This is a genomic window from Stenotrophomonas sp. OVS01A, from assembly GCF_019969775.1.
Classification (GTDB): domain Bacteria; phylum Pseudomonadota; class Gammaproteobacteria; order Xanthomonadales; family Xanthomonadaceae; genus Stenotrophomonas; species Stenotrophomonas indicatrix.
The window spans coordinates 1-115,343 of sequence record NZ_JAHXYV010000004.1; the positions used below are offsets into that span (position 1 = coordinate 1).

At 66.9% G+C, this 115,343-nt stretch carries 93 protein-coding genes and 1 pseudogene (1 of these 94 running past the window's edge); 55 read left to right on the forward strand and 39 right to left on the reverse strand.

The window, feature by feature from the left end; translation table 11 throughout:
- Positions 1-602: 602 nt before the first annotated feature.
- Complete coding sequence (locus LC407_RS14765) at positions 603-1,793, forward strand: benzoate/H(+) symporter BenE family transporter (protein ID WP_223483093.1); 1,191 nt, start codon at positions 603-605, stop codon at positions 1,791-1,793.
- On the opposite strand, the gene LC407_RS14770 is transcribed toward LC407_RS14765, so the two are convergent.
- From LC407_RS14770 to egtB, 4 genes are all read right to left on the reverse strand, one after another.
- Entirely contained in the window at positions 1,787-2,347 is a 561-nt protein-coding gene (locus LC407_RS14770) for a DUF2628 domain-containing protein (RefSeq protein WP_025875676.1), read from the reverse strand. The two genes, LC407_RS14765 and LC407_RS14770, sit on opposite strands and share 7 nt — an antisense overlap.
- A gap of 30 nt (positions 2,348-2,377) precedes the next feature.
- Positions 2,378-4,525, reverse strand: coding sequence for a lytic murein transglycosylase (locus LC407_RS14775; protein WP_223483188.1), 2,148 nt, complete (start codon positions 4,523-4,525; stop codon positions 2,378-2,380).
- A gap of 137 nt (positions 4,526-4,662) precedes the next feature.
- Positions 4,663-5,640: an L-histidine N(alpha)-methyltransferase gene (egtD, locus tag LC407_RS14780; protein WP_223483094.1), complete on the reverse strand. Its 978-nt coding sequence runs from the start codon at positions 5,638-5,640 to the stop codon at positions 4,663-4,665.
- Positions 5,637-6,908 (reverse strand): ergothioneine biosynthesis protein EgtB, encoded by a 1,272-nt coding sequence (gene egtB / locus LC407_RS14785; RefSeq protein ID WP_223483095.1) that lies wholly within the window; start codon positions 6,906-6,908, stop codon positions 5,637-5,639. The genes egtD and egtB overlap by 4 nt, the downstream gene beginning before the upstream one ends.
- Before the next feature lie 146 nt (positions 6,909-7,054).
- Between egtB and LC407_RS14790 the strand changes: the two genes are divergently transcribed.
- Positions 7,055-8,356, forward strand: coding sequence for a GGDEF domain-containing protein (locus LC407_RS14790; protein ID WP_223483096.1), 1,302 nt, complete (start codon positions 7,055-7,057; stop codon positions 8,354-8,356).
- Here the strand turns inward: LC407_RS14790 and LC407_RS14795 are convergent.
- Entirely contained in the window at positions 8,338-8,730 is a 393-nt protein-coding gene (locus LC407_RS14795; protein WP_032978546.1) for a YchJ family metal-binding protein, read from the reverse strand. The genes LC407_RS14790 and LC407_RS14795 overlap by 19 nt on opposite strands.
- Before the next feature lie 72 nt (positions 8,731-8,802).
- On the opposite strand from LC407_RS14795, the gene LC407_RS14800 reads away from it, so the two are divergent.
- On the forward strand, positions 8,803-9,582 hold the full coding sequence (locus LC407_RS14800; protein WP_025875666.1) for a TSUP family transporter: 780 nt from the start codon (positions 8,803-8,805) through the stop codon (positions 9,580-9,582).
- A 92-nt stretch (positions 9,583-9,674) separates the two neighbouring features.
- Here the strand turns inward: LC407_RS14800 and LC407_RS14805 are convergent, their stop codons facing one another.
- From LC407_RS14805 to folE, 4 genes are all read right to left on the reverse strand, one after another.
- Positions 9,675-13,055, reverse strand: a complete 3,381-nt coding sequence (locus LC407_RS14805; RefSeq protein ID WP_025875663.1) for an ATP-binding protein — start codon at positions 13,053-13,055, stop codon at positions 9,675-9,677.
- Between the two features lie 16 nt (positions 13,056-13,071).
- Positions 13,072-13,773, reverse strand: a complete 702-nt coding sequence (locus LC407_RS14810) for a DUF4194 domain-containing protein (RefSeq protein ID WP_025875661.1) — start codon at positions 13,771-13,773, stop codon at positions 13,072-13,074.
- Positions 13,760-15,229 carry a DUF3375 domain-containing protein gene (locus LC407_RS14815; protein ID WP_025875659.1) on the reverse strand — a complete coding sequence of 490 codons (1,470 nt, stop codon included), beginning with the start codon at positions 15,227-15,229 and terminating at the stop codon, positions 13,760-13,762. The genes LC407_RS14810 and LC407_RS14815 overlap by 14 nt, the downstream gene beginning before the upstream one ends.
- 109 nt (positions 15,230-15,338) lie before the next feature.
- Complete coding sequence (gene folE, locus LC407_RS14820) at positions 15,339-15,950, reverse strand: GTP cyclohydrolase I FolE (protein ID WP_025875657.1); 612 nt, start codon at positions 15,948-15,950, stop codon at positions 15,339-15,341.
- A 628-nt stretch (positions 15,951-16,578) separates the two neighbouring features.
- Between folE and LC407_RS14825 the strand changes: the two genes are divergently transcribed.
- The 6 genes from LC407_RS14825 (at position 16,579) to LC407_RS14850 (ending at position 22,258) form a co-directional block, all read left to right on the forward strand.
- Entirely contained in the window at positions 16,579-17,034 is a 456-nt protein-coding gene (locus tag LC407_RS14825) for a MarR family transcriptional regulator (protein WP_025875653.1), read from the forward strand.
- Positions 17,035-17,141: 107 nt separating this feature from the next.
- Positions 17,142-17,351: a DUF1656 domain-containing protein gene (locus LC407_RS14830; protein ID WP_025875651.1), complete on the forward strand. Its 210-nt coding sequence runs from the start codon at positions 17,142-17,144 to the stop codon at positions 17,349-17,351.
- Complete coding sequence (locus LC407_RS14835; protein WP_025875649.1) at positions 17,348-18,265, forward strand: HlyD family secretion protein; 918 nt, start codon at positions 17,348-17,350, stop codon at positions 18,263-18,265. The genes LC407_RS14830 and LC407_RS14835 overlap by 4 nt, the downstream gene beginning before the upstream one ends.
- Complete coding sequence (locus LC407_RS14840) at positions 18,262-19,722, forward strand: efflux transporter outer membrane subunit (RefSeq protein ID WP_223483097.1); 1,461 nt, start codon at positions 18,262-18,264, stop codon at positions 19,720-19,722. Before LC407_RS14835 ends, LC407_RS14840 begins: the two co-directional genes overlap by 4 nt.
- Before the next feature lie 3 nt (positions 19,723-19,725).
- Positions 19,726-21,765, forward strand: a complete 2,040-nt coding sequence (locus LC407_RS14845; protein WP_218788213.1) for an FUSC family protein — start codon at positions 19,726-19,728, stop codon at positions 21,763-21,765.
- Between the two features lie 94 nt (positions 21,766-21,859).
- A complete protein-coding gene (locus LC407_RS14850) occupies positions 21,860-22,258 on the forward strand; it encodes a hypothetical protein (RefSeq protein WP_032978532.1) in 399 nt (132 codons plus the stop codon).
- 310 nt (positions 22,259-22,568) lie between these two features.
- Here LC407_RS14850 and recD read toward each other — a convergent pair whose 3' ends face one another.
- From recD to recC, 3 genes are read right to left on the reverse strand one after another with little or no spacing between them, the layout of a single operon-like run.
- Positions 22,569-24,449 (reverse strand): exodeoxyribonuclease V subunit alpha, encoded by a 1,881-nt coding sequence (recD, locus tag LC407_RS14855; protein WP_223483098.1) that lies wholly within the window; start codon positions 24,447-24,449, stop codon positions 22,569-22,571.
- Positions 24,446-28,120, reverse strand: a complete 3,675-nt coding sequence (gene recB / locus LC407_RS14860) for an exodeoxyribonuclease V subunit beta (RefSeq protein ID WP_223483099.1) — start codon at positions 28,118-28,120, stop codon at positions 24,446-24,448. Before recB ends, recD begins: the two co-directional genes overlap by 4 nt.
- Positions 28,117-31,458 (reverse strand): exodeoxyribonuclease V subunit gamma, encoded by a 3,342-nt coding sequence (gene recC, locus LC407_RS14865; RefSeq protein ID WP_223483100.1) that lies wholly within the window; start codon positions 31,456-31,458, stop codon positions 28,117-28,119. The genes recB and recC overlap by 4 nt, the downstream gene beginning before the upstream one ends.
- 194 nt (positions 31,459-31,652) lie before the next feature.
- Here recC and LC407_RS14870 point away from each other — a divergent pair, with 194 nt between their 5' ends.
- The 6 genes and pseudogenes from LC407_RS14870 (at position 31,653) to LC407_RS14895 (ending at position 35,736) form a co-directional block, all read left to right on the forward strand.
- Entirely contained in the window at positions 31,653-32,441 is a 789-nt protein-coding gene (locus LC407_RS14870) for an ATP-binding cassette domain-containing protein (RefSeq protein WP_223483101.1), read from the forward strand.
- Positions 32,441-33,190, forward strand: coding sequence for an MlaE family lipid ABC transporter permease subunit (locus LC407_RS14875; RefSeq protein ID WP_006404088.1), 750 nt, complete (start codon positions 32,441-32,443; stop codon positions 33,188-33,190). Before LC407_RS14870 ends, LC407_RS14875 begins: the two co-directional genes overlap by 1 nt.
- Positions 33,191-33,248: 58 nt before the next feature.
- Positions 33,249-33,713: pseudogene (mlaD, locus tag LC407_RS14880) on the forward strand (outer membrane lipid asymmetry maintenance protein MlaD); the annotation flags it as partial.
- 56 nt (positions 33,714-33,769) lie between these two features.
- Positions 33,770-34,432, forward strand: a complete 663-nt coding sequence (locus LC407_RS14885; protein WP_025875629.1) for an ABC transporter substrate-binding protein — start codon at positions 33,770-33,772, stop codon at positions 34,430-34,432.
- Positions 34,422-34,733, forward strand: a complete 312-nt coding sequence (locus LC407_RS14890) for an STAS domain-containing protein (protein ID WP_025875628.1) — start codon at positions 34,422-34,424, stop codon at positions 34,731-34,733. The genes LC407_RS14885 and LC407_RS14890 overlap by 11 nt, the downstream gene beginning before the upstream one ends.
- A 1-nt stretch (position 34,734) precedes the next feature.
- Complete coding sequence (locus LC407_RS14895; protein WP_223483102.1) at positions 34,735-35,736, forward strand: VacJ family lipoprotein; 1,002 nt, start codon at positions 34,735-34,737, stop codon at positions 35,734-35,736.
- Between the two features lie 87 nt (positions 35,737-35,823).
- On the opposite strand, the gene LC407_RS14900 is transcribed toward LC407_RS14895, so the two are convergent.
- From LC407_RS14900 to rmuC, 4 genes are all read right to left on the reverse strand, one after another.
- Positions 35,824-36,369, reverse strand: coding sequence for a glutathione peroxidase (locus LC407_RS14900; RefSeq protein ID WP_025875625.1), 546 nt, complete (start codon positions 36,367-36,369; stop codon positions 35,824-35,826).
- A gap of 137 nt (positions 36,370-36,506) precedes the next feature.
- Positions 36,507-36,716: a hypothetical protein gene (locus LC407_RS14905; RefSeq protein ID WP_223483191.1), complete on the reverse strand. Its 210-nt coding sequence runs from the start codon at positions 36,714-36,716 to the stop codon at positions 36,507-36,509.
- Between the two features lie 310 nt (positions 36,717-37,026).
- Positions 37,027-37,428 carry a hypothetical protein gene (locus tag LC407_RS14910; protein WP_032978518.1) on the reverse strand — a complete coding sequence of 134 codons (402 nt, stop codon included), beginning with the start codon at positions 37,426-37,428 and terminating at the stop codon, positions 37,027-37,029.
- 60 nt (positions 37,429-37,488) lie between these two features.
- Positions 37,489-39,057, reverse strand: coding sequence for a DNA recombination protein RmuC (gene rmuC, locus LC407_RS14915; RefSeq protein ID WP_223483103.1), 1,569 nt, complete (start codon positions 39,055-39,057; stop codon positions 37,489-37,491).
- A gap of 55 nt (positions 39,058-39,112) precedes the next feature.
- Between rmuC and LC407_RS14920 the strand changes: the two genes are divergently transcribed.
- Positions 39,113-39,718, forward strand: a complete 606-nt coding sequence (locus LC407_RS14920) for a glutathione S-transferase N-terminal domain-containing protein (protein WP_223483104.1) — start codon at positions 39,113-39,115, stop codon at positions 39,716-39,718.
- 251 nt (positions 39,719-39,969) lie between these two features.
- On the opposite strand, the gene LC407_RS14925 is transcribed toward LC407_RS14920, so the two are convergent.
- A complete protein-coding gene (locus LC407_RS14925) occupies positions 39,970-40,977 on the reverse strand; it encodes a zinc-binding alcohol dehydrogenase family protein (protein WP_025875618.1) in 1,008 nt (335 codons plus the stop codon).
- A gap of 89 nt (positions 40,978-41,066) precedes the next feature.
- Between LC407_RS14925 and LC407_RS14930 the strand changes: the two genes are divergently transcribed.
- Positions 41,067-42,041, forward strand: coding sequence for a LysR family transcriptional regulator (locus LC407_RS14930; RefSeq protein ID WP_081794606.1), 975 nt, complete (start codon positions 41,067-41,069; stop codon positions 42,039-42,041).
- A gap of 12 nt (positions 42,042-42,053) precedes the next feature.
- Complete coding sequence (gene leuE, locus LC407_RS14935; RefSeq protein ID WP_223483105.1) at positions 42,054-42,683, forward strand: leucine efflux protein LeuE; 630 nt, start codon at positions 42,054-42,056, stop codon at positions 42,681-42,683.
- Here leuE and LC407_RS14940 read toward each other — a convergent pair.
- Positions 42,621-43,589, reverse strand: a complete 969-nt coding sequence (locus LC407_RS14940) for a LysR family transcriptional regulator (protein ID WP_223483106.1) — start codon at positions 43,587-43,589, stop codon at positions 42,621-42,623. The two genes, leuE and LC407_RS14940, sit on opposite strands and share 63 nt — an antisense overlap.
- Positions 43,590-43,687: 98 nt before the next feature.
- Between LC407_RS14940 and LC407_RS14945 the strand changes: the two genes are divergently transcribed.
- The 3 genes from LC407_RS14945 (at position 43,688) to LC407_RS14955 (ending at position 46,818) form a co-directional block, all read left to right on the forward strand.
- Positions 43,688-44,776: an aldo/keto reductase gene (locus LC407_RS14945; RefSeq protein ID WP_025875610.1), complete on the forward strand. Its 1,089-nt coding sequence runs from the start codon at positions 43,688-43,690 to the stop codon at positions 44,774-44,776.
- Between the two features lie 46 nt (positions 44,777-44,822).
- Complete coding sequence (locus LC407_RS14950) at positions 44,823-45,236, forward strand: hypothetical protein (RefSeq protein ID WP_025875608.1); 414 nt, start codon at positions 44,823-44,825, stop codon at positions 45,234-45,236.
- Between the two features lie 154 nt (positions 45,237-45,390).
- Entirely contained in the window at positions 45,391-46,818 is a 1,428-nt protein-coding gene (locus tag LC407_RS14955) for an amino acid permease (protein ID WP_032978503.1), read from the forward strand.
- Between the two features lie 59 nt (positions 46,819-46,877).
- On the opposite strand, the gene LC407_RS14960 is transcribed toward LC407_RS14955, so the two are convergent.
- Entirely contained in the window at positions 46,878-48,119 is a 1,242-nt protein-coding gene (locus LC407_RS14960; RefSeq protein ID WP_223483107.1) for a dipeptidase, read from the reverse strand.
- Positions 48,120-48,275: 156 nt separating this feature from the next.
- Here LC407_RS14960 and LC407_RS14965 point away from each other — a divergent pair, with 156 nt between their 5' ends.
- Entirely contained in the window at positions 48,276-49,094 is an 819-nt protein-coding gene (locus LC407_RS14965) for a protein klaA (protein WP_223483108.1), read from the forward strand.
- Positions 49,091-49,957, forward strand: a complete 867-nt coding sequence (locus LC407_RS14970) for a hypothetical protein (protein WP_134833305.1) — start codon at positions 49,091-49,093, stop codon at positions 49,955-49,957. Before LC407_RS14965 ends, LC407_RS14970 begins: the two co-directional genes overlap by 4 nt.
- Positions 49,958-50,029: 72 nt before the next feature.
- On the opposite strand, the gene LC407_RS14975 is transcribed toward LC407_RS14970, so the two are convergent.
- Positions 50,030-51,199: a class I SAM-dependent rRNA methyltransferase gene (locus LC407_RS14975; RefSeq protein ID WP_025875598.1), complete on the reverse strand. Its 1,170-nt coding sequence runs from the start codon at positions 51,197-51,199 to the stop codon at positions 50,030-50,032.
- A gap of 350 nt (positions 51,200-51,549) precedes the next feature.
- Here LC407_RS14975 and LC407_RS14980 point away from each other — a divergent pair, with 350 nt between their 5' ends.
- Positions 51,550-52,506 (forward strand): TerC family protein, encoded by a 957-nt coding sequence (locus tag LC407_RS14980; RefSeq protein WP_223483109.1) that lies wholly within the window; start codon positions 51,550-51,552, stop codon positions 52,504-52,506.
- Positions 52,507-52,612: 106 nt separating this feature from the next.
- Complete coding sequence (locus tag LC407_RS14985; protein WP_134833306.1) at positions 52,613-53,383, forward strand: rhomboid family intramembrane serine protease; 771 nt, start codon at positions 52,613-52,615, stop codon at positions 53,381-53,383.
- 88 nt (positions 53,384-53,471) lie between these two features.
- On the opposite strand, the gene LC407_RS14990 is transcribed toward LC407_RS14985, so the two are convergent.
- The 7 genes from LC407_RS14990 to rpmH form a co-directional block, all read right to left on the reverse strand.
- Positions 53,472-54,587, reverse strand: coding sequence for a glycerophosphodiester phosphodiesterase (locus LC407_RS14990; protein ID WP_025875592.1), 1,116 nt, complete (start codon positions 54,585-54,587; stop codon positions 53,472-53,474).
- A gap of 105 nt (positions 54,588-54,692) precedes the next feature.
- The gene (locus LC407_RS14995) at positions 54,693-55,610 is read right to left on the reverse strand and encodes a BRCT domain-containing protein (protein WP_223483110.1); all 918 of its coding nucleotides are present in this window, start codon (positions 55,608-55,610) and stop codon (positions 54,693-54,695) included.
- 157 nt (positions 55,611-55,767) lie between these two features.
- Positions 55,768-57,117 (reverse strand): tRNA uridine-5-carboxymethylaminomethyl(34) synthesis GTPase MnmE, encoded by a 1,350-nt coding sequence (mnmE, locus tag LC407_RS15000; RefSeq protein ID WP_223483111.1) that lies wholly within the window; start codon positions 57,115-57,117, stop codon positions 55,768-55,770.
- A gap of 3 nt (positions 57,118-57,120) precedes the next feature.
- The gene (locus tag LC407_RS15005) at positions 57,121-59,790 is read right to left on the reverse strand and encodes a polysaccharide deacetylase family protein (protein ID WP_223483112.1); all 2,670 of its coding nucleotides are present in this window, start codon (positions 59,788-59,790) and stop codon (positions 57,121-57,123) included.
- 129 nt (positions 59,791-59,919) lie between these two features.
- Positions 59,920-61,635 (reverse strand): membrane protein insertase YidC, encoded by a 1,716-nt coding sequence (gene yidC, locus LC407_RS15010; RefSeq protein WP_223483113.1) that lies wholly within the window; start codon positions 61,633-61,635, stop codon positions 59,920-59,922.
- On the reverse strand, positions 61,635-62,129 hold the full coding sequence (gene rnpA / locus LC407_RS15015) for a ribonuclease P protein component (RefSeq protein WP_025875580.1): 495 nt from the start codon (positions 62,127-62,129) through the stop codon (positions 61,635-61,637). The genes yidC and rnpA overlap by 1 nt, the downstream gene beginning before the upstream one ends.
- A 5-nt stretch (positions 62,130-62,134) precedes the next feature.
- A complete protein-coding gene (gene rpmH, locus LC407_RS15020) occupies positions 62,135-62,275 on the reverse strand; it encodes a 50S ribosomal protein L34 (RefSeq protein WP_006404565.1) in 141 nt (46 codons plus the stop codon).
- 254 nt (positions 62,276-62,529) lie between these two features.
- On the opposite strand from rpmH, the gene dnaA reads away from it, so the two are divergent.
- The 15 genes from dnaA (at position 62,530) to LC407_RS15095 (ending at position 79,573) form a co-directional block, all read left to right on the forward strand.
- Positions 62,530-63,861, forward strand: coding sequence for a chromosomal replication initiator protein DnaA (gene dnaA, locus LC407_RS15025; protein WP_025875573.1), 1,332 nt, complete (start codon positions 62,530-62,532; stop codon positions 63,859-63,861).
- Positions 63,862-64,137: 276 nt separating this feature from the next.
- Positions 64,138-65,238, forward strand: coding sequence for a DNA polymerase III subunit beta (dnaN, locus tag LC407_RS15030; RefSeq protein WP_005411731.1), 1,101 nt, complete (start codon positions 64,138-64,140; stop codon positions 65,236-65,238).
- A gap of 927 nt (positions 65,239-66,165) precedes the next feature.
- Positions 66,166-67,260 (forward strand): DNA replication/repair protein RecF, encoded by a 1,095-nt coding sequence (gene recF / locus LC407_RS15035; RefSeq protein ID WP_223483114.1) that lies wholly within the window; start codon positions 66,166-66,168, stop codon positions 67,258-67,260.
- Positions 67,261-67,372: 112 nt separating this feature from the next.
- Positions 67,373-69,832: a DNA topoisomerase (ATP-hydrolyzing) subunit B gene (gene gyrB / locus LC407_RS15040; protein WP_033832640.1), complete on the forward strand. Its 2,460-nt coding sequence runs from the start codon at positions 67,373-67,375 to the stop codon at positions 69,830-69,832.
- A gap of 67 nt (positions 69,833-69,899) precedes the next feature.
- The gene (locus tag LC407_RS15045) at positions 69,900-70,730 is read left to right on the forward strand and encodes a CPBP family intramembrane glutamic endopeptidase (RefSeq protein WP_025875556.1); all 831 of its coding nucleotides are present in this window, start codon (positions 69,900-69,902) and stop codon (positions 70,728-70,730) included.
- A 71-nt stretch (positions 70,731-70,801) separates the two neighbouring features.
- Complete coding sequence (locus tag LC407_RS15050) at positions 70,802-71,608, forward strand: M48 family metallopeptidase (protein ID WP_025875555.1); 807 nt, start codon at positions 70,802-70,804, stop codon at positions 71,606-71,608.
- A gap of 131 nt (positions 71,609-71,739) precedes the next feature.
- The gene (locus LC407_RS15055; RefSeq protein ID WP_033832641.1) at positions 71,740-72,927 is read left to right on the forward strand and encodes a tetratricopeptide repeat protein; all 1,188 of its coding nucleotides are present in this window, start codon (positions 71,740-71,742) and stop codon (positions 72,925-72,927) included.
- Between the two features lie 254 nt (positions 72,928-73,181).
- Entirely contained in the window at positions 73,182-73,739 is a 558-nt protein-coding gene (locus LC407_RS15060) for an energy transducer TonB (RefSeq protein WP_025875553.1), read from the forward strand.
- 94 nt (positions 73,740-73,833) lie between these two features.
- The gene (gene exbB, locus LC407_RS15065) at positions 73,834-74,595 is read left to right on the forward strand and encodes a TonB-system energizer ExbB (protein ID WP_025875552.1); all 762 of its coding nucleotides are present in this window, start codon (positions 73,834-73,836) and stop codon (positions 74,593-74,595) included.
- A 56-nt stretch (positions 74,596-74,651) separates the two neighbouring features.
- Positions 74,652-75,077, forward strand: a complete 426-nt coding sequence (locus LC407_RS15070; protein WP_025875550.1) for a biopolymer transporter ExbD — start codon at positions 74,652-74,654, stop codon at positions 75,075-75,077.
- Between the two features lie 3 nt (positions 75,078-75,080).
- Complete coding sequence (locus LC407_RS15075) at positions 75,081-75,494, forward strand: biopolymer transporter ExbD (protein ID WP_025875547.1); 414 nt, start codon at positions 75,081-75,083, stop codon at positions 75,492-75,494.
- Positions 75,495-75,643: 149 nt separating this feature from the next.
- On the forward strand, positions 75,644-77,104 hold the full coding sequence (gene cls, locus LC407_RS15080; RefSeq protein WP_033832643.1) for a cardiolipin synthase: 1,461 nt from the start codon (positions 75,644-75,646) through the stop codon (positions 77,102-77,104).
- A 40-nt stretch (positions 77,105-77,144) separates the two neighbouring features.
- Positions 77,145-77,405, forward strand: coding sequence for a membrane protein (locus tag LC407_RS15085; protein WP_025875543.1), 261 nt, complete (start codon positions 77,145-77,147; stop codon positions 77,403-77,405).
- 9 nt (positions 77,406-77,414) lie between these two features.
- A complete protein-coding gene (locus tag LC407_RS15090) occupies positions 77,415-78,158 on the forward strand; it encodes a pyridoxine 5'-phosphate synthase (RefSeq protein WP_223483115.1) in 744 nt (247 codons plus the stop codon).
- A gap of 302 nt (positions 78,159-78,460) precedes the next feature.
- A complete protein-coding gene (locus LC407_RS15095) occupies positions 78,461-79,573 on the forward strand; it encodes a PA0069 family radical SAM protein (protein ID WP_223483116.1) in 1,113 nt (370 codons plus the stop codon).
- Positions 79,574-79,603: 30 nt separating this feature from the next.
- Here the strand turns inward: LC407_RS15095 and LC407_RS15100 are convergent, their stop codons facing one another.
- The 3 genes from LC407_RS15100 to LC407_RS15110 all read right to left on the reverse strand — a co-directional run bounded on the left by LC407_RS15100 (position 79,604) and on the right by LC407_RS15110 (position 83,055).
- Positions 79,604-80,314 carry a 2OG-Fe(II) oxygenase gene (locus LC407_RS15100; RefSeq protein ID WP_223483117.1) on the reverse strand — a complete coding sequence of 237 codons (711 nt, stop codon included), beginning with the start codon at positions 80,312-80,314 and terminating at the stop codon, positions 79,604-79,606.
- A 108-nt stretch (positions 80,315-80,422) separates the two neighbouring features.
- Positions 80,423-81,439, reverse strand: coding sequence for a class 1 fructose-bisphosphatase (locus tag LC407_RS15105; protein ID WP_025875529.1), 1,017 nt, complete (start codon positions 81,437-81,439; stop codon positions 80,423-80,425).
- A 413-nt stretch (positions 81,440-81,852) separates the two neighbouring features.
- Complete coding sequence (locus LC407_RS15110) at positions 81,853-83,055, reverse strand: amino acid aminotransferase (protein WP_033832647.1); 1,203 nt, start codon at positions 83,053-83,055, stop codon at positions 81,853-81,855.
- A 171-nt stretch (positions 83,056-83,226) separates the two neighbouring features.
- On the opposite strand from LC407_RS15110, the gene LC407_RS15115 reads away from it, so the two are divergent.
- Positions 83,227-85,341, forward strand: a complete 2,115-nt coding sequence (locus LC407_RS15115; protein ID WP_223483118.1) for a TonB-dependent receptor — start codon at positions 83,227-83,229, stop codon at positions 85,339-85,341.
- Between the two features lie 85 nt (positions 85,342-85,426).
- On the opposite strand, the gene LC407_RS15120 is transcribed toward LC407_RS15115, so the two are convergent.
- Complete coding sequence (locus LC407_RS15120) at positions 85,427-85,753, reverse strand: hypothetical protein (RefSeq protein WP_025875523.1); 327 nt, start codon at positions 85,751-85,753, stop codon at positions 85,427-85,429.
- A 141-nt stretch (positions 85,754-85,894) separates the two neighbouring features.
- Between LC407_RS15120 and LC407_RS15125 the strand changes: the two genes are divergently transcribed.
- The 3 genes from LC407_RS15125 to ligD all read left to right on the forward strand — a co-directional run bounded on the left by LC407_RS15125 (position 85,895) and on the right by ligD (position 89,846).
- Entirely contained in the window at positions 85,895-86,293 is a 399-nt protein-coding gene (locus tag LC407_RS15125; protein WP_025875521.1) for a hypothetical protein, read from the forward strand.
- Positions 86,294-86,438: 145 nt separating this feature from the next.
- Complete coding sequence (locus LC407_RS15130) at positions 86,439-87,365, forward strand: Ku protein (RefSeq protein WP_025875519.1); 927 nt, start codon at positions 86,439-86,441, stop codon at positions 87,363-87,365.
- A 3-nt stretch (positions 87,366-87,368) separates the two neighbouring features.
- The gene (gene ligD, locus LC407_RS15135; protein WP_223483119.1) at positions 87,369-89,846 is read left to right on the forward strand and encodes a DNA ligase D; all 2,478 of its coding nucleotides are present in this window, start codon (positions 87,369-87,371) and stop codon (positions 89,844-89,846) included.
- Positions 89,847-90,071: 225 nt separating this feature from the next.
- Here ligD and LC407_RS15140 read toward each other — a convergent pair whose 3' ends face one another.
- From LC407_RS15140 to adh, 3 genes are all read right to left on the reverse strand, one after another.
- Positions 90,072-90,461 carry a hypothetical protein gene (locus LC407_RS15140; protein ID WP_223483120.1) on the reverse strand — a complete coding sequence of 130 codons (390 nt, stop codon included), beginning with the start codon at positions 90,459-90,461 and terminating at the stop codon, positions 90,072-90,074.
- A gap of 105 nt (positions 90,462-90,566) precedes the next feature.
- Positions 90,567-91,595 (reverse strand): alcohol dehydrogenase AdhP, encoded by a 1,029-nt coding sequence (gene adhP, locus LC407_RS15145; protein ID WP_176019188.1) that lies wholly within the window; start codon positions 91,593-91,595, stop codon positions 90,567-90,569.
- A 74-nt stretch (positions 91,596-91,669) separates the two neighbouring features.
- Positions 91,670-93,199 carry an aldehyde dehydrogenase gene (adh, locus tag LC407_RS15150; RefSeq protein ID WP_223483121.1) on the reverse strand — a complete coding sequence of 510 codons (1,530 nt, stop codon included), beginning with the start codon at positions 93,197-93,199 and terminating at the stop codon, positions 91,670-91,672.
- Positions 93,200-93,421: 222 nt separating this feature from the next.
- On the opposite strand from adh, the gene LC407_RS15155 reads away from it, so the two are divergent.
- Positions 93,422-95,272, forward strand: coding sequence for a sigma-54-dependent Fis family transcriptional regulator (locus tag LC407_RS15155; RefSeq protein WP_223483122.1), 1,851 nt, complete (start codon positions 93,422-93,424; stop codon positions 95,270-95,272).
- A gap of 51 nt (positions 95,273-95,323) precedes the next feature.
- On the opposite strand, the gene eda is transcribed toward LC407_RS15155, so the two are convergent.
- A complete protein-coding gene (eda, locus tag LC407_RS15160; RefSeq protein WP_080150216.1) occupies positions 95,324-95,962 on the reverse strand; it encodes a bifunctional 4-hydroxy-2-oxoglutarate aldolase/2-dehydro-3-deoxy-phosphogluconate aldolase in 639 nt (212 codons plus the stop codon).
- Positions 95,949-96,968: a sugar kinase gene (locus tag LC407_RS15165; protein ID WP_099844521.1), complete on the reverse strand. Its 1,020-nt coding sequence runs from the start codon at positions 96,966-96,968 to the stop codon at positions 95,949-95,951. Before LC407_RS15165 ends, eda begins: the two co-directional genes overlap by 14 nt.
- Before the next feature lie 285 nt (positions 96,969-97,253).
- On the opposite strand from LC407_RS15165, the gene LC407_RS15170 reads away from it, so the two are divergent.
- The gene (locus LC407_RS15170; protein WP_223483123.1) at positions 97,254-100,016 is read left to right on the forward strand and encodes a TonB-dependent receptor; all 2,763 of its coding nucleotides are present in this window, start codon (positions 97,254-97,256) and stop codon (positions 100,014-100,016) included.
- 136 nt (positions 100,017-100,152) lie between these two features.
- On the forward strand, positions 100,153-103,956 hold the full coding sequence (locus LC407_RS15175) for a LamG domain-containing protein (RefSeq protein WP_223483124.1): 3,804 nt from the start codon (positions 100,153-100,155) through the stop codon (positions 103,954-103,956).
- 162 nt (positions 103,957-104,118) lie between these two features.
- Here the strand turns inward: LC407_RS15175 and LC407_RS15180 are convergent, their stop codons facing one another.
- Genes LC407_RS15180 through LC407_RS15190 form a run of 3 tightly spaced genes read right to left on the reverse strand, consistent with a single transcriptional unit; the run spans position 104,119 to position 107,360 of the window.
- A complete protein-coding gene (locus LC407_RS15180) occupies positions 104,119-104,706 on the reverse strand; it encodes a cysteine dioxygenase family protein (RefSeq protein ID WP_134831776.1) in 588 nt (195 codons plus the stop codon).
- A gap of 51 nt (positions 104,707-104,757) precedes the next feature.
- Positions 104,758-106,380, reverse strand: a complete 1,623-nt coding sequence (locus LC407_RS15185; protein WP_223483125.1) for a carboxylesterase family protein — start codon at positions 106,378-106,380, stop codon at positions 104,758-104,760.
- Positions 106,377-107,360, reverse strand: a complete 984-nt coding sequence (locus tag LC407_RS15190; protein WP_223483126.1) for an alpha/beta hydrolase — start codon at positions 107,358-107,360, stop codon at positions 106,377-106,379. The genes LC407_RS15185 and LC407_RS15190 overlap by 4 nt, the downstream gene beginning before the upstream one ends.
- A 174-nt stretch (positions 107,361-107,534) precedes the next feature.
- Between LC407_RS15190 and LC407_RS15195 the strand changes: the two genes are divergently transcribed.
- From LC407_RS15195 to kduD, 8 genes are all read left to right on the forward strand, one after another.
- Positions 107,535-108,344, forward strand: coding sequence for a 2-keto-4-pentenoate hydratase (locus tag LC407_RS15195; protein WP_317850725.1), 810 nt, complete (start codon positions 107,535-107,537; stop codon positions 108,342-108,344).
- A 39-nt stretch (positions 108,345-108,383) separates the two neighbouring features.
- Positions 108,384-109,388, forward strand: a complete 1,005-nt coding sequence (locus tag LC407_RS15200) for a TRAP transporter substrate-binding protein (RefSeq protein WP_025875493.1) — start codon at positions 108,384-108,386, stop codon at positions 109,386-109,388.
- 10 nt (positions 109,389-109,398) lie between these two features.
- Positions 109,399-109,932 (forward strand): TRAP transporter small permease, encoded by a 534-nt coding sequence (locus tag LC407_RS15205; protein WP_059063082.1) that lies wholly within the window; start codon positions 109,399-109,401, stop codon positions 109,930-109,932.
- Between the two features lie 3 nt (positions 109,933-109,935).
- Positions 109,936-111,219, forward strand: coding sequence for a TRAP transporter large permease (locus LC407_RS15210; RefSeq protein ID WP_223483128.1), 1,284 nt, complete (start codon positions 109,936-109,938; stop codon positions 111,217-111,219).
- A gap of 17 nt (positions 111,220-111,236) precedes the next feature.
- Positions 111,237-112,826, forward strand: coding sequence for a family 43 glycosylhydrolase (locus LC407_RS15215; RefSeq protein ID WP_223483129.1), 1,590 nt, complete (start codon positions 111,237-111,239; stop codon positions 112,824-112,826).
- 38 nt (positions 112,827-112,864) lie between these two features.
- Positions 112,865-113,923 carry a LacI family DNA-binding transcriptional regulator gene (locus tag LC407_RS15220; protein WP_025875485.1) on the forward strand — a complete coding sequence of 353 codons (1,059 nt, stop codon included), beginning with the start codon at positions 112,865-112,867 and terminating at the stop codon, positions 113,921-113,923.
- A gap of 243 nt (positions 113,924-114,166) precedes the next feature.
- A complete protein-coding gene (gene kduI / locus LC407_RS15225; RefSeq protein ID WP_025875483.1) occupies positions 114,167-115,015 on the forward strand; it encodes a 5-dehydro-4-deoxy-D-glucuronate isomerase in 849 nt (282 codons plus the stop codon).
- Positions 115,016-115,097: 82 nt separating this feature from the next.
- On the forward strand, positions 115,098-115,343 hold the 5' end (the start) of the coding sequence (kduD, locus tag LC407_RS15230) for a 2-dehydro-3-deoxy-D-gluconate 5-dehydrogenase KduD (protein ID WP_025875481.1). The gene runs 510 nt beyond the window's last position; 246 of the gene's 756 nt are visible here — the first part of the coding sequence; the start codon lies at positions 115,098-115,100; its stop codon lies beyond the right edge, outside the window.

Below are 115,343 nucleotides of genomic sequence, written 5' to 3' on the forward strand. Positions count from 1 at the left end.
AATGATTCTGGCAACGTATCGCTTGCTTTAAAACAATTAATAGTTGCTTGATCAAACGTCTGCAAGATGGACAATCATCCTTCCTGCAGGCGCCTTCACAAGATACCTGCGCATACTTTCAAAGATCCTGGGAAGTGGCCTCAGCGCCGTTCCCGTGTGCTGCGAAGTTTCCTTCGTAGCGAGCCGCCCATTATAGCCGGCTTTTCCGCTTCGTCAACACCTTTTTTCAAGGCCGTCTCACCGAAGTGGACGTTGTTGCCGATGCTGCTTCGTCGTTGGGCCCGAGGGCCTTTCGTCGTTGCGAGCCGCCTATTATGCCGGACTTTTCGAGTCCGTCAACACCTTCGTTCGATGATCTCGTCCGGCGGTGGTGGCGTTGCTCTTCGCGTTGCCGGCTTCCGAAGAAGTCGCCGCGCTGCAGCAAGGGAGCGAATTCTAGAGATCCTGCAGAATTCGTCAACACATTTTTTTCAGGAGCATGACAACGCATCGGCTGCTGCATGCACAACGGGCGTGCAACGATCACGGCGGCGTTGCCCGCGCGTTGCGCGGTCAACGCCGCAGGCGCTATCTATAGTGGGATGCATACAGGAAGGAAGACGATGGACACGACGGTACGACAGGGATGGTGGCGCGATCTTTCGATGCCGGCGATCGTCGCCGGCTTCATCACCGTGCTGGTCGGCTTCGCCAGCTCGGCGGTGATCGTGTTCCAGGCCGCGCAGGCCGTGGGTGCCGACCAGGCCCACATCGCCTCGTGGATGTGGGCGCTGGGGCTGGGCATGGGCGTGACCTGCATCGGCCTGTCACTGCGCTACCGGGTGCCGGTGGTCACCGCATGGTCGACGCCTGGGGCGGCGATGCTGGTCGTCGGTGCGGGTGGCGCCTCTCTGCCCGAGGCCACCGGTGCGTTCCTGCTTGCGGCAGTGCTGGGCATGCTCGCCGGCTTCTCGGGAGTGTTCGCCCGGCTGATGAAACGCGTGCCCATGGCCCTGGCCGCCGGCATGCTGGCCGGTGTACTGCTGCGCTTCGGGCTGGACGTGTTCGTGGCGATGAACACCCAGCGCGTGCTGGCATTGGCCATGTTCGCTACGTGGCTGCTGGGCCGCCGCCTGTTCCCCCGCTATGCGGTGATCGCCACCCTGCTGGTCGGCATCGCCATCGCTGCCAGCCAGGGGCTGCTGCATGCACAGCAGGTGCACCTGCAACTGGCGGCACCGCAATGGGTCACTCCCTCGCTGTCGTGGACGGCGATGGTCGGCATCGCCCTGCCCCTGTTCGTGGTCACCATGGCGTCGCAGAACATTCCCGGTGTGGCGGTGATGCGCGCCTCCGGCTACGACGCGCCGGTGTCACCGGTGATCGGCTGGATCGGCGTGGTCAACACGCTGCTGGCGCCCTTCGGTGCCTACGCATTGAACCTGGCCGCCATCACCGCGGCGATCTGCATGGGCCGTGATGCCCACGAAGACCCGGCACGGCGCTACACGGCGGCGATGGCGGCCGGCGCCTTCTATATCGTCATCGGCCTGTTCGGGGCCACTGTAGCGGCCCTGTTCGCTGCCTTTCCCAAGGAACTGGTGGCCTGTGTGGCCGGCATCGCCCTGTTCGGCACCATCGGCAACAGCCTGGCCAGCGCATTGGCAGTGGAGCGCGACCGCGAGGCCGCGCTGGTCACTTTCCTGGTGACCGCCTCGGGCATGACGCTGGCCGGTGTCGGTTCTGCGTTCTGGGGCCTGGTCGCCGGAACGATCTGCCTGTGGGTGCTGCGGCCGCGTTCGCCGGCTCAGTGATAGGTCTGCAGGAGGCCCTGGGTGATGTAACGCAGCGCGTAGATCAGGCCCAGGCAGACCACCACGGCCGAGGCGCGGGTGCCACCACGGCGAAGCAGCTCGGCGCGGATGCGGTTCGGCTGGCCGGCGTGGGTCGCCTGCACCCTCGCCAGCAGACGGCTGCAATGGCGCAGGTACAGGGCGTTGGCGAAGATGGCCAGGGCGATACGCGGGAGCAGCATGCCAAAGGCGATCTGCGGTATGCCCGCGTCGGCCAGCAGCATCAGGATCGGCAGCAGCGTGGTGACCAGGTAGAAGCCGATGGCGGCCAGGTACATCCGGCGATGCACCATCCACAGGGTGCCGAACAGGAAGGCGGGCCAGTTCCAGCGGCGCGGAGGCTTCGGCAGTGCACTGTCCACATGCCAGAAACGTCGGTAGGCGGCGGCATTGGGCCCGACCACCAGCGTCAGGTAGTCGGCATCTTCCAGTGCAGTGCCTACATCGGCGTCAGCGCCGGGCGCCAGATAGGGGTTCTCGCTACCGGGCGAGGTCTGCGGATCGAGGGTGCTCATGCTGGCCATCCGTGCCAAAGGGGAAGCCCGCTATAGCGGCGCGCTGGACAGGATCTGAAGCAGAACATGACGCCCGCCCGGTGCCACGGTGACCACATCGGGCCCGGCGTTGGCCGCTTCCAGGCAGACATAGTCGCGCCAGCCGTCACCGACATCGGCCATCCTGGCGGCACCTTCGGCGCCAGGGTTCCATGCCACCAGCGAGCGGCTGCCTTCGGTACGGAGGTCGATGCGGCGCTTGAGCACCGGGTCGCGCAGCACATAGTGTCCGCCGGCCTGGGTGTAGATGCGGTCGCTGCGGCCCGGGTCACGCGGATCGCGCAGCGACCAGGGGCCCTGCTGGCGGCGCGGCTGGGCGTAGTTCTCGAACTTGTCGAGGTAGTCCAGGCCGTCGACGCCGTCGACATCGACCTTGCTGGCGTCACCGACACGGAAGTAGTTGTGCAGCGCCTGGGTGATGGTGGCTGGAGCCTTGCCGGTGTTCTCGGTGACCAGCTGCTGGCGCAGTTCACGGCCGACACGGACGGTCATGGTCAGGCGCAGGCCGAGGTTGTCCAACGCCGGCGGGGCCAGGGTCAGCTCGATGCTGCCATCGTCGAGCCGGCGCGCCTGCTGCAGTTCCCAGGGCAAGGTGCGCACGAAACCGTGGGCGGGCACGTCGTCGCCCTGCCCCTGGCGGCCGAAGTAGGGCCAGCACACCGGGCTGCCGCCACGGATCGGCGTGGGCAGCGCGGCACGCTTGGGCGAGAGCCACATCAGATCGGGCTGGCCCTTGGGCACGAACGAGAGGAGTTGGCCGCCGAACACGCTGATCGCGGCGGTGGCCTGGGGAGTTTCCACCAGCCAGGCGTCGAGTCCCTGGAACTGGCCACTGCTGACACCCTGGATCTGTTGCACGCTGGATCGACTCCGGATGGCCGGCGACTGCACGGCACTGTAGTTGTTGGGAAGGCTGAAGCGGGTCGGCGCGGCTGGCGCCTGTGCCTGCGGTTGTGCCTGCGGTTGTGCCTGCAGCGCGCGCAGGATGCGCTGGCCGGCGCGACCGTCGGCGTCGGCCCACCCGAGCCGACGCTGCTCGACCTGGATGGCACGACGACTGGCGGTACCGATCATGCCATCGGCGGCGCCGATGTCATGGCCGCGCGCGAGCAGCAGGGTCTGCAGCTGGCGGCGCTCGTCGCGGCCAAGGCCAGGGTCATCGGTTGGCCAGGCGGTGACCAGGCCGTTGCTGCCACGCAGGCGGTCGGCCAGGGTGGCGATGGCCAGCGCATAGCTCTCGGCCGCGTTGTAACTGTAGATCGCGTCGTAATTGCGGAACACCAGCAGCGCCGGGCCTTTTGTCCCGGACGGCAGCAGCAGCGCGGCGCGGGCGTCGGCGGGCAGGCCGGACGGTGCCAGCGCGCTACCGTCCAGGCCGGTCACGCCCAGTGCGCGCCAGTCGGCCAGTGACCGGCGCTGGGTGCGTCCCGCCTGGCTGGCGTTGAAACCGGCGGGGACACGGACTTCCATGCCCCAGGGTTCGCCGGTTCGCCAGCCGGCACGCTTCAGATAGTTGGCGGTGGAAGCCAATGCATCGGGAATGCTGCCGACCAGATCGCGGCGGCCATCGCCATCACCATCGACGGCAATGCGTGCGTAAGTGCTGGGCATGAACTGGGTGTGGCCGAAGGCACCGGCCCAGGAACCGGTCAGGCCCTGCGCCTGCAGGTCGCCCTGGTCGATGAGCTTGATCAGCGCCAGCAGTTCGCCGCGGAAGAAGGGCTGCCGGCGGCCGGCACAGGACAGCGTGGCCAGCGACTGCAGCAGTGGGCGTTTGCCGAACACGCGGCCGTAGTCGCTCTCTACACCCCATACGGCGACGATGGTGACTGGATCGACGCCGTACTGCGCCGATACGCGCTGAAGCAGGTCACGGTGCTGCTGCAGCATGGCGCGACCGTCGTCCACGCGCTGGCGATCGACCAGTGCGGCCAGGTAGTCCCAGATCGGCGTGGTGAACTCCGGCTGCGCATCGAGCAGCGGCAGCACAGTAGGGTCGGGCTGCAGTCCGGCGGTGATCGCATTGAAGCGGTCAGCGGCAATGCCCTGGCTGGCAGCCGTCGCCTGCAGGCCCGCCATGCAGCGGGCGAACGCGGGATCAGCGGTTGCCGCTGCTGCCGGCGGCGCGGCCGCTGGCATGGCAAGCGCGGCGGCCAGGCCGAGCGTGGTCAGAATGGGCATGGCGTCCTCCGTGTTGCCGGTGCTGCAGCCATGGTAACGCGGAGGGAGAGCAAGGTTGGTCCAGATTGCCGGCCAGCGGCCGGTACCACCTGTGCCTAGGGTGAGGGGCGCAGGAGGCGCAGGCCATAGGCGGGATCGTCCGCGTTCCAGGATGCCGCCACCTCCAGCGCTGCCTGCTGCAGCAGGTGGCCGAAGCTGGCATCGGTGTACTTGTGGCTGTACTCCACGCGGATCGGTTCGCCAGCGCTGAAGTGGAAGGTGCGGCCGTCGAGATGCACGTCCTGCTCGCGCTGGCTGACCAGATCGGTTTCGATGCGCAGGCGCGCGGTGCTGTAACGGGCCCGGTGACGGAAGCCGTCGAGATCGAAATCGCTGCCGACCTCGCGGTTGAGACGCGCCAGCAGGTTCAGGGTGAAGGCGGCGGTGACACCGTCGGCGTCGTTGTAGGCGGCTTCGATCAGTGCCGGGTCCTTGTGCAGATCGATGCCGACCAGGGCCAGGCCGTGCTTGCCCATGGTCTGACGCATTGCGCGCAGCAGCGCGATCGCATCCTCATCGGCGAAGTTGCCCAGCGTGGAGCCCGGGAAGAACAGCAGCCGGCGCGCGGCAGGCCGCTCTGGCGCGGGGACCTGCACAGGGCGGGTGAAGTCGGCACACACCGGCAGCATTTCCACGTCCGGCAGCGCCGGGGCCAGATGGTCGATGCTGGACAGCAACGCCGCGCGCGAGATCTCGATGGGTGTGTAGGCCACCGGGTCCTGCAGGGCAGCCAGCAGGCGCGCGGTCTTGCGGCCGCTGCCGCTGCCCAGTTCGACCACATGCACGCGCGGCCCCACCGCCTGCGCGATCTCCGGCAACACCCGGTCCAGCAGGGCCAGCTCGGTGCGTGTGGGGTAGTACTCGCGGGTGTGGGTGATCTGCTCGAACAAGCGCGAGCCGCGTGCGTCGTAGAAGTACTTGGAAGGCAGCTGCCGTGAGGCGTGCGACAACCCCGCCACGGCGTCGGCAAGGATCTGCTGGCGGCCGGGGGTAAGGTCGGTCAGCGCCTGCAGCGCATCCTGGACGGTACTCATGAAAGATCCCTTGCCAGGCGCAGGCCTGAGAACTGCCAACGCGCCGGTGGCATGAAGAAGTTGCGGTAGCTGGCCCGTACATGGCCGCGCGGCGTGGCGCAGCTGCCACCGCGCAGGACCCACTGGCCACACATGAATTTGCCGTTGTATTCGCCGAGGTTGCCGGCGAAGGGACGGAAGCCGGGATAGGCGCCATAGGCGCTGCTGGTCCATTCCCACACGTTGCCGAACAACTGGCGCAGTCCATCGCCCTGCCCTGCCATCGGGTGCAGATGGTCGTCATCGGCGAAGTGGCCTTCGACCGGCTGCGTGGCGGCGGCCGCTTCCCATTCGAATTCGGTGGGCAGGCGGGCACCGGCCCAGCGGGCGCAGGCATCGGCTTCGTAGTAGCTGAGGTGACAGACCGGCGCATGCGGATCGAGCTCGCGCCAGCCGCCGAGGGTGAACTCGCGCAGCAGGTCGTCATCCCAGTACAGCGGATGCTGCCACTGCTCGGCCTCGCGCAGCGCCCAGCCTTCGCTCAGCCACCAGCGCGGATCGCGGTAGCCGCCAGCGTCGATGAAGGCGCGGTACTCGGCGTTGCTGAGCGGGCGTTCGGCGATGGCATGCGCGGGAAGCAGCACGCGATGCACGGGCGATTCATTGTCATAGGCGAAGGCCGTGTACTGCGGCCAGGCGGACGCACCGATGCTGACGATGCGTTCGCCCTGTTCGACCCAACCCTGCGTGCCGAGGGCGCTGACGGCGATGGGCAGGTCTTCGCGGTACGGCGGCTGCAGCGGATTGCACCAGAAGGCGTGCTTGATGTCGGTGAGCAGCAGTTCCTGGTGCTGTTGTTCGTGCTGCAACCCGAGCTGCAGGTGCTGCAGGGCGTCGCTGCCGAGATCGCCATCGCGCAGTCCTGCCAGCACCTGCTCATCCACATGCTGGCGGTAGGCGTGGACCTGCTGCAGCGAGGGCCGCGACAGCAACCCGCGCTGAGGCCGTGCGTGGGCGGGGCCGAGACTCTTGTAGTAACTGTTGAACAGATAGTCCCAGGCCGGATCCCAGGGTGTGTAGCCGGGCTGGCTGGCCAGCACGAAGCGTTCGAAGAACCAGGTGGTGTGGGCCAGGTGCCACTTGGCCGGGCTGGCATCGGCCATGCTCTGCAGCAGGGCGTCTTCCGGGCTGAGGGGTGCGGCCAGCTGCACGCTGCGCCCCCGCACATGGGTGAAGTGGCGGGCGAGGTCACGCTGCGGGGCAGCGACGGCGGCGGGTACGCTGTCCATGCGACCAGCTTCGACCGCGGCCGGTGAGCGCAATGTCATGGCCCGGTGCCGCGGTGTTCACATCAGGGCGCGCGCATTCAAGAAGGGCACCGTTGCGCCGCTAACGGCAGTGCTGCGGCCGCGTCGTGACCGCGCTGGAATTCCGTGTGTCCCATCATCCGCTTCGACAGCCTGTGCACTATCTGTTCGTGCTGCCCGCCGTGCTGGTCGCGCTGGTGCTGTGGGTGAGCCTGGAAAGCGATGATGTCGGCCGCGCCGGGCAGCGCATCCTGCCGTGGTTGCTGGCCTGCCTGGGTGCAGGGCTGGCGCTGCTGTACAACCAGGTGCGCACGCTGTGCCTGTTGCTGCTGGTGGCGCTGGCCTTCGCGGTGCTGCACCAGGACCTTGGGCACTACCTGCGCGAGGGCCGGGTGACGGCGTTGACGCCACTGCGCTTCCACGCGATCTCGACCTGGCTGCCGTTGCTGTTCGCCGTCCATGCGTTGTGGCCCGAACGTGGCCGCCGCCGCCAGGACCTGCTGCTGAGGGCCACGACCAGTGGTGTTGCGGTGGCGATCTTCATCCTGCTTGCCGTACAGCAGCCGCAGGGCATGCACGACCTGCTGTCGAACCGGCACTTCCCCTGGATACCGAGCGACTGGAACGCGCTGGCGCAGCTGCCTGCCGTGCTGTTCCTGCTGGCCACCGCTGCGCTGGGATGGCAGGCGTGGCGCCAGCCGCGGCCGCTGCATACGGCGATGCTGCTGGCCCTGCTGTGCCTGTGGTGGATGCTGCCGCGGATCTTCCTGCAGCCGGCACTGCTACCGGCGCTGAGCGTAGCGGCGCTGCTGCTGATGCTGGGCGCGACCCTGCAGGAGTCCTTCCACATGGCCTTCGGCGACGAGCTGACCGGCCTGCCCGGTCGCCGTGCGTTCAACGAGACCCTCAAGCGCGCCACCGGCACTTACAGCATCGCGATGATCGACGTGGATCATTTCAAGAAATTCAATGACACCCACGGCCACGACACCGGCGATGACGTGCTGAAACTGGTGGCCTCACGGCTGTCGCGGGTGGGCGACGGCGGCCGTGCGTTCCGTTATGGCGGCGAGGAATTCGCCGTGGTTTTCCTCGACCGCCCGGCATCGGCCTGCGTGGACGCGGTGGAGGCGCTGCGACAGGGCATCGAGCAGAGCCGCATGCAACTGCGCGACCGCAGCACGCGCACCCGCGACGATACGCTCGGCCAGCAGCAGCGCGGGCGCGGCGGTGGCGGTGCGGTGGTGCAGGTAACCGTCAGCATCGGCCTGGCCGACAGCCGGGTCGATCGGCGCCCTGCCGGGGTGGTCAAAGCGGCCGACCAGGCGCTGTATGCGGCCAAGGAGGAAGGCCGCAACCGCGTGTGCGCGCATGGCGGCCAGCGCGTGCTGGCCGTGCGCGGCAGCCAGGCTCAGACGGCGTCGAGGTAGTACCAGCGACCCTCGACCCGCAGGAAGCGGCTGTGCTCGGTCATTTTCACCGCGCTGCCGCCACCGACGCGGTAACGGGCGGTGAAGCGGACCTCGGCGCTGTCGCTGCCGGTCACCTGGTGGTCCTGCACGGTCAGGCCCAGCCATTGGGTGCGCTGGCCGGGGGCATCATCGAGCGACAGTTCTGCCGGACGGGTGTCCGGGTGCCAGGTGGCACGCAGGTAGTCCGGCAGGTGGCGCACATAGGCGCTGTAACGCGAGCGCATCAGGCGCTCGGCATCCGGCGCGGCGTCGCCGGCATGGAAGCGACCGCAGCAGGCAGCGTAGTCGGCGGCCAGGCCACAGGGACAGGGATCGGGGGCGGTTCGGCTCATGCGGGTATTGTCGCGTGGGCGGCGGCAATGTGACAGGCGTATGCTGTCGCGCCCCCACTTCGATCGATCGCCGTGCTGGAACTGATTCCTCCTGAGTTGTGGTGGCTGGTGGTGATCGCCTTCATTGCCGGCCTGGTCGATGCGGCCGTGGGCGGCGGCGGACTGGTGCAGCTGCCCGGCCTGTTCACGGTACTGCCGCAGCAGACCCCGGCGATGCTGTTTGGCACCAACAAGTTCAGCTCGATGTTCGGCACCGGCGCAGCGGCATGGCGCTATGCGCGCAACGTGCGCTTCCCGTGGAAGCCGGTGCTGTTCGCCGCCGGTACGGCCTTCGTGTTCTCCTTCCTTGGCGCTACGGCGGTCAGCCTGTTGCCCAAGGACGCAGTGCGGCCACTGGTGCTGGTGCTGCTGGTGGCGATGCTGGCCTACACGCTATGGAAGAAGGACTTCGGCGCGCTGCACCGGCCGCAGGACATCGGCCGACGCGAGCTGGTGATCGCGCTGGCGATCGGTGCGGCGATCGGCTTCTACGATGGCTTCTTCGGGCCCGGCACCGGCAGCTTCCTGATCTTCCTGTTCGTGCGCTTCTTCGGGCTGGACTTCCTGCGTGCGTCGGCTGCGTCGAAGGTGGTGAACCTGGCGACGAACGTGGCAGCGATCTCGTTCTTCGTACCGACCGGCAACATCCTGTGGCTGTTCGCGCTGCCGATGGCGGCGGCCAATATCATCGGTTCGGTGGTGGGCACGCGGTTGGCGCTGAAGGGCGGCACGCCGTTCATCCGCAAACTGTTCGTGGGCCTGGTGGTGGTGCTGATCGCGCGGATGGCGTGGGATACGTTCCGCAGTGCGTGAATGCGGTTGCCGGCCAGCGGCCGGCACTACCACTATCGGGGTTCATGACCCGGTAGGTGCCAACCTTGGTTGGCACGGCGTTTCCAGAGCGGTCAGGCTTCGGCTTCTTCCGGTTCGTCGGCCTGCTGGCGGCTGCGCTCCGGCAGCTTCAGGCGCTTGCCTTCTTCGTCGTACTCGATGAGCAGCACGCCCGAATCGTGGCGGCCACTGATCTCGACGAAGCAGGCGCCACCGATGAACGGTTCCAGCGTCATCACCGATTTCAGCGGGGTGGCCACCACCATCTGGAAACCGAAGTTGTCGAAGATGTTCATCGCCAGCGCGGTGAACTCGTTGTCGGCCTTGTCGAAGGCTTCGTCGAGCACGACTGCGGCGTAGCTGGGCAGCTGGCTGTCGGCGCCGCCGAGCTGGTAGCGCAGCGCCGCCGCCAGGCAGGTGGTGGCCAGCTTCTGCCGCTGGCCACCGGATTTGCCGGCGCCGCTGCGGTAGATCTCGACCTGCTGGCGCGTTTCCACATCCAGCTCCACGCCGATGAACTCCACGTGCAGGCGTACGTCCAGCACCACTTCGCGCCAGCGCTTGTCTTCGCCTTCCTGCGAGCCGAGGCGGTTGACCAGCTGGCGCAGGACGGTGAACTGCGTTTCCGCCAGGTCGCGCTGCTCGGTCTGCTGCTGCGACAACACCTCGCGCAGCTGCTGGTGGAACTCCTGCACTTCCGGCAGGCGCCGGTCGTTCAGCTCGATGGTCAGCAGGGTGCCACGGTTGAAGGGCACCTGCTCCAGGCTGGCGTTGACTTCGTCCAGGCGCTGGCCGATCGACTTGCGGGCCTCGGCGCTGTGACGCTGCAGCGCGAGCAGGTTGTTCTTGCTCTGGTTCTGCAGCAGGTCGAAGAAGCGTTCTTCGTGCTGCGGCAGGCCATCGCGTTCAAGGCGTTCGAGGCGAGCGAGGAAATCCTCGGCCGAGGCCACCGACACGGTGAAGTCGCCCGATTCTTCCGGCCACTGCTGGATGAAGCGGCGGAAGCAGCCCAGCAGCAGGTTCTCGATGCGGTTGACGTCCTGCTGCGAAGACGAGAGCTGTTCGTTCAGCGCGTTGCTGACCTGGCGCATGTGCGCTTCCAGCGTTTCCAGGCTGAGCGGGCCCTGCTCCTGCAGGCGCTCGGCCAAGCCGGCTTCCTGGTCTTCGGCCAGCGCTGGCAGGACCAGTGCACGGCTCTGCTGGCGGGCACGGTCCAGGCGGTCGCGTTCGCGCACCAGCTGGCCGCGCTCGACGCGGGTGTCTTCGTAAGTGCGGCGGGCCTGCTCGATATCGGCGCGGGTGGCGTCGATCTGCTGGGCGATCCTGGCCAGGTCGGCATTGCCTTCGCGCAGGGCGTGCAGGCTGGCCTCGATGTCGGCCAGGCGCTGCTGCGGCGCGGCGACGTCGATTTCGTTCCAGCTGATGCCCACCAGCTGATGGCAGGCCAGGCGACGTTCGTTGTCGCGGTCACGCTGGCTGCGCAGGCGCGCGATGTCGGTATCGCAGCTGGCGATACGGGCGGCCAGCTCCTGGGCTTCCTTCTCGAAGACGGCCAGCTTGTCGCGGTTGCTGAAGCCCAGCAGCCAGCGGCGGCGATCATTGACCGCACTGCGGTCGTCCTTCTCGAAGCGATCGCCCGGATGCTTGACCTGGCCTTCGCGGGTGATGCCGCGGTCGACGTTGCGCAGCTGCTTGGCGTCCACGCATTCGTAGTCGAAGCGCTTGCCCAGCTCGCGGCGCAGCCAGCTTTCGAACACGTGATCGCGCAGTTCCAGCTTGTGCAGCAGCGACTTGGCGGACGGTTCGCGGGCGAACGCATCATCGTTGCGACGCACGCGGTAGTAGGTGAAGCGCATCCCCAGGTGGGTGCGGTTCACCCATTCGGCGACGTCGTTGTAATGCTTGTCGTCGACCAGCAGCGACTGCGCGAAGCCGCCGAGCACACGCTCGATCGCGCCCTGCCAGCTCTGCTCTTCCGAGCGGACCTGGATCAGCTCGCCGACGAACGGCAGGGCGGCTTCGGAGATGCCGGTTTCTTCGGCCAGGCGTGCGCGCAGCTTCTGCATCGGCGCAGGAATGCTGGAGGGTGTGCGCTGCATCGCCTCCAGTTCGCCGCGCACTTCGGAGAAGCGCCGCTCGTCGTCGCGCTTGCCGCCCAACCGTTCGCTGATGGCGTCGTCCAGGGCGCTCGACGCACGCTGACGGTCTTCCAGTTCGGACTGCGCCTGCTCGACCAGCTCGGCGAAGCCATGTGCATCCTCGGGCAGCGCGGCCTGCAGCTTCTGTGCGGCGTCACGCGCCTGCGCCTGCTTGGCCAGGCGGCGATCACGTTCGGCTTCGGCGCGGCCCTGCTCGCGTTCCAGTTCCTCGATGCGCTCACCACCCTGCTGGCGGCGCTGCAGTTCCAGCTCGGCCAGTCGTTCGGTGTGGTTGTCCAGCGCCGCGCGACGCTGCGCTTCTTCGCCCAGCAGGCCACGATCGCGCGTGTCCATCTCGCGCAGGCGTGCTTCGATCAGCAACTGGCGGCGGCTTTCGCGGAAGCTGTCGATGCCGAGCTTGAGCGCTTCGTCGTCGCCGCGACGGCGACTCATCGCCTGCAGGTCACTGTAATGTTCGCGCGCCGGCTGCAGGGTTTCGACCTGGCGCCGCGCGGTGACCACGGCCTGGTGCGCGCCATCGAGTTCGGCGAAATCGCTGACCAGTCGTTCGGCAGCGTCGAAGGTCTTCGGCGTGTCGAGCATGAAGTCGCGCAGGAAGACGTTCAGGTCACCCAGGTTCTTCGCCGACTGCGTCTTGTGCAGCAGCCGCAGCGCCATCTCGTTGTCGATGCCGAGCAGGTGGCGGAAGCGTTCGGCATAGCCGGAGAACGTGTCGAAGTGATGGACGTCGGCCAACTTCTGCTTGAGCTTGCGCAGGTCCAGATCGAAGCCGCCCAGATCCTTGGCGATGTCGAACGGACGCTCGGCAATCATGTAGTGCTTGCGCACGTCACCGGCGGAGGTGCTGCTGCCGGCGATCCAGAGCAGGCGTACCAGGCTGACCACGCGGCCATCGCCGGCGCGGTACTCCAGCACCAGCGCGGTCCAGGTCGCGCCCTTGCGCAGGTACTGGGTGGCGATTTCACCGGTGCCACTGTCCTGCTGGTCGGCCCACGCGCCGCGCACGTAGGACACCAGGTTGCGGTCGCGGCCGCTGCGTTCGGCTTCACGCGCTGCGGCGTTGAAGTCGACGATGGCCGGTGGCGTCAGCAGGGCGGACATGGCATCGAGCAGGGTCGACTTGCCCGAACCGGAGCGGCCGACGAACAGGAAGCCGCGCTCGGCGATCGGCACTTCGGTCAGGCCGTTGAAGGTGCCCCAGTTGTGCACCTGCAGGCGGCGCATGCGGAACTGCTGCAGGCGCGGGTCCGGCAGGCCTTCGTTGAACAGGGCGGGAGTGTGCTTGGAAATGGCCATGCGGTGCTCGGGTCTCTCAGGCTTCAGCGGCCGGGGTTTCGCGCAGCTGGCGGTAAACCGCCGACAGCTGGGATACGTCTTCGGCGGAGAACAGCAGCTTCAACGCCGGCGAGACTTCGTGGCGATCTTCCTGGCCGCCGAGGCGGGTCAGGATGTGGTTGTCCTTCATCTTCTGCACCGCCGAGGCGACACGGCGGTTGAAGCCGGCGCGGTCGGTGGACAGGTTCTTTTCGTAGATGGCCAGTGCTTCGGCCATTTCAGCATCGGCGACCACGGCGCGGTTGCCACGCGCATCGGCTTCGCCCAGCTGCTGGCGCAGGTACAGCAGCAGCACCGAATCGATGAAGGTCAGCGGCGAGGTGCGCAGCAGTACCGGTGCATCGACATCTTCGGTGTCGGCCTGGCGGGTGAACGCCACGCCACTGTCACGGTCGAGCACCAGTTCCAGGAACAGGTCCGACAGCGCCGAACGGATACCGGCTTCGCTGCGGATCAGTGCCGGCCACAGCTTGGCGTGACGCAGCTGGTCGATGCTGGGGCCGATCAGCAGCTGGCACAGCGCGCGGCGCGCATCCAGCGGCAGGCGGCCGGTATCGCCCATGTAGTAGACGTCGTTGCCGCGCCGGGGCTGGGCCACGGTCGCCACCGGCTCGGCCTGGTAAGCGTCTTCGGCCAGGTCGGCATGCGGTGCGTCGATGGGGTCTTCATGCCAGCTCATGGCGTCTCTCCTGGGTAAACCAAACCAGCGGGATGCGGGCACGACGGATCTGTCCGTCGCCACCTCGCCATTCGGCAAGCTCCTGTTCGCCGGCGATCACGCTGCCAAAGCGCGTGCCCAGCGAGAGGTAGCCGATGACACTGCCCAGCCCCTGCGGCGCTTCGCGCTGCGACAGGGCCTGGGCAATGCTGAGTTTCGGCTGCCTGTCGAGCAGGTCGTGCAGGTCGCGGCGCAGGGTGCGGAAATCGATTTCCGACGACGCCACCAGATCGCCCACGCTTTCCAGGCTGATGCTGGCCGCATCGTTGTATTCGACGTTGCCATCGACCTGCGCGCTGCGCGGGTCGTGCAGCTTCCACTGCGACCACGAACGCAGGCGGCTGGTGGTCAGCTGCAGGTCGCGGCCAATGGCGCGCTGCGCCGGGAAGTCATCGCGCAGTGCCAGTGCTTCGGACTGAGCCTGCTTCAACAGCTGGTTGAGGCGGCGCTGTTCCAGGTAGCCACGGCTCTGCACGAAACCACGCAGGCTGCGCGCGAAGTTCTGCAGCACGTCATGCACCTGGCCACCACGTTCGAGCATGGTGCTGGTGAAGCCGCGCAGGAAGTTGCGCTCGTTGCGATCCAGCCGCCGGGCGAAGCCACGGGCCAGCAGCGTCTCCAGCGCGGCATCGAGCTGGGCGCTCTGTTCGGCGTCGTTGAGCAGGCGCCAGAACGCTTGGAAACTACGGCCCGCGTCGCTCTCGCCGATCACGTCCACGCCTTCGAACAGCTTGGACAACACGTCGCCGCGCTCGCCTTCGTCATCGATGATGCGTTCGCGGAAATCACGGTTGAGCTGTTCGAAGTCGTCGCGCACGCGGCGGAAGTCTTCGGTCAGCTCGTCGGCCAAGCCGATGATCTGGCGCGTACGTTCCAGCGCGCGCTTGCCGTCCAGGGCCGTCACGCGGCCAGCGCTGACACGGGCGATCTCGGCATCGATGCGATCGCGCTCGTCGCGTAGTGCGGACAGGCGTGCGTCCGGGTCGGCCTCGGTCTGCGCGGCCAGCTGCGACAGCTGCTCGATCACCAGTGCCAGACGGCTCTCGGTGGCGGCCACGCGGGCCTGCTCCATGCTGTCGGCGAAGCGGATCGCCTGCAGCGCCTGGGTCGAGAGCTCGTACTGCTCCTGGTCGGCGCCTTCAGGCAGCCGGCGTTCCAGCCAGCCCTGCGCGAGCCAATGGGCGACGTAGGCCTGCGCGGTCCGCGGCAGCTCGCGCGACAACTCGTCGCCGTTGAGCTGGTCCAGCGCACGCTGCAGGCGCTCATTGAGAACCGATGCCGGCAACGTGCGATCGCCGTCCATCAGCAGGCCCTGCAGCAGGCCGATGATTTCCGGTGCGTGGTCGGCGGCGAGCAGCTTCCATTGCGGCTGTTCGCGCAGGTGGCGATAACGGGTGATGCGTTCGCGGTGCTTCATGCAGCGAGATCGGTCGGAAGGGCGCGGCGGCCAGCGCGCGCGCAAAGACGCGGCGCAGGCACGGCGAAAGCGGCGGCCACGCGCGGCCGCCACTGGGAGGCGACGGCGCTCAGCGCTTGCCGCCCACTTCGATGAAGCGCAGGAACTCGGCGCGGGTGCGGGCATCCTCGCGGAAGCTGCCCAGCATCTTCGAGGTGACCATGCTGACGCCGCGCTTGTGGATGCCGCGGGTGGTCATGCACTCATGGGCGCCTTCGACAACGACGCCGACACCGACCGGCTGCAGCACGTCCTGGATGCACTGGGCGATCTGCGCGGTCATCTTTTCCTGCACCTGGAAGCGGCGGGCGTAGGCTTCGACCACGCGTGCCAGCTTGCTGATGCCCACCACCTTGCCGGCCGGCAGGTAGCCGACGTGCACGCGGCCGATGATCGGCGCCATGTGGTGCTCGCAGTGGCTTTCGTATTCGATGTCGCGCAGGACGATCAGTTCGTCGTAGCCGGCCACTTCCTCGAAGGTGCGTTCCATGTAGGCGCGCGGGTCGTCGCGGTAGCCGCTGAACCAGTCGCCATAGGCTTCGGCCACGCGGCGCGGGGTATCCAGCAGGCCTTCGCGGGTCGGGTCCTCACCGGCCCAACGCAGCAGGGTGCGCACGGCATCCTCGGCCTGGACCTGGGTCACTTCGCCCTGCGGGGCGGCCTTTTCGTTGTTCTTGCTCATTGCATACAGCGCCCGAACGGGGGGCGAGCATCGTACCCGACCGGGGGGTGGGTCGTCCTCTGGGGACGGTTCATCGGGGGATCCCCTGCGGCGCCTCAAGGCTGCTGGGCGAGAGGTGGAGGGGCAGGCAGGGCAGGACACGCCGCAAGTACGTCCTTGTAGGCTCGTCCACGGCATCCATGCCGTGGACGGTCCTGCCCTGCCTGCCCCTCCGCCTCTCCGACGGTTTCCTGCGGGCGCGGCCGGTCCGCCCGAAAGCGGGGGTCAAAAGCTGGGGTTCATGGCTTCGGAGAGTGCTCTGGTAGCGCCGGGCCATGCCCGGCGAGCGGAGCGGTGCCACCAGGAGCCGCCGGGCATGACCCGGCGCTACCGCTCTTGTTCTTGAAGAGCCAACCCTCCGCGCCCGCGGGATGTGGGGGGTGGCGGAGGGCCGGGCGGGGTAGGACCGTGAGGCGCATGGATGCGCCGATCGAGCTTACAGGGACGTACTTGCAGCGTGCCCTACCCCGCCCGGCCCTCCGCCACCCCAGCCGATAGCCAGCAGGCGCAACGCTTTCCTCAATACACCTCACCCATTCAGCAAAACCTATTGATAGGAATGAAATTAGTAGTATCCTATCTATTACTTATGGACCGACCCCTCGACGAGCGCACCGTGCTGCAGATGCAGCTCAGCTCCGGCCTGCTGTACGCAGGGCGGCAGTGGCAGCGCCTGGCCGACAGCCGGTTGGGCAGCTACGGCATCTCCACCGCCTGCACCATGCCCCTGCTGATGATCGGCCGCTCCGGCGGTGGCATCCGCCAGGTCGCGCTGGCGCAGCAGCTGGGCATGGAAGGCCCTTCCCTGGTGCGCCTGCTGGACAAGCTCTGCGCCAGTGGGCTGGTCCGCCGCGAATGCGATGCCAGCGACCGCCGCGCCAACCTGTTGTGGCTGACCGAGGAAGGCCAGGCGTTGGTGCGCGAACTGGAAGACCAGTTGATCGGCCTGCGCCAGGACGTGTTCGGCGAGCTTTCCATGGATGAACTGCATGCCGTGCTGAAGGCATGGCGCCTGCTGGCCGAGGCTGCCGACCGCATCACGTAAGCCCGTTGTCGGTGAATACCGCCGCTGCCGTGCATGCGCCAGCGGCTTTTGCCCGTTGCCGTTGTCCTGTTCCACCTCCCCTTCCCCTACCGTCCCCGCCCCTACCGATGCCCGGTGAATTCAGTCTCCACGGAGTGTTCGTCCCGACCCTGCTCGGGTTGATGGTGTTGGCCTACCTGGTCAACAGCGGCCTGCACGCGCTGCTGCAGCGTGCCGGTGCCTATCGCCACGTATGGCACCCGGCGCTGTTCAACCTGGCCTTGTACGGGATCGTGCTGGGCCTGCTGTTCCACCTCCTGCGTTGGATGCAATCGTGAACAAGATCGTGAAGAAGACCCTGCCGGTGCTGCTTACCTGCGCAGCCGTGATCGTCGCCCTGCTGGTGCTGCGCCAGCTGTGGGTCTACTACATGGATGAGCCGTGGACCCGCGACGCCCACGTCGGCGCCGACGTGGTGCAGGTGGCGCCGGATGTGTCCGGCCTGGTCGAAACGGTGCAGGTAGCCGACAACCAGGCAGTGAAAAAGGGCGACCTGCTGTTCGTGATCGATCGCGCGCGCTACCGCATCGCGCTGGAGCAGAGCCGCGCCAGCCTGGCCGAACGCCAGGCATCGGTCGCGCAGCTGCGCCGTGAGATCGGACGCGACCGCAGCCTGCAGGATCTGGTCGCCGCCGAGGACGCCGAAGTGCGCCGGGCCAAGCTGCAGGCCGCACAGGCCGCATTGGCCACCGCACAGGCCGCGGTCGACCTGGCCGAACTCAACCTGGCCCGCACCGAAGTGCGTGCACCGGCCAATGGCCGGGTCAACGACCGCACCATGCGCGTGGGCGACTACGTGGTGGCCGGCAAGCCGGTGCTTGCGCTGCTGGATACCGGTTCGTTCCGCATCGATGGCTACTTCGAGGAAACCCGCCTGCGCGGCGTGGCCCCGGGGCAGCGCGTGGACATCCGCCTGATGGGCGAGGACACCCCTCTGCACGGCCATGTCGAGAGCATCGCCGCCGGCATCGAGGATCGCTACCGCAGCAATGGCAGCACCCTGCTGCCGAACGTGACCCCGGCTTTCGACTGGGTGCGGCTGGCGCAGCGCATCCCGGTACGCATCGCCATCGACGAGGTGCCTGCCGGCGTGGAGCTGATCGCCGGGCGCACCGCCACGGTGACCGTGGATACCGGCCGCCACGTGCAGAACAAGAAGGCCGGCGCTGCGCCGACACAGGCGGGCCTGTGAACGCCGCCCTGCCCCGCCTTGGCCTGATCGTCGCGCTGGCCAGCCTGGCTGCGTGCAGAACCGTCGGCCCGGATTACGCATTGCCCGAGGGCTCGGCGTTCAAGCGGCCGCAAGCGAATGCCGCGTTCATCGATACCCACAACCCCGAAGTGGCTGCCAACCAGGCACTGCCGGCACGCTGGTGGTCGCTGTACAACGACCCGGTGCTGGATGGGTTGATCACCCAGGCGCTGCGCGACAACGTCGAACTGAAGGCTGCCGACGCGCATCTGCGCCGCGCTGCTGCGGTGTACGAGCAGGCGATGGACGCCGGTGGCTTCGAGTACGAGGCCGAAGCCGGCGTCAGCCGCGCACAGTTGTCGGCCGAGTCGTTCCTGCAGGAGCACGAGCTGCCGGTGATCAACCTGGCCGACGGCAAGTTCGCGGTGAGCTACCAGTTCGACCTGTTCGGCAAGCTCAAGCGCGGTGCCGAAGCAGCCCGCGCCGACGAACAGTCGGTGGCCGCTGCACGTGACCTGGCCCAGGTGAGCGTGGTGGCCGAGGCGGCCGACAGCTACCTGGAGATCTGCCACGCCAACCACGAACTGCACGTAGCCGAGCATTCCCTGCAGCTGCAGCAGCGCAGCCGTTCGGTCACCCAGCGGTTGATCAGCGCAGGCCGCGGCACGCCGCCGGAACTGGCGCGCGCCAATGCACAGGTCGCGCTGCTGGAAGCCGCATTGCCCCCGCTGCAGGCGCAGCGTTCGGCCGCCGCCTATTCGCTGGCGGCACTGCTTGGGCAGACCCCGGGCCAGCTGCCGGCCGGGGTGATCGACTGCGCGCACGCACCCACCCTTGCCCAGCCGCTGCCGGTCGGTGAGGGCCGCGCGCTGCTGCAGCGCCGTCCCGACATCCGCCAGGCCGAACGCAAGCTGGCCTCGGCCACCGCGCGGATTGGTGTCGCCACTGCCGAGCTGTACCCGGACATCCGCCTGGGCGCTTCGGTCGGCGCCGCCGGCCTGCTGGAAGACTTCGGCCAGCCGATGACCCAGCAGTGGTCGCTCGGCCCGCTGATCTCGTGGACGCTGCCGTCCTCGGGCACGCATGCACGCATCCACGCCGCCGAGGCTGGCGCCGATGCCGCCTTGGCCGAGTTCGACCACGCCGTGCTGCAGGCGCTGCGCGAAACACAGACCGCGCTGGACCGCTATGCGCAGGATCTGCGCCGCCTGCAGTCGTTGCGCGTGGCGCAGGAGCAGGCTGCGATGGCCGCAGAGCAGAACCGCCGGCTGTACCAGGGTGGCCGCACGCCGTACCTGTCCAGCCTGGATGCCGACCGCAGCCTGGCCAGCAGCGATGCCACCCTGGCCGCGGCCGAAGCCCAGGTCTCGCGCGACCAGATCCACCTGTTCCTGGTACTGGGCGGTGGCTGGCAGGACAGTGCCGCGTCTGCAGCTGCGCCGACGGCGGCGAGGTAAGCGATGAACGGGCTGACCGACCGCCAGGCCTGGCTGTTTTCGATCAAGACCTACCTGGCAGCGATCGTCGCGCTGTATATCGCCATGGCCGGCAACCTGTCGCGCCCGTACTGGGCGATGGGCACGGTGTACATCGTCAGCCAGCCGCTGCTGGGCCCGACCCGGGCCAAGGGCGTGTACCGCATCCTCGGCACCCTGGCCGCCGGCCTGGCCACCCTGCTGATGTTGCCCGCCCTGGTGGAAACGCCGCTGGTGCTGAGCGCAGCGATGTCGATCTGGCTGGCCGGCTGCCTGTTCCTGGCCCTGCTCAACCGTGGCCCACGTGGCTACGCGTTCCTGCTGGCCGGCTACACCACTGCATTCATCGGTTTCCCGGCGGTGACCTCGCCGGAGACCATCTTCGACACCGTGGTGGCGCGCAGCGAGGAGATCATCCTCGGTACGGTGGTAGCGGTGCTGTTCGCCTCGCTGCTGTTCCCGGCCTCGGTGCGGCCGATGCTCGGCGCGCGCATCGGCAACTGGATGGAGGACGCGGCGCAGTGGTGCCGGCAGATCCTCGAGCGCGGCCGCGCGCATGCCCCACGCAACCGGCTGGCCGCCGACCTGGTGCAGTTCGAGGCACTGATCGAGTTCCTGCGCCGCGATGACCCACGCCATGCCGGCGCGGCCGTATCGATGGAGCGCCTGCGCGAACGCATGCTGTTGCTGCTGCCGGTGCTGTCATCGATCGCCGACCGCCTCAGTGCGCTGCGCAGCGATGGACAGACCCTGCCCGAGGGCCTGCCGACGCTGGTCGATGACATCCACGACTGGATCGACACGCCATCCAGTGCCAGCGACTACGCGCGCCTGCGCGCACGCATCAGTGCGCTGAAGCCACAGGTGGACCGCGATCTGCAGCACCTGCAGCTGGCCAGCCTGCTGCTGCGCCTGGAGGAGCTGGTGGACCTGTGGCAGGACTGCCGCACCCTGCAGCACGCGATCGACCAGGGCACCGCGCCGCTGGACCGTGCGCACTACCGCATCCGCACCGAACGCGCCGCCACCGACAAGCACGTCGACTACGGCATGGCACTGTTCTCCGCGCTCAGCGCCGGCGTGGCGCTGATGAGCTACTGCGTGCTGTGGATCGGCCTGGGCTGGGAGGGCGGTGGCAACGGCGCGATGATGGCCGCGGTGACCGCCGCGTTCTTCGCGGCACAGGACGACCCGGCGCCGAGCATGGTCTCGTTCCTGGTGTGGGCGATGGTGGCTTCGCTGGTGGCCGGCGTGTACCTGTTCGGCGTGTTCCCCGCCGTGCACGACTTCGGCCTGCTGGCGCTGGTGCTGGCAGTGGTGTTCCTGCCACTGGGCCTGCTGCTGCACCACCCGAAGAGCGCGCTGTTCGCGCTGCCGCTGACGGTCAACCTGGCTGCGCTGCTCAGCCTGCAGAACACCTACAGTGCCAACGTGCAGACCTTCGCCAACTCGTCGATCGCGATGTTCATCGGCATTGGCTTTGCGGTGGTGATGACCCGGCTGTTCCGCTCGGTGGGTGCCGAATGGACCGCGCGCCGGCTGGTACGGCAGGGCTGGACCACCCTGGCCGAAGCGGCCGAAGGCCGTGGCCAGCAGGATCGGCAGCGCTTCGCTGCGCGCATGCTGGATCTGCTCGGCCTGCTGGCACCGCGCCTGGCGGCGACCCCGGAAGGCAGCGACATCGCCTCGGTGGACATGCTCAACGAGGCGCGCATCGGCCTGAACATCCTGCAGCTGCGCCGCGCCCGCCTGGAGCTGCCGGAGCGCAGCCGTGAGGCGGTCGAGCACATCCTGGAGGAAGTGGCCGTGCACTATCGGCGGCAGATCGCCGCACGCAAGCCGATTGTGGCGGCAGAGGCGCTGCGCGAACGGCTGGACACCTCGCTGGGACGGGTTGGCAGCGTGGCCGCCTGCAAGGCGCGCGACGAGGCGCTGATGGGCCTGGTCGGCCTGCGGTTTGCGCTGTTCCCGGAAGCGAAGGCGTTGGCGCCGGGACTGGCGGACACCGCAGCGCCGTCCGTCTGATGCGATCCACCGGGCATGGCCCGGCGCTACCATCGTCATCCGGTAGCGCCGGGCCATGCCCGGCGTCCTTACGCCACGGCAACAGGACGGTTCAATGAGTTACGACATGATGGTGTTCGAGGCCAGCGTCGCCCCGCGTGAAGCGGCGGCGTTCATCGCCTGGTTCGAGAAGCAGGCGCAGTGGGGCGAGAGCCACGAGTACGACGACCCGGCGGTCAGCAGCCCGGCGCTGCAGGCATGGTTCGCGGAGATGGCGCAGGAGTTTCCGCCGATGAACGGCCCGCTGAGCAATGACGATGATGATCGCGCCGAGGTGACCGAGTACAGCATCGGCCGCCATGTGATCTATGGCGCGTTCGCGTACTCGGTGGCCGAGCGCGCGCATGGGCGGGTGCAGGACCTGGCCGAGAAGCACGGCGTGGGGTTCTTCGATGTCAGTGCGGATGAAGCGGCGATCGTGTATCCGGATGGGTTGGTGTTGATGCCGGAATAGATTTGGCGGCAGGGCTGCGCCCTGCACCCGCCGAATCAACGGCAACGGCAACGGCAACGGCAAAAGCGGGCGATCCTTGGGATGGCGGAGTGGGTCCGGTTGCGGGGGACGCTGCAAGTACGTCCCTGTAAGCTCGGTCGCGCCATCCATGGCGCTCACGCCCCCGCAACCGGACCCACCCCGCCTTCGACAGGTTTCCGCGATCTGTCGGAATGGCATGTCCTGCTTCTGGTGAGTGTCGACCTTGGTCGACACGGTAGATCCACGCCATGCGTGGAAGAAGGTGACCGACGTGATGGTAAGGGCGGCGTTAGAACAACGTGCCTTGCACGGTGGGTTCTTCGCAGCGCGCCGGTTCCTCGGTTACCTCTTCCGCACCCAGTCGCCAGGCCAGGCCACCAAGGCGGCTGGCATGTCGTTTCAATGCCGCCTCCAGCACCTCGGCGCTGCCGGCCACCTGCAGGCGCTGGCGGGCGCGGGTCAGGCCGGTGTAGACCAGTTCGCGCGACAACACGCGGCTGTCCTGCCTCGGCAGCTGCAACCACACCTCATCGAACTCCGAACCCTGCGCCTTGTGCACGGTCATCGCGAACGCGCTCTCGTGTGCGGGCAACGCTGCCGGGTGGAAGGCGCGCGGCTGGTCGGCGGTCTCGCCGGGGAACCAGGCCACCATCGCACCGGTGCCATCGCGCAGGCAGATGCCGATATCGCCGTTGAACAGGCGGTGGCGGTAGCTGTTTTCGGTGATCAGCAGCAGCCGGCCCTGGAAGTAGCCCGGGGTGTTGCCAGCCAGCAGCTGTTCAATGCGGCTGTTGAGGCCACGCGCGCCCTGCGGGCCTTCGCGCAGTGCGGTCAACACGCGCAGGCGGCCGGCCTGCTGCAGTGCCTGCGCCGGGTCCACTGCGTCGGCCAGTGCGCGCCAGTGGTCGAGCAGATGCTCGCGCTGGCCACGCAACGGGTCCGCCTCGCCTTCATGGAAGCGGACACCAGCCAGCCCGCCACTGCGCAGCAGGCGCAGGGCGGTACCACTGTCACCGCCACGCACGGCCTGCGCCAGCGGCGCCAGGTCCAGCGCATCACTCTGCCGGTAGCCACGCTGCAACTGCACGCGGCGACCTGCGAACGCGCGCGGCGGTGCCTGCGGCTGCAGCGTCGCCGCTGCCAGCAGTCCATGCAGCGCCTGCGCATCGTCGGCACGGGTGCCGATGCCATCGCCGCTGGCGCGCAGGATGGCGCTGAGCACATCACCGGCTTCCACTGACGGCAACTGGTCGGGATCGCCGAGCAGGATCAGGCGGGTACCGCTGGCGATCGCGTCGACCAGCTTGGCCATCAGCGGCAGGTCGATCATCGAAGCTTCGTCGACCACCACCACGTCCACCGGCAACGGGTTGTCGGCGTGATGGCGGAAGCGCGGTGAATCGGGAATCACCCCGAGCAGGCGATGCAGGGTGGTGCCTGTGCTGGGCAGCGCGGTGCACAGCGCCGGGTCCAGCCCCTGCTCCTGCAGCCGCTGTACGGCCAGGCGCAGGCTTTCGGCCATGCGCTCGGCAGCGCGGCCGGTGGGTGCGGCCAACGCCACCTTCGGCACGGGCAGGCCCTGGTGCTGCGCCTGTGCCGCCAACAGCAGCAGCAGGCGGGCGATGGTGGTGGTCTTGCCGGTACCGGGCCCACCGGTGACCAGGGCCAGCGGGTGGCGCAGGGTTACGCCAGCCGCACGGGCCTGGTGGTCCTCACCCGTTGCGGCGTGCGGGAACAGACGCGCGAACAGGGGCGCCACGGCGGCCATGTCCGGTGCAGGCAGCGGATGGCGGCCGATGCGTTGCAGGCCGACAGCCAACTGCCGCTCGTATTCCCGGTAGCGGCGCAGGTACAGCAGACCGTTCTCCAGCACCAGCGGCGCTTCCGCGGCGGCGGCGCCGGCATCCTGCGGGGTCGCCACCCAGGGTGAGGCCTGCAGCTGCGCCAGCCACTGCGCAGGTTCGGGCCATGCCGGAATGCCATCGATCACGCGCTGGGGCTGGCGCGGATCGAAGCCAGCGTGCCCCTGCGCCACGGCCAGCGAGGCCAGTGCGGCGGCCAGTGCCACGTCGTCCGGCGTGTCTTCGCGCAGGCGCTTGAGGCTGATGGCCAGGGCGTGGTCCAGGGTGCGCAGCTGGCCACTGCGATGCAGATCGCGCAGCAGGTTCATGCGGTTTCTCCGCGCGCGCGCGCCGCCATCTCGGCCTGGGCTGCTTCGCCGCCCGCAAACAAGGCATCCAGCGCATCCACCAGCTCAGGCGCGAAGCGCTGCACGTGCACGCCATTGCCGGCAATATCCAGGCCCCGGCAGAACAGGTAGCGGATACCGCCCATGTCGCGCGCGTAGTCGTATGCCGCGCCCAGGCGGAAGCGCAGCCAGCGATGCAGGGCCACGGTATAGATCAGCGCCTGCAGGTCGTACTCGCTGTGGCGCATGGCGATCTCCAGCAGGTCCGGGCTGTAACCCGGCAGCCGGTTGGATTTGTAGTCCAGCACATACCAGCGGCCATCGCGCACGTAGGTCAGATCGATCTTGCCGGTCATCAGGCCTTCCAGCCTTCTGCGCAGGCCGAAACCGCGCCGTGCGCTGGAGATGCCGTGCTCGTGCAGCAGCTGCAGCAGCACCGGTACTGCGGTCGGCTCGATGGCGAAGTGGAACTCGATTTCGGCCCGGCGCTCATGCTCGGGCACGCTGCACAGCGCACCGCCTTCGGGCAACGGTACGGTGAGGGTGTGGCCGACCAGCGGCACCAGCACCGCCACGCCATCGTCCAGATCCTCGTCGGCATAGCCCTCGTCGTGCAGCGAGCGGCGCAGCACGTCGGCCTGTCCCTCCGGTGCCGGTTGCTGCGGCTGCCAGTGCGACCACAGTGCGAAGTCGACGTTCTCCAGTGCATCGTGCAGCACATTGCCGAAGCGGCTGCCCATGAAGCGCGGATCCGGCGGCGCAGTGTCTTCTGCGGCAGCGTCCGGCAGCGCCGGTTCCAGCGGCAGCTCGGCACCGGCGGGTTCGTCGGCAGCCGGTGCCGGCAGTTCGGTGGCCGCCGCTTCGATATCGTCGCCGTTGCCAGCGTCGGCATGCGCCAGCTGGGTGAAGCTGTAGACCCACCAGTCATGTGGCACCCGGCGGGTCAAGGCACGCACCGCAGGCAGCTCACCTTCGGTTTCGGCCAGCAGCTGCGGCAGGCGGCCCGGCGGCGCACTGTCATCCAGGTCCACGTCCGCGTGCGCTCGCAGCGCCTGCAGGTCGCCCAGCAGCGGGGCCAGGCGGGTCTTCGCATGGCCTGCCAGATCGCCGGTGGCGATCCACAAGGCATGCTCGGCGCGGGTCAGGCCCACGTACAGCAGGCGCGCGTCTTCTGCACGCTGTTCGCGCTCGCGCTGGCTGCTGGCCGCGTCCCAGGCGTCGTCCCTGTCCAGCTTCCAATGCAGCTGGCGCTCACCCTGCAGGTGCACGGTGCAGTGCGTGGCGGTGTTCGGCGCGCCGCCATCGATGCCCACGAACGGCAGGAACACCAGCGGGTATTCCAGGCCTTTGCTCTTGTGCAGGGTGATGATCTGCACCCGTCGCGCGTCGGACTCCAGCCGCAGCAGCTGTTGCTCGTCATCCTGGTCGGCATTGGCCATCTGCCCCTGCAGCCAGTCCAGCAGGCCGTGCATGCCCAGTGCCTGCGCGGAGGCTTCCTGCAGCAGTTCGCCCAGCTGCAGGTAGTTGGTCAGGCGCCGCTCGCCGTCGATCAGTGCCAGCAGGCGCTCGCCCTGCGCGGCGCAGACATCGGCCACCACCGCGAACGGGCCGCCACGCTGCCAGCGCTCGCGCCAGTGCAGCAGCTGTGCCTGGAACCCGCGCTGCAGGTCCCCCTCACGCTCCATGCTGGCAATCGCGCTTGCGCGCTGCCCCAGCAGTACCGTTGCCAATGCAGTACGCAGTCGCCCTTCGTCGGCCGGTTGCAGCAACGCCAGCAGCAATGCACGCAGGTCACGGGCCTCGCTGGTGGCAAACAGGCTCTGCTTGCCGGCCGCCACCGCAGGAATGCCGACTGCGGCCAGTGCACGCTGCACCAGCGTGGCTTCGCGATGCGAGCGCACCAGCACGGCGATATCGCCGGGTTGCACCGGGCGCCCACGCAGCAGCGCGGTGCCGGCACGCGCCTCCAGCAGGATCTGGTGGATCGCGGCCACACAGGCCTGGGTCGCCGCGTCGCGCGACGCATCGGCGCCAAGGGCTTTTTCACCGTCGCTGCGCAGCAGGCGCAGGGTCAGCGCCGGTGCGGCCCGGCCATCGCGCAGGTAGTCCTCATCGACACGCACGCCACCGGGCCGCACCGGCTCGAACCGGATGTCGCGTTCGAGGAAGGCATCTTCGCCAGCGTTGTCATACAGCGCCTGCAGCGCGCGCAGCACGGCCGGGCGCGAGCGGAAGTTCTGGTCCAGCGCCGGTGCCTGCTCGGCCACCTGCTTGGCTTTCAGGTAGGTATGGATGTCGCCGCCGCGGAAGCCATAGATGGCCTGTTTGGGGTCACCGATCAGGAACAGCGCCGGCTGCAGCCCCAGTTCGTCCACCTCCGGCGAGGCGCCGAACACGGTATGGAAGATGCCCCACTGGCGGTCATCGGTATCCTGGAATTCATCGACCAGGGCGATGCGGTACTGCGCCCGCAGCTGCTTGACCAGGGCCAGCCGCTGCGGGCCTTCCAACGCGCGGGCGACGCCGTCGATCAGATCGTCGTAGGTCTGCACGCGACGCATGCGCTTCAGCACGGACAGGCGCTGGGTGGCTTCCTCGCGCAGGGCGTGCAGGAAGTTCAGTGCCGTGGCACGCAGCCATTGTTCGCGCTGGGCCAGCAGTGCCACGTAGCGCTCAAGCGGTGCCTGCAGCGGCGAGGACGGTGTGCGGTCGGCGGACTTCTTGTTGGTCTTGGCCACCAGCGCATCGGGCAGCAGCGCCGGCAAGCGGTCGCTGGACAGCAGTTCGGCTGCGTCGCCGCGCTCGGCCCAGCCCAACAGCTGCCGGCCCAGCGGGTGCAGCCAGCCCAGCTTGTAGGAAACGCCGTTGATCCACTTGTTGTCGACCGCTTCGCACAGGTCCAGGAAGAAGCGCTCACCATGCTCGCGCACGGCCATCGACAGTTCCGCCGCCGTGCCCTGCAGCGCCGGGCGCGGATCGTCCACGGCCAGCGGCTGCAGTGGCGGGTGCAGCGGTGGCGATGCCAGCAGCGCGCGCAGGTCAGCCGCCAGCGCATCCGGGTGGGACCACAACCAGGTCAGCGGTTCCAGCGTTGCCGGGTCGTTGGCATGCACACGCCAGAGATCGGCCGCCAGCTCTTCCAGCAGCTCGCGATCGCTGGCCAACAGCTCGGGCGGGTCGAAGGTATGCCCGCTTTCGAGCGCATGTTCGCGCAGCACGCGGGTGCAGAAGCCGTGGATGGTGAAGATCGCAGCCAGGTCGATCTCGTCGGCGGCTACCTGCAGGCGCCGCTTCAACGCTTTTGCGGTTTCCGTGCCGTCCTGCAGATGACGTTGCAGCACCTGCCGGGTCAGCAGCGCATCGGGTGTTTCATCGTCGCCCGGCGGCAGATCGACCAGGCGCGCAGCCAGGGCCAGGCGCTCGCGGATGCGCTTGCGCAGTTCCTGGGTGGCGGCGTCAGTGAAGGTCACCGCCAGGATCTGCCCGATACGCAGGCCCTGCTCAACCACCAGACGGGTGAACAGCGTGGCCAGGGTAAAGGTCTTGCCGGTGCCGGCACTGGCTTCGATCAGTCGCGTGCCGTGCAGCGGCAACGCCAGGTAAGGGTCGGGGCAATGCGTGTTGATGGTAGCGCCCTCGGCACCGCTGCTCATGCGTGGCCCGCCTGTGGATCATTGCCGAAGCCGCGCCCTTCGCGCACGGCGCTGAAGACCACCTGGCTGTTGCGCAGCAGGTCGGCGTAACTGACGTCGTCGGCGAACGGGTCGGCGCCACGCAGCAGCAGCTGCCAGGCATCACTGTTGGCTTCACCCCAGCTGCGGTCGCTGCCATGCCATTGTTTCCAGCCTTCGCTGCGCTGCTTTTCCACCGGCGCGTTGAACAGCACCCAGCCGGTATAGGGCGCAAAGCGCAGTGGTTCGCGCAGCCCACGCTGGCGCAGCTGCAGCAGCGCGCGCAATGCCGCGCGTGCTGCGGGCACGGTCAAGGCAGGCAATGCATGCGGACCGGGGCCGGCATCACCGCCGTCGTAGAACTGCACCAGCGGCAAGGCATCGCTGGCGGCGTTGGCCAGCAGCCAGTCCAGCCCCTGGCGGATCACCGCGTTGCCGTTGAGGGCGCCGGCGCGCAGGCGCACCAGGCCTTCGGGATGGCGATCACCGACCCGGCCATGCAGGCGAACGCCGTCGATCTCCACTTCATAGCGGCGGCTCTCCAGCGGCGTGCCCTGCAACCAGCCCAGCATGGCCGTGGCATACGGGCGGGTCTTGAGCCGCTCCACTTCAAACTGGCGCTCGCCGAGGATGCCCGACGGCAGCAGCCCGCGTGCGCGCAGCCGCGGGTACAGCGGCTCGCTGTCACCGGCCAAGGTGGCCTGCACCACGGCCAGCTGCACACTGCGCTTCTCCGCCCCACGCGAGGACAGCACCAGCGGCTCCAGGTCGTCGACGTCCTCGACGTCGTCGGCCAGGCGCAGGCCCAGCGACTGTGCGAGGAACTGCCCGGCCGGATCACACAGGAAACGACGCAGGCTCTCCAGCGAGACCTCTTCTTCCACCGCGTCGTCCACCGGCGGCGGCAGTGCGGCGTCGAACCACGGCAGCAGGCCGCCGCGCTGCCCGCCCAGCCGCCCGGCGGCCGGGTGCCACTGCCGGCGGTAGCTGAAGCGGCGTGGATCGCCGTCACCGAAGGCGGCCGGCGAGAACGGCTGCAGCGCGTGGCGCACGGTGAAGTCCCGCGTGGCGGTCGACGGATCGAGGTGATAGGCCGCGGCGGCATCGATCAGTTCGCTGACCAGCACCGAGGGTTCGCGCACGCTGCCATCGCGCGGGTCCGCGCCGAGGTAGCTGAGGTAGAACACGTCCTGCGCAGCAGCAAACAACTGCAGGAACAGGAAACGATCGTCTTCGCGGGTGGAGCGGTCGCCGGGACGGCGGCGCGGCGTATCCAGTTCGGCGGTGAGCTGGTTGAGGCCGGCGGCCGGGTCGCGACGCGGGAAATCACCATCGTTGAGGCCGAGCACGCAGATCACCCGGAACGGCAGCAGGCGCATCGGCACCATGCGGCCGAAGCTGATGCCACCGGTCAGCAGCGGCGCGCGCGTATCGGCCTCGGCAAGCGCACCGGCGAAGTGCGCACGCACCACCTCTGGTGGCACGCCATCGGCGAACCCGGCCTTGTACGCATCTTCGGCGAACTGGTTGAGCAGCTTGCGCAGGCGCTCCAGCGCGCGCTGGCTGTTGGGCGAGCTGGGTGGTGTCGGCAGCAGGGCATCGAGCAGCGACAGCAGGCGCTGCCGCCACTGTGCCGGGGTCAACAGTTCGCCCAGCCGGCGCTGGTAGACGGCCAGCACGCGCAGCAGGCGCAGCAGCCGGTCCAGCGCATCCAGCGCCCCGCCTTCCAGTTCGATCCACGGAGCCACCCCGACCAGATCCACCTCGCTGCCGGTGGCGTGGCCCAGCAGCAGGCGATCCAGCGCGAACTGCCAGGTGTAGGCGTCATCGCTGGGGGCCTGCAGCTGGTCGCGATGCTGGGCATCCAGGCCCCAGCGTGCGCCTGCCTGCTGCAGCCAGCCATGCAGTCGGTCGAAGTCCACCGCTTCCAGGCCGGCGGCCTCGGCCAGGGGTGCACTGGCCAGCAGATCCAGCACCTCGTTCAGGCCGAAGCGCGAAATCGGCAGGCCAAGCAGGTGCACGAACACGTCGGCCAGCGGCTCGCCAGCCAACGGACTGCTGTCGGCCAGCGCGTAGGGAATGTGTTCGTCCTCGCCCCCGCGTCCGCCGAACACCGCTTCCAGATAGGGCACATACGGATCGATGTCCGGCGCCAGCACGGCGATCTCGCGCGCCTGCAACGGCGGGTCGAAGCGCGGGTCCTGCAGCAGGCTGCGCAGCTGGTCGTGCAGCACCTGCAGCTCGCGCAGGCGGGTGTGGCAGGCGTGCACCTGCAGGCTCGGGTCGTCGCTGCGCAGGCCATCGCGCAGTTCACCGGAAGGCAAGGCACGACGGTGGAACAGGTCGCGCTGCAGGCGATGCAGCAGGCTGTCGGACAGCCCGCCCTGGTCCATCGTCGGCCGCGTGTCTTGCTCGGGGTCGGAATAAGCCGCGATCTCGCCGGCCGGATGCACCACTTCATAGCTGCCCAGCACCGCCATGAAATCGCGGCCGGCCGCACCCCACGCTTCCAGCAGGCGGTTCTCGCCGGCGGCCTCGCCGAACGGGTCCGGCGCACCGCTGCGCAGGCGCTCTGCCAGGGTCTGCAGGTCGCCCCAGTAGGACTGCACCGGCGTGGGCAGATAGAAATGCAGTTCGCCCACCCGCGACTGGGTGGCCATCACCCGCAGTACGTCGGGCGAGATGTTGAGGGTGGCGAACGCCGACATCCGCGGCGGCAGGCCCTGCGGCAGCGGTTGGCCGGCGCCCTCGAAGCGGTCCAGGTACGCCTGGATGCGGCGCGCGCGGTAACCGTGGCCGGCGGCGATGCTGCGCCACAGGATGGCCTGCGGATCGGCCGCGTCGGCGCCGGCTTCCCAGCGCAGCAGCCAGTCGCGGCGCCAGGCCTGGTACTTCTCGAACACCGAGGCCAGTTCGCCGGCCAGGGCCCAGGGTTTGAGCGCGTCGCCCCCGGCAAGATAGGACTGCAGCGCGCGCATCGGTGGCTGCGCCAGCAGCTGCGGATCGCGCAGGGCCTGGTACAGGCGCCAGTGCAGGGCGGCCGCGTCCAGGTCGTCGGCTTCGCCCTCGACATTGGCGTTCAACGCACGGGCGACGAACTCACCGGGGGTCAGGAATTCCAGGTTGGCGGCCACGCCATACTCGGCAGCCAGTGTCGCCTGCAGCCAGCGCCGCATCGCCACCTGCGGGATCAGCACCACCTCCGGCGCCAGCAGCGGCTGTCCCGGCACCGGCACACGCACGTTGCGCGCCAGCAGGGCAGCCAGCACGTCCAGCGAATTGGAATGGTAGAGGCGGAAGTCGCTGCCCGGGTCACTCATCGTGCACAGTGTGCAGCACACCCGCCCTTATTCAATCCCGGGGTACGGTGATCGCGACGGATTGTTCCGGTCGTTTTCGGAATTGTCCCGGTCTGGCGACGGTCCGGCCGTGCAACAATACTGCACCGTCCAGTCTGCTTATGTTCAGCAGTCTGACCCGATGCTTCAATGTCGAAAAAACGTTAAGGGTGCCCATGTCGGCTTCCACTCCCAGTCTGGTGCAGTTGTCCAACGTCCGCATCGACCGGAGCGGGCGCACGATCCTGCGCGACGTTTCGCTGCAGGTGCCCAAGGGCAGCATCACCGCGGTGCTCGGTCCGTCCGGCAGCGGCAAGTCGACCCTGCTGGCGGCGCTGACCGGCGAACTGCGTCCGGTTGCAGGCGACGTCACCCTGTTCGGCAAACCCATCCCGCAGCGTACCGCCGAGCTTCTGGAGATGCGCAAGAGCGTCGGCGTACTGCTGCAGGGCAATGGCCTGCTGACCGACCTGACCGTGGCCGAGAACGTCGCCCTGCCGTTGCGCACCCACACCCGCCTGCCGGCACCGGTGCTGCGCCGGCTGGTGCAGATGAAGCTGCATTCGGTCGGCCTGCTGGCCGCCGCCGATGCCTGGCCGCGTGAGCTGTCCGGTGGCATGGCCCGGCGCGTGGCACTGGCCCGCGCGTTGGCCCTGGACCCGCCGCTGATGATCTACGACGAGCCGCTGACCGGGCTGGACCCGATCGCCTCGGGGGTGATCATGACCCTGATCCAGCGCCTCAACCACAGCCTGGGCCTGACCAGCATCATCGTCAGCCACCACGTGCACGAGACCCTGCCGATCTGCGACCAGGTAATCGCGATCGCCAATGGCGGCATCGTGTTCCAGGGCACGCCGGAGGCGCTGCAGACCAGCCAGGACCCGCTGCTGCAGCAGTTCCTGCATGGCCAGCCCGATGGTCCCATCCCGTTTGATGCCGCACCGCGCGCGAGGGTTGCCTGATGCCGTTCGTGCAAGCCACCCGCTCGCTGGGTCGTGCCGGCCTGTTCTCGCTGACCGTGCTGCGCGGTTCGCTGCCGACCCGTGATTTCCTGGCCGAGCTGACCCGCGAGATCTACAAGATCGGTGCGCGCTCGCTGCCGATCATTGCCGTCGGCGGCGCCTTCGTCGGCCTGGTGCTGACCCTGCAGGGCTACCGCACGCTGACCACCTTCGGTGCGGCCGACGCGCTGTCCACCCTGCTCGGCCTGTCGCTGTACCGCGAACTGGCACCGGTGCTGACCGCGTTGTTGTTCATCGGCCGCGCCGGCAGTTCGATCGCCGCCGAGCTGGGCCTGATGCGCGCCACCGACCAGATCAAGGCGCTGGAACTGATGGCCATCGACCCGGTGGCCAAGGCCGTGGCACCGCGCTTCTGGGCGGCGGTACTGACCGTGCCGCTGCTGACCGGCATCTTCTGTTCGCTGGCGATCAGTGCCAGCTACTTCGAAGCCGTGCACGTGCTGGGCCTGGACAACGGCGTGTTCTGGTCGGCGCTGCGTGGCAGCGTGGACTTCTGGGACGACTTCGGCGTGGCGATGCTGAAGTCGGCGATCTTCGGTGGTACCGCGGCCCTGGTGGCCGCCTATGTCGGCTTCCACGCCGAACCGACCATCGAAGGCACGTCCGTCGCCACCACCCGTGCGGTGGTCAACGCCTCGCTGCTGGTGCTGATGTTCAACTTCGTACTGTCGGCAATGTTGTTCACCTAACCCCTCCATCGGCGGTGCGCATCGGCGCGCGGCCACCACGACTGATCAGGTAATCCACATGGCCATCCGCGGTCCCAGACTCGAATTCTCCGTCGGCGCCTTCCTGCTGCTGGCCCTGGCCTCGCTGATGGTGCTGGCCGTGGCCTCGACCAACCAGCGCTGGAGCTGGGGTGGCGAAGGCTATGAACTCAAGGCACGCTTCTCCCAGGTCGGCCAGCTGCGCAAGCAGGCGCCGGTGAAGATCGGTGGTGTCACCGTCGGCCAGGTCGCAGCGATCGACCTGGACCCGGTGAAGTTCGAATCGATCGTGACCCTGCGCATGGACAGCAAGGTCAAGGATCTGCCGGCCGATACCTCGGCGGGCATCTTCACCAGTGGTTTGCTCGGCGAGAGCTATATCGGTCTGCAGCCCGGCGGCGATCCCGACGTGCTCAAGCCCGGCGAAGAGATCGTCTTCACCCAGCCGGCCGTGGACCTGATCCAGCTGGTCGGCAAATACATGTTCAGTGGCGGCGCCGGTGGCGGCGCTGCTCCGAAGCCCAACGATGGCGCGCAGGCGCCTGCAACGGAACCGCAACCATGAAGATGAAACTGATCCCGGCCCTGCTCGCCTCGTCGCTGCTGCTGGCCACTCCGTTCCTGGCCCAGGCACAGGCTGCCGCCCCCGCTGCTGCCGCCCCCCAGGGCCAGGCCGGCAAGGTGGTGATCGACGCCAGCACGCGCATCCTCACCACCCTGCAGCAGCGCCGTGCCGAATTCAGCGGCAACCCGGCCAGCCTGCGCAGCTATATCGACAGCGAGCTCAACCGCACCTTCGACCGCGACTATGCCGCGCGCCTGGTGCTGGGCACGCACGCCCGCGGCGCTGCGGACGCTGACATCAAGCTGTTCGCCAATGCGATGGCCGACAACCTGATGCAGCGCTATGGCTCGACCCTGCTCAACATCCAGGGCAAGCCGAGCTTCCGCCTGAAGGGCGAAAGCCCGCTGCCGGGCAACCGCGGCGTGCGCGTGAGCACCGAGCTGGTGCGTGCCGGCAGCGAGCCGACGCCGGTGGAGTACTGGATGCGCAACGAAGGCGGCCAGTGGAAGATCTTCGACGTGAACATCGAAGGCATCTCCTACGTGCAGACCTTCCGCAACCAGTTCGATGCCCCGCTGCGACAGAAGGGCATCAAGCAGGTGGCCACCGAACTGCGCAGCGGCAGCATGCAGGCTGGGCCGGCCGGCAATGGCAAATAAGGCGCTGGCGCTGCTGGAGGGTGACACCCTGCGCCTGCGCGGGGTGCTCGACCGTGCAGCGGTGATCGCGCTGTGGCCGCAACTGCAGGCCCTGCCTGCGCAGCTGTCGCGGCTGGAACTGGCGGAGGTCGAGCGCGTGGACAGCGCCGGCCTGGCGTTGTTGGCCGAGTTGGCCGCACGCGCGCGCCAGGGCGGCCATCCGCTGACAATCTCCGGCGCCCCCGCCGGCTACAACGAGCTGAGCGCGGCCTACCGGCTGTCGCCCGACCTGGACTTCAACGCTACTTCTGCTGCGAGCTGACATGAACGTCGTGCGCGTTTTCCCTCTGATCCTCCTGGCCGCCGCGCTCAGCGCCTGTGCCGGCAAGCCGGCGCGCAGCGACGCGCCGACCGCCGACACCGTGGTGCCGGCGACGAACACCACCACGGTCGAAAACGCTGCTGGTGCGGATGCGCCTGCTGCGAGCGTCGCAGCCGACGCCCCCGTACCTGCTGCGGCCGCGCCGGCACCGGCTACCGCCTCGCAGGGTGCAACCGGCAGTGATGCCACCGCCGCCGCACCGGGCGGCGATGACGACTTCGACGCGCTGTACGGCGCCAATGGCAGCACCACCAGCACTACCGCGTACGACCCGTGGGAACCGTTCAACCGCAAGGTGCACGGGTTCAACAACGCCGTCGACCGCGGTATCGCTCGCCCGCTGGCAACCGCCTATACCCACGTGGTGCCGCGCTTTGCCCGTACCGGCGTGAGCAACTTCTTCAGCAACCTGCGTGCGCCGCTGACCATCACCAACCAGCTGCTGCAGGGCCGCCCCGGCGACGCCTGGGACAGCCTGGGCCGGTTCCTGATGAACAGCACGCTGGGCATCGGTGGCCTGTTCGACCCGGCCAGCAAGGCGATGGTGCCGCGACGCAACGAGGACTTCGGGCAGACCCTGGGGGCCTGGGGCTGGCGTCGCTCGCGCTACGTGGAACTGCCGTTCTTCGGCCCGCGTACCGTGCGTGATGTGTTCGGCCTGGCCGGTGACATCCCGCTGTCGCCGATCCGCCGCATCGAAAGCGACAAGTACCGCATCGGTCTGCAGGGCCTGCAGCTGGTCGATACCCGCGCGCAGCTGCTGGCGATCGACGACCTGCGCGATACCGCGGTGGACGAATACGCCCTGGTCCGCGATGCCTGGATGCAGCGCCGCAACTACCAGATCGAGAACGACCTGCGTGGCAAGCGCGAGCGTGGCAGCGACGATGCGAACTCGCCGATCCCGGTCGATGCGATGCCGATGCCGCAGTGGACCAATTGACCGCTGCCGGCAACGCATGAAAAAACCCCGCCTCGGCGGGGTTTTTTGTTTTACCGGCAGGTGCCAACCTTGGTTGGCACGTCGTCTTCAGGCCGCCAGCGCCGCCTCGACCGCTTCGCGCAGGCGCGCGTCATCGGCGGCAACGTCCGGGGCAAAGCGGGCGATGACCTTGCCATCGCGGCCAACCAGGAACTTCTCGAAGTTCCACAGCACCGCCGGTGCCGGGTGGATCGGAATCTCCTTGCTGGCCAGGCGCTCGCGCAGCGGGCCTTCACCGATCGCCTGCGGCTGCGCGGCGGTCAGCTGCTGGTACAGCGGGTGGGTATCTTCACCGGCCACGCTGATCTTGGCGAACATCGGGAAGCTCACATCGTAGGTCAGCTGGCAGAACTGCTGGATCTCCGCCTCGCTGCCCGGCTCCTGGCCGAGGAAGTTGTTGGCCGGGAAGCCCAGTACTTCCAGCCCCTGCGCGTGCTTTTCCGCATACAGCGCCTGCAGGCCTTCGTACTGCGGGGTCAGGCCACACTTGGACGCCACGTTGACCAGCAGCAGCACCTTGCCCTGGTAGTCGGCAAGAGAGGACGGCTGGCCGTCGATGGTGGTGAGGGAAATATCCTGGATCGAGGTGCTCACGCGGGGGCTCCGGCTACAGTGGGGAAAGGCCCACCAGCATACCGCCGCGCGTGACCGGTAGTGCCGGCCGCTGGCCGGCAGCTGCACGACCGTTCCCGAAGATTCATGAGGCTGCCGGCCAGCGGCCGGCACTACCTTCAATCCACGCAGATCGTGCCCTGCGCCTTGCCACCGTCGATGCGTTGCCGGCAACCGAAGTTCTGGCTGACATCACGCTGGCAGGTGCCGGTTGCCACCGCGCCTGCGGTCACCTCGGCGGACGCCAGGCACTGGCCGTTGCAGGCGGCCCAACGGCTGCAACGTACCGCACGCGACCGGTAGTGCCGGCCGCTGGCCGGCAACCTCATGAATCTTCGGGAACGGTCGTGCAGCTGCCGGCCAGCGGCCGGCACTACCGTCAGTCGACGCAGAGGGTGCTTTGTGCCTTGCCACCGTCGATGCGTCGCCGGCAACCGAAGTTCTGGCTGACATCACGCTGGCAGGTGCCTGTTGCCACCGCGCCTGCGGTCACCTCGGCAGACGCCAGGCACTGGCCGTTGCAGGCGGCCCAACAGCTGCAACGTACCGCACGTGACCGGTAGTGCCGGCCGCTGGCCGGCAACCTCATGAATCTTCGGGAACGGTCGTGCAGCTGCCGGCCAGCGGCCGGCACTACCTTCAATCCACGCAGAGGGTGCCTTGTGCCTTGCCACCGTCGATGCGTTGCCGGCAACCGAAGTTCTGGCTGACATCACGCTGGCAGGTGCCGGTTGCCACCGCGCCTGCGGTCACCTCGGCGGACGCCAGGCACTGGCCGCTGCAGTCGCTCTTGCTGCTGCAGGACTTGCCCGCGTCAGCATAGGGAATAACGCACTGCACCCGTTGCAGGCGGCCCAACGGCTGCAGGGTACCGCCCGCCGCGCGGCAGTCCACATCGCGTGCTTCTTCATAGGCTGCAGCGGCTTCAGGGCTGTCGGCCACCGTGGCTGCCGCGCCTGCATCGTCACTGGCCGGGGGTGCACTGCTGCAGGCGGCAAGCAGCACGCCCAGGGCAGCGCTGGCAAGGAATCGGAGGCGCATGGCGGTACCTGGTCAGTGAGGACGGCGCCAGCATACGCACCCGGCGATGCAGGTGGCGTGTCAGCCGGCGTTGCCGTCTTCCTCTCCGTCGGCAGAGGTCAACTGCTGCAACGGATCGGGGGTCAGCTCAGGGGGCAACGCGCGCTTTGATTTGCTGCCCAGTTCGGCAAGTCGGCGGGCACGGCTGATGGCTGACTGCGGCGAATCGATCAGGCGGTTGCGCGCGTCGGCGTAAGCCTTGCCTGCATCGTCGAGCTTCCTGCCCATGGCATTGAAGTCCTGCAGGAATCCGGTCAGGGCGTCCAGCACCAGTCCACCGGCTTCACTGATCTTCAATGCCTGCTTCTGCACCTTGTCACGTGTCCACAGACGCTCGGCCACCCTCAACAGGGCCATCAGCGTATTGGGCGAGGCAAACACCACGCGGTTGTCGAAGGCATAAGCCTGCAATGCCCCATCTGCGCCCAGTGCCGCCGACAGTGCGCCTTCGATGGGAACGAAAGCGATGGTGATATCCAGGGTCTCGCTGCCAAGAGCCTTCGGATAGTTCTTTTCGCCCAGATCCTTGACGTGCTGGCGCAGCGCCACCGCATGGCGGCGCAGTGCATCTTCGGACTGTTCCGGCGTGGCGGCATTCATCGCCTCCTGCCAAGCGATCAGGTTGACCTTGCTGTCGATCACCACGCTGCGCTCATCGGGGAACTGCACCACCACGTCCGGCCGCAGGCGCGCGCCCTCATCATCCACCGCGTGCTTCTGCCGCTGGTAGTGGACGCCTTCCTCCAGGCCTGAGCCACGCAGCACGTTGTCGAGCATCAGCTCACCCCAGTCGCCGCGTACCTTGGCACTGCCTTTCAGTGCATTTGTCAGCGCCGAGGCCTGTGCGGCCATGTCCTGGTTGAGGGTCTTCAGTTCGCCCACCGCGCCAAGCAGGCTGGCACGCTGCCGCGCCTCTTCCCCGTACAGCGTGTCGACCCGGTTGCGGAAATCCCCCAGCCTGTCGGCAAAGGGTTTGAGCAGCCCTTCGATGTCCGCGCGTGACTGCACCGTGGCCTGGCGCACGTTCTTTTCGAACTGTTGCCCGCGTTCGTCGAAAACCTTGCCCGCCAGTTCCGCGAAGGCACCGGACAGTTTTTCCTTGGCGGTATCCAGATAGCTGCGCAGCTCGGCACTGGCGCGTTCGGAATGCTGCAGGTTGGCCAGGGCGCGCGCGTGTTCGCCATGAAGTTGCTGGTAACGCTGCTGCGCCTGCTGCAGCTCCGTGCTGGACTGGGCCAGATCGGCCCGTACCTGCGCCAAGGCAGCTTCGCGCTCGGCCAACATCGCTTCACGACTGGAGGCCAACGCGGCCTCCCGCTCCACGCGTGCGGTCAGGGTAGTGACAAGCTGGGCGTGCTGCTGGCTTCGGCCGCGCTCGCTTTCCAGCTCCGCCAGCAAGGTTTCCAGCCGCCCTCTCAGTTGGCCGGCGTCAACCAGCGCGAGGCGATGCTGTTCGCGTTCGGTAACCAGCTGTTGCTGTACTTCGGCAGCGGGTGTGCTGGTGGATGCGCGACGCCACAACAGCACCAGCACCATCAGCGTCGCCAGCAGCAGCGCCACGGCGACAATCATGAGGACTTCGATGTTCATGCGGCCAGTGTAGCCCCGCTGCGCTAGCCTTGGTTGGACCACGACGGACCCGCCCATGCTTGTTCTCTACGGAAAGCCCACCTCGATCAACGTGCGCAAAGTGCTGTGGCTGTGCGCCGAACTCGATCTGCCGTTCTCCCATGATCCGGCACCTGCGCCGGACATGCTGTCCACGCTGAATCCCAACCTGCAGGTACCGGTGCTGCGCGATGGCGACTTCGTGCTGTGGGAGTCCAACAGCATCTGCCGCTACCTGGCCGCCCGGCAGGCACGAGACGATCTGCTGCCGGCCGCTGCACAAGCCCGTGCCCAGGTCGAGCAGTGGATGGACTGGCATGCCAGCGACCTCAACAGCGCTTGGCGCCACGTGTTCATGGCCCGCGTGCGCCAGCACCCCGACTTCGCGGACGACGCACGCGCCGAGGCAAGCCTGGAACAATGGAACCGCCTGATGACCGTGCTCGACCACCAGCTTGCCGCCAGCAATGCCTACGTGGCGGGCACCTACTTCAGCCTGGCCGACATCGTCCTCGGCCTGTCGACACAGCGCTGGCGCAGCACCCCCGGCAACAAACCTGTGCTGCGCCACGTAGGCGCTTGGTTCGAACGCCTGCGCCCCCGGCCCGGCTTCGCCGAGCATGTGGACAACGGCGTGGCGTAAGGAGGGCCGGCAGGGCGGCGCCCTGCACCCGCAGAGGCAACGTCAACATCAAGAGCTGGCGTTCCGTGGGATGGCGGGATGGCATGGATTTGCGGGACACGCCGTAAACCCGTCCATGGGGGCTCGTAGGCGCCATCCATGGCGCCTGCGGTCCCGCAAACCCATGCCACCCCGCCTTTCACGGATCTCCGCGATCTGCAGTAGATCCACGCCATGCGTGGATGAAGGTCAGAGGCTGGGTTGGCCCGGCGTTACCAGCCTTCCAGCACGATCTTGCCCTTGGCCCGGTGGCTCTCCAGCAGCGCATGTGCGCGCCGCAGGTTGGCCGCGTCAATGCGCCCGAAGTGCTCGCCCAGCGTGGTCTGCAGCACGCCGGCATCGACCAGATCGGCCACCCGGTTCAGCAGTTCGTGCTGGCGCTGCATGTCCGCGGTCCTGTACAGCGGCCGGGTGAACATGGATTCCCAGTGCAGCGACAGCGCCTTGCGCTTGAGCGCCATCACATCGATCTGGCCCGGATCATCGATCAGCCCCAGCTGCCCCTGCGGCGCCAGCAGCTCGACGAGCTGCGCGTAGTGCTGGTCGGTGTGGGTCAGGCTGGCCACATGGTCCACCTGGGTGATGCCCAGCCGGGCCAGGCCCTCGGCCAGCGGCCGGGTGTGGTCGATCACATGGTGCGCGCCCATCGCCTGCACCCAGTCCTGGGTCTCCGGGCGCGAGGCGGTGCCGATCACCGTCAGCTTCGTCAGCCGGCGCGCCAACTGCACCAGGATCGAACCCACGCCACCCGCTGCACCGATCACCAGCAGGGTCTGGCCCTCGCCGCCGCCTTCGGCAATACGCAGGCGGTCGAACAGCAGTTCCCATGCGGTGATCGCGGTCAACGGCAGCGCCGCAGCGGCGGCATCGTCCAGGCTGGCCGGCTTGCGGCCAACGCTGCGCTCGTCCACCAGCTGGTACTCGGCATTGCTGCCCGGGCGATCGATCACACCGGCGTAGTACACCGCATCGCCGGGCTGGAACAGGGTTACCTCGCTGCCGACCGCTTCGACCACACCGACCGCATCCCACCCCAGCACGCGCGGGCCGTCGGTGGCGGCGCCGCGCCGCACCTTGGTGTCGACCGGATTCACCGCCACCGCGCGCACCGCCACCCGCAGGTCGCGCGGGCCCGGCTGGGGCAGGGGCAGGTCGAGATCGATCAGGGCCTGCGGGTCGTCGATCGGCAGGCCGGCTTGGGTGTAGGCAATGGCACGCATGGGGGATATCCAGGGAGGAGAGACCACAGCATGCGCCGTGCGCAGGGGGGCGGAAAGGCGCAGAATCGGTCAACACTTTCACTGCAGCAATGAAAATGGTCCGCTTCGACGATCTGCAGCTGTTTGTCCGTACCGCCGCGCTGGGCAGCTTCTCCCAGGCCGCGCGCGAGGCCGACCTGCTGCCGGGCCAGGTTGCCGCGGCGGTGGCACGGCTGGAACGCGAACTGGACCTGCGCCTGTTCGTACGCACCACCCGCAGCCTGCGGCTGACCGCCGAAGGCGCGCTGTATCTGCCCTACGCACAGGAGGTTCTGAGCACCCTGCGCGAAGGCCAGGCGCGGGTGCAGGGCGAGGACGCCGAACTGCACGGCACCCTGCAGTTGTCGGCGCCGTCGGACTTCGGCCGCAACCTGCTGCTGCCGTGGCTGACCGCGTTCCGCGCGGCGCATCCACGGCTGCGCCTGCACCTGCGCCTGTCCGACGAAGTGGCCGACGTGTTCCGCGACCCGGTCGACGTGGCCATCCGCATCGGCCACTTCGACGACGCCAGCTACGTCGCCCTGCCTTTGCTGGAACAGAACCGGCGGGTGCTGGCCGCGTCGCCCGGGTACCTGCGGCGGCGTGGCACGCCCAGCCGCCTGGAAGATCTGCGCGAGCATGATTGCCTTGTCTACCAGCTCGGCGGCCGCGCCTACGATCGCTGGTCGTTCGAGATTGAGGGGCGCCGCGTGGTGATCCCGGTGCGCGGGCCGCTGGTCTGCGACGACGCCGACGTGGTGCGGCGCTGGGCGGTCGCCGGCGAAGGCATCACCTACAAGTCCTGGCTGGACGTCCGCGACGACGTGCTGGAAGGGCGCCTGCAGGTGCTGCTGGATGGCATCGGCAGCCACATTCCCCTGCAGCTGGTCTGCCCCCATCGCAAGCAGTTCTCACCGGCAGTGCGGCAACTGCACGCGCAGCTGCGCCAGCATCTGCAACCGCTGCTGTCCGCCATGCCCGGCAATGGCGACACGCCCCTGTCGCCTGCGCCAGCACTGGCCGACAATGGCGCTCCCCCGTTGTAAGAGAGTCGCGCCATGCCGTGGATGGGCATCCAGGATCTGTGGACCTTCCTGCTCGCTGTGCTGGTGTTTCTGGCGCTGCCCGGGCCGGGCACCTTCACCCTGCTGACCGCTACCGGTCGCGGCGGTGTGCGCGGCGGCTACACGGCGCTGGCCGGCCTGCTGGTCGGCGACCAGATCCTGATGTGGCTGGCACTGGCCGGCGTGGCCGCGCTGCTGAAGGCCAATCCGACGGTGTTCCATGCCGTGCAGTATCTGGGCGCGGCGTATCTGGTGTGGGTAGGCATCAGCCTGCTGCGCACGCCCAAGGGTGACGGTGCCGACGTTGGCCCGGTGCGCATGCAGCACGGACGCTACTTCCACCAGGCGATCCTGGTCAGCCTGCTCAATCCGAAGGCGATCCTGTTCTACATGGCCTTCCTGCCGTTGTTCATCGACCCGAAGGCCCACCAGGGCATCGCTACGTTCGCCGCGCTGGCCGGGATCATCTTCGTGGTCAGCATCGCCTACTGCTCGCTGCTGATCTGGGTCGGCAACCTGGCCCGCCGCCGGTTGATCCAGCACCCGCGGGTCAGCGATGCGCTACGGCGCGTGGCCGGCCTGTTCCTGGTCGGCTTCGGCATCCGCCTGGGCCTGAACGGCTGAGATCCCGTCGGCCTGGCAGGCCGCGCGCAGGTGGTCGATGAACACCCGCAGCTTGGGCGCCATATGCTCGCGCGCCGGGTAGTACAGATGAAAGCCGGGGAACGGCGGCTGCCAGTCCTCCAGCACGCTGCGCAGGCGGCCGGCAGCCAGGTCGTCGGCGACCAGTGAGGCGAACCCCTGCGCCATGCCCAGCCCAGCCAGCACCGCCGCATAGGCCAGTTCGGCATCGTTGAACACCAGCCGGCCCTCGACGGCTACGTCCAGGTCACGCCCCTCACGGCTGAACTCCCAGGGCATCAGCCGGCCATTGGCGCGGCGATGGACGATACAGTCGTGGCCCTGCAGCTCCTGCGGGCTCTGCGGCACACCGTGGCGCGCGAAGTAGCCCGGCGTGGCCACCACCACCTGGCGCTCGGGCGGCCCGATCGGCACCGCGATCATGCCCTGCGCCAACGATTCCCCCAGGCGGATGCCTGCGTCGAAACCCTCGGCGACCAGATCGGTCAACGCCGGTTCCACGCACAGTTCCACCTCCACCTGCGGATACCGGGCCAGGAAGGACGGCAGCGCCGGCAGGACCCGGCGCTCGGCAACGATGCGTGGCAGGGTGATGCGCAGCCGACCGGCCGGCACGGTCCGCGCGCTGTCCAGGTCTTCGAAGGCCGATTCGATCTGTGCCAGCCCGCCACGTACGCGCTGCAGGAAGCGCGCACCGTGCTCGGTCAGGCCCACCCGGCGCGTGGTCCGTTGCAACAGGCGCACGCCCATCCGCGCTTCCAGCGCGCGCACGCTCTGTGACAGTGCCGAGGTCGAGACACCAAGCGCATCTGCGGCGCGGGTAAAGCTGGCGTGGTCGGCTACGTGGACAAACGCGACCACCGCCGACAGCGGTGCGGAGGGATCCATTGTGAAGCCTTCCTTCATTGTCAGTTCGGCTGTGTCCAGTTTATCCACAGGATCATCGGACGGATGCTTTCCCTCCCGGCGGCACACCGCCTCCTCCAATGGAATGCCACATGTCACTTGATCACTACCGCCTGCTCGGTCGCTCCGGCCTGCGTGTCAGCCCGATGGCGCTGGGCACGATGACCTTCGGTGCCGACTGGGGGTGGGGCGCGGACGAAGCCGAGGCCCGCCGCATCTTCGATGCCTACGTCGAACGCGGTGGCAACTTCGTTGATACCGCAAACAACTACACCAATGGCAGCGCCGAGACGCTGCTCGGGCGATTCGCCCAGGGCCGCCGCGAACGGCTGGTGATCGCCAGCAAGTACACCCTGGCGACCGTGCCCGGCGATCCGAACAACGCCGGCAACCACCGCAAGAGCATGATGCGCTCGGTGGAGGACAGCCTGCGCCGGCTCGGCACCGACTACCTGGATCTGCTGTACCTGCACGCCTGGGACGACACCACCGGGGTGGACGAGGTGATGCGCGGTTTCGACGATCTCGTGCGCAGCGGCAAGGTGCTGTATGCCGGCATCTCGGACACGCCGGCCTGGCAGATCGCCCGCATGCAGACCCTGGCCGACCTGCGCGGTTGGGCGCCGCTGGTGGCCCTGCAGATCGAATACAGCCTGATCCAGCGCAGCGTCGAACAGGAGCTGCTGCCGATGGCCGAGGCGCTCGGGTTGGGCGTGGTGGCGTGGTCGCCGCTGGGCAGCGGGGTGCTGACCGGCAAGTACAGCGCGGCTGATCTCACCACGGCCGAGCCGCCGGAGGCTACGCCGGGCGGTTCCCGGCGCAACGTGGCCCTCATCAATGGCGCGTTGACGCCACGTTCGTTGAACATCGCCGGGGAAGTCGCTGCCGTCGCGGCGGAACTGTCGCACTCGGCTGCGCAGGTCGCTCTGGCCTGGCTGCTGCAACGACCCGCGGCCGGGGCCATGCCGATCGTCGGTGCACGCACCCTGGACCAGTTCGAACACAACCTGGCGGCGCTGGATCTGGCGCTGCCGGCTGAGGCGCTGGCACGGCTGGATGCGATCAGCGCGGTCGCGCCTGCCTTCCCGCACGACTTCCTGCAGATGCCGCTGCCACGCATGCTGATGAGCGGTGGTACGCGTCTGCAGCCACGCGCGCTGGGCAGGTAACAGCGGGGGCGCGCTATGCTGGCGCCCCTCGTTGGACAAAAGCGCCATGGCCGCAACACCAACGCTCGCGGTCGCAGCAGCCCTGGTGCTGCTGCTTGCCAGTGGACCGGCCACGGCCGCACCGGACCACCGCTGCCTCAGCGGTGGCCGCGACAACACGATCCACCTGGAATGGCGCTGGCTGGACGATGGCCGCGCCGATGTGCGCTATGCCGGGCACAGCGAGCGCCTGCCGCTGCGGCGGGTCTCCGAACAGACCACGGTGCTGGACGAAGACCGCCCCTACCAGTTCGACACCGTCTGGGAAGAGCGCGTGGACGGTCGCATCAACGGTCACTACACACTGAGCACGCAGGGCGCACGGATCTACAGCTTCAGCTACGTGCGTGCCCGGGACGGTCGCCGCACGGACTTCGACGAAGACGTCAACGCCTTCCAGGACGACGGCTGTCACTGGTAGGCGCCTGCGCTGAGGCCGTTTGTGCCGTTTCCGGCAGAGTGTCCAGCGTCCAGCGCGCGCTGTGTCGGCCATGACCCCCGTCAGTGGCAATGCTGCGCTGCGTTCGGTCACACTCGGGGACTTGTCGTTCTCAGTCACCCCTTCCGAGGCCTGCATGTCCCTGCTCCGGCGCAAGTCCCTAGATTCCGTCACCGTCCATGAAGCCGGCCGGCGTCTGGTCCCGACCCTCAGCTGGCCGCACCTGATCGCGCTGGGCATCGGCGCCATCGTCGGCACCGGCATCTACACCCTGATCGGCGTGGGTGCCGACCGCGCTGGCCCGGCCGTGCTGATCTCCTTCGCCATCGCCGGCGCGGTGTGTGCCTGCGCGGCATTGGCCTATGCAGAGCTGTCCACGATGATGCCTGCCGCCGGCAGTGCCTATACCTACAGCTACAGTGCCCTGGGCGAAGTGTTTGCCTGGGTGGTGGGCTGGAGCCTGATCCTGGAGTACTCGCTGGTGGTGAGTACCGTGGCGGTCGGCTGGTCCGGCTATTTCGTCGGCTTCCTGGAATGGGTACATACCCAGTTCGGCTGGGACCTGCGCCTGCCGGCGATGCTCGCGGCAGGCCCGCACGTCGATGGCGGCATGATCAACCTGCCCGCCATCGTCATCACCTGGCTGGTGGCCCTGATGCTGATGGCCGGTACCAAGGAAAGCGCCACCCTCAACGCGATCCTGGTCGTGTTCAAGCTGATCGCGCTGGCGATCTTCGTGGCGGTGGCCCTGCCGGCGTTCGACGCCAACAACCTGCAGCCGTTCATGCCTTACGGATTCGCCAAGACGCTGGGCCCGGATGGCGTCGAGCGCGGCGTGATGGCGGCAGCGGCGATCATCTTCTTCGCGTTCTACGGCTTCGACGCGATCTCCACCGCCGCCGAAGAAACCAAGAACCCCGGGCGCGACCTGTCCATCGGCATCATCGGCTCGATGGTCGGCTGCACCATCGTGTACGTGCTGGTGGCGCTGGCTGCGATCGGTGCGATGAGCTACACCGTGTTCGGCCAGAGTGCCGAGCCGCTGGCATTGATCATGCGCCAGCTGGGCCAGCCCACCGCCGCGATGCTGATCGGCGTGATCGCGATCATCGCCCTGCCGACCGTGCTGCTGGCCTTCCTGTACGGCCAGAGCCGCATCTTCTTCGTCATGAGCCGCGATGGACTGCTGCCGCGTGGCCTGTCCAAGGTCAACGCACGTACCGGCACGCCGGTGGCGACCACGCTGTTCACCGCCCTGGTGGTGTCGGCACTGGCCGGCGTTGCACGCCTGGACGAGATCGCCGCACTGGCCAACGCCGGTACCCTGGCCGCGTTCACCGCCGTTGGCATCTGCCTGGTGGTGCTGCGCGTGCGTGAGCCGAACCGCGAGCGCACCTTCCGCACGCCGTTGGCCTTCATTGTCGGCCCGCTGGCGGCACTGGGCTGCATCTACCTGTTCATCAGCCTGCCGCACACCACCCAGCTGTACTTCCTGGCGTGGAACGTGGTCGGCCTGGTGCTGTACTTCGCCTACAGCCGTCGCAACGCGCTGATCGGCCGGTAAAGGCAGCGCCGGGCCATGCCCGGCGGTCTTTGGGTCGTGCCGGCACTACCGCAGGGCGGCTAACCGCCCTGCTTTGCCGCGTAGTCCTGCGCCTGGCGCATCACCCGCAGCAGGTTGCCGCCCCAGATGGCGGCGATCTGTTGTTCGCTGTACCCCTTGCGCAGCAGCCACGCGGTGATCTTCGGCAGCTGGCTGACATCGGGCAGGTCGCTCAGGCCACCACCGCCATCCCAGTCCAGACCGATGCCGACGTGCTCGGGACCGACCACCTTCAGGATGTGCTCGAAATGGGCGAAGAAGTCGTCCAGGCTGGCGTGGCGCACCGGGTGTTCGTGGTCCAGTGCCTGCTCGGCCTTCTGCAGCGCCACGCCCTGTTCGATGGTCATGCCTTCCCAGCCACCCAGCTGCTTGCTCAGGGCTTCTTCGGCCTGCTTGCGCTCGGGCGACTTGGCGGTGTCGATCAGGTAGCCGCCGTACGCGTTCACCTGGATCACCCCGCCAGCCTTGGCCAGCTTGCGCAGGCGCGCGTCATCAAGATTGCGTGGGTGGTCGTAGACCGCCTTGGCCGAGCTGTGCGACAGCACGAACGGCACCGGCATCATCGCCAGCAGATCGTCGAACACGGCATCGGAGGCGTGCGACTGGTCGATGACGATGCCCAGCTTCACCGCCTCGCGCACCAGGTCCTTGCCAGCCGGGCTCAGGCCCTTCCATTCAGCCCCCTTGGGATCGGTGGCCGAATCGGCGAACTCGTTGTTGGCGAAGTGCACGGTGCTGAGCAGGCGCAGGCCCGCACGGTGATAGAACGACAGCAGGCTGGGATCGGCCACCAGCGGACTGGCGTTCTCCATGCTGATGTAGACCACGCGCTTGCCGGCGGCCTTGATCCGCGCCGCGTCATCGGCGGTCAGCGCCAATGCGAAGCGCTCGGGATTGGCGGCCAGCATCTGCCGGATCTCCAGCAACCGCTGCAGGCCGTGGTCGCGCTCGGCCAGATGCGCGGCGGCCGTGCGGTCGCCCTGGTCGGTATAGATCGCCCAGAAGCCGCCATCAAGCGCACCTTCGACCATGCGCGGGTAGTCCACCTGCGAGAGTGCATTGCGGTCGTGCCGCTGCTCGATGTCGAAGCCGGTGCGGCCGAAATTGGCCGGCGTATCCAGATGACTGTCCAGGGTCAGCAAGCGCTGCTGCAGTGCCTTGGCACGGGCCAGCTCCTGCGCGCTGAAGTCGATGGCATGGGCGGACAGCGGCGCACTCAGCGCCAGGGCGAGCAGCAGGGACAGACGACGCAACGACGGCATGGGCATCCACCGGCAATGGGAAGGACACGACCATAGCGCCGCGACGGCCAACGCCGGTAGTGCCGTATTGACCCGCCAGCTCCATTACACTCGCCGGCAGCCGATAAATCAGCGTGCAGCACCGCGTGCTGCGTCGACCATGGAATGGAAGCATCGATGTCGAACTCCCAGCCTCCAGCGCTGCCCGCGCAGGGCCAGGCCCCCCTCCCCGCCAGCACGGTCACCGTCGAACAGCTCAAGCGTGATGTGCTGCCAACGTTGTTTGCCGGGCGTACCGACATCGGCCGCTATGGCCCGGCCGACCTGGCCAGCGCCAGCGCCGAGCCGGCCTGGCAGGATGGCAGCGCCAGCGCACTGGCCCAGGCGCTTGCCGAACTGGTCAGCCGGCTGTCCGAACACGATCCCAATGCGCTGCTGCAGCGCGCGGGATGGTGGGAGCGGTTCACCGGTGCCGATATCGAAGAACGCCTGCGCCGTCGCATTGCCATGGGCAGCAACGGCGATGTCCTGGCCAGGATCGAGCGCGAAGCCATTGCCGTGCGGGCCAGCGTCGATCGACTGGATGCGCAGCTGCTCGAGCATGACGTGCAGGGGGTGCGACTGCAGGTGTACATCGATGCAGGCGTGCAGTTCCTGCAGGAGCTGCCAGCGGCCTTGGACAGCGACGATGGCGCGCCGGTGCTCGACCGTCCGGTCGAGCGGCTGCAACGCCGCGTAGCCAACCTGACCGCGCTGCTGGCCAGCCATTCGATGAGCCGGATGCAGGTGCAGCTGGCACGCAGCCATGCCATCGACCTGCTGGACCGTTACAGCGAGACGGTACAGATCCTGCTGCCGATCTGGCGCCAGACCATCCAGGCGCTGCACAACAGCGACAACGCCAGCCCGCAGATGATCGCCAGCGCGGCCCAGGCACAGGACCAGCTGAAACAGGCCCTGCAGCAGTTGCTGCGCACATCGGCGGTGCCGGCATGAGCGCGCCGGTACGCGATCCGCTGCAGATCCCGCCGGATCTGCAGGCGCGGGTGGAGGCTGTTCCGGGCCTGCGCGCGTTCTACCGGCGGGCCTCGCTGCTGCGGGTCTTCGGCCTGGCCTGCCTTCCGCTGGCGGCAACGGCGCTGTCCTGCATGGCGCTGGCATTTACCGGCACCGAGCTGGGCCCCCCGTCGTGGGCACAGGTGCCGGCCGGCTATGGATCGAAGGACACGGGCAGGCAGTTGCTCATCCTGCTGGTCATGACCCCCTTGCTGCTGGTGTGGATGTTCTTCGGCGTGCGCGACCTGCTCAGCCGCCATCGCCTTCGCCGCTTCGCCTGGTCATTCGCGCTGGGTTCGATGCTGCTGTGCGGTGCCTGGGGAAGCATGGGCATCACCGCACCCGCCATCGGCCAGGGCGATCGCCTCGACTATCGCCAGCTGGACGCGCTGATCGCCAGTCCAGACTTCAGCGGCTTCAGCCCCCAGTGGCAGGCCTATCTGCGTGCACAGCAGGAGCTTCCCTACGGCGTCGCCTCGTCGGCCGTGGTCGCCACTGCCCGTGCGTTGGCCAATGGCGAAGACATCGGTGTTCCGGTATCGCCGGCAATGCAGTCCCGCTTCGAGAAGGCAGCAGGGCTGCCCCGCTCTGAACGGTCGCAGCGATGGCATCGCCAGCGTCTGCTGGGCTGGCTTCTGTTCGACGTCGGCTGGGTGCTCGCGCTGCTCGCGGTACCGACGCTGCTTGCATTGGGTGCGGTGGCGATCATGCTCGGCCACCATCTGCGGCGCAGGTCCGAAGTGATCAACGGGTTGCTGCAGCAGCTGCAGCCGGTTCCTGCGCCGCCACCCCCGCAGCCCTGAGGCTGGCGCGCGGGGGCAGTCTTCGGCGCTGTGTGGGGGAGCCGGGCATCGCCCGGCTCCACACCCCGTAGATCAGTCCACCACGCGGCAGAACACGGCCTTCAGGTAACGCGATTCCTGCACGTGGGCCATGAACGGATGGTCCGGGCCGGCGCCGGCCACCTTCAGGATCTGGATGGTGCGGCCGGAGAAGTACGCCGCACGACGCAGCATGTCCAGGAACTGGTCCTCGGCCACCAGGCCGGTGCAGGAGAACGTGGCGAACAGGCCACCGGGCTTGACCACGCCCAGCGCCAGCTTGTTCATGTCCAGATACTTCTTCAGCGCGGTGATCACCTGGTCGCGGTCGCGGGTCATCTTCGCCGGGTCCAGGATCACCACGTCGTACTGCTCACCGCGGTTGGCCGCATCGCGCAGCCACGGGAAGATGTCGGACTGGACGAACTTCGGGCGCACGTTGTTCAGACGTGAATTGCCCTTGGCGATCTGGATGACGTCCTCATCGATGTCGATGCCGACCACTTCCGATGCACCGCGCGCGGCCGCGTACACGGCGAAACCGCCGGTGTTGCAGCACAGGTCGAGCACGCTCTTGCCTTCCACCTGCTGGCTCAGCCACTCACGGTTCTCGCGCTGGTCGGCGAAGAAACCGGTCTTGTGCGCACCGGCCGGGTCGGCGCGGAACTTGATGCCGTACTCGGTGATCACCGACGCTTCGGTGGTGGTGTTGCCGTGGAAATCGAAGCTTTCCTGCTTCTGCACGTGTTCGTCGGCGAAGCTGTGGAAGCGGCAACCCGGGAACTGTTCACGCAGGGCGTCGTAGATCCATTCGCGATGGCGGAACATGCCGGCGGCGAAGAACTCCACCACCACCAGGTCGCCGTAGCGGTCGACCACCAGGCCGGACAGGCCATCGCCCTCGCTGTGCACCACGCGCCAGGCGTCGGACACCGCATCGAGCTTGAGCACCTCACGACGCAGCGACACCGCCTGGGCGATCTTGCGCGAGAACCAGCCGGCATCCAGCGGGATCTGCGGGTCGGTTTCGAGGATGCGTACAGCAATACGCGAATGCCCGTTGTAGAAGCCACGGCCGATGAACTCGCCATCCACGCCGACGACATCGACGAGGGAGCCGGGCTTGGGCCGGACGGTCGGCTTCTCGACCAGTTTCTGGAAGATCCACGGGTGGCTGGAACGCCACGCGTTCTTGAGGCGGACAACGGGAAGGGGGGTATTCATCCACCTATTGTAAACCGGGCGCCGTGGTCAGATCCCCACAGGGGCTCTGACCCCTTGGTCGTTGTGGGAATGGGGTCGGAGCCCCCTGCGGGGATCCGACCCCGGCCAGCATTTGACGCCGGCCCGGCCAGGCCGCAGAATCGGCGGCAGAAGGGGAGTAGCTCCCAGACGTTGTCGCCGTCAATTCGAGCCCGCAGGCTCCGGTGCAACGGCAGTTCCGGCCCATCGGAACTGCGAGCGAGACCTTCGCCGTACTGGCGAAGCTCTGTCCCTGGATCCCCTCCCGATCCTCCGTTGCAGATCCTCGCCGTCCGGCTTGAGGCATTTTTCATTTCCCAACGGACAAACCCATGCAGACGATCGGTAATTTGTGGTTGTGGGGCGGCTTCGCAGCGGTGGTGGTCATCGCCCTGCTGGTCGACCTCGTATTGATGCGCCACGGTGGCCCGCACAAGGTCACTTTCAAGGAAGCCCTGTGGTGGTCCATCGGCTGGGTCGCGCTGGCGCTGGCCTTCAACGGCGGCCTCTGGTTCTACCTGAACGAGACCGCCGGCCACGTCGTGGCCAACAAGGTCGGCCTGGAGTTCCTGACCGGCTATCTGGTCGAGAAGGCGCTGGCGGTGGACAACATCTTTGTCTTCCTGATGATCATGAGCTACTTCGCGGTGCCGGAGGAACAGCGCCAGAAGGTGCTGATCATCGGCATCCTGGGCGCGATCGTGCTGCGTACGATCATGATCTTCGCCGGTAGCGTGCTGATCACCCAGTTCCACTGGCTGCTCTATGTATTCGGCGCCTTCCTGCTCTTCACCGGCTGGAAGATGTGGTTCGCCGCGGGCCAGGAGCCTGACCTGGAAGCCAACCCGGCCCTGCGCTGGATGCGCAAGCACCTGCGCCTGCTGCCGGACTACGAAGGCAACGCGATGAGCGTCAAGCGCGACGGCGTGCGCTGGTTCACCCCGCTGTTCGCGGTGCTGATCCTGATCGCAGTGACCGACGTGATCTTCGCGGTGGACAGCATCCCGGCGATCTTCGCGATCACCACCGACCCGTTCATCGTGCTGACCTCCAACGTGTTCGCGGTGCTCGGCCTGCGTGCGATGTTCTTCCTGCTGGCCGGCATGGCCGACCGCTTCCACCTGCTGCCGTACGGCCTGGCCTTGGTGCTGGCCTTCATCGGCATCAAGATGATGATCATCGACCTGTTCAAGATCCCGACCCCGATCTCGCTGGGCGTGGTCGCGGTGATCATCGCCGCCACGGTGGTGCTGAGCCTGAAGAACCCGCCGAAGGAAGGCGGCGCCTGATCCTGGCCGATTGAACGCTGCGGCCGGTGGATTGTCCCGCCGGTCGCAGCCACTCTCCCGCGGCGGTGGCCTTGGTTTCGCGCCGGCCACCGCCATTGCTGAGGGTATGAACACGAACGCGCCCCTGCCCGCCGGCGACGCGCCGGCCGCCCGCAACGACCGCACGCGCATCCTGCGCGCCTTCAATGCCAGCCTGGCCGCCGTGCTGGTGCTGGTGGCCGTGTTCGCCCTGCAGGACCATTTCGACTGGCGGCCCTGGGCGGTCGCACCGTTGGAAGCTAAGGGCCTGCTCGGCCTGATCGGCGGACCGCTGCTGCATGGCTCGGTCGAACACATTGCCGCCAACAGCTTCGCCATCCTGATCCTCGGCACCCTGGCCGGCAGCGTCTATCCCAAAGCCACGCTGCGCGCCCTGCCCCTGCTGTGGCTGGGCTCGGGCATCGGTGCGTGGATGCTCGGCAACCCCGGCAGCTTCCATCTCGGCGCCAGTGGCGTCACCCACGGCCTGATGTTCCTGCTGGCCAGCCTTGGCCTGCTGCGCCGCGACCGCGCGGCGATCGCCACCGGGCTGATCGGCATGCTGTTCTACGGCGGCATGTTGATGACCGTGCTGCCGCATGCCGACGGTGTGTCCTGGCAGTCGCACATGGGCGGAGCCTTCGCCGGCATCATCGCCGCACTGCTATTCCGCAACGCCGACCCGCTGCCGCCGCGCCCGCGTTACAGCTGGGAGGAAGAGGAAGACGAGGTCGAGCCGCTGGCCGATGACGAACTCGAGCCGCCGTCACCGCAGCGCGTGCCGGTGCTGTGGCAGCCGCGCGAAGGGCAGGACTATGTGGTGATCCCGTTCCGCCGGCCGGAAGACCCGCGCGGTTGATCGGGTGGATACGCCGGGCATGGCCCGGCGCTACCGCTTCTGGATGCCTCTGGTAGCGCCGGGCCATGCCCGGCGGCATTGACGCCGGTCAGTCCGCCGCGTTCGCCGCCGCGCCCATTCCATCCACCGCCTGCCGGCCCAATGCCGGGTCATCGGTGAAGAAGGCATCGATGCCGGTCGCCAGGTAGGCACGCATCTCCGCGATCGACCCCTCCGCGTTGCGCGCATTGTCCGCGCCCTTGCGCAGGTTGCTGGCCTGGAAGTGGTTCTCCGGGCGGAAGGTGTACGGAATCACCATCAGGCCCACCGCGTGCGCATCGCGCACCAGCGCCGTCGGCGTGCCCAGCGCACCGTTGGCATCCAGAGGGATGATCGAGCGCAGCTCCGGGCCGATGCCGTCGGCATAGGCCGCGATGTCCTTCAGCCCCGCCGGGGTCATCATCTGCGCATAGGTCAGCGCGCCGCCGGCCTTGGCGATGTCGGCCGGCTGCGTATCGCCCTTCCACAGCAGCTGCAGCAGGCGGATGTTGCTGCCACGCGGGATCTTGCCGCGCAGGTAGCGCAGGTTGGCCGTCTCGAACGACTGGATGGTGACCGGGCCGACGTTGGTATAGGCGTTGCCGCGCAGCGCGGCCAGCAGCGTGTCTTCCATCGGCAGGCCGATCGACTGGAAGTAGGTCGGGTGCTTGATCTCCGGCACCAGGCCGATGCCACGGTTGGCACGACCGGCCTGCTGGACCAGGAACGCCAGGATCTCGTCCAGGCTGGCGATGCGGAACTGGCCGTCGTAGGCGGTGCTGCGGAACTCCGGCAGGCGCTCGCGGGCGTACAGCGTCTTCAGCTCGGCCAGGGTGAAGTCTTCGGTGAACCAGCCTTCGACCGTCTGCCCGTCGATGACCTTGCGGGTCTTCCGCTTGGCGAATTCCTTGTGCTCGGCCACATCGGTGGTGCCACCGATCTCGTTCTCATGGCGGGCCACCATCACCCCGTCCTTGGTCATCACCAGGTCCGGTTCGATGTAATCGGCACCGTCGGCGATGGCCTGCGCATAGGCCGCCAGCGTATGCTCGGGCAGCAGCGCGCTTGCACCGCGGTGGCCGTAGACCGACACCTTGTGTGCGGCCGGAGGGGAGGATTCAGCACTCATGGCCACCGATGGTGCCACGGCCAGCGACAACAGCAACGCACGACCCCACGACTTCACTGCAACTTCCCCAAGCGGTTTGTGATGGGCGTCAGTATGCGGCGGGAATGTGACAGGTTGGGGGAGCTGGGGTCGGATCCCCGAAGGGGCTCCGACCCGGCATCCTCAGTCAACCAAGGCGTCGTGGAAATCACGCTCATGGACAATCATGATCCGGAGTCCTTCCTTGCGCAGTTCCACTGCGCGTTCCACCTTGCGACCGTAGCAGGCGTAACTCCAGCAGGGATTTCCCTCAGCGCCGATCACCAGGTAGTCCACCTTCTTCGATGGTGCACTGTGCACCCGTCCTCCTCGTGCCGTCACCAGCGCGTGGATATCGGCGCGTGACCCTCGGGACGAAGCACCCGTGAAACAGAATCCCTTCTCTTCGAAATGGATTTCGGGAGCCACCGCGCAAAGCCCGACCAGACTTCCGGCGATCTGCAACGACGGATCGGTCAGGGTGCGGTCGTCGCCCAAGGCGATGAACTCGCTGAAGAACTGGCGAAGCAGATCCTGTTCTTGGCCATCCACCACGCCATCAGTCAGCACCTTGGCCACCAGGTGTCCGATTTCATCGTAAGGCCAGCATCCCTGCAGATGGACATGCTCTTCCATCCAGTCCGAGAGGCCACGCAACTCGGTTTCCGAAACGCGGCCGTCAGCGATGATGCCGCCCAGCACAGCATGCAACCGCTGGAGATCGGCCGTAGTAGCGTTGACCCGATCACTTGAACGCATCCGGTCGATCAACCATCGCAGGTCTTCCACCGCATCTTCGTCCATGCGGCCCTCGCCAAGCGCGCGCTCGACCACCGGCATCAGTTCGGTGAAGGGGTGCTGTTGGCGCTGATGAAGATGATCCTGGATCCAATGAGCCAGGAAGCGGCGTTCATCGGCGTTGATCTCCCCATCAATGGAGATCCCTTCGATGATGCCCGCCAGCGAGTTCAGTGCACGGGTGAGCTGCGCCGGGCTGGTGAAGTGGACGTAAGAAACATGGTCCTGATGCATCTGCAGTTCCTTTGCCAGAGTTTCCTTCACGCTAGCGTGGTCGGAGCAGGTACTCAAGCGTGCCCGGCAAGGTTCTGGAATATTGGGACGATCGCGTCATTTTGTGGGGTCAAAGCCCCTTCGGGGATCTCACCCCGAGGAGCTCGTTTGGCTGGATTGCCGGCCAGCGGCCGGCTCTACCAAGGCACTACTTGCCGATGCAGAAGCTGGAGAAAATCCTGCCCAGCAGGTCATCGGCACTCATCTGCCCAGTGATTTCGCCCAGCGCGTCGTGCGCCAGACGCAGCTCCTCGGCCGCCAGCTCCAGGTGCTCGTGCACCAGCTCGCCATCCGCCCGCTGCGCGTGTTCCTGTGCGCGTTCGATCGCATCGACGTGGCGGGTGCGTGCGGAGAATTCGCCCTCCACCTGCTCCCCTGCCCCGGCCGAAGCGATCGAACGCAGGCGCGCATGCAGCTCGTCCAGCCCCGCGCCGCTGGCAGCGGAGACGAACACGCGGTCCGGGTCGTCCCGCACCGGCATCGCATCCAACAGATCCGACTTGTTGTGGATGTAGACCTTGTGCGGCACCGCCAGTACCGCTTCGCCGATCGCGGCTTCGCCGGCTGCCGGATCGCGTGCATCCAGCACGATCAACGCCAGGTCGGTGCGCTCGATCTCGGCGCGCGCGCGACGCATGCCTTCGCGTTCAATGGCATCGCCGCCATCGCGCAGGCCGGCGGTATCGACCAGGGTCAGTTCCAGCCCATCCAGGCGGATGGTCTCGCGCAGCGTGTCACGGGTCGTGCCGGCGATGTCGGTGACGATGGCACGCTCGCTGCCGGCCAGCGCGTTCAACAGCGAACTCTTGCCGGCATTCGGTGGGCCGATCAGCACCGCATGCAGGCCATCGCGCAGACGACGGCCACGCTCTGCGTCGCGGCGCAGCAGGGCCAGATCGCTGCGCGCCTGTTCCAGGCCACGCCGCACCTGTGCACCGCCGAGTGTGTCCAGCGGTTCGTCGGCGAAATCGATGGCTGCTTCCACGTGGATGCGCAGCAGCACCAGCTGTTCGACCACCGCCTCGATGCGGCGCGAGAACACACCGTCCAGCGAGCGTCGTGCTGCGCGCGCCGCTCGGTTGTCCCCGGCCGCGATCAGATCGGCGATGGCTTCGGCCTGTGCCAGGTCGAGCTTGCCGTTGAGAAACGCGCGCTCACTGAACTCGCCGGGCCGCGCCTGCCGCGCCCCCAATGCGATGCAGCGTGCGACCAGCTGCTGCAGCAGTACCGGGCTGCCATGGCCCTGCAGTTCCACCACTTCTTCGCCGGTGAAGCTGTTCGGCGCCGGGAACCACAGCACGATGCCATCATCGATCACTTCACCGTCTGCATCGCGCAGGCGCGCGTAGTGCGCGTGGCGCGGGCGCAACGTCGGTGCGCCGAGTGCGTTGGCAATCGCTGCGGCGCGTGGGCCTGACAGGCGCAGCAGGCCGACGCCGCCCGCACCGGGTGCGCTGGCAATGGCCACGATGGTTTCGGTGCGCTTCATATCGTTCATCGCTCAGAGCTTCTCCAGCTGCGCGCGCGCCTGCGTCGCACCGCTGCCTTGCGGCTGCAGCGCCAGGTAGGTGGTGTAGGCCTGCTTCGCCTTGGCCTTGTCGCCAACATGGAAGTAGGCATCGCCCAGGTTGAGATGGGCCACCGCGCGCGACGGATCGATCTTCAGCGTGTTCTCCAGCCAGCGCGCCGCTTCGGCGTAGCGCTGCTGCCGGTAGTAGACGAAGCCGAGGTTGTTGGCCGCCTGGGCAAAATCCGGGCGCAGCTTCAGCGCCTCGGCGAACTGCACGGCGGCTTCGTCGTAGCGCTTCTCGCGGTAGAGCTGCAGGCCACGGTCGTTGGCCTGCTGCGAGCGCTGGCGGTCCGAGGCCGGTCCGGCCGTCGGCACCACCAGCTTGGCCTTGCCGCCCTGCAGGTCGGCCACGGTCACTGGCGCTTCACTGTTCTTGGCGTCCTGGGCAGCGTCGACCTTGTTGTTCAGGGCGATCGCATCGGCAGTCAGCTGGCGCGTATCGGCGTTGAGGTATTCCTGGCTGTCCGGCACCTGGAACACGAACTCGCCCCCCTGCGAGCCGGGCAGGCTGCCGAAGGCCGGCGTCTGCTGCGAGACCGCCGACACCGCCGGCGCCACATAGGCGGCCAGCTCGGTACCGGTGATCAGGCCATCGCCATTGAGATCGCCCTTGCCAGCTAATGCCTGCAGCAACACCCAGGTGAACACCGAGTGGCCGTTCGGGCCGGCATCGGCCACCTGCTGGTCGGCACCGCCGGCGGTCAGCATCTGCCGCGCGCTGCGACGTGCGTTCTCGCGCAGGAACGACGAGGACGACGGGCCGCCGCGGGTCAGACCGAGGCCGCTGTAGCAGGCGTCCATCACGAACATCACATGCTTGGCCTGCATGCTCTCTGCGATGTTCTGGATGTCGGTCATCGCGATGGCATCGGTGGCGAATTCCTTCGGGTCCGAATCAACCGGAATGATGTAGCCGAGGTCGCGCCCGGATGCCAGCTGACGGGTAGCACCGTGGCCGGCGAAGAACACGAACACGCGATCATTCCTGCCGGTGCGGTCGTCGGACAGCCGGTCGTGGAAGGCGGCCAGGATGTTGTTGCGGGTGGCCTGCTCGTTCTTCAGCACGATCACCTGCGAGGACGGGAAGCCGAACTGCCCGGTCAGCGTATCGGCCACGGCCTGGGCATCGTGGCTGGCGTATTCCAGCTTCGGCCACTTGGCGTAGTTGTCGATGCCGACCACGATCGCCCACGATTTTTCATAGCCGGTGGTGACGGTGGCATCGCGGTCGCTGCCCTTGCGCGGTCGGGCGACGCTGAAGTCGCGGCCATTCCAGCCGGCGAACTGGTAGCCGTCGGCGATCAGCCGGTCCAGGATCTGCGGCAGTGCCTTCACCGCGCGGTCGTGGATATCGTGGAACAGGATGATGCCGCGCTGCTCCTTGTTCACCTGGTCGAGCACGCGCTGCACGATCGATTCGGGCACCGGGTCGGCCCAGTCCATCGAATCGATGTTCCACATGATCGACTTCAGGCCCGCCTCGTTGAGCAGCTGCAGGCCTTCGGCGTTGCGTGCGCCATACGGGAAGCGGAACAGCGGCGCGCGCTTGCTGTCCACGTCCTTCAGCAGGGTGTCGGTGTCCAGCACCTGCTGGCGCAGCGCATCGCCGGTGGTGCGCGACAGCTGCGCATGGGTCAGGCTGTGGTTGCCGACGGCGTAGCCCTCTTCCATCAGGTTGCGGCTGATCTTCGCCATCGGCCCGAGGCGGACCTTGCCGTCGGTGTCGACCTTGCCCAGGTTGCGGCCGACCTCGAAGAACACGCCCGGTACGTCGTAGCGCTTGAGGATGGCCACCACTTCATCGGTATAGGCCTTGTGCGGGCCATCGTCGAAGGTCAGCACCACCGTCTTCGGCGGCAGATCGCGGCCGAAGATCTCGCGGTCGCTGTCCTTCATCGACATCGGGTACGGCTCGATCACGCCGTAGTCGCGCAGGATCGCTTCGCGGCTGTAGTCCTTGTGCAGGTGCGCGATGTAGTCGTCCCACTTCTCGCGCTTCAGTTCGATGGCACGGGTGCGCTCGAAGCGGCTGAAGATGCGGGTCAGTTCCTGGTTGTAGTTGCGCTCGATCTCGTCCAGCGCCTCCAGATCTTCACCGATGCGCTGGTGCAGCTTCACCGCCGGCAACGAGGAATCGGCGCCGATGCGTTCGTGCAGGTCACGCAGCACCTCGCGGAACGCCAGACGATCGGCATCGAACAGTTCGGGCGCCGACTCGATGTAATCCAGCACCGCGCCCAGGGTAGCGAAGCGCTGCGGGCTGGTGCCGCGCAGCAGGGTGTCGAACTGCGTGGCAATGGCGCCGCGCTGTTCCAGGCCATCGTGGAACAGCTGCTGGCCGATGCGGGTGGAGGTGGTGCGATCGGCCGCGGACTGCTGTTCCTCATCGGCCAGCAGCACGATGATCCGTCGATAGCCGTCGAGCTGCTTCTGCAATGCGCCCAGCAACGGCGCGGCGGCCGGGTCGGCGGCAGCGGCAGCCTGTGCGCTCGGCTGGGTAACCGCCGCCGGTGCCTGCGCGTCCTTGTCGCCACAGCCAGCCACGAGCAGGGTCAACAGCAGGCTGGGCAGAAGCAGGCGGAACGACGGCGCACGCGGCATGGCGGACTCGAACAAAGGGGAATGGTGTGCCGGCGATTCTAACGCCGCATGCGAAAAGCCCGCCTTGCGGCGGGCCTTTGCTGGGCCGGCCGGCCAGCGGCCGGCTCTACCCGTCGGCGCAGACGCGCCTTACTTTTTCTTGGCCGGAGCGGTGGCTGCCGTGGCCGGCACCGGATCGCTGCCGTGGCGCTTGGTCATCCACCACTGCTGCAGCAGGCCCAGTCCACCATTGACCACCCAGTACAGGACCAGGCCGGACGGCATGAAGGCCATCATGACGCCGAACACCAGCGGCATGAACTGCATCATCTTCTGCTGCATCGGGTCCATGCCCGGTGCCGGCGTCAGCTTCTGGGTGAACCACATCACCGCTACGTTGATCACCGGCAGGATGAAGTACGGGTCACGGGCGGTCAGGTCCTGGATCCAGCCGAACCAGGGCGCCTGGCGCAGTTCGACCGATTCCACCAGCACCCAGTACAGGGCGAAGAAGATCGGCATCTGGATGAGGATCGGCAGACAGCCGCCCATCGGATTGATCTTTTCCTTCTTGTACAGCTCCATCATCGCGGTCTGGAACTTCTGGCGGTCATCGCCATAGCGTTCCTTCAGCTGTGCGATGCGCGGCTGGAAGCGACGCATTTTGGCGCCACTCTTGTACTGCGTCGCCGACAGCGGGTACAGCACGATCTTCAGCAGCACCACCAGGCCGACGATGGCCCAGCCCCAGTTGCCCACCAGCTTGTGCACCTGGTTGAGCACCCAGAACAGGCCTTGGCCGATCACCGCCATCATCGAGAAGCGGCTGTAGTCGACCACACGGTCCAGACCCGGCACGTCTTCCTTGGCGATCAGGTTGACCAGCTTCGGGCCGACCCACAGGCGGGCCTCGGTGCTGGTGGACTGGCCCGGGGCCACGGTGAAGGCCGGGCCACGCGCTTCGATCAGGTCACGACCGGCCACCTGCGACAGCACGTAGTGTGCGGTCTGGTCCTTCTGCGGGATCCAGGCGGTGAAGAAGTGGTGCTGCAGCATCGCCAGCCAGCCGCCGGTGATGTTCTGGTTCAGCGCGCCATCGTCCAAGTAATCCTTGAACGCACGACGCTGGTACTTCTTGTCGTTGTCGTACCAGGTGGCACCGTTGAAGCTGAACGAGTCCGGGTTGGTCATGCTCCGCGACAGGATCGTCGGGCTGCGGTCCAGGGTGCGGTAGACGTAGCCGTTCCACGGCGCGGCGCCGGCATTGCTGACTTCATCCTTGAAGCGGATCGCATACTCGTTGCGGCCCACGATCAGGGTGCGCTTGATGGTCACGCCGTTGTCGGCGGTCCATACGAACGGAACCTGCAGTTCGTTCTGGCCCTTGGCCAGCACGAAGTCGCGGGTGTCACCGACCAGCTTGAAGCCGTCGGCACCTGGCACCGGGGTGTTCTTGTCTTCGCTGGCCCAGCCGCTGATCGCGCTGTAGGGATGCGCGGGATCTTCGGTCAGCAGGCGCACCGGCGGGCTGCCTTCGTCCTTGCTCTGCGGGAACTGCAGCAGTTCGGCGTCGAGCACGCGGCCGCCATCGAGCTTCAGGCGCAGCACGTCGGTGGTGATGGTCACGGACTGTGCGGACGGGGTGGCGCTGGCCTGGGCCTGTGCAGCGGCCTGACCCGGGGCACCGGGAACCTGCGCGCTGGGGATGCTGCCCGGGGACGCGCCGGGGACGCTCTGGGCGGCGGCCGGGGCCGAGCTGGTCGTCGGCGCCGGGGTCGGGGCGGACTTCTCACGGCTCCACTCCATCCACAGCAGCACGGCCACCATCAGCCAGGCAAAGATCAGGAAAACACGGGTCTGGTTCATCAGCAGGCAGGCTCAGCGGGGCCGGGACGCGGTGCCGGCTCGGTGACGGAGGAAATGGCAATGCCATCAGGCGGCGGCATTGTGCCGTCCACGCCCGGCGCGGGCAATGCGCGCAGGCGCCGCAGCAGGCGCAGGAAGGCCTGGCGGATATCTTCGTTGCTGGCATGACGCGCAGCAGTACGAGCCACGACGACGAAGTCGCCTGGCTGTATGTCGGTTCGTGTCTGACGCAAGGCGTCGCGCAGGACGCGCTTGATCCGGTTACGCCCAACGGCGTGAGGATCGACCTTGCGGGAAACCGCCAGACCCAGCCTGGCCGGCCGGTCAGCCGGTAGCCAGTGCAGGGTCATCAGCGGATCGGACACACGGCGGGCGCCGTTGAAGACCGTTGAATATTCGGCACGCGTGCGAACCCGCGCAGAGCGAGGGAATCGCTTGCGCGGGTCTGCAGTATTCACTGTCGAATGGATTGCGTCTGCCGCTGGATGCGGCATGGCAATCAGGCGCTCAGGACTTTGCGGCCCTTGGCGCGGCGACGCGACAGGATCTTGCGGCCGTCAGCGGTCTTCATACGGGCACGGAAGCCGTGGTCGCGCTTACGCTTGAGGTTGCTGGGCTGGAAGGTGCGCTTGGTGGCCATGTGGGCCTCTCGTATGAATGGGACGGAAAGAACCGGAAATTTTAGAGAGGTGTCCCCCCTCCCGTCAACCCCTGTCTGCTACGCCAATTCACCGGGCTGTGCAATAGCTGTGGATCTTTTTGTGAATAAGTAGGGGACAAGCATTCCGAAGGCGGGCGCTCGGTGGTAGGCTGAGCCATCCATTTCCCCCCTTTCAGGCCTGTGTTTGGGCGCCTTTTCGCGCCTATGCATCGGCCACCGGACAATTATTGCTGATGGATGCCTGGTCACGTAGTCTCGAGCGACTCGAGGCGGAGTTCCCGCCCGAGGATGTTCACACCTGGTTGAAGCCGCTGCAGGCAGATCTGCGCGCTGACAGCCTGGTGCTGTATGCACCGAATGCCTTCATTGTCGATCAGGTGCGCGAACTGTACCTGCCGCGGATCCGCGAGCTGGTCACCCACTTTGCCGGTTTCGGCGACGTATTTCTTGAAATCGGCTCGCGTCCGCGGCCCGTGGACGCGCAGATCGCGCCGGTTTCCAGCCATTCGGCGCAGGCGCCGGTGCAGCCGCAGGTCCCCTTTGCCGGCAACCTGGACAACCACTACACCTTCGCCAACTTCGTGGAAGGCCGCAGCAACCAGCTGGGCCTGGCCGCAGCATTCCAGGCGGCGCAGAAGCCGGGCGACCGCGCGCACAATCCGCTGCTGCTGTACGGGGGCACCGGCCTGGGCAAGACCCACCTGATGTTCGCCGCCGGCAACGCGATGCGTCAGGCCAATCCGGCCGCCAAGGTGCTGTACCTGCGTTCGGAACAGTTCTTCAGCGCGATGATCCGGGCCTTGCAGGAAAAGACCATGGATCAGTTCAAGCGCCAGTTCCAGCAGGTCGACGCGCTGCTGATCGATGACATCCAGTTCTTCGCCGGCAAGGATCGCACCCAGGAAGAGTTCTTCCACACCTTCAACGCGTTGTTCGATGGCAAGCAGCAGATCATCCTGACCTGCGACCGCTATCCGCGCGAAGTCGAAGGCCTGGAAGCGCGCCTGAAGTCGCGGCTTGCCTGGGGCCTGTCGGTCGCCATCGAGCCGCCGGACTTCGAGACCCGCGCTGCGATCGTGCTGGCCAAGGCCCGCGAGCGTGGTGCCGAGATTCCCGATGACGTTGCGTTCCTGATTGCCAAGAAGATGCGCTCCAATGTGCGCGACCTCGAGGGTGCGCTGAATACCCTGACCGCCCGCGCCAATTTCACCGGCCGTGCGATCACCACCGAATTCGCCCAGGAAACCCTGCGCGACCTGCTGCGCGCCCAGCAGCAGGCGATCAGCATTCCCAACATCCAGAAAACCGTTGCCGATTACTACGGGCTGCAGATCAAGGATCTGCTGTCCAAGCGTCGGACCCGGTCGCTGGCCCGTCCGCGCCAGGTTGCCATGGCGCTGACCAAGGAACTGACCGAACACAGCCTGCCCGAAATCGGCGACGCCTTTGCCGGTCGCGATCACACCACGGTGCTGCATGCCTGCCGGCAGATCCGCACCCTGATGGAAGCCGACGGCAAGCTCCGCGAGGACTGGGACAAGCTGATCCGGAAGCTGAGCGAATGATGCACGTACGCCGATGAGGCGTCACCGCATAAAACGGTGCAGAATCCGGTAGCAAGCGCGGGACAGGGTGTGGATAAAAATGCCATTGGATTTCCCGGAAGATTTATCCACAGCTTTCCCCACCCCTTGGGGGCTGGTAATGCAGAGGGTTTCGAAGCCTGAAACCCTTTTGTTTACAAAGACTTAGCTGTGTTTTCCAGCGATTCTGGCTCTACCAGCACCACCAAGCTTTTGATTTATTCCACATTTTTTTAAAGCATAGGGGCACGGAACCACATGCGTTTCACACTGCAGCGCGAAGCCTTTCTCAAGCCGTTGGCACAGGTCGTCAACGTGGTCGAACGCCGCCAGACCCTTCCGGTTCTGGCCAATTTCCTGGTGCAGGTGCAGAACGGCCAGCTGTCGCTGACCGGTACCGACCTGGAAGTGGAGATGGTGTCGCGGATCGCGGTTGAAGATGCCCAGGACGGCGAAACCACCATTCCCGCCCGCAAGCTGTTCGAGATCATCCGCGCCCTGCCTGATGGCAGCCGGATCACCGTCTCGCAGACCGGTGACAAGATCACCGTGCAGGCAGGACGCAGCCGCTTCACCCTGGCCACCCTGCCCTCCAACGACTTCCCGTCGGTGGACGAAGTGGAAGCCACCGAGCGTGTTGCGATCGGCGAAGCAACCCTGAAGGAGCTGATCGAGCGCACTGCGTTCGCGATGGCCCAGCAGGACGTGCGCTATTACCTCAACGGCCTGCTGTTCGACCTGCGCGGAGATGCGCTGCGCACTGTCGCCACCGACGGTCATCGGCTGGCCCTGTGCGAAACCGATCTGGCCAAGCCCAGCGGTTCCAAGCGCCAGATCATCGTGCCGCGCAAGGGCGTGACCGAGTTGCAGCGCCTGCTGGAAAGCGGTGATCGCGAGATCGAACTGGAAGTCGGCCGTAGCCACGTTCGCGTGAAGCGCGACGATGTGACCTTCACTTCGAAGCTGATCGACGGTCGCTTCCCGGATTACGAGGCAGTGATTCCGATTGGTGCCGACCGCGAGGTGAAGGTTGATCGCGAAGCACTGCGTGCCTCGCTGCAGCGTGCTGCGATCCTGTCCAACGAGAAGTACCGCGGCATCCGCGTGGAAGTTTCGCCGGGCAACCTGAAGATCAGCGCGCACAACCCGGAGCAGGAAGAAGCCCAGGAAGAGATCGAGGCCGACACCACGGTCAGCGACCTGGCCATCGGCTTCAACGTGAACTACCTGCTGGATGCCCTCTCCGCCCTGCGCGACGAAGAAGTGATCATCCAGCTGCGCGATTCCAATTCCTCGGCGCTGGTGCGCGAATCCAGCAGCGAGAAGTCGCGTCATGTGGTGATGCCGTTGCGTCTCTGACAGCTGCGCCGTTCCACGTGGAACACATGGACGCCCGGGATCTCCCGGGCGTCTTTTTTTGTTCCACGTGGAGCATCGTTGCGAATGCTACCGCCGCCATCGTCGCTCCTTGCCGATGAGAGCATCCGCGTTGCCCTGATGGGTTGTCGGCGCATGGAACCCACGATCCCGGGAAGCCAGCTGTGGAATCCACATGCTGAGATGACGAGACACGTTGGATAGGAGCACGCAGCGGGATCCGATCCAGCGGCTTCCGCTTGCGTGCTGACCTCTCTGTCCACAGGCCTCGTTCGTAGGAATTCGGCGCTTCCCTAGCTTCTAAATCTGGGTATAAATCAAAAGCTTGGTGGTGATGGTAGGGCCAGATTTCATGTAAAAGTAGGCTATGTGTCTGTTTTAAAAAGCTTTTATAGGGCTGAAACCCCCTGTATATAGGCCATCAAGCCTGGGGGGGAACCTGTGGATAGTTTTACAGCCGAGGAAAAATGCCTTTTTTATCCACAGTTCGCCCACACCTTGTGTATAAGTCATACAGACCCGCTGTGGATTGCGTGGAACTGCCGCTTTGAATTTCTTGAAATCTGTGGAACCTGGCAGGGGCCTTGGTCGCAGATTTCAAGAAATCTGGGAGCACTGACTGCAATCTCGGTGTGGAGTCAGGCCATGAGCCGGGGAAACCGTCTTCGGAATGGCGAAATCTGGACGCCTTGAGCCTTGGCTTCCTGCCGGATTTGAACGATTTCGGCCACTGTCTCCGGCCGCCTCCATGCCGGCAGGCCTCCGCCACGTGGAACGTGTTCTCCAAGGCTGCTATCGCCCGGCTGATGCCGGTCCGCGTCCGATCTACGCTGGCTGGCTTGCCCAATGCAGTAAGCTGGGTGATTCCCCGCCCCTCTACCGCCATGTGCGGATGGTCTGTCGCATCCCATGCAGATTCGTCGTCTTGCCCTCCACCACTTGCGTCGTTTCGATGCGGTGGAGCTGTCGCCCCAGCCAGGGGTGAATCTGCTGACCGGTGACAACGGCGCTGGCAAGACCAGCGTCCTGGAAGCGTTGCATCTGATGGCCTATGGGCGGAGTTTCCGCGGGCGGGTACGCGATGGCCTGGTGCGTCAGGGCCATGAAGCCCTGGAAGTCTTCGTGGAATGGGACGAGCAACGCGGTGATCTGTCCGTGCAGAGGCGAAAAGCCGGGTTGCGGCATAGCGGGCAGGAGTGGAAGGGGCGGCTGGATGGCGAAGACGTCGCCCAACTCGGAAACCTGTGTGCCGCCCTGGCTGTGGTGACCTTTGAACCGGGCAGTCACGCCTTGGTGAGTGGTGGTGGCGAGCCGCGTCGGCGCTTTCTGGATTGGGGCCTGTTCCACGTGGAACCAGACTTCCTATCCTTGTGGCGGCGCTACTCGCGCGCGTTGAAGCAGCGCAATGCCCTGCTCAAGCAGGGCGGGCCATCGCGGATGCTCGATACCTGGGATCACGAGCTGGCCGAGGCGGGAGAACCGCTGACCAGTCGTCGGCAGCACTACCTGGAGCGGCTGCAGTCCCGAACCATCGCCCTGGCCGAGGCACTGGCTCCGCAACTGGGAATCGTGGGCCTGAATCTGAGTCCCGGCTGGCGCCGGCACGAGGTTCCGCTGGCAGATGCCCTTCTGCTGGCGCGCGATCGCGACCGTCAGGCGGGTTACACCTCGCTGGGCCCACACCGGGCGGACTGGAGCGTGGCGTTCCAGAGCATCCCGGGGCGCGATGCGCTGTCACGCGGCCAGGCCAAGCTCACCGCCCTCGCCTGTCTACTGGCCCAAGCGGAGGATTACGCCGAGCAGCGTGGCGAGTGGCCCGTCATCGCGCTCGACGATCTGGCCTCGGAGCTGGATCGCACCCACCAGGCCCGGGTACTGCACCGCCTGTTGGCGGCACCGGCGCAGATATTCATCACTGCAACAGAAACGCCTGCAGCACTGGAGACTCTGAGCAACATCACCCGGTTCCACGTGGAACATGCACAGATCGTGGCTGTGCCATAGTGGGCACGGCAAGGCCGCTCAGCCCCGGCTGGTATAATTCAGGCTGCTATCCCTTCATTCTCGGCACATCGCTCAAAGCGGTGTCCGACCTGCGGAGCCTACGGCAAGCGCAATGACCGACGAACAGAACACCCCGGCAAACAACGGCAACTACGACGCCAACAGCATTACGGCCCTGGAAGGCCTGGAGGCTGTCCGCAAGCGCCCAGGTATGTACATCGGCGACGTCCATGACGGCACCGGCCTGCATCACATGGTGTTCGAGGTCGTCGACAACTCGATCGACGAAGCCCTCGCCGGCCATGCCGACCACGTGTCGGTGACGATCCATGCCGACGGCTCGGTCGGAGTGTCCGACAACGGTCGCGGCATTCCGACGGGCAAGCACGAGCAGATGAGCAAGAAGCTCGACCGCGACGTGTCTGCAGCCGAAGTCGTGATGACGGTCCTGCACGCAGGCGGCAAGTTCGACGACAACAGCTACAAGGTTTCCGGCGGCCTGCACGGCGTGGGCGTCAGCGTGGTCAACGCGCTGTCGCAGAAGCTGGTCCTGGATATCTACCAGGGCGGTTTCCACTACCAGCAGGAATACGCCGACGGCGCAGCACTGCATCCGCTCAAGCAGGTCGGTCCCAGCACCAAGCGCGGTACCACCCTGCGCTTCTGGCCGTCGGTAAAGGCTTTCCACGACAACGTGGAATTCCACTACGACATCCTGGCCCGTCGCCTGCGCGAACTGTCCTTCCTCAATTCCGGCGTCAAGATCGTGCTGGTGGACGAGCGTGGTGATGGCCGTCGCGACGACTTCCATTACGAGGGCGGCATCCGCAGCTTCGTGGAGCATCTGGCGCAGTTGAAGACGCCGTTGCACCCGAACGTGATCTCGGTAACCGGCGAATCCAACGGCATCACCGTGGAAGTGGCGCTGCAGTGGACCGATTCCTACCAGGAGACGATGTACTGCTTCACCAACAACATTCCGCAGAAGGACGGCGGTACCCACCTGGCCGGCTTCCGTGGCGCGTTGACCCGTGTGCTCAACAACTACATCGAGCAGAACGGCATCGCCAAGCAGGCCAAGATCAACCTGACCGGCGATGACATGCGCGAAGGCATGATCGCGGTGCTGTCGGTGAAGGTGCCGGACCCGAGCTTCTCCAGCCAGACCAAGGAAAAGCTGGTCAGCTCGGATGTGCGCCCGGCCGTGGAAAGCGCATTCGGCCAGCGCCTGGAAGAGTTCCTGCAGGAAAACCCGAACGAAGCCAAGGCCATCGCCGGCAAGATCGTCGACGCTGCCCGTGCCCGCGAAGCCGCGCGCAAGGCCCGCGACCTGACCCGCCGCAAGGGTGCGCTGGATATCGCCGGCCTGCCGGGCAAGCTGGCCGACTGCCAGGAAAAGGATCCGGCGCTGTCCGAACTGTTCATCGTCGAGGGTGACTCCGCAGGTGGTTCGGCCAAGCAGGGCCGCAACCGCAAGAACCAGGCGGTGCTGCCGCTGCGCGGCAAGATCCTCAACGTGGAACGTGCACGCTTCGACCGCATGCTGGCGTCCGACCAGGTGGGTACGCTGATCACCGCGCTGGGCACCGGCATCGGTCGCGACGAGTACAACCCGGACAAGCTGCGTTACCACAAGATCATCATCATGACCGACGCCGACGTCGACGGCGCGCACATCCGCACCCTGCTGCTGACGTTCTTCTACCGTCAGATGCCGGAGCTGATCGAGCGTGGTTATGTCTATATCGGCCTGCCGCCGCTGTACAAGATCAAGCAGGGCAAGCAGGAGCTGTACCTGAAGGACGATCCGGCGCTGGACAGCTATCTGGCCAGCAGCGCAGTGGAGAACGCGGGGCTGGTGCCGGCCAGCGGCGAGCCGCCGATCGATGGCGTGGCGCTGGAAAAGCTGCTGCTCGCCTACGCTGCCGCGCAGGACACGATCAACCGCAATACCCATCGTTACGACCGCAACCTGCTCGAAGCGCTGGTCGACTTCATGCCGTTGGAGCTGGAAAACCTGCGCAACGCAGGTCCCGGGGAAGGACTGGACGCGCTGGCCAAGCACCTCAACCAGGGCAACCTCGGCAGCGCCCGTTTCACCCTGGAACTGCAGGAGCCCAACGAGCAGCGTCCGGCTGCGGTGCTGGTCACGCGCAGCCACATGGGCGAACAGCACATCCAGGTGCTGCCGCTGTCCGCGCTTGAAAGCGGCGAGCTGCGTGGCATCCACCAGGCAGCGCAGCTGCTGCACGGTCTGGTCCGCGAAGGCGCGGTCATCACCCGTGGCGCCAAGTCGATCGAGGTCGAATCGTTCGCGCAGGCCCGCAACTGGCTGCTGGACGAAGCCAAGCGCGGCCGTCAGATCCAGCGATTCAAGGGTCTGGGTGAAATGAATCCGGAACAGCTGTGGGACACCACCGTCAATCCCGATACCCGTCGCCTGCTGCAGGTGCGTATCGAAGATGCGGTGGCCGCTGACCAGATCTTCAGCACCCTGATGGGGGATGTGGTCGAACCGCGCCGCGACTTCATCGAAGACAACGCGCTGAAGGTCGCCAACCTGGATATCTGACACAATCGGATGGTGGCCGGCGCGCGGGGAGGCGCGCCGGCTTTTGTCCCTTGATCGCAGGTAATCGATGTCCGCTTCCGCCCCGGTTTCCGCTCCGCCGCCGGTTCCACCGGCTACTGTCACGCCCCGCGCCTCCTCGCCGCTGGCGGGCTTCTTCATCGATCTGGGAATCGCGACAGTCGCCTTGTTCGGCCTGAGTGTCGTCTGCGGGGCGATATGGGGGCTCTACCGCAGCCTGCAGATCAGCGCGGCCAATGCGCAAGGCGCTGCCGCCGGTACTATCGCCTCTGTTGGCCAACCCGGTGCGCTGGGGCAGATCCTGATGGCATTGATCGCCACCGGTGGTGCGGCCCTGCTGGTCTACTTCTGGCGTCGCCCTGCCAATGCCGCCGAGCGCCAGCATTCGCGCCAGGCTCTGCAGCGACCTTCCACTTGGGGCTGGACTCTGCTGGTCGCCTTGCTGATCGTGCTGGGAAGCAACGGCATTGCCTTCCTTGCCAAGCAGATGGGCATCGAGCCGGTTCCCACCAATCTCGAACTGATGCAGAACGCGATTGCGCGTTTCCCTGTATTCCTGGCGCTGTTTGCAATCGTGCTGGCACCCGCCTACGAGGAACTGCTGTTCCGTCGCGTCCTGTTCGGGCGCCTCTGGCAGGCCGGGCGTCCATGGCTTGGCATTGTCCTCAGCAGCCTGGCCTTTGCCCTGGTCCATGAAGTGCCCGGGGTCAGCAAGAACTCCCTGCTCGGTACTGCCCAGCTCTGGCTGGTCTATGGCGGCATGGGCGCCGCGTTCTGCTGGCTGTACCGCCGCACCGGCACCTTGTGGGCGGCGATCGCCGCACATGCACTGAACAATGCCGTGGCGCTTGCGGCCCTGGTGTTTTTCGGGGCAACGTAAGGCTCTGTCCGCTTGACGAAAGATTAAGCAGACCCGTTACACACTGGGCTTCTGAACACGGGGGTGGGTCCATGAAACAACTGCTGCTGGCCATCGTCATCACCACTCTGGTCAGCGCCTGCGCGACCACCACTTCGCCCACCGGCCGTCGGCAGATGGTGGGCGGTGTGTCGCAGGCGCAGCTGGACCAGCTGGGTGCGCAGGCGTTCGCCGAAACGAAGCAGAAAGAGAAGATCAGCAGCGATGGGCGCCAGAACGGCTACGTGCAATGCGTGGTCAACGCGCTCGTCGCACAGCTGCCGCCTCAGTACCGTGGCGTACGGTGGGAAACGGCGGTGTTCGTCGACAAGGAACCCAATGCCTTCGCCCTGCCCGGCGGCAAGGTCGGGGTCAACACCGGCATCTTCAGCGTTGCCAAGAACCAGGATCAGCTGGCAGCGGTGATCGGCCATGAAATCGGCCACGTGATCGCCCGCCACCACGAAGAACGCATCACCCGGCAGATGGGCGCGCAGACCGGATTGGCGGTGCTGGGCGCGCTGGCCGGCGCCTATGGCGGCGAAGGCGCAGCCAGTACGGTCAACCAGCTGGGCGGGATGGGGGCGCAGACCGCGTTCCTGTTGCCCGGCTCACGCACCCAGGAGAGCGAGGCTGACGTGATCGGTCAGCGGTTGATGGCCGAGGCCGGATTCAACCCCGCCCAGGCCGTCGATCTGTGGCAGAACATGATGGCCGCCAGTGGCGGTCGCAGCCCGCAATGGTTGTCGACCCATCCCGATCCAGCCAATCGGATCAGGGAGTTGCAGCGTGATGTGCCAGCGCTCGGCCCCGTCTACCAGCAGGCGCAGGCGGCCGGACGCCGGCCAAAGTGTGGCTGAGTGCGCAGATTCATGCTGTATTGCAGCACATAAAACGATTTCTCACGCCATCTGTTTCTGATACGTTTGGCGGCTCAGATTTTTCTGACAGTCCGACTTTGCCGCTACCGGCGGTTCGATCGAGGTGAACGATGATTTTCCGTAACCACAAAGCTGTGCTTTCCGTCCTCATCGCCACTGCCCTGACCGGCGCCGTGGTCACCGACGCGTTCGCGCAGTCCTCGCGTTCGTCCGAGCGTGGCAACCGTGGCGGCAAGCAGGCCAAGGCCGAAGTGCTGTTCCCGAACGCGACCCGCCAGGAACCGGCAGCGAAGTCGTCGGCCAAGCTGGGCAGCAAGCTGCAGAAGATGATTGACAGCTACAACAAGGAAAAGTTCCCGGAGACCCGCACGCTGGCCGACGAGATCCTGGCCACCGACGGCGCCAACGAGTACGACAAGTCGCTGGCCGCGCAGCTGGCATCGCAGGCCGCCTACCAGACCGACGACACCGCAGCCGCCATCGCGTACCTGAAGCAGGTGCTGCAGTTCAACGGCCTGGACAACAACGGCCACTTCCAGTCGATGCTGATGCTGGGCCAGCTGCAGATCCAGGAAGACAAGACCGCTGAAGGCCTGGCGACCCTGGACAAGTACTTCGCCGAGAGCAAGTCGACCAAGCCGGAAGAGCTGATCATCAAGGGCCAGGCGCTGTACCAGCTGGAGCGCTACCAGGAAGCGATCCCGGTGCTGAAGCAGGCCATCGCCGGCGCTGCCGAGCCGAAGGACAACTGGAACCAGCTGCTGATGGCCGCACTGTCCGAAGCCGGCCAGACCGGTGAGGCCGTGCAGGCCGCCGAGGCACTGGCGGCCAAGAACCCGAACGACAAGAAAGCGCAGCTGAACCTGGCCAACATGTACATGCAGGCCGACCAGATGCCGAAGGCCGCCGCGGTGATGGACAAGCTGCGCAGCAGCGGCCAGCTCACCGAAGAGCGCGAGTACAAGCAGCTGTACTCGATCTATGCCAACACCGAGAACAAGGAAAAGGACGTCATCGCGGTCATCAACGAGGGGTTGCAGAAGGGCATCCTGAAGCCGGATTACCAGGTCTACCTGGCACTGGCCCAGTCCTACTACTACTCCGACCAGGTGCCGCAGGCGATCGATGCGTGGCAGAAGGCCGCCCCGCTCTCCAAGGACGGTGAGACCTACCTGAATCTGGCACGCGTTTTGCACAGTGAAGGTCGTGTCCCGGAGGCCAAGCAGGCCGCCCAGCAGGCGCTGGCGAAGGGCGTGAAGAACCAGGCGGATGCCAAGAAAATCATCAACCTGAAGTAAGTAGGAATAACGCCTGAACGCCTGCCCAGTTGATGCGCAAGCGCTCAGGATTGGTATAAGCTTGGAGGTTCCTGCGGTGTCATGCACCGCTGATCAGGGATCCCGCCCCCGGGATTCCGGCCCCACTATTGAGCTCTTGGCGCATGACGGAACAACTAGTCGTTCACCGGTACGAACAACCCGATGACAAGGGGCTGAGCTGGCCTCGCATCGTCGGTATCGCGTTTGTAATCGCCCTGCATCTGGCCGCCTTCATGATGCTCCTGATTCCTGCCGTGGCTCCCAAGGCCGTGGCGGAGAAGGAGCGCAACGTCATGGTGACCATCGTCGACGCACCGCCGCCGCCGCCACCGCCGCCGCCGCCGCCGCCGCCGCAGGACACCCCGCCGCCGCCGGTGAAGAATCTGTCGCCGCCGAAGCCGTCGCCCGTCCCGCCGCCGCCGCAGGCGCCGGTCGTCGACGTGCCGGAACCGCGCCCGAACGATATCGTCACCCCGCCGTCGCCGCCGTCGCCGCCGGCACCGCCGACCTCGATCGAGGCCAGCGTGGACATCTCGTCGAAGGCCATGAATCCGCCGCGCTATCCGCCGGCCGCCTTCCGCGCTGGTATCCAGGGCGAAGTGATCCTGATCATTGATGTCGATGCCAGCGGCAACGTCACCAATGTCACGGTGGAAAAGTCCAGCCGTAACCGCGATCTGGACCGTGCTGCGATGGAAGCTGCCCGCAAGTGGCGTTTCAACGCCGCCGAAGCTGGCGGTAAGAAGGCTGCTGGCCGCGTCCGCGTCCCGGTCAACTTTGCGCTGAACTGATGCGCCCGGGTGGCCGCCTGGCCACCCTCGCCTCCAGTTCGATTGTTTAGCTTAGCTACACCCTTTATCACCACACACAACAAAGGTAAGCGTCATGCTGCAGGAAATTTTCATCGCCGCTGCTGCCGGGGGCAATCCGTCCAACGCCCTGTCGCAGATGGGCTTCGAGCATCTGATCCACGAAATGACCACCAAGCCGGGTGATTTCGCGGTTTCCTGGGTCGTGCTGCTGACCCTGGTCGTCATGTCCGCCATGTCCTGGTACTGGACCGTCATCAACATCTTCCGTGCTACCCGCCTGAAGAGCGCCGCTGATCGCGTCGTCAGCCTGTTCTGGGATACCCCGAACGCGCAGGACGCCATCCGTGCAATGGAAGAGCAGCCGGCTTCGGAGCCGTTCTCGAAGATCGCACTGGACGCTGCACAGGCTGCTGCGCACCACCAGCGTGCTGAAGGCGGCGCTGTCGGCGGCGTGGGTGAGAACCTGAGCCGTTCGGAGTTCGTCGACCGCGCTCTGCGCCAGGCCGTGACCCGCGAAAGCAACAAGCTGCAGTCGGGCATGACCCTGCTGGCCACCGTCGGTGCAACCGCTCCGTTCGTCGGTCTGCTGGGTACCGTGTGGGGCATCTACGGCGCGCTGATCAAGATCGGTGCCACCGGCTCCGCTTCGATCGACGCCGTTGCCGGCCCGGTGGGTGAAGCACTGATCATGACCGCCATCGGTCTGTTCGTCGCGATCCCGGCCGTGTTCGCCTTCAACTTCTTCAGCAAGATCAACAGCGCGACCATCAGCAAGTTCGATACCTTCGCGCACGACCTGCACGACTTCTTCGCCACCGGTTCGCGCGTCCGCTAATTGCGACGCGCTGTACCCGCGAGAACGTAGTCACCAAGATCTAGACGGAGCCCGTTATGGCTTTCAGTAGTGGTAACAGCGGCGGCCCCATGGCCGACATCAACGTTACGCCCCTCGTGGACGTGATGCTGGTGCTGCTGATCATCTTCATCATCACGGCGCCGCTGATGTCCCACAAGGTCAAGGTGGATCTGCCGGAGGCCAATCTGGTCCAGAAGCCGGACGACACCAATGACCGCAAGGGTCCCATCACCCTGGCAGTCAAGGAAGACGGTTCGATCTACTGGAACGACGAAGAGATCGACAAGCAGACCCTCGAGTCGCGCTTGGCGACCGCCGCCCAGCAGACCCCGCAGCCGCCGTTGAACCTGCGTGGTGACCGCACCACCAAGATGCGTGTCATCAACGAGATGACCAAGGTCGCGCAGGAACAGGGCATGCTGGACGTCGGCTTCGTGGCGACCAAAGAGAAGGGGCAATAAGCCATGGCATTCAGTAGTGGTGGTGGCAAAGGCCCCATGGCAGACATCAACGTCACGCCCCTCGTGGACGTGATGCTGGTGCTGCTGATCATCTTCATCGTGACCGCGCCGATCATGACGTACCCGATCGCCGTGGACCTGCCGCAGCGCGTGCTCAACCCACCGCCGCAGCTGGTCGAACCGCCGCCGCCGATCGAACTGAAGATCGACGCCAGCAACCAGGTCTCGTGGAACAACAGCCCGATCGGTACGCACGAACTGCAGCAGCGGATGGAGCAGGAGGTCCAGCGTGACCCGACCAACCAGCCGGAACTGCGGATCGATGCCAGCCCGGATTCGGAGTACGACGTGATGGCCAAGGTTCTGGCCGCCGCGAAGAATGCTCAGATGAAGAAGATCGGCTTCGTGCAGCAGTAAATCGCTACACCGCAATACATCAGTCATGACGCGACTGCAGACGCCCCTGGAAACAGGGGCGTCTTTTTTTGTGCGTGCAGGCGTCTTCCCGGCAACGCCGTTGGCAATGAATGCCTCTGGCCGGTGCCTGTCCCCGCTATGATCGGCGGATGCTCGCCCTCTTCGATTCCGTGCGCCATTGGCTTGATGGCATCGCCCACCTGGGAACGATCCTGGCGGTGGCCTACCTGCTGTATCTGCTGGCGTTGACGGGCTGGATCATGCTGCAGAAGCGCGAGCCGGTGGCCACGCTGAGCTGGATCCTGTCGCTGGCGCTGCTGCCCTACCTCGGCCTCTTCATCTACTACCTGCTGGGCCCACAGAAGGTGAAGCGGCAACGGCTGCGGCGCGGTCGCGCGCGCTCGGGCATGGAGCACTACAGCGATGTCTGCCCGCCCGATGCCGACTGCACCGAACTGGCCAAGATCGCGCAGGCGACCACCGGGCTGGCGCCAAGCACAGCCACCGAAGTGACCTGGCTGGTCGACGGCGCGGCCACCTACGCCGCGCTGCTGGAAGCGGTGGCACAGGCGCAGGACCATGTGCACCTGGAGTACTACATCTTCAATCCCGACCACGCCGGCACCGCGTTGCGGGATGCGTTGGTGGAACGGGCCAACGCCGGCGTGCAGGTGCGGCTGCTGCTGGATGCGGTAGGTTCTTCGGCCGTGCGTCAGCGCTTCCTGCAGCCGCTGTTGAACGCCGGCGCTGAGGTGATCTGGTTCCATCCGCGGCAGTTGCTGAAGCCGTTCAAGCGACCCTGGTTGAACCTGCGTACGCACCGCAAGCTGGTGATCGTCGATGGCCGGCTGGCGTTCACCGGCGGCATCAACATCACCGACGACGAAGACGAAAGCCGCAACCCGGATGCTTACCGCGATCTGCACATGCGTCTGCGTGGGCACGTGGTGCGCAGCCTGCAGCTGGTGTTCGCCGAGGATTGGTTGTACGCCAGCGGCCAGGACCACTCGCGGTTCGATATCGCCCGGCTGTGGCCCAGCGACATGCCCCTGCGCGGCGACGGCGCGATCAACGCGCAGGTGCTGGTGTCCGGCCCGGATTCGGGATGGGAGACCATCCATCGCCTGCACGTGGCCGCCATCCAGGAAGCACGTGAGCGGGTCTGGCTGGTCACCCCCTACTTCGTACCCGGCGAAGCGGCGCGGATGGCGTTGACCTCGGCCGCACTCGGTGGCCTGGACGTGCGCATGCTGGTGCCGAAGATGAGCGACTCCTGGTTCGTGACCCAGGCCGCACGCTCCTATTTCGACGAGCTGCTGCATGCGGGAGTGAAGATCTACGAGTACGGCCCGCGCATGCTGCATACCAAGGCGTTCATTGCCGACGACGATGTCTGCATCGTCGGCAGCGCCAACTTCGATCACCGCAGCTTCCGCCTGAATTTCGAGCTGTCGATGATGATCAGCGATCGTGGCCGGGTGGCGGAACTGTCTACGTTGCTGCAGTCCGAATTCGAGCGTGCCACCCGTGTACATGACCAGGCAGGACGCTCGCTGTGGCTGCACCGGCTGCCCGAAGCCTTCGCGCGATTGGCCTCGCCGCTGCTGTGAGGCAGCGCTACACTGCGGCGGTGGCCCGGGGAGACTGACAATGTACTGGTTGTACCTGCTGCTGGCGCTGGGCTGCTTCGCCTTTGCGCTGAAAACACCGAACATGGGCCTGATGTCACTGGCCCTGCTGGGCACCCTCGCCTTCCTGCTGGCATGGGTGCGCGGGAGATACGCCGCACGCTTCGGCGACCTTCAGCGTGATCCGGCGACACTGGTGGACAGCGATGAACTCAGGCGTCTGCGCGAGCAGGCCAAGGTTGCTCCGGCCGACGGCAGCGACCCTCCCTCTCACTCCCCGTAGTCCCGTTCCATGACCCAGCTCAGCGTCAACGTCAACAAGATCGCCGTCCTGCGCAATTCGCGTGGCGGTGCCGAACCGGACGTGGTGCGTGCCGCCCAGGCCTGCCTGGATGCCGGCGCGCATGGCATTACCGTGCACCCGCGGCCCGACCGCCGCCACATCACCGCCGAGGACGTGCTGGCGCTGTCGGCGCTGACCCGTGCCCGTGGTGTGGAGTTCAATATCGAAGGCAACCCGTTCGCGCCGCCACGTGAGGGCTACCCCGGGTTGCTGCCGCTGTGCGCGCAGACGCGCCCGGCGCAGGCCACGCTGGTTCCCGATGGCGATGGCCAGATCACCTCCGACCATGGCTTCGACTTCGAACGCGATGCGCAGCGGTTGCGCCCGCTGGTGGCCGAACTGAAAGCGATGGGATGCCGGGTGAGCCTGTTCGTGGATGCCGGCAACCCGCTGCTGGAGCAGGCTGCCGATGTCGGCGCCGACCGCATCGAGCTGTACACCGGCCCGTATGCCGAGGCCCATGCCGCCGGCGACGCCCGCGCCATGCTGGAACTGTTCGCCACCGCCGCGCGCCGTGCACGGGCCGTCGGCCTCGGTGTGAATGCCGGGCACGATCTGTCGCAGGACAACCTGCGTGACTTCCTGGCCGCCGTGCCGAAGGTGCTGGAGGTGTCGATCGGCCACGCGCTGATCGGCGAGGCGCTGTACGACGGCCTCGATGCCACGGTGAAGGGCTACCTGGCACTGCTTTAGCAGTGCGTGGGGCTTCCCCGCTGGGTTGAAGCCCGAAGACGTGCGGCAGGTCCCCGTGTTCCGGCCTGGCAAGCGCCCCTGTAGCCGATCTTCCCATCGCAGCTGCTGAGACACCCGTGGCCCATGCTGGCCTGCCGCGGCGATGGCGCGTGCCCGGTCCCAAGCCAGACGACCCTGTGGACAAGTCTGGGGTCAACGTGCGCTCCCAAGTGCCTGCGCGCCTACAGCTACGTGAATCCTGGCCGCTTGCGCTGCCTGTGGTTAGCAATAATACTAATAGCCCGTAACGGCCGGAGGGCAATATGCAGCACCCCCCTCGCAACGCCCAGGCCGCCATCAAGGGCCGGGGTTCCACGTCCCATCTTGCGGGGCGTTTTGAAAGCACCGTCAGCGAAGCGGTGGACGACGGCTGGGCAGTGGACGACAGCGAGGAGTTCCTCGCCCCGCGCCTGCGCACCGAAGTACGCGCGGAGACCGCTCGCAGCATCATCAGCCGCAACAACTCCCCGGACGTCGGCTTCAGCCAATCGGTGAATCCGTATCGCGGCTGCGAGCATGGCTGCTCCTACTGCTTCGCCCGCCCTTCGCATGCCTATCTGAACCTGTCGCCTGGCCTGGACTTCGAGACCAAGCTGTTTGCCAAGACCAACGCGCCACAGCTGCTGCGCAAGGAACTGTCGAAGCCGGGCTACGTGCCGCAGCCGATCGCGCTGGGCATCAACACCGACGCGTACCAGCCGATTGAACGCAAGTTCAAGCTGACCCGCCAGCTGATCGAAGTGATGCTGGAGACGAAGCATCCGTTCTCGCTGATCACCAAGAACGCGTTGGTCGAGCGCGACATCGATCTGCTCGCACCACTGGCGGCGGAGAATCTGGTCAGCGTGCATTTCTCGGTGACATCGCTGGATCCGCATCTGTCGGCGAAGCTGGAGCCGCGCGCCTCGGCACCCCATGCGCGGCTGCGTGCGATGAAGCGCCTGCACGAGGCGGGCATTCCGGTGGGCGTGATGGTTGCGCCGGTGATTCCGTGGCTCAACGACAGCGAACTGGAAGCCGTGCTGGAAGCCGCGCATGATGCCGGCGCCAGCACGGCAGGCTACGTGCTGCTGCGCCTGCCGCTGGAAGTGGCACCGCTGTTCCGCGACTGGCTCGATACCCATCATCCCGATCGCGCCGCGCATGTGATGAGCACCATCCAGCAGCTGCGCGGCGGCAAGGATTACGACAGTCAGTTCGGCACGCGCATGCGCGGCCAGGGTGTTTACGCAGAGCTGCTGAACAACCGCTTCAAGCTGGCGCGCAAGCGGCTGGGCTTCAACGCACAGAACAGCCATTGGCCGAAGCTGGATTGCAGCCGGTTCGAGAAGCCGTTGCCGCCGAAAGTGGATACGCCGCAGGGGAGTTTGTTCTAGGTCGTCGCGGTCGCGGCGTGGTGCTGTGCCTCAGCCCCCACCAAACAATCTCTGCGCGCTCTGGAACAGGATCCAGCTGGTGGCGATGAACTTGTCGCCGCCCTGCGGCCGGTTGCCGCGATGGGTATGGGTGAACGCAGTCGGCGCGATCAGCAGACTGCCGGTACGCGGTGCGATCTTCCGCCCCTGGAACAGGAACTCGGTTTCGCCCTCTTCGAAGTCGTCGTTGAGGTACAGCGTCCACAGCACATGCCGGTGCAGGGTCTCGGCCTGCGCGTCCTTCGGGTACAGCTCGCAGTGCCAGTACGGGTAACCGCCCTCGCCCGCCGCATACCACTGCAGATTGATCGCGCCCGGGCGCAGGCAGGTGCGCGCCAGATCCGCCAGCTGCTCCGGCGCCATGTCGGGGAAATCCTCGGCCGACAGGCGTCGCGGCTGGCCGTTGCTGTCCTGGATCTGCAACATCAACGGCGCGATCAATGCCTGTGGATAACGGCGTAGATAAGTCTGCAGACCCGCAAATACCGCCTGTTGCAGCTGCTGGTCCACATCCTGCCAGCCATCCACGCCGCTGATCCGCAGATCCTTGCTGTGCTTGAGTTCCGGGAACACGCCGCTGCCCACTGCGCCTGGTTTCAGGCTCTTGCTTGCACGCATGCGCGCGACGATCGCAGCGCACACGTCGCTGGGGACGGCGTTGTGGATGACCTCGATGAAATCGACCGGGCCCGGCTCGTGCATGCGTGCATTCCTTCGACGGCAAGGGCTTGATGGTGCCGTTTGCAGCTGCTGCTGTCACCCTGCGGTCATGTCATCAATCTGCCATGACCGCTGTAGGGATGGCCGCTGTCAGACGCTCTTCGCGTCATGCTCCTGGTGATAACGCACGGCCTCGGCGACCTCTTCGCGCGAACCGAGGAACACCGGCACGCGCTGGTGCAGCTGGTCGGGTTGCACATCGATGATGCGCTCGCGACCGGTCCAGGCAGCGCCGCCCGCCTGCTCCACCAGCAGGCCCATCGGGTTGGCTTCGTACATCAGGCGCAGCTTGCCGGCCTTGCCCGGTTCCTTCTTGTCCCACGGGTAGATGAAGATGCCGCCGCGGGTCAGGATGCGATGCACGTCGGCGACCATGCTGGCGATCCAGCGCATGTTGAAGTTCTTGCCGCGCGGGCCTTCCTTGCCGGCCAGCAGATCTTCCACGTAGGCCTGCATCGGCGCTTCCCAGTGCCGCTGGTTGGACATGTTGATGGCGAACTCCTGGGTGGCCGCGGGGATCTGCATGTTCTCGGTGGTCAGCAGGAACTCGCCGGTTTCGCGGTCGAGGGTGAAGGCGTGGGTACCGTGGCCGACGGTCAGCACCAGCTGCGTGCTGGGCCCGTAGATGCAGTAGCCGGCGGCGATCTGCTTGCTGCCCGGCTGCAGGAAGGCGTCATCGCCGGGCAGTTCGACGTTGGTCGGGCAACGCAGCACCGAGAAGATGGTGCCGACGGAGACGTTGACGTCGATGTTGGAGCTGCCATCGAGGGGATCGAACAGCAGCAGGAAATCGCCACGCGGATAGATGTCCGGCACCGGCTGGCTGTGGTCCATCTCCTCCGATGCGCAGGCGGCGAGGTGGCCACCCCAGGCGTTGGCCTCCAGCAGGATCTCGTTGCTGATGACATCCAGCTTCTTCTGCGCTTCGCCCTGCACGTTGCCGGTACCGGCCTCGCCGAGCACGCCACCGAGGGCGCCCTTGCTGACGGCGATGGAGATGCTGGTGCAGGCGCGGGCGACGACCGCGATCAGCTGGCGCAGGTCGGCGTTGATGCGGCCGGCGTGCTGCTGCTGGATCAGGAAGCGGGTCAACGAGGTACGGGACATGGGCGGGCAGGTCTCGGCAACGGGAAAACGCCTATTGTCGCTGGTCTGACTGGCGCGTGGGTGAGCGGGGGTAGGCGTAATCGTTTCCAGAGGCGTTGCGGTCGTGGCGCCTTCCCTTCGTCGAGGCGCGCGGGAGGGGGAGACAATGCAGGACACGCTGCAAGTACGTCCATGTAAGCTCGATGGCGCCTTGCTCGTGTGCGCTGTCCTGCGCACACGGCAAGACCGGGGTTGGGCATCCTGCCCAACCCGCCCGAGGCATGCCTCGCGCCCATGGCGCCAACGGTCCTGCATTGCCTCCCTCTCCCGCGCGCTTCAGGGTTGGCCGCGAGCGCGGAGGGGGTGGCAAGGCAGGAGCAAAAACAAAGGCGCCTTTCGGCGCCTTTGCTTCCACAGCTTGCTGGAGCGGTCGATCAGCCCTTGGCGACGGTGGCCACGGCCTTGGCGACGTATTCCAGGTTGTTCTGGTTCAGCGCGGCCACGCAGATGCGGCCGGTGCCGACGGCGTAGATGCCGAACTCGTCGCGCAGGCGCTCCACCTGTTCGCGGCTCAGGCCGGAGTACGAGAACATGCCCGCCTGTTCGTTGATGAAGCCGAACTGCGGGGCGCCAGCGGCGGCCAGCTTCTCGACCAAGCCCTGGCGCAGGGCGTGGATGCGCTCGCGCATCTCGGTCAGCTCCTGCTCCCACATCGCGCGCAGTTCCGGATTGTTCAGCACACCGGCAACCAGTGCAGCACCGTGGGTGGACGGGCTGGAGTAGATCGTGCGGATCACGCGCTTGACCTGCGACTGCACGGCCTTGGCGTCAGCGGCGGTCGGCGCGACCATCGACAGCGCACCCACGCGCTCGCCGTACAGCGAGAACGACTTGGAGTACGAGTTGGCGACGATGAAGCTGTCGATGCCGGCCTCGGCGATGATGCGCACCGCGGCACCGTCCTGCTCGATGCCCTTGTCGAAGCCCTGGTAGGCCATGTCGATGAAGGGGAACAGTTGGCGGTCCTTCAGCAGCTGTGCGACCTGCTTCCACTGGCTGACGGTGAGGTCGGCGCCGGTGGGGTTGTGGCAGCAGGCGTGCAGCAGCACCACGGTGCCCGCTTCCAGCTTGCCCAGGTCGGCCAGCAGGCCGTCGAAGTTGACGCCATGGGTGGTCGGGTCGAAGTAGGTGTAATCGACCACCTCGAAACCAGCGGCGCTGAACACGGCGCGGTGGTTTTCCCAGCTCGGGTTGCTGAGTGCGACGGTGGCGTGCGGCAGCAGCTTCTTCAGCACGTCGGCGCCGACGCGCAGCGCACCGCTGCCACCGACGGTCTGGGCGGTGGTGACGCGGCCGGCGGCCAGCAGCGGCGAATCCTTGCCGAACACCAGCTCACGGGTGGCCTGGGTGTACGCCGGCAGGCCATCGATCGGCAGGTAGCCGCGCGGTTTGGCTTCGTTGGCGAGCTGCTGCTCGATCTGCTTGACGGCGCGCAGCAGCGGAATGCGGCCGCTCTCGTCGTAGTAGATGCCCACACCCAGGTTGACCTTGGTCGGGCGGCTGTCGGCGTTGTACGCCTCGGTCAGGCCCAGGATCGGGTCGCCTGGGACCAGTTCCACGTTTGCAAAGAAGGACACGGCGGTACTCGTTCGGTAGACGGAAAGGGGGAGGAATTGCGCCACGCGGCTTGCGGCCTGTCGGCCGAAACCGACCCATCGTAACAAAGCCTGCCGGGGCTGGCCGCCGCCATCGTCATCCGCCTGCCCGTACCATGGCGTGCGTTGCCGCCCGATCCATCAACCTGAATCATGAATCCCAGCGCACGACGCCAATGCCTGCCGCTTTCCACCCTGCTGCTGCTGCCTTTGACGGTGACGGCCGAGCCATTGCCGACCGCCCTGCCGACGGTGCAGGTGCAGGCCGCGCGGGTGCCCGGCGTCGACCCCTTCGCTCTGCCCGCCAGCCTGGATACGGTGTGGATCGACGCCGACCGTACCGGCCCGGGCACGCAGCTGTCCGAGGCGCTGGGCGGAGTGCCTGGCCTGCTGGCCCGGGACCGGCAGAACTTCGCGCAGGACACCCAGCTGTCGATCCGTGGCTTCGGCGCTCGTTCGACCTTTGGCGTGCGCGGGGTGCGGGTGCTGATCGATGGGGTGCCGGCGACCATGCCCGATGGTCAGGGCCAGCTGTCGCACGCCAGCCTGCTCGGTGCCGAGCGCATCGAGGTGCTGCGCGGGCCGTTCTCGGCCCTGTATGGAAATTCGTCCGGGGGCGTGCTGCAGGTGTGGAGCGCGCAGGGCCAGGCCGGTGACCCGTGGCGGCTGCGGGTGAATGCCGGTGCCGACAACACGCTCAGCGTCGGCGCGCAGCTGCGCGGGGCGGGCCCTGGCGTCGACTACAACGTGGCCGCCAACCATTTCAGCACCGATGGCTGGCGTGACCACAGCCGCGCGCGGCGTGAATCGCTCAACGCGCGCCTTGGCACCGAGCTCGCTAGCGGCCGCCTGGAGTTGCTGCTCAATGCGCTGCACGCGCCCAACGCGCAGGACCCGCTGGGCCTGACCCGCGCGCAGGTGGCGGCCGATCCACGCCAGGCCACGGCGGTGGCTGAGCAGTACAACACCCGCAAATCGGTGCGCCAGCAGCAGGCAGGCCTGCGCTGGACCCGTGAAGCCGGTGCGCAGCGCTGGCAGCTGATGGGTTATGCCGGGCAGCGCGCGGTGACCCAGTACCTGCCGATTCCGCCGGGACCGCAGGCCAACCCATTGCACGCCGGTGGCGTGATCGACCTGGATGGCGGTTACGGCGGGCTGGACGCGCGCTGGGGCTGGAACGGCGATCTGTGGGGGCGCCCGCTGGACCTGGTGGTGGGCGTGAATGCCGATCGCCAGCGCCAGCACCGCACCGGCTACGAGAACTTCGTCGGCACCACCGTGGGGGTACGCGGCCGCCTGCGTCGCGACCAGATCGACATCGTGCAGAACGTGGACCAGTTCGCCCAAGCGTGGTGGCAATGGAGCCCGCGCTGGTCGCTGCTGGCCGGGGTGCGCCACAGCGCGGTGCGCTTCGAATCGGATGATCGCTACATCGTCGGGCGCAACCCGGACGACAGTGGTCGCCGTCGCTACCAGGCCACCACGCCAGTGGCGGGTGTCAGCTTCGAGGCAAGCCCGCAGTGGCGCCTGCACGCGGCGATCGGGCGTGGCTTCGAAACCCCGACGTTCAACGAGCTGGGCTACCGCGCCGACGGCCAGGCCGGGCTGGCGCTGGATCTGGCGGCCGCCCGCAGCCGCAGCGTGGAAGTGGGCAGCAAATGGCATGCGCAGGATGGAAGACAGCTCGATATCAGCCTGTTCCGTGCAGATACCGACGATGAGCTGTCCGTTGCCAGCAACACCAACGGCCGCAGCACGTACCGCAACATCGGCCGTACCCGCCGCCAGGGTGTGGAGCTGCAGTACCGGCAGCCGTTGGCCGAGCAGCTGGAGCTGCAGCTGGCCTGGACCTGGCTGCAGGCGCAGGTGCGTTCGCCCTATCTGGCCTGTGCGGCCAGCAACTGCGCAGTGCCCGACACCGTGGTTGCCGCTGGCAGCCGCCTGCCCGGCGTGCCCCGGCAGCAGGCGTATGCCCGCCTGCAGTGGTCGCCGGGGCAGTGGCAGTGGGCGCTGGAAGCGGCCGCCAGCAGCGACGTGATGGTGAATGACATCGCCACCGAGCGCGCAGCGGGATACGCGCTGCTGAACCTGGAAGCCGGTCGCCGCTGGATGCTGCAGGCCGGTGACCTGCGCGCATTCGCACGTATCGACAACGTGCTGGACCAGCGCTACATCGGCTCGGTGATCGTCAATGACGGTAACGGCCGCTTCTTTGAACCGGGGCCGGACCGCCGCGCCAGCGTTGGACTGCAGTGGTCATGGCGTTAGGCGGGCCCCGGTAGCGCCGGGCCATGCCCGGCGAGCGCGCAGCACGGACGTGACGGATCCGCCGGGCATGGCCCGGCGCTACCGATCAATCCGGGGCCTTGGCGGGCACGAACGGCGAGGTTGGATCGCTGGCCGGGAAGGTCTCTTCCAGCGCCTCGTCCTGGTTGTCGCTGGCGTGCTGCTTGCGCTCGCGCCGCTTCAGCGGACTTTCCTGGCCACCGCGATTGCGGTCACCGCAGTCCTTGCGGTCCTGGGCGGCCTGTTCAGGCCGGCGCACGACGGGCAGTACGCCTTCGTCCGGTGTCGACATGCCGGCGCCACGGTCCTCGGCGTCCGCCAGATCGTGCTTGCCGCGCTGCTCGCCCGGCTCGGGGGTGTGGTTCTCACGCAGGGGGTCACGGGTGGTGGTCATGGGGCGTTCCTCCGGTAGGCCTCCACTAGAGCGCGGACGAAGTAAAGCCACTGCGAACCTGGCGTCATGAACATCTTTGTCACGACTGGATAACGGCGGCGCGCGTATTCCTGCCCACCCGCCCTGCTGCAGGAGCCGGCCATGCCCCGTCTTGAACGCCCCGCCCCGTCCGTGTTCAACGCCCTGCTGGATCCGCTTGGCCAGCGCAGCACGCAGCGCCGGACGCGCCGCCTGGAGGATCCGCAGGCGGTGGCGCAGGATTACCTGCAGTACATGCTGAGCGACTACGAGGAACGCCGCGGGCAGGGGCATCGCAACTGGCGCGATCTGTGCCCGGTGTACGCCTTCGCGCTGACCACCCATGCCGCTGACTGGCCGCGTGGCGGTGAGGCCGATACCAGTGGCGAACTGGCCGAGCACTGGGACCAGATGCGCGGACAGTCGCGCCTGAACTGGGCACAGGCGCAGCCGGTGGTGGAAGATGCCTGGCGCGCGCTGGACCATATCCCCGCCGCTGCGGTGAGGCCGCTGCTGCAGTAGTGCCGGTAGCTGGCAGGCATCGCCTGGATTCAACGAGCTGCCGGCCAGCGGCCGGCACTACCGCATGGTCTGCACGTGGCCGACACGGTTGTTTCACGGTAGCCGGCTGAAGCTGGCTACCCCTGCTGAAACACAGGTGCGCATCATGGCCCGCCCGATCTGGACCGGTACGCTTTCCTTCGGCCTGCTCAACGTACCGGTCTCGCTGATGTCCGGCGAGCGCAAGGTCGACCTGCACTTCCGCATGCTGGATTCGCGCGATCGCAAACCGATCCGCTTCGAACGGGTCAACGCCGACACCGGCGAGGAAGTGCCGTGGAAGGACATCGTCAAAGCCTACGAGTACGACAAGGGCAGCTACGTCGTGCTGGAGGAAGACGATATCCGTTCGGCGGCGCCGGAAAGCCATGAAACGGTGGAGGTGGAAACCTTTGTCGACGCCAGCCAGATCGACCCGCGTTACTACGAGAAGCCCTATCTGCTGGTGCCGGGTAAAAAGGCCGAGAAAGGCTACGTGCTGCTGCGGGAAACGCTGCGCAGCACTGGCAAGGTCGGTATCGCCCGGGTGGTGGTGCGCACGCGCGAGTACCTGTGCGCGGTGATGCCCAACGATGACGCGCTGGTGCTGATGATCCTGCGCTATCCGCAGGAACTGGTCGAGCCTGACGACTACAAGCTGCCCAGTGGAAAGCTTGCCGACTACCGCATCACCAGCAAGGAAACGGCGATGGCCGAGCAGTTGATCGAGTCGATGGCCGGTGACTGGGATCCTTCGCAGTACCACGATGAGTTCCGCGAACGCCTGCAGCAGGTGCTGAACAAGCGCATCAAGTCCAAGGGCGGCACCACCCAGGTGGAGGACGAGCCGGCACCGCGCGAGGACGCAACCACCAACGTGGTGGACTTCATGGCGCTGCTGCAGAAGAGCCTGGATGCCAACAAGCGCACGCCGGCGAAGAAGGCGGCCGCGCGCAAGGCTCCAGCGAAGAAGGCAGCGGCGAAGAAGGCACCGGCAAAAAAGGCCGCCAAGAAGGCGGCAAAGAAAACCCCTGCGCGACGCAAGGCAGGTTGAGCCATGTCGTTGCATCAGTACCGCCGCAAGCGTCGGCTGGGCGGGGGGAGCGGACAGACCCCGGAGCCGGACGATGCACCGGCACGAGGCAATCCGAAGCGGCGGCCGATCTTCGTGGTCCAACTGCACCACGCCAGCAGCCGCCACTACGATTTCCGCCTGGAAATGGATGGCGTGCTGAAAAGCTGGGCGGTGCCGAAGGGGCCGTCGCTGCGGGTGGGTGAGAAGCGCTTGGCGGTGGAGGTGGAAGACCATCCCCTGTCCTATGCCGGCTTCGAAGGTGATATTCCGGAAGGCCATTACGGCGCCGGCCACGTCGATGTGTTCGACCACGGCAGCTGGGCCTGCGAAGGTGATCCGCTGCAAGCACTGGCGGCGGGCAAGATCGACTTCGTGCTGCACGGGCAGCGCCTGGCCGGTGGCTGGAAACTGGTACGCACGGCGATGAAGGGCCGCCAGGTGCAGTGGCTGCTGATCAAGCGAGATGACGCGCAGGCGCGGGATGCGGAGGCGGACGATCTGCTGCACACGCCAGCACTGAAATCCGTGAAGAGGTCCCGGGTTTCAGCGAAGAAGACGGCTCCAGCGCCACGTGCCGCACACCCACGCAAGGCCGATGCACGCTGGCATGCGCGCGCGCTGCAGCTGGACGAGGCGCGCGACAGAAGCTACCCGCACCAGTTCAAGCCACAGCTCACCGATCACCGCGACACCGCGCCCGATGGCGAGCGTTGGCTGCATGAGATCAAGTGGGATGGTTACCGGTTGCTGGCCGATCTGCACGAAGGTGAGGTGACGCTGCGCTCGCGCAATGGCCTGGACTGGACTGCCGATTTTCCCGAAGTGGTGCAGGCGCTGCAGGCGCTGCCGGTGCGCGATGCGCGTCTGGACGGGGAACTGGTGGTGCTGGACGACAACGGCCGCAGCGACTTCGCCGCGCTGCAGCGGGTGATCGACGGCAGCTCGAAGCAACCGCTGCGCTACATCGTGTTCGACCTGCCGGGCGTGGCCGGGGTCGACATCAGCCGTGCGCCGCTGCTGCAACGCAAGGCACTGCTGAAGGAACTGATCGGCGATACAGTTGGCACGCTGGCCTTCAGCGAGCACGTCATCGACCACGGCCCTGCCGTGTTCGAAGCCAGCGGCAAGGCGGGCTTCGAAGGCATCGTCAGCAAGCAGGTCGATGCGCCTTACGTGAACACCCGCGCACGCAGCTGGGTGAAAGTGAAGCATGAGGACACCGATGAATTCCTGATCATCGGCCACACCGCACCCAAAGGCTCGCGGGTGGGATTCGGTTCGCTGCTGCTGGCCACGCCGGACAAGGGCGGCCTGCGCTATGTCGGCCGCGTCGGTACCGGCTTCGACGATGAGGGGCTGCGTGCGCTGGCGGCCACGCTCGCGCCGCTGGCGGTGAAGGAGGCGGTGCTGGAGCTGCCGGCGCACGTGCCGTTGCGTGCGGCCAGCGTGCGCTGGGTCAAGCCGGTGACAGTGGCCGAGGTCGCGTTCCGCGGCTGGGGAAAGGAAGGGTTGCTGCGCCAGGCCAGCTTCAAGCGGCTGCGCAGTGACAAGAAGAAGGAGGACCTGGCGATGAGTGCAACACCGGCCGATGACGGCGACGACGTTGCCATCACCCATCCCGAGCGCGTGGTGTTTGCGAAGAAGAAGCTCAGCAAGGGTGACGTCGCCGACTACTACCGGCAGATGGCACGCTGGATCCTGCCGGAAATCAGTGGGCGACCGCTGTCGCTGCTGCGCTGTCCCGACGGCGTAGGCAAGGCATGTTTCTTCCAGAAGCACCATGGCCAGGGCCTGGGTGATGCGGTGCATGCGGTGCCGCTGCAGCAGAAGAGCGGGCGCGAGGACTACGTCTATATCGATGACGAACGCGGCCTGCTGCAGCTGGTGCAGATGAACACCCTGGAACTGCATCCATGGGGCGCGACGGTGGCCGATCCCGAACATCCCGACCGGCTGGTGTTCGATCTTGATCCGGGTGAGGGCGTGAGCTGGGCCGACGTGAAGCGCGGCGCGCGCGATGTGCGCGATCGACTGCAGCAAACCGGGCTGCAGAGCTTCGTGCGGCTGTCGGGCGGCAAGGGCGTGCATGTGGTGGTACCCCTGCAACCCGCAGCCGACTGGGACGACGCGAAAGCGTTCTGCGAAGCGTTCGCGCAGGCGATGGCCGAACAGGCGCCGGACCACTACGTGGCGACGATGAGCAAGGCCAAACGCAGCGGGGTGATCTTCATCGACTGGCTGCGCAATACACGGGGAGCGACCAGCGTGTGCTCGTGGTCGCTGCGCGCGCGGGAGAGCGCGGGAGTCGCGGTGCCGCTGCGCTGGGAAGAGCTGGCGCGCGTGAGCGCGGCCGATGCGTTTCCGATGGACAAGGCGTTGGCACGGGCGAAGCGTTTGAAGGCGGATCCGTGGCAGGGCATCGACGCGCTGAAGCAGACGCTGCCGACGCTGCAGCGGTAGTGCCGGCCGCTGGCCGGCAACTGCAGGTTTGCTGGGCTTGCCGGCCAGCGGCCGGCACTACCCGTATCCGGGCATCGACGCGTTGAAGCAGCGGTTGCCGATGTTGCCTATGTCTGGACATTCACGGGCTGAAACAGCGACGTTGCAGTGGTAGTGCCGGCCGCTGGCCGGCAACTGCAGGATCATCGAGGTTGCCGGCCAGCGGCCGGCACTACCGGTATCCGCTCAGCGCCGATCGCGCGATGCGCGACGGCCGAACCACCAGCCCAGCAGCAACTGCACCGGCAGCGAGACCAGCAGGCCGATGACGAACCAGTGCGGGAAGTCGCCGCCCATCACCCACAGCCCATAGCCCGCGCCGAGCACCAGCAGTGACCAGATCGAGGTGCCATGCGCGCGTGGCCAGCACGGCGCGTAATACGTGGCGAAGGCAATGGCGGCGATGCCACCCAGCACGGTGAATGCCAGGTCCCAGCCGAGCTGGGCCTCGCTTTCCGGCGTCATGCGCAGCAGCGATGGCAGCCAGCCCGCGGCACTGCTGACCAGGGCCAGCGCGAGCAGCGCGCCGATCAGCGCGAGCAGGGAGAGAAAGACGGTCTTGAGCGTGCCGGGCATGCGCGCATTGTACGGCCGCCGGGGTGCGCGGCGCTGCCGGCAGATCGGCATGGCCGCCGTGCCCGTGGGAGAGGGAAACGGACACGGCGGCCATGCACAGGGGGGTCAGGCAGCGAAGTCGATCACCACGCGGCCTTCGATGGTGCCGGCGTGCATGCGCGCGAACACCTCGTTGACGTTCTCCAGGCGGTCGGTGCTGACCGTGGCGGCAACCTTGCCTTCGGCGGCGAACTGCAGCGATTCCTGCAGGTCCAGGCGGGTGCCGACGATCGAACCGCGTACGGTGACGCCGTTGAGCACCATGCCGAAGATGTCCAACGGGAAGTTGCCCGGTGGCAGGCCGTTGAGCGAGACCGTGCCGCCGCGACGGACCATGCCCAGCGCCTGTTCGAAGGCCTTGGGCGAAACCGCGGTGACCAGCGCACCATGCGCGCCACCGATCTCCTTCTTCAGGAACGCGGCCGGATCGGTGGTGCGCGCGTTGACGGTGACCTGTGCGCCCAGGCGCCTGGCCAGGGCCAGCTTGGCGTCGTCCACATCCACTGCTGCCACGTTCAGGCCCATCGCGCGGGCATACTGCACGGCCATGTGGCCGAGGCCGCCGATACCGGAAATGGCCACCCAATCACCGGGCTTGGTGTCGGTGACCTTCAGGCCCTTGTACACGGTGACGCCGGCGCACAGCACCGGTGCGATCTCCACGAAGCCCACTTCCTTCGGAAGCAGGCCGACATAGTTGGCATCGGCCAATGCGTACTCGGCGAAGCCGCCGTTGACCGAGTAGCCGGTATTGCGCTGCGTTTCGCACAGCGTTTCCCAGCCACCCAGGCAGTGTTCGCAATGGCCACACGCCGAGTACAACCAGGGGATGCCGACCCTGTCACCTTCCTTGATGTGCCCTACCCCGCCTCCCACGGCCACGACGTGCCCCACGCCCTCGTGGCCGGGGATGAACGGCGGGTTCGGTCTCACCGGCCAGTCGCCCTCGGCGGCGTGCAGGTCGGTGTGGCAGACGCCACAGGCCTCGATCTTGACCAGCACCTCGCCCGCCCCCGGGCGCGGTACCACGACTTCCTCGATGACCAGCGGCTTGCCGAACTCACGGACGACGGCGGCCTTCATGGTTCTGTTCATGCGTGCTTCTCCGTAGTGCGCTTGCAGACAGGATGGCGCCGGCCCCATGCCCGCGCCTTGATCCCGATCAATCCTCAGAAGAAGCCGAGCTTCTTCGGTGCGTAGCTGACCAGCAGGTTCTTGGTCTGCTGGTAATGGTCGAGCATCATCCGGTGGTTCTCGCGGCCGATGCCCGACTGCTTGTAGCCGCCGAACGCGGCGTGCGCCGGGTAGGCGTGATAGCAGTTGGTCCATACCCGCCCGGCCTGGATCGCGCGGCCCACCCGGTACAGCCGCGCGGCATCGCGGCTCCAGACGCCGGCACCCAGCCCGTACAGCGTGTCGTTGGCGATCTGCAGTGCTTCTTCTTCGGTCCTGAATGTGGTCACCGACACCACCGGCCCGAAGATCTCCTCCTGGAACACGCGCATGCCGTTGTGGCCCTTGAACACGGTGGGCTGCACATAGAAGCCGCCGGCCAGGTCGCCACCGAGCGCGGCCTTGTCGCCACCAATCAGCACCTCGGCGCCTTCCTCGCGGCCGATGGCGATGTAGGACAGGATCTTCTCCAGCTGTTCGCCCGATGCCTGCGCACCCACCATGGTGTTCGGGTCCAGCGGATTGCCCTGGCGGATCGCCGCCACGCGTTCGAGCACACGCTCCATGAAGCGTTCGTAGATCGATTCCTGCACCAGTGCGCGCGACGGGCAGGTGCAGACCTCGCCCTGGTTGAAGGCGAACATGACGAAACCTTCCACCGCCTTGTCGAGGAAATCATCGTCCTCGGCCATTACGTCGGCGAAGAACAGGTTCGGCGATTTGCCGCCCAGCTCAAGCGTCACCGGAATCAGGTTCTGGCTGGCGTACTGCATGATCAGGCGGCCGGTGGAGGTCTCGCCGGTGAAAGCGATCTTGGCGATGCGCGGGCTGCTGGCCAGTGGCTTGCCCGCCTCCAGGCCGAAGCCGTTGACCACGTTGAGCACGCCCGGCGGCAGCAGGTCGCCGATCACTTCCATCAGCACCAGGATCGACGCCGGGGTCTGCTCGGCAGGCTTGAGCACCACGCAGTTGCCGGCGGCCAGCGCCGGCGCCAGCTTCCAGGCCGCCATCAGCAGCGGGAAGTTCCACGGGATGATCTGCCCGACCACGCCCAGCGGTTCGTGGAAATGGTAGGCCACGGTGTCGTCGTCGATCTGCGACAGGCTGCCCTCCTGCGCACGCAGGCAACCGGCGAAGTAGCGGAAGTGGTCGGCCATCAACGGCACGTCGGCGTTGAGCGTCTCGCGGATCGGCTTGCCGTTGTCCCAGGTCTCGGCGTGGGCCAGCAGTTCCAGGTTCTGTTCGATGCGATCGGCGATGCGGTTGAGCAGCAGCGCACGGTGGGCGGCCGATGTGCGGCCCCAGGCGTCCTTTGCGGCGTGCGCGGCATCGAGAGCGGCGTCGACGTCCTCGGCGTTGGAGCGGGCAACTTCAGTGAACACCTGGCCGTTCACCGGCGAGATGTTGTCGAAGTACTGGCCGCTGCGCGGGGCGATCCATTCGCCACCGATGTAATTGCCATAGCGCGGCTTGAACAGGGAGCGCGGATCGGTGGCATGCGGGCGGGTGGACGGTACGGCGTTCATGGCGGCTCCTGTGGTGGGCATGGTGCATCCACAGGCGCAAAGACGATGCCAACTGTGGCCTGCTGCGCTGCATCACGCCTTCATCGCCCGGCTGTCGGTCATCCTGTCGCGCACCCTGCGGCAGCGCAGCAGGCGCGGCCGTTGCAGGGCGACGCGGGGTGTGCTGTTAATCGGGACAGGTCCCGCAACAACTGTCGCAATGTGCGACACAGGAGGCTGCCGGTGTCCCCGCTTGCTCCCGATCCCCGCCTGGGAAGTGCCCGGCGCAGTTTCTTCGAGCGCGGCGCTGCGCCCGTCGGCGCGGTGCCCGAGGCGATCCTGCATTCCTGGCAACGCTGCCAACGGCACGGCCTGCTGGTGGATGCGCAGCCGGCCGCCGAACCACTGACCGACAACCGCCTGCGCGAACTGCGCCAGCGCCGCGAGCGCCTGTGGCGACAAGCGCGCCCGGAGCTGGACGGACTGGCGGCGGAAATGACCCACAGCGGCAGCATCGTGCTGCTGACCGATGAAGACGGCTGGATCCTCGACGCCGAAGGCAGTGCCGGTTTCCTCGACAAGGCGGGTCGTGTCGCGCTGATGCCGGGCATGCGCTGGGACGAGGGCACGGTCGGCACCAACGCGATCGGCACCGCGCTGGTGGACGGGCGCGCGCTGCAGGTGCGTGGCGGCGAGCACTACTTCGCCCCGCACGGCATCCTCACCTGTTCGGCCGTGCCGATCCTGGATCCCTACGGGCAATGCCTGGGTGTGCTCGATGTGTCCGGCGACGCGCGACTGCCACACGTGCACGCGCTGGCGCTGGTGCGGCAGGCGGTAGCGCAGATCGAGCACCGCGGTTTCGCCGACGGCCTGGCCGACTGCGAGCTGCTGCGCCTGCATCATCAACCCGCGCTGCTGGGCAGTGCGCGCGAAGGCGTGCTCGGCTTCCGCGGCGGTCGCCTGGTCGCGGCCAATCGTGCCGGCCTTGCCTTGTTCGGGCTGGATCGCCAGGACATCGGCCGCACGCCGTACGAAGCGCTGTTCGAACAACCGCTGTCGCGGCTGGCAGATGACGGCGTACTGCTTGATCGCCAGGGCCGTCGTCTGTACGGCGTGCGCGAGGCCCGTGCGTCGCGACGCAGTGTGGCTACGCCTGGACCGACCGCGCCGTTGCCGGCGAGTGCGCAGGGCCCACTGTTCGATAGCGGGCAGCAACAACAACTGGCCACCGCAGGACGCGTGCTGCAGGCCGGGTTGCCGGTGCTGCTGCAGGGCGAGACCGGCACCGGCAAGGAAGTCTTCGCGCGGGAACTGCACGCACGCAGCACGCGTGCGGGAAAGCCCTTCGTCGCGGTGAACTGCGCGGCGCTGCCGGAAGGGCTGATCGAAGCAGAGCTGTTCGGCTACGAGGAGGGTGCCTTTACCGGTGCGCGCCGGCAGGGCAGCCCGGGCCTGCTGCGGCAGGCCGAGGGCGGTACGTTGTTCCTCGATGAGATCGGCGACATGCCGCTGGCGCTGCAACCGCGCCTGCTGCGCGTGCTGCAGGAACGCGAGCTGTCACCGCTGGGCGGCGGCAAGCCGGTGAAACTGGATTTCGCACTGGTCTGCGCCAGCCACTGCGAACTGCCGCAGGCGGTGGATGCCGGTCGCTTCCGTGCGGATCTGTATTACCGCATCGCCGACCACGTGGTGACCCTGGCGCCGTTGCGGCAGCACCCCGATCGCGCTGCCGTGGTGGATGCCCTGTGGCAGCAGCTGGGACAGGGCCATGCGTTGTCGTCGCAGGCCCGCGCGGCGCTGGCCGCCCATGCCTGGCCCGGCAACCTGCGCCAGCTGAGTGCCTGCCTGCGCACGCTGGCCGCACTGGCTGAGCCGGGTCAACCGGTGGGCCCGCAGCTGCTGCCCGCGGACGTGCGTGCTGGTACGTCCACCGCGCCAGCAGTGCCTGCCAGCGGAGCATTGGAGGAGATCGCCGAGGCGGCCATGCGCCAGGCGCTGGCCGAGTGCCAGGGCAACGTCAGCGCGGCCGCCAAGCGGCTGGGAATCAACCGCAGCACCCTGTACCGCCGGCTGGGTACGCCACGCGGCTGAACGGATGCGCTGGCGCCGGGTCTGTGCCCGGCTCCAGCAGGGGCCGACGGATCAGCCCGCCAGCACCGCGGCCTCGCGTGCCAGGCGCTCGACGCTGTCCCAGTCGCGGGTCTGCATCAGCGCGGCGGTGGTCAGCCACGAACCGCCCACGCACAGCACGTTGGGCAGATGCAGGAACTGGCTGGCGGTCTGCGCACTGATGCCGCCGGTCGGGCAGAAGCGCACATCGCCGAACGGGCCGTGCCACGCCGACAGCATCGCCGCACCGCCGGCCTGCACCGCCGGGAAGAACTTGAAGGTATCCAGGCCGTGTTCCAGGCCGACGATCAGCTCCGAACCGGTGGCCACGCCAGGCAGGTAGGGCAGATCGGCATCGCGCGCGGCGGCATACAGCCGTGGGGTCGCCCCGGGCGACACCGCAAAGCGGCCGCCGGCCTGTTTCACCGCCTGCATCTGCGCGGCATCGAGCACGGTGCCGGCACCAATCACCGCATCCGGCACGGCCTCGACCATCGCCTGGATGGCTTCCAGCGCGCGCGGCGTGCGCAGGGTCACCTCGATCACCGGCAGCCCGCCACGGAACAGCGCCTGCGCGACCTGTACCGCATCGTCGATGTCATCGGGGGTGAACACCGGAATCACCGGTGCCAGTTTCAGTACCGCACGAACGCGTGGATCAGCGCCGGACATCGAATCGCTCCTCGCCCACCAGGGCCAACACATCAGCTTCGCTGACGGGATTGAAATCGCCGGGAATGGAATGCTTCAGGCCCCCGGCGGCCAGGCCGAAGCGCACGGTGGCGTCGGCATCGAAGGCCGACAGGATGCCATGCAGGATGCCTGCCGCGAAGGCATCACCGCCGCCGATGCGGTCGACGATGCCCTGCAGCTGGCGTACCGGGGCCTGTGCGCGGGTGCCATCGCGGCCCAGCAGCAGCGCGCCCAGCGCATGGTGGTCCACGCTCAGCGTCTGGCGCTGGGTGCAGGCCATCCACTGCAGCTGCGGGAACGCTTCGAACGCGGCCGCGGCCGCCGCTTCCACGCGCGCGACCACGTCGGCCTGTTCGAAACGCTGGCCGAGGATGACCTCGATATCGCGGTAGTCGGCAAAGACGATGTCGGCCTGCGCGAACAGTTCGTGCAGGATCGACCGCGCATCGCCACCCCAGCGCTGCCACAGCTTCGGCCGGAAGTTGCCATCGAAGGACACGCGCACGCCCAGTGCACGCGCAGCGCGCGCTGCGGCCAGGGTGGCCTGCGCCACGTCCGCGCCCAGCGCCGGGCTGACCCCGGACAGGTGCAGCCACTGTGCGCCCTGCAGCAATGCGGGCCAGTCGTAGTCGGCGGCGGTGCTGTTGGCGAATGCCGAATCGGCACGGTCGTAGACCACTTCGCTGGCCCGTTGCACCGCGCCGGTGGTCAGGAAGTACAGGCCCATGCGGCCTTCGGCATCTTCGCGCACGCCGCGCGTATCGACCCCATGCCGGCGCAGTTCGGCCAGCGCATGCGCGCCGAGCGCGTTGCCGGCGACGGTGCTGACCATGGCCACGTCATGTCCAAAGCGGGACAGCGAGACAGCCACGTTCGCCTCGGCACCGCCGACATGCACCTGCAGCTGCGGCGACTGCAGCAGCAGTTCGCGACCGGGCGCACCCAGGCGCAGCAGCAGTTCCCCGAAACACACGATACGACCCATTTCTGCTCCTTCACGCGTGCCGCCCGCATGTGACACTGGGCGGCGTGGTAGTGGACCACGCGTGGGGCGTGGAATTGGCTAGCGGTGTCATTTCAATCCCGCCCATCCTTGCCCTTAGCCTACCAAACTGTTGGAAGCATTGTCCTGCAAGCGTCTTGGAGACATTTCAGATCTGTTGCGGTGCAAGATGCCGGATCGGGAACGTGCTGTTAACGTCCGGCCTGACCAGCGGTGTCATCCCGCTGAAACAGCCGCGATACCAGACCTTTGGGAGAGGGGAAAGGCATGCATTCTCGGAACCATGAAAAAAAGACACCGGTTACCTTGCTCGCGTTGGCCGTCGCACTGGCCCTGGCAGGCAACGCCGGCGCGCAGCAGCAGAGCGCCAACCCGAACGCCACCGACCTGGATACGGTCACCGTCACCGGCTACCGCGCCAGCGTGGAGAAGGCGCTGGACATCAAGCGCGGCGAAGCCGGCGTGGTCGATGCCATCGTTGCCGAGGACATCGGCAAATTCCCGGACCTGAACCTGGCCGAGTCGCTGCAGCGCATCCCGGGCGTGGTCATCACCCGCGAGGCCGGCGAAGGCCGCAACATCTCGGTGCGTGGCCTCGGTCCGGAATTCACCCGCGTGCGCATCAATGGCATGGAAGCGCTGACCACGGTCGGTGCCGGTGACCAGAGCGGCGGCACCAACCGCGGCCGTGGCTTCGACTTCAACGTGTTCGCCTCGGACCTGTTCTCGCAGCTGCTGGTGCGCAAGACCGCCTCGGCCGACGTCGAGGAAGGCTCGCTGGGCGCCACCGTCGATCTGCGCACCGCGCGCCCGTTCGACTACGACGGGTTCACCTTCGCCGCCAGTGGCCAGGCCAGCTACAACGCGATGGCCGAAAAGGCCGACCCGCGCATTGCCGCGCTGATCTCCAACACCTTCGCCGATGGCACCTTCGGCGCGCTGCTGTCGGTGGCCTATTCCGAGCGCCAGGCGCTGGAGGAAGGCTCCAACACCGGTCGCTGGGCCAACGGCCCGAGCAACGGCAACTTCGCCGCGTCCTCGCCGTTCGCCGCCGCGCGTGGCGCCGATGTGTTCCATCCGCGCTTCCCGCGCTACGTGCAGATGGAGCATGAGCAGAAGCGTCTGGGCGTGACCGGTTCGTTGCAGTGGAAGCCGAACGACGCCACCGAGATCTCGCTGGATGCGCTGTACTCGAAGATCGACGCAACGCGTGACGAGCACTACATCGAGGCGATTTCCTTCAGCCGCGGCGCCAATGCGAGCGCACGCCTGTCGGGCAAGCCGACCACCATCGTCAAGAACGGCGAGATCCGCGACAACGCACTGCTCTACGGCGAATTCGACAACGTCGACATCCGCACCGAGAACCGCCACGACGAGTGGAGCACCGAGTTCAAGCAGATCGCGCTGAACGGCCAGCATCGCTTCGGTGATGACTTCACCCTGTCCGGCAAGATCGGCATCTCGCGCTCCAAGCACGAGAACCCGGTGCAGACCACCGTCATCATGGACAAGTACGACGTCGACGGTTACAGCTACGACTACCGTGGCAACAGCCGTGCGCCGATCCTCAACTACGGCATCGACCCGACCAATCCCAACGGCTGGGAACTGGCCGAGATCCGCCTGCGTCCGCAGTACGTGGACAACGACTTCGACACCGGCCAGATCGACTTCAACTGGAACATCAGCCCGGGTTTCCGCCTGAAGGGCGGTGTGCTGGCCAAGGACTACACGTTCAAGACCGTCGAACTGCGCCGCGCCAGCGAACTGGCCGTGCCCAACTTCGCCGGCGGCACAAAGATCGTGCCGGTGAACCTGACCGAGCAGGCCGGACTGAAGGGCATCAACGGTAGTCCGTCGAACTGGGTCGTGCCGGACCTGGATGCGATCGCCGAACAGCTCGACATCTACAGCAACAGCGGCACCTTCGCCGTCGCCCCGCGCGCCAACAACGTGCGCAGCGTCGAAGAGAAGGACCGAGGCGCCTACCTGATGGGCGAGTTCTCCACCGAACTGGGCTCGCTGCCGTTGTCGGGCAATTTCGGTGTGCGCTACGTGCGCACCAAGCAGTCGGCCACCGGGCAGTCGACGCTGGCCAACGGCACCGTCGAAACCACGGTCAGCCGTACCTACGATGACACCCTGCCCTCGTTCAACCTGGTGGCGGAAGTCACCCCGGACTTCCTGATCCGGCTGGGTGCGGCCAAGGTGATGAGCCGTCCGGGGCTGGGCAGCCTGACCCCGGGCGCGACAGTGGCCGTGGCCGGTGGTGCACGCACCATCTCCAGCGGCAACCCGATGCTGGATCCGATCCGCGCAACCAATGTCGACCTTGGTTTCGAGTGGTACTTCGCCGAGGGCGCAATGGCCGGCATCGGCCTGTTCTACAAGGACATCGAGAGCTTCGTACAGACCACCCGCGAAGTGCGTCCGTACAGTGACAGCGGCCTGCCGGCTTCGCTGCTGGTCGGCACCGGCGCCTCGGCCACCGATGACTTCACCTACAGCAAGCCGGTCAACACCCCGGGCGGCGAACTGCACGGCGTGGAGGCCAACTACACCCAGCCCTTCACCTTCCTGCCGGGCAAGTGGGCCAACCTGGGCATGCAGTTGAACTACACCTGGGTGGAATCGAAGATCCAGTACATCAACGCGGCCGGGCAGCCGGTGATGAAGACCGACCTGACCGGCCTGTCGAAGTCGTCGTGGAACGCCACGCTGTTCTATGAAGGCGAGAAGTTCGCCGGGCGCATCTCGGCCACCAACCGCGATGACTACCTGACCCAGGCACCGGGCCAGGAAACCGGCTTCAACCTCGATGGCTACCACGGAATGACCGGTACCACGGTGTTCGATGCATCCATCCGCTACAAGATCAGCGACCAGCTGGAACTGAGCCTGGAAGGCATCAACCTGACCAACGAAGCGTCCGACGAGTGGGTGTACTCGCCGCTGACCGGTCGCCTGCCGCTGCAGTACACCGAGACCGGCCGCCAGTACCTGCTGGGGCTGCGCTACAAGTTCTGAGCAACGCCGACGGCGTGCCACCCGGCACGCCGTCGTTCGCCACGACCGCTGCTGCGCCGCAAGGTGCCGTCGCGGCGTGGCCTTGCTACGGTCCGGCGGCCCTCGCCGGCCGTCGCCCGTTGAAAGGAAACGCCTGATGCCGCACCGCTCGACCCTGTCCCGCTGCCTGTTGCTGGCGGTGGCCCTGGCTGCCGGCCCCGCGACGGCCGCCGCCGATGCGCCCACGCTGCTGTTCCATGTCGATGCCGGCAAAGGCCTTGAGGCCGTGGTGGCGCAGGGTGAGGCGGTGCCGAACTTCCGCGACAAGGTCGACATCGTCGACGACGGAACGCGCGGCAAGGCCATCCAGTGGCAGGACGACGGCGTGCTGGCCTGGGATGCACCCGGCAACATCCTCGCCCAGCGTGGCACCCTCGCCTTCGACTGGCGCGCGCGCTACGCGGTGGGTGAAGCACCGTTCGTGATCTTCCGCGTCGGCTATGCCGACCACAGCAGCTGGGACATGGCCTGGCTGCGCATCGACTGGAACGGGCATGGTTTCGATGCGTTCGTCACCGATGCCAACCTCGCCCGCACGCGCGTGTCGTTCCGCATGGACACGCCGCCACGTGCGGACCAATGGCTGCACCTGGCCTTTGCCTGGGACGAAGACCAGGGCGTACGCCTGTTCATCGATGGCCGCGAGGTGGAGCGTGTGCAGGCCAGCGGCGATTACGATGCCGCGCTGGACCAGCTCGGCCTGGCCGGGCGGGTGATGGCGCCCTACCAGGTGCAGAGCCGCTACAACTTCCTGCGTGGCAGCGATTTCCAGCACATCCGCGTGTATGACCGCATGCTCGATGCTGCGGCCGTCAGTGCGCTCGCGCGCGGCAAGGCCGCCGAAAGCGCCGTTGCCAGTGCTGCCGATGACCGTGCATGGCGCCATCGCTTCGGCTGGGAAGGCGCGCCGCCACCGCCATTGACCGCAGCCAGCACGCGCATCCGCAAGATCGAATTCGACGATGCCCGCGACCTCAAGGCGTGGATGTGGAAGGCCACCGACGGCATCGCCGAGACCACCTGGCCCGGTGTCTACAACCGCTCGCGCCTGCCCGGCCGCAACGACTATTTCCAATTGCCGGACTGGAACACGTATGTGGAAAGCGGCCAGCATCTGGACCTGACCGTGCCGGCCGGCGAGACCGTCAACCGGGTGGAGATCCGCGGCGCGGCCTTCGGCACGCTGGCCCATGGCCGCGATGCCGCGCACGCCACCCAGGTGCTGGCCACGCGTCCGCAGGGTGTGGTGCGCAGCGTGGACGACATCCCGGCACAGACCGGTGGCGTGCTGCGCTTCAGCAACGTTGAACAGGAAACGCCGATCCAGGAGATCTGGGCGTATGGCGTGAGCGAAGGTGCCGAGCCCGACGGCACGGTCAAGCAGACCTATGTCATCGACAGCCAGGCACTGCCGGACTACACCAACCTGGACACACTGCGCCGCTACATCGAAGGCCGCTACCCGGCGGCCGAACGCAGCACGGTGATGGCGCTGCCCAAGGGGGCGGGCTCGCGCCGGCGCCCGGCCGATTCGTTGCCAACGCAGCCCAAGCCCATCGTGCACGTGCTGATTCCCTCCGGCGTGGGCGATGCGCCGGCCAACCAGCCGTTGATCCGCAGCTGGGCCTACAGCTGGGAGAACATGCATGACGGCCTGGATGGCGTGGCCATCGATATTCCCGCGCTCGACCTGCCGGCCACGCACGATGGCCTGATCGCGCTGAACCTCCGCATCAAGGATCCGATCTGGCCGGCGCGCGACATGATCGATGTATCGGTCTCGGTACAGCCGGGGCAGAAGCGCACGCTGTGGCTGGACCTGCGCGACCGCATCCTCACCGCCGACAGCCTGTGGTTGAGCATCGCCTCGGCTGCGCCCGGCTTCGACGCCAAGGCACTGGACGGTGCGCAGGTGCGGCTGGTGTTCAAGCCACGCGCCGATGCGCTCAAGGAGCATGTGGCCGACCGCTTCAACCAGGTGCGCGACAACTGGGGTTTCCTCGTGGAGGAACACACCACCTCCAAGCGCCAGCGCCTGTACGCGCGCGTCTACGCGGACCTGAGCGATCTGCTGCGCGTCGACCCGGACCACGAACTGGGCCGGTTGTACTGGAACTACATCAGCTACAACAGCCAGGGCCGCCCGCCGTACACCGCGCCGGAGGTGCCCAAGGGCGTACCGGCGTGGGCCTTCCACCAGGTGCAGGACCTGGCGCAGGTGCGGCAGTTCGTCGACTGGTGGATCGATCAGCGGCAGGTGGCCTACGGCGATTTCGGTGGTGGCATCTCCGATGATTCCGACCTGACCCAGCAGTGGCCCGGCCTTGCCCTGATGGGCGTGCAGCCGGACCGTCTGAATGCCTCGCTGACCGCATTGTCCGACGCGGTGTACCGCAACGGCATGTTCAGCAATGGCCTGAGCACCATCGAGACCGACGAGCTGCATGCCTACGAGGAAGGCATCAACACCAACAGCGCGATGCTGTACCTCAACTGGGGCGATCCGCTGACCCTGGAACGGCTGATGGAAACGGTGAAGGCGTTCGACGAGCGCATCATCCTGCGCAACCCGCAGGGCCATGTGCTGTTCTCCAGCAACTGGTTCGGTGGCAACAAGGTCTACCGTGAACCCAACTGGCAGTGGCAGAAGCCGTATTCGTTCCCGGTGCTGCACCCGGCATTCCTGCTGGGCCAGTACAACGCCGACCCGACCGGGCGCCGGCTGGTGATCGGCCTGGCCGATGGCTATCTGGCCCACGCGGGCACCGACGACAAGGGCCGCTTCACCCTGCCCAACGAGATCAACTGGGCCACGGGTGCGACCCGCGGCGGCGAACTCAACAACGGTTCCGGCAGCGGTGACACGATGCACACCTTCTGGGCGGCATGGCGCTGGACCGGTGATGCGAAGTACCTGCAGGCACTGGACTATCGCGTGCAGCGCGGCGGCCCCGGCGCGCTGGCCAACCTTGGCGAGAACTATGTAGAGGCACTTGGCCGGCAGCAGGACTGGTACCCGCTGCTGACCGCCGATGCCGATGCCGGAAAGACCGGTTTCGCCAGCCTGATGGCATGGCAGGCCAGCGGCGAGCGGAAGTACATCGACGCGCTGCATGCCGAGGGCCTGCAGGCCAAGGCACAACGCGCGTACATGAACACCGAGGGCCATTGGTGGTCCGACCGGGTGGAAGCACCGAGCGAGTTCCTGCAGCGTGCGCGGCTGGGCGGCATCGCCCTGAAGCGCAACCAGAGCTGGCCCGGGCACACCGTCAGCTGGCGCTTCGATCGTGAGGGCGCCGCGGAACAGGTTGCACTGCTGGTGCATGCGCCCTCGCGTGAGCGCTTCACGATCACCAGCCACAACCTCGGCGCGCGCTTGATCGCCGCCGACATGACCGGCTGGAACGTGGGCAGCGGTTCCTGGCGCGTGCGCAGTGGCATGGACGCCGATGGCGATGGCCGCATTGACGGTAGGCCACGCGAGCGCACGGTGCAGCTGGAGACGAGTGCGTCGGTACCGATGCAGTTCCAGCCGGGTCGCACCGAAGTCTTCGAATTCGAGCGTGTGTCTGCGGGCACGCCGGTGGAAATGCGTCCGGACCTGGGAGTGGGCCGTGGCGATGTGCGGGTGGACGGGCGCCAGGTACACGTGACCGTGCACGGCCTTGGGCATGTGGCCAGCGGTGTGGGCGTGGCGATACTGGAAGATGCGCGGGGCCGCGAGATCGCACGCACCGAAGTGCCAGCGATCGCAGCACCGACCGACCTGCTGCCGAAGACGGCGGTGGTGTCGTTGCCGTTGCCGGCAGGGGAACGCGGCGGCCTGCGCGTGCGTGTTGCGCTGGCCGATGGCGGAGAGGAAGTCACGCGGCTCAACAATGTGGTGGATGTGCCGCGATGAATTCCGCGTTCCGCCGGGCATGGCCCGGCGCTACCGATGAATCGGTTGCCCACTAGCCCTGGTAGCGCCGGGCCACGCCCGGCGGAACGCAATCAGGACGCCTCGGTTGAATCGGTTGGGCACAAGCCCTGGTAGCGCCGGGCCATGCCCGGCGGAACGCAATCAGGACGCCTCGGTCTCCATCACCTTCACCCGGCGCTGGTACCAGCCGTCATCCAGCGGATCGAACACCGCGCTGCGCTCCATCACGCCCTGGTAGACGTGCACGGACACTGCCACGTCCTCGTCGCTGGCGTTGCGCAGTGTGTGGTACTCGTGCGGCGGAATCAGGCTGCCGGCGCTGCCACGGTGCCCGTACAGCCTGTCCTGCGCAGCGAAGCGGTGACGCTCGCCACGCTGTTCCAGCAGCGCGTACGGGGTCACGATCAGCTCGCCCTGCCACACGCCCTCCACGCACCACATCGCATCGTGGTCGTGCAGTGGCGTGCCCTGCCCCGGGCCCCAGCACATCGCGATCACGCTGTAGCCCAGCGTGGCGCTTCGGTACAGTTCACGGCGCGCGTAATGGCCGTCCACGGGGCGACGTACGCAGGGCGGCAGCTCGATCAGCGGATCGACGATGGCTTCACGCAGCACCCGCTGCAGCGCACCGGTGATCGCCTGCGGATCGACCAGGCAGACGGCGGCATCAATCCCTGCAATCAAGCGCTCGCGGCCGGTGAACGGCGGTGGCGTGAACATCGCTTCCATGAACCGACTCTAGCCGAGGCGGGTTAACAGAATGTTTGCACCGCGGTGTCATCACTGCGTGCCGCGCTGCACGAACGGCACTTTTGCATAGAGCGCACGCTCGCCGGCACGTGGATCGTCAACCACGCGGCTGTGGCGATCGAACACCATCGTCTGCCGTTGTGGCACGCCATAGGGAGCCCATTGCGACATTCCCGCGTGATTGGGATCGCCGGTACGCGCAAAGGCGATCAGCGCATCGCTCATCGTCGCTGCCAGTGCTCGGGCGTCTTCACCACCGCCGGTACGCGCGCCCGGCAGGCCGGCGTTGTCGAACACCAGCGGAATATCCAGCGTATGGAAGGCACGCAGGCGTCCGTCTTCCACCGGGGATGGCCAATCGAGCTGGTAGGCCCAGGTGGGTGCGGCCCCGGTTGTCTGCCGAGCGCGTGCTTCCAGTTCCTCCACCGCACCACGCCACGAGCGGCCGGCGGTGGTGGCCGCGAAGAACACCTCTGAGGGCGTGTAGTGCGGATACAGGCGTCGATATTCTGCGATCACTACCGAGGGCAGCAGATCGACGAACTGCTGCTTCTCCAGCTGCGCCGGCAGATCCTCCCAGGTCAGCGTGAAGTTGGCCGGGTCGTTGCCAAGGAACGCGCGCGTCTCATCGCGGGTGTTGCCGATCACCATCGGAATCGACGCGGACTGCGCCGGTGCCTGTGGCCAGAACGGGTGCACCGGCAGCACCACCTCATCCAGTACCGGGCCGAAGTACAGCGCGCTGCTTTCCACCCGCGAGGGATCGCGTGCGCGGGTGGCGGCCAGCAGCTCGGTCGCCGGCAGTCGCAGCAACGCCTGCAGGTCGCGCGCGGCCACGGTTTCCATCGCAATCGAAGTCCGTTGCGCCGCCGCACGTGGACCGGCGGCGGTCACCTGCTGCCCGCTCATCGTCCACGCGCGCTGGAACAGGCCTTTCGCTGCGGGCATCGCCATCAGCGTGGCGATCTTGGCGCCGCCACCGGATTGCCCGAACACGGTGATGTTGCCGGCGTCGCCGCCGAACACCGCTGCATGCTCGCGCACCCACTGCAGCGCCTGCACCAGGTCGAGCTGGCCGACGTTGCCGGAGGCCGCATAGCGCGGATCGCCGAGCGCGCCCAGGTACAGGTAGCCGAAGGTGTTCAGGCGATGATTGACGGTGACCACCACCACGTCGCCGCGTCTGCACAATGCGCTGCCGTCGTACAGCGGATCGCTGCCAGAGCCGTTGTTGAAGCCACCGCCATGGATGTAGACCAGGATCGGCCGCTTGCCGCCGTCGCCCAGTGCCGGCGTCCAGACGTTGAGGAACAGGCAATCTTCGCTGCCCGGCCCGTCCGCTCCGCTCTGTGGCGCAGATGCGGCGTATTCCAGGGCGTCGGCGATACCACGCCAGCCCGTCTCGCGCCGTGGCGGCTGGAAACGGTAGGCGGAGGTGTCAGCGCCATAACGCAGGCCACGGAACACGTGCACGCCGTGCTCGCGCTGGCCACGCACGCGGCCGGCACGCAGGCGTGCCACCACCTGTGTGGCATCACGTGGCCCAGGCGCCGCGGCGGCAGGAAGCGCTGCGAGGGTGGCCGTGGCCAGCGCCCAGCGTGCACTGTCGCGCAGGAAACGACGGCGCTGCAGGTTGGCATCCCCCTGGTTCAATGTGCCGCCTCCGTCGCCTGCAGCCAACGTTGTGCCAGCAGCGGCCACACGGCCAGCGTTGAATCAGGCGGCATGCGCATGCCGAAGCCATGGCCGCCATGAGCGAACAGGTGCAGCTCGTGTTCGACACCCGCCTTGGCCAGTGCCTGCGCCATCACCTCGCTGTTGTGCACGTTGACCACCCGATCGTCGTTGGCATGGATCAGCAGCGTCGGCGGCATGTCCGCCCGTACGTGCTGCTGCATCGAATACTGCGCGGCCAACGCCGCATCGGGCTGCTCGCCCAGCAGGCGTCCGCGTGAGCCGCTGTGCGCATGCGTGCCCATGTCGATCACCGGATACACCAGCACCGCGCGTGCGGGACGCGCGCTGAGGCGATCGATGGCATCGCGTGGCGGGTAGACCGGCGCATCGAAACCGGTGGCCAGCCGTGCGGCGACATGGCCGCCGGCGGAGAAGCCCATCACCGACACGCTGTCGGCATCCAGCCTGCGCCGTGCGGCCTGGTCGCGCACCACGCGCAGTGCGCGCTGCGCGTCGGCCAGTGCCGCCTGGCGGTCGCGGCCGGCCTGCGGCAGGCGGTAGCGCAGCACGAACAGGGTGTAGCCGGCACGGTCCACCCACTCCGGCACCAGCGCGCTGTCCTCCTTGTCGATCACCACGCGCTGGTAGCCGCCACCGGGAATCACCAGCAGCGCGCGGCCGTTGGCACGGGCCGGCGTGTGCACCAGCAGGTAGGGCGCATCGACCTGGTCGATGAAGCGATCGGGGTGGGCCGGGTCATCACTGCGCTCGACCACGCGCGCCGGCCGCGCAGTGCCGGTTTCACCGGGGACCTGTCCCGCCGGCCACAGCGGCAACTGCTCGCCGGCGAGCTCCTGGCCCAGGTGTTCGCCTGCGCGCAACGGCACATCGGCCGCGGATGCGGGGATGGTCAGCAGCAGGCCTGACAGCAACAACAGCACACGGGAAAAACGCATGTGGAAAGGGCTCCAACGGGGAGACAACAGAGTGGCCGAGGTCACCGGCAAGCGCTCGTGATGCGCTGCGGCTTGCACGATGACACCGGTTTACCATATACACCTCCTGCAGACGCTGTCGATGGGCAGTGCAACAACGCCAGAGGGAGACCGTTCTTGAGCAACGAACACGGCATACATGGGCAGACGCCGGCGCCGGACGATGCGGCCGCGATCGCCCACGCTTTCACCACCGCGCGCCGCGGTGGCCAGGCCCTGCCCGGCTTCCCGGGCCTTGTCCCGCCTGACCTGGTGGCTGCCTACCAGGTGCAGGATCTGGCCATTACCAGCTGGGATGACCAGGTGGTGGGCTGGAAGGTCGGCTACATCGCTGCCGAGCGCCGCGATGCGTCCGGAGACGACCGCCTGCTGGGCCCGGTTTTCTCGCGTCAGCTGAAAAATGCCACCGGTGGAACAGTGGACATTCCGGTGTTCGTCGGCGGCTTCGGCGCGGTCGAGGCGGAGTACGTGCTGGAGCTGTTGGAGGACGCTCCCGCCGCACAGCTGCACTGGACGCCCGAGCAGGCTGAAGCGCTGCCGGCGCGCCTGTACATCGGCGTGGAAGTGGCCAGCAGCCCGCTGGCGACGATCAACGAACTCGGCCCGCGCGTGGTGGTGTCCGACTTCGGCAACAACAACGGCCTGGTGCTGGGGCCGGAGATTGCCGATTGGACCGCCCGCGACGAAACCGACCTGCGCGCCGAAACCCTGATCGAGGGCGAGGTGGTCGGCACGGGTGGTGCCACCCGGCTGCCCGGCGGCCTGCGCGCGGCGTATGCGTTCGCGTTGTCCCGTTCGGCGCTGCGCGGCCGGCCGTTGCGACGGGGCGACCTGATCGCCACCGGCAACGCCACCGGCATCCATGACATCACCGTGGGGCAGACGGCGCTGGTGCGGTTTGCCGGCTTCGGCGAAATTGCCTGCAGGGCCGTGCCGGCCGGGTAACCGCCGCACGATCCGGTGAACACGCGCGGGAGGGCGCAGATGATCACACGACGACATTTCCTGGCCGGCGGCGCTGCTGCGCTGGCCACCCCGATGCTCGCGGCCTGTGGCCGCGGGCCCGCCGATGCCATCGACGGCGGCCAGCTGCTGACGGCCACCGACGTGCACGTGGCCGACTATCCCACCGTGACCGCGGTGAAGTGGATCGGCGAAACCCTGCAGCGCGAAAGCAACGGTCGCCTGCGCCTGCGGCAATACCATTCGGGCCAACTCGGTCGCGAATCGGAAGCGATCGACATGGCCCGTTTCGGTGCCATCGACATCACCCGCGTGTATGCCGGTGCGTTGAACAACGCTTTCCCGCTCACCCAGGCGCTGTGCCTGCCGTACGTGTTCGAGTCGGTGGCGCACCAGCGCGCCGCACTGGATGGCGGCATTGCCGATGCGGTCCTGCGTGGTTTCGAGAGCCGCGACCTGGTCGGCCTGGCCATCTATGATTCCGGCGCACGCTGCTTCTACAACACCAAGCATCCGATCGTGCAGCCCGGTGATCTGCACGGGCTGAAACTGCGTGTGGCGTCCTCGGACATCTTCATCCAGCTGATGCGCCTGCTCGGCGCCAACCCGACGCCGATGTCGCTGGGCGATACGTTCTCCGGCATGGAGACGCACATGATCGACGGCGCCGAGAACAACATGCGCAGCTTCCACTCCAGCCGCCACTTCGAGGCCGCGCACTACTGGTCGCAGAGCGATCACTCGTATGCGCCGGACGTGCTGTTGATGTCGCGCGCCAGTTTCGAGCGCCTGCAGCCGGCCGACCGCCAGCTGCTGCTGGAGACCGCGCGCGCCTCGGTGAAGGTGATGCGAGAGCAATGGGATGCGTCCGAAGATGCTGCGCGCCGCGCGGTGCTGGCCTCGGGCGTGAAAGCCAACGAGGTGGACCTGCCCGCCTTCCGCGCCGCCGCCCAGCCGCTGCTGCAGCAGTACCTGCAGCAACCCGAGCTGGCTGCGCTGGTCGCCCGCATCCGTGCCGCCGCCTGAGGACACTGCCATGACCGAGACGACGATTTCCACCGGACCCGGCCCCGGCCAACGCCTGCTGGACCGCATCGCCGACATCGCCATCCATGTTGCCGTGGCCGCGCTGCTGGGGCTGGTGGTGGTGCAGGGCTGGCAGGTGTTCGCCCGCTACGTGATCAACGATTCGCCCAGCTGGACCGAGCCGGTGACCCTGCTGCTGCTGGCCACCGCCATGAGCCTGGGCGCGGCCTGCGGCGTGCACACCAATCGCCACTTCGGCTTCTTCCTGCTGCACGCCTACATGGGCGCCGGCCTGCGCCGGGTGGTGGATGTGTTCACCCAGCTGGTGGTGGCCGTGCTGGGCGGCTTCATCGCGTTCTGGTCGGCCGACCTGCTGCTCGATGGAATGGACATCAAGACCGCAGGCGCCAACCTGCCGCAGAGCATCAACTACCTGCCGCTGGCCGTGGGCGGTGCGCTGATGCTGTTGTTCGCGCTGAACCGTGCGTGGAAAGCGCTGCATGCCACGGCAGCCGATGCCGACGACGCTGAAGGAGATCGTTGATCCATGGGCATCACCATCCTGTTCTCTGTTTTTGCCGCGCTGCTGCTGTTGGGCGTGCCGGTGGCCTACGCGCTGGCCGCCGCTGCGCTGGCCACCCTGCTCTACCTGGACATTCCCAGCATCGTGATGGTCCAGCAGATCTCCGCAGGTACCGGTTCGGCCTCGTTGATTGCCATTCCACTGTTCATCTTCGCTGGCGAGATCATGATGCGCGGCGGCATCTCCGAACGCCTGATCGCCCTGGCGTCATCGCTGGTCGGGCGCATGCGCGGCGGCCTGGGCCAGGTCTCGATCCTGTCCTCGCTGTTCTTCGGCGGTGTATCCGGCTCGGCCATCGCCGATGTGTCGGCGGTGGGCGGCACGATGATTCCGCAGATGGTCAAGCGCGGCTACGACCGCGATTTCGCGGTCAACGTCAGCATCACCGCTGCGCTGGTGGCGCTGCTGGTGCCGCCGTCGCACAACCTGATCCTGTTCTCGGCCGCCGCCGGTGGTGGCCTGTCGATCGCCGACCTGTTCGCCGCCGGCATCGTGCCGGCGCTGCTGATGACCCTGGCGTTGATGATCACCGGCTACGTGGTCGCGCGTCGCCGTGGTTATGGCGTGGAAGTATTCCCGGGCTGGCGCGCGGTGCTGTTGCGCATCGTCTCCGCCCTGCCCGGCCTGGGTCTGGTGGCGCTGATCTTCGTGGGTATCCGCGCCGGCATCTTCACTGCGGTGGAAAGCGCGGCCATCGCCGTGGTCTACGCCCTGCTGGTCACCACCGTGCTGTACCGGCAGCTGCGCTGGCGTGAGTTCTTCGACACCGTCATCCATGCCGCGCGCAGCACCGGCGTGATCCTGTTCGTGATCGCCACCGCGGCGGTGTTCGGCTGGCTGCTGGCCTACCTGCAGGTGCCTGCGGCGGCGGTGGACTTCCTGCAGTCGTTCGCGCACAGCCAGTTCATGGTGCTGCTGATGATCGTGGTGATGCTGCTGCTGCTGGGCACCTTCATGGACCTGGCACCGATGATCCTGATCTGCACGCCGATCTTCCTGCCGGTGGCCAAGGCCTATGGCATCGATCCGATCCACTTCGGCCTGGTGCTGGTGCTGACCGGTGGCCTCGGCCTGGTCACGCCGCCGGTGGGCTCGGTGCTGTTCATCGGAACCGCCATCGGCAAGATCAGCGTCGGCCAGAGCATGCGCACGATCTGGCCGTTCTGGTTCGCCGCGCTGGGCGTGCTGCTGATCGTCACCTTCTTCCCGTCGCTGTCGCTGTGGCTGCCCGCCGCGCTGCGCGCCTGATGAGCGGAGGCAATCACATGACACCGACGCTGCACCGCACTGCTGCAACCGCCCTGCTCGGCCTGCTGCTGGCCGCGCTGCCTGCCCTGGCTGCCGACCCCGCGCCCGCGCAGTGGAAGCGCGGCATCGAGCACCAGCGCCAGGGCGACCTTGGCAACGGTACCTTCCTCAACCCGGTGCTGGCCGGTGACAGGCCCGATCCGTCGGTGCTGAAGGACGGCGAGGATTACTACCTCACCCTGTCTTCGTTCGACGCCTACCCCGGCCTGCCGATCTGGCACTCGCGCGACCTGGTCAACTGGCAGCCGCTCGGCCATGCGATCACGCAGAACGTAGGTGCGATCTGGGCGCCGGACATCGTCAAGCACCAGGGCCGCTACTTCATCTACTTCCCGGCGCGCACCGGTGAGCGCCGCAGCAACTTCGTTGTCTGGGCCGATGACATCAAGGGCCCGTGGAGTGCGCCGATCGACATCGGCCTGGGTGGCTACATCGACCCCGGCCACGCGGTTGGCGAGGACGGCAAGCGCTACCTGTTCCTCAGCGGCGGCGACTACGTGCAGCTGGCCGATGACGGCCTGAGCGTGGTGGGTACGCCCAAGCATGTGTACGACGGCTGGCGCTACCCGGAAAGCTGGGACGTGGAGGCCTACGCGCAGGAAGGCCCGAAGATCCACTTCCGCGATGGCTGGTACTACATGACCACTGCGGTGGGCGGCACCGCCGGCCCGCCGACCGGGCACATGGTGATCACCGCGCGCTCGCGCTCGATCCACGGCCCGTGGGTGAACGCGCCGAACAACCCGATCATGCGCACCCGGTCGGCCGCTGAACCATGGTGGTCGCGTGGCCACGCCACGGTGATCGAAGGCACCGACGGCCGCTGGTGGATGATGTACCACGGCTACGAGAACGGCTTCTGGACGCTGGGCCGGCAGGCGCTGCTGGAACCGATCGAATGGACCGCCGATGGCTGGTTCGTGGCCAAGGGCGGCGATCTCGGGCAGCCGCTGCGCAAGCCATCGGGCAGCGCGCTGGCACCGCACGGCATGGCCCTGTCGGATGCTTTCACCGGCCGTACGCTGGGCCCGCAGTGGGCGTTCTTCAACCCGGCGCTGGATGAATACCGGCGCCTGCGCTTCAGCGGTGATGGCCTGGTACTGCAGGGCAAGGGCAGCACGCCGCGCGACGCCTCGCCGCTGACGACCATTGCCGGGGATCCGGCCTACCAGTTCGAGGTGCAGATGGAGATCGCCCCCGGCGCGGTGGGCGGTGCCCTGCTGTTCTACAGCGACCGCCTGTATGTGGGCGTGGGCAGCAACGGCGAGCAGTTCGTCATGCACCGCTACGGCGAGGAGCGGCCCACCCGGCTGGCGGCCAGCGCCAAGGGCGGCCGGCTCTGGCTGCGGGTGACCAACAACCGCCACATCGTCACCATCCATTCCAGTGCCGATGGCCAGACCTGGCAGAAGTATCCGGTTCAGATGGAAGTGTCCGGTTACCATCACAATGTGGCCGGCAAGTTCCTGGCACTGAAACCGGCCCTGTATGCGGCCGGCAACGGTGCGGTAACCTTCCGCAGCTTCCGCTATCGCGCGCTGGACTGAGCGCGCGCTGGAATCCCCAGGCTTATCGGGTTCACTACATGTCAGTGCGCAACAAGAACGATGCCGCTACGCCGGCATTGGCAAAGGGCAAGGCAGCCACGATCAACGACATCGCGCGACTGTCGGGTGTATCCAAGAAAACGGTTTCAAGGATCATCAACAACTCGCCGCTGGTGCGCAAGGACACGCGCGACAAGGTGGAAGCGTTGATGCGCGAAGTCGGCTACACCCCCGACCCGCTGGCCCGTGGCCTGGCCTTCCGCCGCTCGTTCCTGATCGGCATGGTCTACGACAACCCCACCGCGCAGTACATCGTGGACATGCAGTACGGCGCGCTGGATGCGCTGCGTGGCTCCAGCTTCGAACTGGTGGTGCACCCCTGCGACAGCCGCAGCCCGGGCTACATCGACGGCGTGCGCCGCTTCGCCCAGCAGCAGAAGCTGCATGGGGTGATCCTGGTGCCGCGTGCGTCCGAAGACCAGGCGCTGGCGGACATGCTGGACGAGATCGGCTGCCGCTTCACCCGCGTGGCTGCGCTGCCGCTGGATGAAACCTCGCAGATGGTGGTCACCCACGACCGCGATGGCGCCGCCGAAGCGGCCGACTACCTGCTTTCGCTGGGCCACCGTGACATCGCCCTGGTGACCGGCCCCAGTGCATACCGCTCGGCGCACGAACGCACCGCCGGCTTCATCGAGGCGCTGTCGCAGCGTGGCATCGAGCTGCCGAAGGATCGCATCATCGAGGCCGGCTACACCTTCGAATCGGGTGTGGCCGCCGCCGAGAAACTGCTGCTGGGCAAGCGCCGGCCGACGGCGATCTTCACCGGCAACGATGAAATGGCCGCCGGTATCTACAAGGTCGCGCTGCGTGCGGGCATCAACATTCCGCGCCAGCTGTCGATCGTCGGTTACGACGACAGCCCGCTGGCCTCGCGCCTGTGGCCGTCGCTGACCTCGGTGCGCCGGCATACCCGCGACACCGGCCGCACCGCTGCGGCCATGCTGATCCAGCCCGAAGGCCAGCCTGCGCTGCAGATCGCCAGCGTGCGCCCGCACCTGATCGTGCGCGATTCCTGCCAACCTCCCGAGGATTGATCCCGCAGGGATCAATCCTGTACGTCACGACCGTTGGTCGTGACACCTTTCACGGATCAGTCCGGTAGGTCACGACCAACGCTCGTGACACTCCACCCGCCCTCCCCCCATCGATCGCACCTGCCGATGCCGTCCAACCACCATCGTGCAGCGCAAAATGACACCGGTTTCCTGTCTGGCTAGAATCGACCGTGAACCGTGCCGGGGCCGAACCATCGGCCCGCCCCCTGCTCTGGAGAAGCCATGTACTGCAAGACCCATTACGCCACCCATCCCGACGCCATCAAGGGCGCCAGCAACGATCAGCTGCGCGAGCTGTACCTGCTCGATGGCCTGTTCAACGCCGATGCGGTGACCCTGAAGTACACCCACTACGAGCGCTTCGTGCTGGGCGGTGCGGCGCCGGTCAACGGCCCGCTGTCGCTGCCGGCGCAGACCGAACCGGCGTCGGCCGCTGGCCATCCGTTCCTGGAGCGTCGCGAGCTGGGCATCATCAACGTTGGCAGCGGCACCGGTACGGTCACCGTCGATGGCACCGTGTACACGCTGGGGCCGAAGGATGGCCTGTACGTGGCGATGGGCAGCAAGGACGTCGTCTTCGCTTCGCAGGACGCCGCCAACCCGGCGCAGTTCTACCTGGCCTCGACCCCGGCGCATGCGCGCTTTGAAACCAGGCAGTTGTCGATCAAGGACGCGGTGGCACTGGATCGCGGCGCGCTGGAAACCAGCAACGAGCGCACCATCTACCAGTACATCGTGCCGGCCACCTGCCAGTCCTCGCAGCTGCTGCTGGGCCTGACCGTACTCAAGCCGGGCAGCGTCTGGAACACCATGCCGCCGCACCTGCACGACCGCCGCAGCGAGGTCTATTTCTACTTCGACCTGGGCGACAGCGACCGCGTCTACCACTTCATGGGCGAGCCGGACGCACAGCGCCACATCGTCATCCAGAACAACGAAGCGGTGGTGTCGCCGCCGTGGTCGATCCACATGGGCGCCGGCACCAGCAACTACGCCTTCATCTGGGCGATGGGTGGCGAGAACCTGGATTACACCGACATGCACGTGCTGGACATCTGCCAGCTCAAGTAAGCGCCGGGCGGCCACCGCGCACGCCGTGCCGGTGGCCACCTGCCCCGCATCACGCACGCCTCTACCAAGGAACGCATACGCAATGACCAATCCCTTCAGCCTGGAAGGAAAAGTCGCTCTGGTAACCGGTGGCAATACCGGCCTGGGCCAAGGCATCGCGGTGGCGCTGGCTGCCGCAGGCGCCGATGTCGCCGTGGCCGGCATCGCCCCGCCCACTGAAACCATCGAGAAGATCACCGCGCTGGGCCGCCGCTGCCTGGCGGTGGAAGCCAACCTGATCAGCATCGAGCCGGTCGAGCGCGTGGTGCGCGAAACGCTCGAAGGCTTG

Coding starts and splice junctions, on each gene's coding strand:
- LC407_RS14765 (WP_223483093.1), top strand. CDS start 603: ATGGACACGACGGTACGACAGGGATGGTGGCGCGATCTTTCGATGCCG.
- LC407_RS14770 (WP_025875676.1), bottom strand. CDS start 2,347: ATGAGCACCCTCGATCCGCAGACCTCGCCCGGTAGCGAGAACCCCTAT.
- LC407_RS14775 (WP_223483188.1), bottom strand. CDS start 4,525: ATGCCAGCGGCCGCGCCGCCGGCAGCAGCGGCAACCGCTGATCCCGCG.
- egtD (WP_223483094.1), bottom strand. CDS start 5,640: ATGAGTACCGTCCAGGATGCGCTGCAGGCGCTGACCGACCTTACCCCC.
- egtB (WP_223483095.1), bottom strand. CDS start 6,908: ATGGACAGCGTACCCGCCGCCGTCGCTGCCCCGCAGCGTGACCTCGCC.
- LC407_RS14795 (WP_032978546.1), bottom strand. CDS start 8,730: ATGAGCCGAACCGCCCCCGATCCCTGTCCCTGTGGCCTGGCCGCCGAC.
- LC407_RS14805 (WP_025875663.1), bottom strand. CDS start 13,055: ATGGCCATTTCCAAGCACACTCCCGCCCTGTTCAACGAAGGCCTGCCG.
- LC407_RS14810 (WP_025875661.1), bottom strand. CDS start 13,773: ATGAGCTGGCATGAAGACCCCATCGACGCACCGCATGCCGACCTGGCC.
- LC407_RS14815 (WP_025875659.1), bottom strand. CDS start 15,229: ATGAAGCACCGCGAACGCATCACCCGTTATCGCCACCTGCGCGAACAG.
- folE (WP_025875657.1), bottom strand. CDS start 15,950: ATGAGCAAGAACAACGAAAAGGCCGCCCCGCAGGGCGAAGTGACCCAG.
- LC407_RS14825 (WP_025875653.1), top strand. CDS start 16,579: ATGGACCGACCCCTCGACGAGCGCACCGTGCTGCAGATGCAGCTCAGC.
- LC407_RS14830 (WP_025875651.1), top strand. CDS start 17,142: ATGCCCGGTGAATTCAGTCTCCACGGAGTGTTCGTCCCGACCCTGCTC.
- LC407_RS14845 (WP_218788213.1), top strand. CDS start 19,726: ATGAACGGGCTGACCGACCGCCAGGCCTGGCTGTTTTCGATCAAGACC.
- LC407_RS14850 (WP_032978532.1), top strand. CDS start 21,860: ATGAGTTACGACATGATGGTGTTCGAGGCCAGCGTCGCCCCGCGTGAA.
- recD (WP_223483098.1), bottom strand. CDS start 24,449: ATGAACCTGCTGCGCGATCTGCATCGCAGTGGCCAGCTGCGCACCCTG.
- recB (WP_223483099.1), bottom strand. CDS start 28,120: ATGAGCAGCGGTGCCGAGGGCGCTACCATCAACACGCATTGCCCCGAC.
- recC (WP_223483100.1), bottom strand. CDS start 31,458: ATGAGTGACCCGGGCAGCGACTTCCGCCTCTACCATTCCAATTCGCTG.
- LC407_RS14870 (WP_223483101.1), top strand. CDS start 31,653: ATGTCGGCTTCCACTCCCAGTCTGGTGCAGTTGTCCAACGTCCGCATC.
- LC407_RS14875 (WP_006404088.1), top strand. CDS start 32,441: ATGCCGTTCGTGCAAGCCACCCGCTCGCTGGGTCGTGCCGGCCTGTTC.
- LC407_RS14885 (WP_025875629.1), top strand. CDS start 33,770: ATGAAGATGAAACTGATCCCGGCCCTGCTCGCCTCGTCGCTGCTGCTG.
- LC407_RS14890 (WP_025875628.1), top strand. CDS start 34,422: ATGGCAAATAAGGCGCTGGCGCTGCTGGAGGGTGACACCCTGCGCCTG.
- LC407_RS14895 (WP_223483102.1), top strand. CDS start 34,735: ATGAACGTCGTGCGCGTTTTCCCTCTGATCCTCCTGGCCGCCGCGCTC.
- LC407_RS14905 (WP_223483191.1), bottom strand. CDS start 36,716: ATGAGGTTGCCGGCCAGCGGCCGGCACTACCGGTCGCGTGCGGTACGT.
- LC407_RS14910 (WP_032978518.1), bottom strand. CDS start 37,428: ATGCGCCTCCGATTCCTTGCCAGCGCTGCCCTGGGCGTGCTGCTTGCC.
- rmuC (WP_223483103.1), bottom strand. CDS start 39,057: ATGAACATCGAAGTCCTCATGATTGTCGCCGTGGCGCTGCTGCTGGCG.
- LC407_RS14920 (WP_223483104.1), top strand. CDS start 39,113: ATGCTTGTTCTCTACGGAAAGCCCACCTCGATCAACGTGCGCAAAGTG.
- LC407_RS14925 (WP_025875618.1), bottom strand. CDS start 40,977: ATGCGTGCCATTGCCTACACCCAAGCCGGCCTGCCGATCGACGACCCG.
- LC407_RS14930 (WP_081794606.1), top strand. CDS start 41,067: ATGAAAATGGTCCGCTTCGACGATCTGCAGCTGTTTGTCCGTACCGCC.
- leuE (WP_223483105.1), top strand. CDS start 42,054: ATGCCGTGGATGGGCATCCAGGATCTGTGGACCTTCCTGCTCGCTGTG.
- LC407_RS14940 (WP_223483106.1), bottom strand. CDS start 43,589: ATGGATCCCTCCGCACCGCTGTCGGCGGTGGTCGCGTTTGTCCACGTA.
- LC407_RS14945 (WP_025875610.1), top strand. CDS start 43,688: ATGGAATGCCACATGTCACTTGATCACTACCGCCTGCTCGGTCGCTCC.
- LC407_RS14950 (WP_025875608.1), top strand. CDS start 44,823: ATGGCCGCAACACCAACGCTCGCGGTCGCAGCAGCCCTGGTGCTGCTG.
- LC407_RS14955 (WP_032978503.1), top strand. CDS start 45,391: ATGTCCCTGCTCCGGCGCAAGTCCCTAGATTCCGTCACCGTCCATGAA.
- LC407_RS14960 (WP_223483107.1), bottom strand. CDS start 48,119: ATGCCGTCGTTGCGTCGTCTGTCCCTGCTGCTCGCCCTGGCGCTGAGT.
- LC407_RS14965 (WP_223483108.1), top strand. CDS start 48,276: ATGTCGAACTCCCAGCCTCCAGCGCTGCCCGCGCAGGGCCAGGCCCCC.
- LC407_RS14970 (WP_134833305.1), top strand. CDS start 49,091: ATGAGCGCGCCGGTACGCGATCCGCTGCAGATCCCGCCGGATCTGCAG.
- LC407_RS14975 (WP_025875598.1), bottom strand. CDS start 51,199: ATGAATACCCCCCTTCCCGTTGTCCGCCTCAAGAACGCGTGGCGTTCC.
- LC407_RS14980 (WP_223483109.1), top strand. CDS start 51,550: ATGCAGACGATCGGTAATTTGTGGTTGTGGGGCGGCTTCGCAGCGGTG.
- LC407_RS14985 (WP_134833306.1), top strand. CDS start 52,613: ATGAACACGAACGCGCCCCTGCCCGCCGGCGACGCGCCGGCCGCCCGC.
- mnmE (WP_223483111.1), bottom strand. CDS start 57,117: ATGAACGATATGAAGCGCACCGAAACCATCGTGGCCATTGCCAGCGCA.
- LC407_RS15005 (WP_223483112.1), bottom strand. CDS start 59,790: ATGCCGCGTGCGCCGTCGTTCCGCCTGCTTCTGCCCAGCCTGCTGTTG.
- yidC (WP_223483113.1), bottom strand. CDS start 61,635: ATGAACCAGACCCGTGTTTTCCTGATCTTTGCCTGGCTGATGGTGGCC.
- rnpA (WP_025875580.1), bottom strand. CDS start 62,129: ATGCCGCATCCAGCGGCAGACGCAATCCATTCGACAGTGAATACTGCA.
- rpmH (WP_006404565.1), bottom strand. CDS start 62,275: ATGGCCACCAAGCGCACCTTCCAGCCCAGCAACCTCAAGCGTAAGCGC.
- dnaA (WP_025875573.1), top strand. CDS start 62,530: ATGGATGCCTGGTCACGTAGTCTCGAGCGACTCGAGGCGGAGTTCCCG.
- dnaN (WP_005411731.1), top strand. CDS start 64,138: ATGCGTTTCACACTGCAGCGCGAAGCCTTTCTCAAGCCGTTGGCACAG.
- recF (WP_223483114.1), top strand. CDS start 66,166: ATGCAGATTCGTCGTCTTGCCCTCCACCACTTGCGTCGTTTCGATGCG.
- gyrB (WP_033832640.1), top strand. CDS start 67,373: ATGACCGACGAACAGAACACCCCGGCAAACAACGGCAACTACGACGCC.
- LC407_RS15045 (WP_025875556.1), top strand. CDS start 69,900: ATGTCCGCTTCCGCCCCGGTTTCCGCTCCGCCGCCGGTTCCACCGGCT.
- LC407_RS15050 (WP_025875555.1), top strand. CDS start 70,802: ATGAAACAACTGCTGCTGGCCATCGTCATCACCACTCTGGTCAGCGCC.
- LC407_RS15055 (WP_033832641.1), top strand. CDS start 71,740: ATGATTTTCCGTAACCACAAAGCTGTGCTTTCCGTCCTCATCGCCACT.
- LC407_RS15060 (WP_025875553.1), top strand. CDS start 73,182: ATGATGCTCCTGATTCCTGCCGTGGCTCCCAAGGCCGTGGCGGAGAAG.
- exbB (WP_025875552.1), top strand. CDS start 73,834: ATGCTGCAGGAAATTTTCATCGCCGCTGCTGCCGGGGGCAATCCGTCC.
- LC407_RS15070 (WP_025875550.1), top strand. CDS start 74,652: ATGGCTTTCAGTAGTGGTAACAGCGGCGGCCCCATGGCCGACATCAAC.
- LC407_RS15075 (WP_025875547.1), top strand. CDS start 75,081: ATGGCATTCAGTAGTGGTGGTGGCAAAGGCCCCATGGCAGACATCAAC.
- cls (WP_033832643.1), top strand. CDS start 75,644: ATGCTCGCCCTCTTCGATTCCGTGCGCCATTGGCTTGATGGCATCGCC.
- LC407_RS15085 (WP_025875543.1), top strand. CDS start 77,145: ATGTACTGGTTGTACCTGCTGCTGGCGCTGGGCTGCTTCGCCTTTGCG.
- LC407_RS15090 (WP_223483115.1), top strand. CDS start 77,415: ATGACCCAGCTCAGCGTCAACGTCAACAAGATCGCCGTCCTGCGCAAT.
- LC407_RS15095 (WP_223483116.1), top strand. CDS start 78,461: ATGCAGCACCCCCCTCGCAACGCCCAGGCCGCCATCAAGGGCCGGGGT.
- LC407_RS15100 (WP_223483117.1), bottom strand. CDS start 80,314: ATGCACGAGCCGGGCCCGGTCGATTTCATCGAGGTCATCCACAACGCC.
- LC407_RS15105 (WP_025875529.1), bottom strand. CDS start 81,439: ATGTCCCGTACCTCGTTGACCCGCTTCCTGATCCAGCAGCAGCACGCC.
- LC407_RS15115 (WP_223483118.1), top strand. CDS start 83,227: ATGAATCCCAGCGCACGACGCCAATGCCTGCCGCTTTCCACCCTGCTG.
- LC407_RS15120 (WP_025875523.1), bottom strand. CDS start 85,753: ATGACCACCACCCGTGACCCCCTGCGTGAGAACCACACCCCCGAGCCG.
- LC407_RS15125 (WP_025875521.1), top strand. CDS start 85,895: ATGCCCCGTCTTGAACGCCCCGCCCCGTCCGTGTTCAACGCCCTGCTG.
- LC407_RS15130 (WP_025875519.1), top strand. CDS start 86,439: ATGGCCCGCCCGATCTGGACCGGTACGCTTTCCTTCGGCCTGCTCAAC.
- ligD (WP_223483119.1), top strand. CDS start 87,369: ATGTCGTTGCATCAGTACCGCCGCAAGCGTCGGCTGGGCGGGGGGAGC.
- LC407_RS15140 (WP_223483120.1), bottom strand. CDS start 90,461: ATGCCCGGCACGCTCAAGACCGTCTTTCTCTCCCTGCTCGCGCTGATC.
- adhP (WP_176019188.1), bottom strand. CDS start 91,595: ATGAACAGAACCATGAAGGCCGCCGTCGTCCGTGAGTTCGGCAAGCCG.
- adh (WP_223483121.1), bottom strand. CDS start 93,199: ATGAACGCCGTACCGTCCACCCGCCCGCATGCCACCGATCCGCGCTCC.
- eda (WP_080150216.1), bottom strand. CDS start 95,962: ATGTCCGGCGCTGATCCACGCGTTCGTGCGGTACTGAAACTGGCACCG.
- LC407_RS15165 (WP_099844521.1), bottom strand. CDS start 96,968: ATGGGTCGTATCGTGTGTTTCGGGGAACTGCTGCTGCGCCTGGGTGCG.
- LC407_RS15170 (WP_223483123.1), top strand. CDS start 97,254: ATGCATTCTCGGAACCATGAAAAAAAGACACCGGTTACCTTGCTCGCG.
- LC407_RS15175 (WP_223483124.1), top strand. CDS start 100,153: ATGCCGCACCGCTCGACCCTGTCCCGCTGCCTGTTGCTGGCGGTGGCC.
- LC407_RS15180 (WP_134831776.1), bottom strand. CDS start 104,706: ATGGAAGCGATGTTCACGCCACCGCCGTTCACCGGCCGCGAGCGCTTG.
- LC407_RS15190 (WP_223483126.1), bottom strand. CDS start 107,360: ATGCGTTTTTCCCGTGTGCTGTTGTTGCTGTCAGGCCTGCTGCTGACC.
- LC407_RS15200 (WP_025875493.1), top strand. CDS start 108,384: ATGATCACACGACGACATTTCCTGGCCGGCGGCGCTGCTGCGCTGGCC.
- LC407_RS15205 (WP_059063082.1), top strand. CDS start 109,399: ATGACCGAGACGACGATTTCCACCGGACCCGGCCCCGGCCAACGCCTG.
- LC407_RS15210 (WP_223483128.1), top strand. CDS start 109,936: ATGGGCATCACCATCCTGTTCTCTGTTTTTGCCGCGCTGCTGCTGTTG.
- LC407_RS15215 (WP_223483129.1), top strand. CDS start 111,237: ATGACACCGACGCTGCACCGCACTGCTGCAACCGCCCTGCTCGGCCTG.
- LC407_RS15220 (WP_025875485.1), top strand. CDS start 112,865: ATGTCAGTGCGCAACAAGAACGATGCCGCTACGCCGGCATTGGCAAAG.
- kduI (WP_025875483.1), top strand. CDS start 114,167: ATGTACTGCAAGACCCATTACGCCACCCATCCCGACGCCATCAAGGGC.